General features: G+C 68.4%; 107 protein-coding genes, 2 other RNA genes and 1 pseudogene (2 of these 110 running past the window's edge). 55 read left to right on the forward strand and 55 right to left on the reverse strand.

The genetic code is table 11. From position 1 onward, the window contains the following. On the reverse strand, positions 1-92 hold the 5' portion of the coding sequence (locus MKI84_RS17325; protein WP_241621506.1) for a DUF1244 domain-containing protein. 238 nt of this gene lie to the left of the window's left edge; only the first 92 of its 330 coding nucleotides appear in the window; its start codon is at positions 90-92; its stop codon lies off the left edge, out of view. Between the two features lie 27 nt (positions 93-119). Beyond that, the gene (locus MKI84_RS17330) at positions 120-974 is read right to left on the reverse strand and encodes an N-formylglutamate amidohydrolase (protein ID WP_241621507.1); all 855 of its coding nucleotides are present in this window, start codon (positions 972-974) and stop codon (positions 120-122) included. Positions 975-1,144: 170 nt separating this feature from the next. Between MKI84_RS17330 and MKI84_RS17335 the strand changes: the two genes are divergently transcribed. After that, complete coding sequence (locus MKI84_RS17335) at positions 1,145-2,437, forward strand: glycerate kinase type-2 family protein (protein ID WP_241621508.1); 1,293 nt, start codon at positions 1,145-1,147, stop codon at positions 2,435-2,437. Further along, positions 2,406-2,948, forward strand: a complete 543-nt coding sequence (locus tag MKI84_RS17340; protein ID WP_425353859.1) for a DUF1036 domain-containing protein — start codon at positions 2,406-2,408, stop codon at positions 2,946-2,948. Before MKI84_RS17335 ends, MKI84_RS17340 begins: the two co-directional genes overlap by 32 nt. A gap of 146 nt (positions 2,949-3,094) precedes the next feature. Here the strand turns inward: MKI84_RS17340 and MKI84_RS17345 are convergent, their stop codons facing one another. From MKI84_RS17345 to MKI84_RS17370, 6 genes are all read right to left on the reverse strand, one after another. After that, positions 3,095-4,606 carry a Do family serine endopeptidase gene (locus tag MKI84_RS17345; RefSeq protein WP_241621509.1) on the reverse strand — a complete coding sequence of 504 codons (1,512 nt, stop codon included), beginning with the start codon at positions 4,604-4,606 and terminating at the stop codon, positions 3,095-3,097. Positions 4,607-4,894: 288 nt separating this feature from the next. Beyond that, entirely contained in the window at positions 4,895-5,080 is a 186-nt protein-coding gene (locus tag MKI84_RS17350) for a DUF2065 domain-containing protein (protein ID WP_241621510.1), read from the reverse strand. Between the two features lie 12 nt (positions 5,081-5,092). Beyond that, positions 5,093-6,028, reverse strand: a complete 936-nt coding sequence (gene hflC / locus MKI84_RS17355) for a protease modulator HflC (protein WP_241621511.1) — start codon at positions 6,026-6,028, stop codon at positions 5,093-5,095. Continuing rightward, positions 6,025-7,179, reverse strand: a complete 1,155-nt coding sequence (hflK, locus tag MKI84_RS17360) for an FtsH protease activity modulator HflK (protein WP_241621512.1) — start codon at positions 7,177-7,179, stop codon at positions 6,025-6,027. The genes hflC and hflK overlap by 4 nt, the downstream gene beginning before the upstream one ends. 186 nt (positions 7,180-7,365) lie before the next feature. Further along, positions 7,366-7,644, reverse strand: a complete 279-nt coding sequence (locus MKI84_RS17365; RefSeq protein WP_241621513.1) for a ribbon-helix-helix domain-containing protein — start codon at positions 7,642-7,644, stop codon at positions 7,366-7,368. After that, positions 7,641-7,829 (reverse strand): DUF4169 family protein, encoded by a 189-nt coding sequence (locus tag MKI84_RS17370; protein WP_241621514.1) that lies wholly within the window; start codon positions 7,827-7,829, stop codon positions 7,641-7,643. Before MKI84_RS17370 ends, MKI84_RS17365 begins: the two co-directional genes overlap by 4 nt. 449 nt (positions 7,830-8,278) lie before the next feature. On the opposite strand from MKI84_RS17370, the gene fumC reads away from it, so the two are divergent. Then, the gene (fumC, locus tag MKI84_RS17375) at positions 8,279-9,670 is read left to right on the forward strand and encodes a class II fumarate hydratase (RefSeq protein ID WP_241621515.1); all 1,392 of its coding nucleotides are present in this window, start codon (positions 8,279-8,281) and stop codon (positions 9,668-9,670) included. A 146-nt stretch (positions 9,671-9,816) separates the two neighbouring features. Continuing rightward, on the forward strand, positions 9,817-10,476 hold the full coding sequence (locus MKI84_RS17380) for a Spy/CpxP family protein refolding chaperone (RefSeq protein ID WP_241621516.1): 660 nt from the start codon (positions 9,817-9,819) through the stop codon (positions 10,474-10,476). Positions 10,477-10,542: 66 nt separating this feature from the next. On the opposite strand, the gene MKI84_RS17385 is transcribed toward MKI84_RS17380, so the two are convergent. The 3 genes from MKI84_RS17385 to MKI84_RS17395 form a co-directional block, all read right to left on the reverse strand. Beyond that, a complete protein-coding gene (locus MKI84_RS17385) occupies positions 10,543-11,022 on the reverse strand; it encodes a GNAT family N-acetyltransferase (RefSeq protein WP_241621517.1) in 480 nt (159 codons plus the stop codon). After that, a complete protein-coding gene (locus MKI84_RS17390; protein WP_241621518.1) occupies positions 11,022-11,816 on the reverse strand; it encodes a thymidylate synthase in 795 nt (264 codons plus the stop codon). Before MKI84_RS17390 ends, MKI84_RS17385 begins: the two co-directional genes overlap by 1 nt. A gap of 115 nt (positions 11,817-11,931) precedes the next feature. Beyond that, positions 11,932-12,330, reverse strand: coding sequence for a hypothetical protein (locus tag MKI84_RS17395; protein WP_241621519.1), 399 nt, complete (start codon positions 12,328-12,330; stop codon positions 11,932-11,934). A 241-nt stretch (positions 12,331-12,571) separates the two neighbouring features. Between MKI84_RS17395 and MKI84_RS17400 the strand changes: the two genes are divergently transcribed. Together MKI84_RS17400 and ssrA are read left to right on the forward strand one after the other, a co-directional pair. Beyond that, complete coding sequence (locus tag MKI84_RS17400) at positions 12,572-12,883, forward strand: hypothetical protein (protein ID WP_241621520.1); 312 nt, start codon at positions 12,572-12,574, stop codon at positions 12,881-12,883. Between the two features lie 54 nt (positions 12,884-12,937). Next, positions 12,938-13,295, forward strand: a transfer-messenger RNA (tmRNA) gene (ssrA, locus tag MKI84_RS17405). An 18-nt stretch (positions 13,296-13,313) separates the two neighbouring features. Here ssrA and MKI84_RS17410 read toward each other — a convergent pair. Genes MKI84_RS17410 through MKI84_RS17425 form a run of 4 tightly spaced genes read right to left on the reverse strand, consistent with a single transcriptional unit; the run spans position 13,314 to position 16,222 of the window. Then, entirely contained in the window at positions 13,314-14,675 is a 1,362-nt protein-coding gene (locus MKI84_RS17410) for a sensor histidine kinase (protein WP_241621521.1), read from the reverse strand. Continuing rightward, positions 14,672-15,349 (reverse strand): response regulator, encoded by a 678-nt coding sequence (locus MKI84_RS17415; protein WP_241621522.1) that lies wholly within the window; start codon positions 15,347-15,349, stop codon positions 14,672-14,674. The genes MKI84_RS17410 and MKI84_RS17415 overlap by 4 nt, the downstream gene beginning before the upstream one ends. A 10-nt stretch (positions 15,350-15,359) precedes the next feature. After that, positions 15,360-15,923 (reverse strand): cytochrome b/b6 domain-containing protein, encoded by a 564-nt coding sequence (locus MKI84_RS17420; protein ID WP_241621623.1) that lies wholly within the window; start codon positions 15,921-15,923, stop codon positions 15,360-15,362. 14 nt (positions 15,924-15,937) lie between these two features. Beyond that, positions 15,938-16,222 (reverse strand): PepSY domain-containing protein, encoded by a 285-nt coding sequence (locus tag MKI84_RS17425; protein ID WP_241621523.1) that lies wholly within the window; start codon positions 16,220-16,222, stop codon positions 15,938-15,940. A gap of 415 nt (positions 16,223-16,637) precedes the next feature. Here MKI84_RS17425 and MKI84_RS17430 point away from each other — a divergent pair. From MKI84_RS17430 to MKI84_RS17440, 3 genes and pseudogenes are all read left to right on the forward strand, one after another. Continuing rightward, positions 16,638-17,267: pseudogene (locus MKI84_RS17430) on the forward strand (SspB family protein); the annotation flags it as partial. Between the two features lie 198 nt (positions 17,268-17,465). Further along, on the forward strand, positions 17,466-18,755 hold the full coding sequence (locus MKI84_RS17435; protein ID WP_241621524.1) for a flavin monoamine oxidase family protein: 1,290 nt from the start codon (positions 17,466-17,468) through the stop codon (positions 18,753-18,755). Beyond that, a complete protein-coding gene (locus MKI84_RS17440) occupies positions 18,752-19,270 on the forward strand; it encodes a dihydrofolate reductase (protein ID WP_241621525.1) in 519 nt (172 codons plus the stop codon). Before MKI84_RS17435 ends, MKI84_RS17440 begins: the two co-directional genes overlap by 4 nt. An 11-nt stretch (positions 19,271-19,281) precedes the next feature. Here MKI84_RS17440 and MKI84_RS17445 read toward each other — a convergent pair whose 3' ends face one another. From MKI84_RS17445 to MKI84_RS17475, 7 genes are all read right to left on the reverse strand, one after another. Further along, a complete protein-coding gene (locus MKI84_RS17445) occupies positions 19,282-19,971 on the reverse strand; it encodes a tetratricopeptide repeat protein (protein ID WP_241621526.1) in 690 nt (229 codons plus the stop codon). A gap of 89 nt (positions 19,972-20,060) precedes the next feature. Then, a complete protein-coding gene (gene ykgO, locus MKI84_RS17450; RefSeq protein ID WP_013167868.1) occupies positions 20,061-20,186 on the reverse strand; it encodes a type B 50S ribosomal protein L36 in 126 nt (41 codons plus the stop codon). Positions 20,187-20,304: 118 nt separating this feature from the next. Continuing rightward, entirely contained in the window at positions 20,305-20,730 is a 426-nt protein-coding gene (locus MKI84_RS17455) for a DUF4260 domain-containing protein (RefSeq protein WP_241621527.1), read from the reverse strand. Then, positions 20,727-21,239 carry a ribonuclease HI gene (gene rnhA, locus MKI84_RS17460; protein ID WP_241621528.1) on the reverse strand — a complete coding sequence of 171 codons (513 nt, stop codon included), beginning with the start codon at positions 21,237-21,239 and terminating at the stop codon, positions 20,727-20,729. Before rnhA ends, MKI84_RS17455 begins: the two co-directional genes overlap by 4 nt. Further along, entirely contained in the window at positions 21,236-22,225 is a 990-nt protein-coding gene (locus tag MKI84_RS17465) for a homoserine kinase (protein WP_241621529.1), read from the reverse strand. The genes rnhA and MKI84_RS17465 overlap by 4 nt, the downstream gene beginning before the upstream one ends. 28 nt (positions 22,226-22,253) lie before the next feature. Then, the gene (ispH, locus tag MKI84_RS17470) at positions 22,254-23,249 is read right to left on the reverse strand and encodes a 4-hydroxy-3-methylbut-2-enyl diphosphate reductase (protein WP_241621530.1); all 996 of its coding nucleotides are present in this window, start codon (positions 23,247-23,249) and stop codon (positions 22,254-22,256) included. 79 nt (positions 23,250-23,328) lie between these two features. Next, positions 23,329-23,991, reverse strand: a complete 663-nt coding sequence (locus tag MKI84_RS17475; protein WP_241621531.1) for a YceI family protein — start codon at positions 23,989-23,991, stop codon at positions 23,329-23,331. 216 nt (positions 23,992-24,207) lie between these two features. On the opposite strand from MKI84_RS17475, the gene MKI84_RS17480 reads away from it, so the two are divergent. Further along, a complete protein-coding gene (locus tag MKI84_RS17480; RefSeq protein ID WP_241621532.1) occupies positions 24,208-24,915 on the forward strand; it encodes a DUF1013 domain-containing protein in 708 nt (235 codons plus the stop codon). 114 nt (positions 24,916-25,029) lie between these two features. Here MKI84_RS17480 and MKI84_RS17485 read toward each other — a convergent pair whose 3' ends face one another. Both MKI84_RS17485 and MKI84_RS17490 read right to left on the reverse strand, forming a co-directional pair. Beyond that, on the reverse strand, positions 25,030-26,961 hold the full coding sequence (locus MKI84_RS17485) for a propionyl-CoA synthetase (protein ID WP_241621533.1): 1,932 nt from the start codon (positions 26,959-26,961) through the stop codon (positions 25,030-25,032). 201 nt (positions 26,962-27,162) lie between these two features. After that, entirely contained in the window at positions 27,163-27,336 is a 174-nt protein-coding gene (locus MKI84_RS17490; protein WP_241621534.1) for a YdcH family protein, read from the reverse strand. A gap of 214 nt (positions 27,337-27,550) precedes the next feature. On the opposite strand from MKI84_RS17490, the gene MKI84_RS17495 reads away from it, so the two are divergent. After that, entirely contained in the window at positions 27,551-27,757 is a 207-nt protein-coding gene (locus tag MKI84_RS17495; RefSeq protein WP_241621535.1) for a YdcH family protein, read from the forward strand. A gap of 87 nt (positions 27,758-27,844) precedes the next feature. On the opposite strand, the gene MKI84_RS17500 is transcribed toward MKI84_RS17495, so the two are convergent. Next, on the reverse strand, positions 27,845-28,330 hold the full coding sequence (locus tag MKI84_RS17500) for a peroxiredoxin (RefSeq protein ID WP_241621536.1): 486 nt from the start codon (positions 28,328-28,330) through the stop codon (positions 27,845-27,847). A gap of 124 nt (positions 28,331-28,454) precedes the next feature. Further along, positions 28,455-29,306, reverse strand: a complete 852-nt coding sequence (locus MKI84_RS17505) for a protein-disulfide reductase DsbD domain-containing protein (protein WP_241621537.1) — start codon at positions 29,304-29,306, stop codon at positions 28,455-28,457. 135 nt (positions 29,307-29,441) lie between these two features. On the opposite strand from MKI84_RS17505, the gene MKI84_RS17510 reads away from it, so the two are divergent. Then, a complete protein-coding gene (locus MKI84_RS17510; RefSeq protein ID WP_241621538.1) occupies positions 29,442-30,068 on the forward strand; it encodes a YqgE/AlgH family protein in 627 nt (208 codons plus the stop codon). A 63-nt stretch (positions 30,069-30,131) separates the two neighbouring features. On the opposite strand, the gene MKI84_RS17515 is transcribed toward MKI84_RS17510, so the two are convergent. The 3 genes from MKI84_RS17515 to MKI84_RS17525 form a co-directional block, all read right to left on the reverse strand. Beyond that, positions 30,132-33,224 (reverse strand): EAL domain-containing protein, encoded by a 3,093-nt coding sequence (locus tag MKI84_RS17515; protein ID WP_241621624.1) that lies wholly within the window; start codon positions 33,222-33,224, stop codon positions 30,132-30,134. 378 nt (positions 33,225-33,602) lie between these two features. Then, complete coding sequence (locus MKI84_RS17520) at positions 33,603-34,646, reverse strand: tetratricopeptide repeat protein (RefSeq protein ID WP_241621539.1); 1,044 nt, start codon at positions 34,644-34,646, stop codon at positions 33,603-33,605. After that, positions 34,643-35,290: a thiamine phosphate synthase gene (locus MKI84_RS17525; RefSeq protein ID WP_241621540.1), complete on the reverse strand. Its 648-nt coding sequence runs from the start codon at positions 35,288-35,290 to the stop codon at positions 34,643-34,645. The genes MKI84_RS17520 and MKI84_RS17525 overlap by 4 nt, the downstream gene beginning before the upstream one ends. Positions 35,291-35,621: 331 nt before the next feature. Here MKI84_RS17525 and MKI84_RS17530 point away from each other — a divergent pair, with 331 nt between their 5' ends. Beyond that, positions 35,622-38,114, forward strand: coding sequence for a carbohydrate-binding family V/XII (locus MKI84_RS17530; RefSeq protein WP_241621541.1), 2,493 nt, complete (start codon positions 35,622-35,624; stop codon positions 38,112-38,114). A gap of 148 nt (positions 38,115-38,262) precedes the next feature. On the opposite strand, the gene MKI84_RS17535 is transcribed toward MKI84_RS17530, so the two are convergent. The 4 genes from MKI84_RS17535 to tkt form a co-directional block, all read right to left on the reverse strand. Next, positions 38,263-39,288 (reverse strand): class I fructose-bisphosphate aldolase, encoded by a 1,026-nt coding sequence (locus tag MKI84_RS17535; protein WP_241621542.1) that lies wholly within the window; start codon positions 39,286-39,288, stop codon positions 38,263-38,265. 268 nt (positions 39,289-39,556) lie between these two features. After that, positions 39,557-40,756 carry a phosphoglycerate kinase gene (locus MKI84_RS17540; RefSeq protein WP_241621543.1) on the reverse strand — a complete coding sequence of 400 codons (1,200 nt, stop codon included), beginning with the start codon at positions 40,754-40,756 and terminating at the stop codon, positions 39,557-39,559. A gap of 87 nt (positions 40,757-40,843) precedes the next feature. Then, positions 40,844-41,851, reverse strand: coding sequence for a type I glyceraldehyde-3-phosphate dehydrogenase (gene gap, locus MKI84_RS17545; protein ID WP_241621544.1), 1,008 nt, complete (start codon positions 41,849-41,851; stop codon positions 40,844-40,846). A 194-nt stretch (positions 41,852-42,045) separates the two neighbouring features. Further along, complete coding sequence (gene tkt, locus MKI84_RS17550; protein ID WP_241621545.1) at positions 42,046-44,043, reverse strand: transketolase; 1,998 nt, start codon at positions 44,041-44,043, stop codon at positions 42,046-42,048. A gap of 286 nt (positions 44,044-44,329) precedes the next feature. Between tkt and MKI84_RS17555 the strand changes: the two genes are divergently transcribed. The 6 genes from MKI84_RS17555 to MKI84_RS17580 all read left to right on the forward strand — a co-directional run bounded on the left by MKI84_RS17555 (position 44,330) and on the right by MKI84_RS17580 (position 48,723). Beyond that, entirely contained in the window at positions 44,330-44,626 is a 297-nt protein-coding gene (locus MKI84_RS17555) for a DUF4164 domain-containing protein (RefSeq protein ID WP_241621546.1), read from the forward strand. Continuing rightward, positions 44,616-45,020, forward strand: a complete 405-nt coding sequence (locus MKI84_RS17560) for a cell division protein ZapA (RefSeq protein WP_241621547.1) — start codon at positions 44,616-44,618, stop codon at positions 45,018-45,020. The genes MKI84_RS17555 and MKI84_RS17560 overlap by 11 nt, the downstream gene beginning before the upstream one ends. A gap of 168 nt (positions 45,021-45,188) precedes the next feature. Next, a complete protein-coding gene (locus MKI84_RS17565) occupies positions 45,189-45,977 on the forward strand; it encodes an inositol monophosphatase family protein (protein ID WP_241621548.1) in 789 nt (262 codons plus the stop codon). 147 nt (positions 45,978-46,124) lie between these two features. Continuing rightward, the gene (locus MKI84_RS17570) at positions 46,125-47,183 is read left to right on the forward strand and encodes a flagellar motor protein MotA (protein WP_241621549.1); all 1,059 of its coding nucleotides are present in this window, start codon (positions 46,125-46,127) and stop codon (positions 47,181-47,183) included. 3 nt (positions 47,184-47,186) lie between these two features. After that, positions 47,187-48,221, forward strand: a complete 1,035-nt coding sequence (locus MKI84_RS17575) for a peptidoglycan -binding protein (protein ID WP_241621550.1) — start codon at positions 47,187-47,189, stop codon at positions 48,219-48,221. Between the two features lie 10 nt (positions 48,222-48,231). Continuing rightward, a complete protein-coding gene (locus MKI84_RS17580) occupies positions 48,232-48,723 on the forward strand; it encodes a GNAT family N-acetyltransferase (protein ID WP_241621551.1) in 492 nt (163 codons plus the stop codon). A 6-nt stretch (positions 48,724-48,729) separates the two neighbouring features. On the opposite strand, the gene MKI84_RS17585 is transcribed toward MKI84_RS17580, so the two are convergent. Continuing rightward, positions 48,730-49,686, reverse strand: a complete 957-nt coding sequence (locus MKI84_RS17585; RefSeq protein ID WP_241621552.1) for a cation diffusion facilitator family transporter — start codon at positions 49,684-49,686, stop codon at positions 48,730-48,732. 34 nt (positions 49,687-49,720) lie between these two features. Then, positions 49,721-51,499 (reverse strand): ABC transporter transmembrane domain-containing protein, encoded by a 1,779-nt coding sequence (locus MKI84_RS17590; RefSeq protein ID WP_241621553.1) that lies wholly within the window; start codon positions 51,497-51,499, stop codon positions 49,721-49,723. A gap of 145 nt (positions 51,500-51,644) precedes the next feature. Here MKI84_RS17590 and rpmE point away from each other — a divergent pair, with 145 nt between their 5' ends. Further along, positions 51,645-51,869 carry a 50S ribosomal protein L31 gene (gene rpmE, locus MKI84_RS17595; protein WP_241621554.1) on the forward strand — a complete coding sequence of 75 codons (225 nt, stop codon included), beginning with the start codon at positions 51,645-51,647 and terminating at the stop codon, positions 51,867-51,869. Between the two features lie 129 nt (positions 51,870-51,998). Here rpmE and MKI84_RS17600 read toward each other — a convergent pair whose 3' ends face one another. After that, positions 51,999-52,523, reverse strand: coding sequence for a DUF1465 family protein (locus MKI84_RS17600; RefSeq protein ID WP_281063251.1), 525 nt, complete (start codon positions 52,521-52,523; stop codon positions 51,999-52,001). Between the two features lie 261 nt (positions 52,524-52,784). Further along, positions 52,785-52,988, reverse strand: coding sequence for a DUF1192 domain-containing protein (locus tag MKI84_RS17605; protein ID WP_241621555.1), 204 nt, complete (start codon positions 52,986-52,988; stop codon positions 52,785-52,787). Positions 52,989-53,239: 251 nt separating this feature from the next. Between MKI84_RS17605 and MKI84_RS17610 the strand changes: the two genes are divergently transcribed. The 7 genes from MKI84_RS17610 to MKI84_RS17640 all read left to right on the forward strand — a co-directional run bounded on the left by MKI84_RS17610 (position 53,240) and on the right by MKI84_RS17640 (position 59,337). After that, positions 53,240-54,220 carry an NAD(P)H-quinone oxidoreductase gene (locus MKI84_RS17610; protein ID WP_241621626.1) on the forward strand — a complete coding sequence of 327 codons (981 nt, stop codon included), beginning with the start codon at positions 53,240-53,242 and terminating at the stop codon, positions 54,218-54,220. Positions 54,221-54,330: 110 nt separating this feature from the next. After that, a non-coding RNA gene (gene ssrS, locus MKI84_RS17615) (6S RNA) lies at positions 54,331-54,486 on the forward strand. A gap of 18 nt (positions 54,487-54,504) precedes the next feature. Then, the gene (locus MKI84_RS17620; RefSeq protein ID WP_241621556.1) at positions 54,505-55,116 is read left to right on the forward strand and encodes a 5-formyltetrahydrofolate cyclo-ligase; all 612 of its coding nucleotides are present in this window, start codon (positions 54,505-54,507) and stop codon (positions 55,114-55,116) included. Between the two features lie 2 nt (positions 55,117-55,118). Further along, on the forward strand, positions 55,119-55,934 hold the full coding sequence (locus MKI84_RS17625) for a TIGR00282 family metallophosphoesterase (RefSeq protein ID WP_241621557.1): 816 nt from the start codon (positions 55,119-55,121) through the stop codon (positions 55,932-55,934). Between the two features lie 106 nt (positions 55,935-56,040). After that, entirely contained in the window at positions 56,041-57,276 is a 1,236-nt protein-coding gene (locus MKI84_RS17630; RefSeq protein ID WP_241621558.1) for an extracellular catalytic domain type 1 short-chain-length polyhydroxyalkanoate depolymerase, read from the forward strand. A gap of 120 nt (positions 57,277-57,396) precedes the next feature. Continuing rightward, positions 57,397-58,422, forward strand: a complete 1,026-nt coding sequence (locus tag MKI84_RS17635; protein WP_241621559.1) for an alpha/beta hydrolase family protein — start codon at positions 57,397-57,399, stop codon at positions 58,420-58,422. A 168-nt stretch (positions 58,423-58,590) separates the two neighbouring features. Continuing rightward, on the forward strand, positions 58,591-59,337 hold the full coding sequence (locus tag MKI84_RS17640; protein ID WP_241621560.1) for a YebC/PmpR family DNA-binding transcriptional regulator: 747 nt from the start codon (positions 58,591-58,593) through the stop codon (positions 59,335-59,337). A 68-nt stretch (positions 59,338-59,405) separates the two neighbouring features. Here MKI84_RS17640 and MKI84_RS17645 read toward each other — a convergent pair whose 3' ends face one another. After that, the gene (locus MKI84_RS17645) at positions 59,406-60,152 is read right to left on the reverse strand and encodes a sulfite exporter TauE/SafE family protein (RefSeq protein WP_241621561.1); all 747 of its coding nucleotides are present in this window, start codon (positions 60,150-60,152) and stop codon (positions 59,406-59,408) included. A 383-nt stretch (positions 60,153-60,535) separates the two neighbouring features. On the opposite strand from MKI84_RS17645, the gene MKI84_RS17650 reads away from it, so the two are divergent. The 19 genes from MKI84_RS17650 to MKI84_RS17740 all read left to right on the forward strand — a co-directional run bounded on the left by MKI84_RS17650 (position 60,536) and on the right by MKI84_RS17740 (position 79,524). Next, entirely contained in the window at positions 60,536-61,465 is a 930-nt protein-coding gene (locus MKI84_RS17650; protein WP_241621562.1) for a DMT family transporter, read from the forward strand. Between the two features lie 242 nt (positions 61,466-61,707). Further along, the gene (gene ruvC / locus MKI84_RS17655) at positions 61,708-62,232 is read left to right on the forward strand and encodes a crossover junction endodeoxyribonuclease RuvC (RefSeq protein ID WP_241621563.1); all 525 of its coding nucleotides are present in this window, start codon (positions 61,708-61,710) and stop codon (positions 62,230-62,232) included. Between the two features lie 13 nt (positions 62,233-62,245). Beyond that, positions 62,246-62,863 (forward strand): Holliday junction branch migration protein RuvA, encoded by a 618-nt coding sequence (gene ruvA, locus MKI84_RS17660; protein WP_241621564.1) that lies wholly within the window; start codon positions 62,246-62,248, stop codon positions 62,861-62,863. Continuing rightward, positions 62,860-63,303 carry a hypothetical protein gene (locus tag MKI84_RS17665; RefSeq protein ID WP_241621565.1) on the forward strand — a complete coding sequence of 148 codons (444 nt, stop codon included), beginning with the start codon at positions 62,860-62,862 and terminating at the stop codon, positions 63,301-63,303. Before ruvA ends, MKI84_RS17665 begins: the two co-directional genes overlap by 4 nt. Further along, positions 63,300-64,337 (forward strand): Holliday junction branch migration DNA helicase RuvB, encoded by a 1,038-nt coding sequence (gene ruvB / locus MKI84_RS17670; protein WP_241621566.1) that lies wholly within the window; start codon positions 63,300-63,302, stop codon positions 64,335-64,337. Before MKI84_RS17665 ends, ruvB begins: the two co-directional genes overlap by 4 nt. Before the next feature lie 158 nt (positions 64,338-64,495). Beyond that, positions 64,496-65,128 carry a TetR/AcrR family transcriptional regulator gene (locus MKI84_RS17675; protein WP_241621567.1) on the forward strand — a complete coding sequence of 211 codons (633 nt, stop codon included), beginning with the start codon at positions 64,496-64,498 and terminating at the stop codon, positions 65,126-65,128. An 83-nt stretch (positions 65,129-65,211) separates the two neighbouring features. Beyond that, on the forward strand, positions 65,212-65,631 hold the full coding sequence (locus tag MKI84_RS17680; RefSeq protein WP_241621568.1) for a DUF2852 domain-containing protein: 420 nt from the start codon (positions 65,212-65,214) through the stop codon (positions 65,629-65,631). Between the two features lie 123 nt (positions 65,632-65,754). Further along, positions 65,755-66,264 (forward strand): tol-pal system-associated acyl-CoA thioesterase, encoded by a 510-nt coding sequence (gene ybgC, locus MKI84_RS17685; protein ID WP_241621569.1) that lies wholly within the window; start codon positions 65,755-65,757, stop codon positions 66,262-66,264. A 399-nt stretch (positions 66,265-66,663) separates the two neighbouring features. After that, entirely contained in the window at positions 66,664-67,338 is a 675-nt protein-coding gene (gene tolQ, locus MKI84_RS17690; protein ID WP_241621627.1) for a protein TolQ, read from the forward strand. A gap of 2 nt (positions 67,339-67,340) precedes the next feature. Then, on the forward strand, positions 67,341-67,793 hold the full coding sequence (gene tolR / locus MKI84_RS17695) for a protein TolR (protein ID WP_241621570.1): 453 nt from the start codon (positions 67,341-67,343) through the stop codon (positions 67,791-67,793). 7 nt (positions 67,794-67,800) lie between these two features. Further along, positions 67,801-68,769 (forward strand): energy transducer TonB, encoded by a 969-nt coding sequence (locus tag MKI84_RS17700; RefSeq protein ID WP_241621571.1) that lies wholly within the window; start codon positions 67,801-67,803, stop codon positions 68,767-68,769. Positions 68,770-68,828: 59 nt separating this feature from the next. Continuing rightward, positions 68,829-70,199, forward strand: coding sequence for a Tol-Pal system beta propeller repeat protein TolB (gene tolB, locus MKI84_RS17705; RefSeq protein ID WP_241621572.1), 1,371 nt, complete (start codon positions 68,829-68,831; stop codon positions 70,197-70,199). Between the two features lie 182 nt (positions 70,200-70,381). Beyond that, positions 70,382-70,873: a peptidoglycan-associated lipoprotein Pal gene (pal, locus tag MKI84_RS17710; RefSeq protein ID WP_425353862.1), complete on the forward strand. Its 492-nt coding sequence runs from the start codon at positions 70,382-70,384 to the stop codon at positions 70,871-70,873. Between the two features lie 208 nt (positions 70,874-71,081). Next, positions 71,082-72,041, forward strand: coding sequence for a tol-pal system protein YbgF (gene ybgF / locus MKI84_RS17715; RefSeq protein WP_241621574.1), 960 nt, complete (start codon positions 71,082-71,084; stop codon positions 72,039-72,041). Further along, on the forward strand, positions 72,028-73,077 hold the full coding sequence (gene tilS, locus MKI84_RS17720) for a tRNA lysidine(34) synthetase TilS (RefSeq protein ID WP_241621575.1): 1,050 nt from the start codon (positions 72,028-72,030) through the stop codon (positions 73,075-73,077). The genes ybgF and tilS overlap by 14 nt, the downstream gene beginning before the upstream one ends. A gap of 148 nt (positions 73,078-73,225) precedes the next feature. Then, positions 73,226-75,145: an ATP-dependent zinc metalloprotease FtsH gene (gene ftsH, locus MKI84_RS17725; RefSeq protein WP_241621576.1), complete on the forward strand. Its 1,920-nt coding sequence runs from the start codon at positions 73,226-73,228 to the stop codon at positions 75,143-75,145. Positions 75,146-75,417: 272 nt separating this feature from the next. After that, positions 75,418-76,815 carry a nucleobase:cation symporter-2 family protein gene (locus MKI84_RS17730; RefSeq protein WP_241621577.1) on the forward strand — a complete coding sequence of 466 codons (1,398 nt, stop codon included), beginning with the start codon at positions 75,418-75,420 and terminating at the stop codon, positions 76,813-76,815. Positions 76,816-76,975: 160 nt separating this feature from the next. After that, positions 76,976-78,319 carry a phosphoglucosamine mutase gene (glmM, locus tag MKI84_RS17735; RefSeq protein WP_241621578.1) on the forward strand — a complete coding sequence of 448 codons (1,344 nt, stop codon included), beginning with the start codon at positions 76,976-76,978 and terminating at the stop codon, positions 78,317-78,319. Positions 78,320-78,426: 107 nt separating this feature from the next. Next, on the forward strand, positions 78,427-79,524 hold the full coding sequence (locus MKI84_RS17740) for a patatin-like phospholipase family protein (RefSeq protein ID WP_241621579.1): 1,098 nt from the start codon (positions 78,427-78,429) through the stop codon (positions 79,522-79,524). Positions 79,525-79,532: 8 nt separating this feature from the next. Here MKI84_RS17740 and choV read toward each other — a convergent pair whose 3' ends face one another. The 3 genes from choV to MKI84_RS17755 all read right to left on the reverse strand — a co-directional run bounded on the left by choV (position 79,533) and on the right by MKI84_RS17755 (position 82,751). Continuing rightward, positions 79,533-80,726: a choline ABC transporter ATP-binding protein gene (gene choV / locus MKI84_RS17745; RefSeq protein ID WP_241621580.1), complete on the reverse strand. Its 1,194-nt coding sequence runs from the start codon at positions 80,724-80,726 to the stop codon at positions 79,533-79,535. An 11-nt stretch (positions 80,727-80,737) separates the two neighbouring features. Next, entirely contained in the window at positions 80,738-81,586 is an 849-nt protein-coding gene (gene choW / locus MKI84_RS17750; protein WP_241621581.1) for a choline ABC transporter permease subunit, read from the reverse strand. A 205-nt stretch (positions 81,587-81,791) separates the two neighbouring features. Further along, the gene (locus MKI84_RS17755) at positions 81,792-82,751 is read right to left on the reverse strand and encodes a choline ABC transporter substrate-binding protein (protein ID WP_425353860.1); all 960 of its coding nucleotides are present in this window, start codon (positions 82,749-82,751) and stop codon (positions 81,792-81,794) included. 396 nt (positions 82,752-83,147) lie between these two features. Here MKI84_RS17755 and betB point away from each other — a divergent pair, with 396 nt between their 5' ends. Both betB and betA read left to right on the forward strand, forming a co-directional pair. Beyond that, positions 83,148-85,280, forward strand: coding sequence for a betaine-aldehyde dehydrogenase (gene betB / locus MKI84_RS17760; protein ID WP_241621582.1), 2,133 nt, complete (start codon positions 83,148-83,150; stop codon positions 85,278-85,280). Next, positions 85,280-86,956, forward strand: coding sequence for a choline dehydrogenase (gene betA, locus MKI84_RS17765; protein WP_241621583.1), 1,677 nt, complete (start codon positions 85,280-85,282; stop codon positions 86,954-86,956). Before betB ends, betA begins: the two co-directional genes overlap by 1 nt. Before the next feature lie 31 nt (positions 86,957-86,987). Here betA and MKI84_RS17770 read toward each other — a convergent pair whose 3' ends face one another. The 6 genes from MKI84_RS17770 to MKI84_RS17795 all read right to left on the reverse strand — a co-directional run bounded on the left by MKI84_RS17770 (position 86,988) and on the right by MKI84_RS17795 (position 95,049). Further along, positions 86,988-87,758 (reverse strand): adenine nucleotide alpha hydrolase family protein, encoded by a 771-nt coding sequence (locus tag MKI84_RS17770; RefSeq protein ID WP_241621584.1) that lies wholly within the window; start codon positions 87,756-87,758, stop codon positions 86,988-86,990. Continuing rightward, positions 87,755-88,939: an electron transfer flavoprotein subunit alpha/FixB family protein gene (locus tag MKI84_RS17775; RefSeq protein WP_241621585.1), complete on the reverse strand. Its 1,185-nt coding sequence runs from the start codon at positions 88,937-88,939 to the stop codon at positions 87,755-87,757. Before MKI84_RS17775 ends, MKI84_RS17770 begins: the two co-directional genes overlap by 4 nt. Then, positions 88,936-90,840, reverse strand: a complete 1,905-nt coding sequence (locus MKI84_RS17780; protein ID WP_241621586.1) for a DUF3483 domain-containing protein — start codon at positions 90,838-90,840, stop codon at positions 88,936-88,938. The genes MKI84_RS17775 and MKI84_RS17780 overlap by 4 nt, the downstream gene beginning before the upstream one ends. 123 nt (positions 90,841-90,963) lie before the next feature. After that, positions 90,964-93,003, reverse strand: a complete 2,040-nt coding sequence (locus MKI84_RS17785; RefSeq protein WP_241621587.1) for an NADH:flavin oxidoreductase — start codon at positions 93,001-93,003, stop codon at positions 90,964-90,966. Between the two features lie 130 nt (positions 93,004-93,133). After that, on the reverse strand, positions 93,134-93,952 hold the full coding sequence (locus MKI84_RS17790) for a YoaK family protein (RefSeq protein ID WP_425353861.1): 819 nt from the start codon (positions 93,950-93,952) through the stop codon (positions 93,134-93,136). Between the two features lie 140 nt (positions 93,953-94,092). Then, positions 94,093-95,049, reverse strand: coding sequence for a GlxA family transcriptional regulator (locus MKI84_RS17795; protein WP_241621588.1), 957 nt, complete (start codon positions 95,047-95,049; stop codon positions 94,093-94,095). Positions 95,050-95,253: 204 nt separating this feature from the next. Between MKI84_RS17795 and MKI84_RS17800 the strand changes: the two genes are divergently transcribed. Continuing rightward, on the forward strand, positions 95,254-95,916 hold the full coding sequence (locus tag MKI84_RS17800) for a hypothetical protein (protein WP_241621589.1): 663 nt from the start codon (positions 95,254-95,256) through the stop codon (positions 95,914-95,916). 9 nt (positions 95,917-95,925) lie between these two features. On the opposite strand, the gene MKI84_RS17805 is transcribed toward MKI84_RS17800, so the two are convergent. The 8 genes from MKI84_RS17805 to MKI84_RS17840 form a co-directional block, all read right to left on the reverse strand. Continuing rightward, positions 95,926-97,083: an FAD-binding oxidoreductase gene (locus tag MKI84_RS17805; protein ID WP_241621590.1), complete on the reverse strand. Its 1,158-nt coding sequence runs from the start codon at positions 97,081-97,083 to the stop codon at positions 95,926-95,928. Positions 97,084-97,286: 203 nt separating this feature from the next. Beyond that, the gene (locus MKI84_RS17810) at positions 97,287-98,546 is read right to left on the reverse strand and encodes an aromatic ring-hydroxylating oxygenase subunit alpha (RefSeq protein ID WP_241621591.1); all 1,260 of its coding nucleotides are present in this window, start codon (positions 98,544-98,546) and stop codon (positions 97,287-97,289) included. A 163-nt stretch (positions 98,547-98,709) separates the two neighbouring features. Continuing rightward, positions 98,710-99,513 (reverse strand): DUF72 domain-containing protein, encoded by an 804-nt coding sequence (locus tag MKI84_RS17815; protein ID WP_241621592.1) that lies wholly within the window; start codon positions 99,511-99,513, stop codon positions 98,710-98,712. A gap of 31 nt (positions 99,514-99,544) precedes the next feature. Next, a complete protein-coding gene (locus tag MKI84_RS17820; RefSeq protein WP_241621593.1) occupies positions 99,545-100,603 on the reverse strand; it encodes a GlxA family transcriptional regulator in 1,059 nt (352 codons plus the stop codon). Positions 100,604-100,650: 47 nt separating this feature from the next. After that, the gene (locus MKI84_RS17825) at positions 100,651-101,205 is read right to left on the reverse strand and encodes a sarcosine oxidase subunit gamma (protein WP_241621594.1); all 555 of its coding nucleotides are present in this window, start codon (positions 101,203-101,205) and stop codon (positions 100,651-100,653) included. Further along, positions 101,198-104,212: a sarcosine oxidase subunit alpha family protein gene (locus MKI84_RS17830; protein WP_241621595.1), complete on the reverse strand. Its 3,015-nt coding sequence runs from the start codon at positions 104,210-104,212 to the stop codon at positions 101,198-101,200. Before MKI84_RS17830 ends, MKI84_RS17825 begins: the two co-directional genes overlap by 8 nt. Next, entirely contained in the window at positions 104,209-104,499 is a 291-nt protein-coding gene (locus MKI84_RS17835; protein ID WP_241621596.1) for a sarcosine oxidase subunit delta, read from the reverse strand. The genes MKI84_RS17830 and MKI84_RS17835 overlap by 4 nt, the downstream gene beginning before the upstream one ends. An 11-nt stretch (positions 104,500-104,510) precedes the next feature. Further along, the gene (locus MKI84_RS17840; protein WP_241621597.1) at positions 104,511-105,761 is read right to left on the reverse strand and encodes a sarcosine oxidase subunit beta family protein; all 1,251 of its coding nucleotides are present in this window, start codon (positions 105,759-105,761) and stop codon (positions 104,511-104,513) included. 258 nt (positions 105,762-106,019) lie between these two features. Here MKI84_RS17840 and MKI84_RS17845 point away from each other — a divergent pair, with 258 nt between their 5' ends. The 6 genes from MKI84_RS17845 to serA all read left to right on the forward strand — a co-directional run. After that, positions 106,020-106,505 carry a DUF1269 domain-containing protein gene (locus MKI84_RS17845; RefSeq protein ID WP_241621598.1) on the forward strand — a complete coding sequence of 162 codons (486 nt, stop codon included), beginning with the start codon at positions 106,020-106,022 and terminating at the stop codon, positions 106,503-106,505. 163 nt (positions 106,506-106,668) lie between these two features. Then, positions 106,669-107,517 (forward strand): tellurite resistance TerB family protein, encoded by an 849-nt coding sequence (locus MKI84_RS17850; protein WP_241621599.1) that lies wholly within the window; start codon positions 106,669-106,671, stop codon positions 107,515-107,517. Between the two features lie 172 nt (positions 107,518-107,689). Next, complete coding sequence (locus tag MKI84_RS17855) at positions 107,690-108,385, forward strand: outer membrane protein (RefSeq protein WP_241621600.1); 696 nt, start codon at positions 107,690-107,692, stop codon at positions 108,383-108,385. A gap of 60 nt (positions 108,386-108,445) precedes the next feature. Then, positions 108,446-108,697 carry a hypothetical protein gene (locus tag MKI84_RS17860; RefSeq protein WP_241621601.1) on the forward strand — a complete coding sequence of 84 codons (252 nt, stop codon included), beginning with the start codon at positions 108,446-108,448 and terminating at the stop codon, positions 108,695-108,697. A gap of 103 nt (positions 108,698-108,800) precedes the next feature. Further along, positions 108,801-109,976, forward strand: a complete 1,176-nt coding sequence (locus MKI84_RS17865; RefSeq protein ID WP_241621602.1) for a phosphoserine transaminase — start codon at positions 108,801-108,803, stop codon at positions 109,974-109,976. Positions 109,977-110,172: 196 nt separating this feature from the next. Continuing rightward, on the forward strand, positions 110,173-111,337 hold the 5' portion of the coding sequence (serA, locus tag MKI84_RS17870) for a phosphoglycerate dehydrogenase (protein ID WP_241621603.1). 422 nt of this gene lie beyond the right edge of the window; only the first 1,165 of its 1,587 coding nucleotides appear in the window; the start codon lies at positions 110,173-110,175; its stop codon lies off the right edge, out of view.

The following is a 111,337-nucleotide window of genomic DNA, read 5'->3' on the forward strand; positions in this document are numbered from 1 at the left end:
TCTACCAGGCGACGGAAGGCGGCGGCCTCCAGTTCGGTACGGTCGCGCTCGGAAAGCGGAGCGGCAGCAGAAGCGGGCGTTTCGGAACTCATGGCGGCGTACTCCGGATAAGCGGCGGTTCAGCCGGATATGGGGGCGACCGGGCCGGTGCGCGAGCCATAGCCGCGCAGCTCGTGCATCCCCGGACGGGCGAGAATGCCGGGCAGGATGCCGGCGAGCCGCTCGGCCCAGGCGCGCTGGCCGGCCTCGTCCGCGATCAGGTCCTGCCGGACCTCCAGCAGCACATGGGCGCGGCCGGGCGCCGTGCCGTGACGGTACAGGCAATCATTGCGCAGAGCGCCGTCATAAGGCTCGTTGTCGCCGACGATCAGGTCGCCCGGCGCCGCCAGCTCCTCGATCAGCGGACGGGCGAAGCGCTCGTCGCAGTCCCACAGCACGGCCGCGTGCCAGGGCCGGGGCACGCCGCGCCAGACCGGGGTGAAGGAGTGCATGGAGAACACGGCCGGAACCACGCCGGCCCGCTCGGCATCGGCCAGCTCCGCCTCGATGGCGCGGTGGTAGGGCCGGTGGAAGGCATCAAGCCGGCGCTCCACCTCGTCGGCGTCGGCATGGCGGTTTCCCGGCACGACCGCGCCGTCGGACAGGCGCATCACCAGCGTCGGGTCGTCCTCGCCGCGATTGGGGTCGATCAGCAGCCGCGAGAAGCAGGAAAGGACCGCCGGGCAACCCAGCAGCCTCGCAAGTTTGCGCGTGACCCCCGCAGCGCCGATATCATAGCCGATATGGCGCTCCAGCTGCGCCTGCGGCAGGCCGAGCGAGCCATAGGCGGGCGGCAGCGCATTGGAAGCGTGGTCGCAGATCAGCAGCACGCCGGCATCCCACGCCCCGGCGATGCGTTCGAAGGCGGGAAAATCCTGAGCAGAATCACGGTCATCGGCCGCGAGGGCGCTTTCTTCCGTCGAGAGGCGACGCATTTTGTCCCGTCTGATGCGATAAACACGGTCAGGATAGTGACGCGGAACCATCTGTGCCATAGGAATACGCCGGTTTCGCGTCGTGCAGGTTCGGGATTCGACTTTCGACCCATCCGCCGGTGCGCCAGAATCGTTAGGCCCGGCAGGGCCGATCGGGGGTAGGGGTTGCAATGGTAGACGTCTCGGCGCGTGTGTTTCTGGACCAGCTCTTCGAAGCGGCGGTGGCAGCGGCTCACCCGAGCACATGTCTGCCGCCCGCGCTGCCGCCGCCTCCGGCCCATGGCCGCCTGATCCTTCTGGCCGCCGGCAAGGCCGCCGGCTCCATGCTCGAAGTGGCGGAAAGCCACTATCTCGATACGCTCGGTTTCGATCCCGCCCGCCTCGCCGGCATCGGCGTCGCGCGCCACGGCTATGGCCGCCCGACGCGCCTGCTGGAGATGGTGGAGGCCGGCCATCCGGTGCCGGACGCCGCCGGGCTCGCCGGCGCGCAGAAGGCGCTGGACCTCGCCGAATCCGCCACTGCCGACGATCTGGTGCTGGTGCTGCTCTCGGGCGGCGCCTCGGCGAACTGGATCGCCCCGGCTTACGGCGTGGAGCTTGACGACAAGCGCGCGTTGACCCGCGCCCTGCTGCGCTCGGGGGCCAACATCACCGAGATCAACACGGTGCGCAAACATCTCTCGCGGATCAAGGGCGGCCGCCTCGCGGCGCTGGCGCAGCCGGCGAAGGTGGTGACGCTCTCCATCTCCGACGTGCCGGGCGACGATCCGGCGGTGATCGGCTCCGGCCCCACGGTGCCGGATCCCACCACGCTGGCGGAAGCGCGCGACGTGCTGACCCGCTACCGTATCGACCCGCCGCCGTCCATCGCGGTGGCGCTGCGCGATCCGGCCAATGAATCGCCCAAACCGGGCGACGCCGCCTTTGCCAATAGCGAGTATCTGCTGGTCGCCCGTCCGGTGGATTCCTTCGTCGCCGCCGAGAAGCTGGTGCGCGAGGCCGGGCTGGAGCCGATCCTGCTCGGCGACAATCTCGAAGGTGAGGCCCGCGAGGTTGCCGCCGCTCAGGCGGCGAAGGCGCTGGAGCTGAAGGCGGCCGGCAAGAGCGCCGTGCTGCTCTCGGGTGGCGAACTGACCGTGACCATGCGCGGCCAGGGCCGTGGCGGCCCGAACCAGGAATTCGCGCTGGCGCTGGCCGCCGCGCTCGGCGGAGCCGAAGGGATCTACGCGGTGGCTGGCGATACCGACGGCACCGATGGCGGCGGCGGCGCGGCCACCGATCCGGCCGGCGCTTATGTGATGCCCGACACGCTGGCCCGCGCCAGCGCGGCCGGTCTCGATCCTGCCGCCTTTCTCGCCGAGAACGACTCGACCACCTTCTTCGAGACGATCGGCGACCTGCTGACGCCGGGGCCGACCTGCACGAACGTCAATGATTTTCGAGTTGTCTTCATCGACAAGTGAGCGCGCGGGCGCTCCGGCACGCGCGGGGCTGAAGCGTCGCGCCGGCGGGAGCGTGCTCGCCGCGCTGATGCTGGCGCCGGTGCTCGCCACGCTGGCCCCGACGCCCGCCGCCGCGGATTTCCGCCTGTGCAACCGCTCCGGCAGCCGCATCGGCATCGCGCTCGGCTACAAGGACGGTAATATCTGGGCCACCGAGGGCTGGTGGAACATCGCGCCGAAAAGCTGCGAGACGCTCCTGCGCGGCGACCTCGTGGCGCGATTCTATTACGTTTACGCCATCGACTACGATCTCGGCGGGGAATGGGCCGGCAAGGCCTTCATGTGCACCCGCGAGAAGGAGTTCACCATTCGCGGCATCGAGGACTGCCTCGCACGCGGCTTCGACCGCACCGGTTTCTTCGAGGTCGATACCCGCGAACAGAAGAGCTGGACCGTACAGCTCACCGAGCCCGACCAGGCCGCGACGCCGCGTGTCGGCATGCCGCCATTGCCGCCGCCCAAGGCGCCCTGATCACCGCCCCCTGATCACCGCGCCCTGATCGCCACGCCCTTGCCGGCCCGCCGCTGAGCGGAACGGTCCCGACACGAAGAAAGCCCCGGCCACATGACCGGGGCTTTCTTCGTGAATGCGCGTGGGGCTGTGCCCTGCTCTGTCGCTCAGTCGATCGGCAGGGCGGTGAAGCGCACCTGGCCGTCGGGGTCGGAGATCATCAGCAGCGCCGAGCGCTTGCCTTCCTTCTTCAGCTCGGCAAGGCGGTCCTCCACATCCTTCGGCGTGGCGGTGGCTTCCTGGTTGACCTCGACGATGAGATAGCCGGCGGCAAGCCCACGATCGGCCGCCGCCGAGCCCGGCTCCACCTTCAGGATGACCACGCCCTTGAGCTCGTCCTTGATCTTGTATTTGGTCCGCAACTCCGGCGACAGCTCGGCCACCTCGACCCCGAGCACCTTGGTGCTGGCGGCGGGCGGAGCGTCCGGCTTGGAGGGGGCGGGGGCGGCAGCTTCGGGCGCCTCGCTCTCGTCGAGCCGGCCAACGGTCACGCGGAGCGTTTCCTCCTTGCCACGGCGGACCACCACGACGTCGACCTCCTTGTCGACCGGTGTGTCGGCCACGATGATCGGCAGCGCGCGAATGTCCTTGACCTCCTTGCCGTCGAAGCGGATCACCACGTCGCCGGCCTTGAGCCCGCCCTTGGCGGCGGGGCCGTCATCGTTCACCGAGCCGATCAGAGCGCCGCGCGGGGTTCCCAGCGAGAGGCTCTCGGCGATTTCCGGCGTTACCGCCTGGATGCGCACGCCGATCCAGCCACGGCGCGTTTCGCCGAACTCGCGAAGCTGCGCCACCACCGGCACGGCGGTGTTGGACGGCACGGCGAAACCGATGCCGATCGAGCCGCCGGAGGGGGAGATGATCGCGGTGTTGATGCCGATCACGTCGCCGTCCATGTTGAACAGCGGCCCGCCGGAATTGCCGCGGTTGATGGCGGCGTCGGTCTGCAGGAAATTGTCGTAGGGACCGGAATTGATGTCGCGGTTGCGCGCGGAGATCACGCCCACGGTCAGCGTGCCGCCGAGGCCGAACGGGTTGCCGATCGCCATCACCCAGTCGCCGACACGCAGCACGTCGGAATCGGCGAACTTCACCGCCTTGAGCGTCTTGCCGGCCTCCGGCGTCACCTTGAGCAGGGCCAGGTCGGTCTTGGTATCACGCCCGACCAGCTCGGCCTTGAGCTTGGAGCCGTCGGCGAAATTGGCGAAGATCTCGTCGGCGTCGGCGATGACGTGGTTGTTGGTGACGATCAGCCCGCTGGAATCGATCACGAAACCGGAGCCCAGCGAGGACACCCGGCGCGGGCGCCCGCCATCCTCGTCGCCCTGCTGCTGGCGGCGTTTGAAGAACTCCTCGAAGAACTCCTCGAAGGGCGAGCCGGGCGGCAATTCAGGGGTCGGCACGCTGCGCGACGGCGCGACCGTCTGCGAGGTCGAGATGTTGACCACGGCATCCATGATCTGGGCCGCGGTGTCGGCCACCGTGTCAGGACCCTTGACCGCGGCGGCATGGGCCGGGAACGCTCCACCCGCCAGGGCGCCCGCGGCGAGCGCGCCTGCGAGGAAAAGGCGGGGCACGAGCCCTGACAGGGTGCCAGAGCGTTCAACGTATTGAAACATCATGCCTCCTTCGCGTCGCCGCGTGCCTCTGGCAGGCCGGGGCCGGTGGATGCCCGAACCCTGCCGCACCGTTCATCGGCAAACGCTTAACCGGGACGCAAGGCGATGCAAGCCAAAACCACGCGAGCATCGCGGGCGCGCGCGGCGGACGATTGCAATGGCGATGGCACGGGCAATGACGTGGAGAGGGCGGGCGGCGGGCTCGCCGCCATCGCGCGGGCACGGGACGTGGCCCGGCCGGGCGTGAAGCGGCCGGGAGACGACGTCTCCCGGCACGCGGAGCAATTTTCAGCTGCGCATCAGCCAAACCAATACAAGGCCGAGAACTGCGCCGACCAGCCCCGCAATTCGCAGGGGCTGGTCGGGCAGTTGGTCGATCGAGATCATGGCGCGGCGCACGGCACCCGGCACGGCGGCAAGGAGCAGACCCTCGATGACCAGCACGAGACCGAGCGCGACGATGAGATCAGACATCGTCGCGCGGCGTCAGTTCGCGGGCTGGGCAGGTGCGGGAGCTGCCGCGCCCGGAGTTGCCGGCGGGGTCAGCGGTGTGCCCGGCGCGCCCGGATCGTTGAAGAACCTGAAGAAGTTCGAATCCGGCGACAGCACCATGCGGGTGTCGGCGCCCTTCATCGAGGCTTCATAGGCCTGCATCGAGCGGTAGAAGTCGAAGAAACCCTTATCCTGCCCGTAAGCCTGGGCGAAGATGTCGTTGCGTTCGGCTTCGCCCTGGCCGCGGAGCTGGTCGGCGGTCGAGGTGGCCTCGGCGACGATGATGGTCGAGTCGCGGTCGGCGCGGGAGCGGATGGTCTGCGCCGCCTCGCCGCCCTGGGCGCGGATTTCCGACGCTTCGCGCTGGCGCTCGGTCTGCATGCGCTGGAACACCGCCTGGCTGTTGGCCTCCGGCAGGTCGGCGCGGCGGATGCGCACGTCGAGCACGTTGATGCCGAATCCAGCGGCCTCGCGGTTCACCTGGTCGCGGATGCGCGCCATCAGCACCTCGCGCTCGTCGCGCACCACCTGGATGAAGGTGGATTCGCCGAGCACCCGGCGCAGCGCCGAGTTGAGGATGGTGGCGAGCCGCGAATTGGCGCCCTCGATGGTGCCGACCGACTGGTAGAAGCGCAGCGGGTTGGTGATGGCGTAGCGCGCGAACGCGTCCACCACCAGGCGCTTCTGGTCGGAGGCGATGACTTCCTGCGAGGGGTTTTCGAGGTCGAGGATGCGCTTGTCGAGCAGGATCACGCTGTCGACCAGCGGGATCTTGGCGTTGAGGCCCGGCTGTTCGATCACGCGGATCGGTTCGCCGAAGCGCAGCACCAGCGCCTGCTGGGTCTGGTAGACGGTGAACAGCGCCGAATACGCGACCACGAGCACGGCCGCGATCAGGATGGCAAGGATGAGACCAAGGCTGTTCTTCATCGGGCGGCTCCCTGAGCGGCCGGAGTGGTCGATCGGGGTTCAAGCGCGCCAAGCGGCAGATAGGGCACGACGCCCGACTGGCCGCTGGCGGCAGGATCGATCACAACCTTGTCCATGCCGGCGAACACGCGCTCCATGGTTTCGAGATAGAGCCGCTGGCGCGTCACGTCGGGGGCCTTCTGGTATTCGCCGAGCACGCTCAGGAAGCGGGCGGCCTGACCGCGCGCCTCGATGATCGCGCGTTCCTTGTAGCCTTCCGCGCCCTGGGTGATGCGGGCGGCCTCGCCGCGCGCCTCGGGGACGACGCGGTTGGCATAGGCCTGGGCCTCGTTCTGCAGGCGCTCGGCGTCGGCGCGTGCTGCCTGCACGTCGCGGAACGCGTCGATGACCTGCTGCGGCGGGTCGACCTTCTGGAGCTGGACCTGAGTGACGAGAATGCCGGACTGATAGCTGTCCAGCGTGCGCTGCATCAGCTCATGCACCGCGGTCTCGATGTTCTGGCGGGCCCCGGTGAGGATCGGCTGGATGTTGGTCCGCCCGATCACCTCGCGCATCGCGCTCTCGGCCACCGCCTTGATGGTGCCCTCGGGGTTCTGCACGTTGAACAGATAATTGGCGGCGCCGACATCCTCGGTCGAGCCGGCGGCGGCGGGCTTCACCATCCAGAACACCGCGAATTCGACATCGACGATGTTCTCGTCGCCGGTGAGCATCTGGCTCTCCTCGGCGATGGTGCGGGCCGTCGCGCCGCGGCGCGGATCGTCGCTCGAGCGGGTGCCGATGTCGATGCGGTTGACGCGCGTGACCTGCGGGGTCAGCACGGTCTCGATCGGGTAGGGGAGATGGTAGTTCAGGCCGGGATTCGAGGTGCCCACGAACTTGCCGAAGCGCAGCACCACGCCCTGCTCGTCGGGCTGGACCCGGTAGAAGCCGGACAGCAGCCACACCAACACGGCGACCGCCACGATGGCGATGATTCCCTTGGACGAACCGAAGCCGCCGGGCATCACGCCCCGAAGCTTGTCCTGTCCGCGCCGGATCAGATCCTCGAGATCGGGAGAATTAGGCCCTGGCGTTTGCGGGCCATTGCCCCAGGGACCGCGTGGACCGCCACCACCCCATGGTCCACCGCTCTGGTTCTTCCACGACATTCCGCGGCTACTCCCATCTTGCGCGCCCGATACGCCCGGGCCCGCATGTGGCGCAGCCGTCAGACATGCTCGTGCTGAAAAGACCCGCGCCTTCCTGAAGCAAAAGACGCAGCGAGGCGGTTATAGGTGACGAAACACCACGTTACAACGCGTCCTCGCGAGCGGTCATATGGGAAAGCCGTACTGTTACGCAACGGTAGATCTGGCCGCGATGCCGCGATCGTTATGTTCGCTGCCCTCGCGCGCCGTCGGCGGGTTCCGGTAGTGGGCGAGCACATACAGGCGGATCGCCGACGACAGATTGCCCTGATTGCGGCCTGAATCGATCGACGCCACGATTTCCGACAGGGTGCTGCGCCGATTGGCGGCAATTTCCTTAAGGGCATCCCAGAACTGATCTTCCAGGCTGACGCTGGTCTTGTGCCCGGCAATCACAATCGACCGCTTAACCACAGGGCTCTTCATGTTTCATCCTCTCGTATCCGCAAATGACCATCCAGCGACGCCGCCCCCAAACGTTCCGCGGTCCGCTCCGCCTCGCGCTGGACCTTCGTCCGGCCGAATTCCAAACGCCGCGCCGCGGCAGTTTGTTCCGCTTGCTCCCGAGCAATTTTTTTCCGGTGACGCCGAAGATTGATGATGTCTGCCATAGGCATTCTCCCGTAGGCATCCTCTGCACGGAGTACCGTTTCAGTCAACATATTGAACGCCCGACCTTCAATCAATTCTTTAAAATGCACATATCTTTCAGTAACTTAAAACAAAGTCACGGTGGGAAATATTCAAAGCGCGCGCCGCGCGTCTGGCGGAGGTGGGAAAATTCCGTAATGCAACCAAATTCTATCTAGTCCGCTCTTGGTCCGGGCCGGTGGAAATATTTGGCGCGGGGCACGCGCCCTCGCGCATTACTGTTACCCAAATACCCTGTTGTCTTGGTGCGGATGGTATCGGCAGGAGGGGACCGGCGCGGGCCGCACTGGCCCGAGGTCGCATTTGCCCGTCTCGCGGCTCATGCTAAACCGGCCCCGCGCTCACGGGAGGGAGCCTGTGCCGCGCTTGTGTCGCTTTCATGGACGCATCCACCCGAAAGGCTTGCCGCATGACCAAGACCCGCATCGAAACCGATACGTTTGGCCCCATTGAGGTGGAGAGCGACAAGTATTGGGGCGCGCAGGCGCAGCGCTCGCTCGGCAATTTCAAGATCGGCTGGGAAAAGCAGCCGCTGCCGATCGTCCGCGCGCTGGGCGTCATCAAGCGGGCCGCCGCCGAGACCAATCTCGCGCTGGGCCGGCTTGACCCGGCTCTGGCCAAGACGATCGTGAGCGCCGCGCAGGAAGTGATCGACGGCAAGCTGGACGCGCATTTCCCGCTCGCGGTCTGGCAGACCGGCTCCGGCACACAGTCCAACATGAACGCCAACGAGGTGATCTCCAACCGCGCGATCGAGATGCTTGGCGGTGAGATGGGCTCGAAGAAGCCGGTTCACCCTAACGATCATGTGAACATGAGCCAGTCGTCCAACGACACCTACCCGACCGCGATGCATATCGCGGCCGCCGAGGAAGTCGTTCACCGGCTGCTTCCCGCCCTGACCCGGCTGCGCGACGCGCTGGCGCAGAAGTCGAAGGCCTGGGAGCACATCATCAAGATCGGCCGCACCCACACCCAGGACGCGACGCCTCTGACCCTTGGCCAGGAGTTCTCCGGCTACACCCAGCAGGTGAGCAACGGCATCACGCGTATTGAATTGACGCTGCCGGCACTGATGGAACTCGCGCAGGGCGGCACCGCGGTCGGCACTGGCCTCAATGCGCCGGTGGGGTTTGCCGAGCAGGTCGCGGCCCGGATCGCCGACATTACCGGCCTGCCCTTCACCTCGGCGCCCAACAAGTTCGAAGCGCTCGCCGCGCATGACGCCATGGTGTTCACCCACGGCGCCATCAACACGGTCGCCGCCTCGCTGTTCAAGATCGCAAACGACATCCGCCTGCTCGGCTCGGGCCCGCGCTCGGGCCTTGGCGAACTGTCGTTGCCGGAGAATGAGCCGGGCTCCTCGATCATGCCGGGCAAGGTAAACCCGACGCAGTGCGAGGCGCTCACCCAGGTCTGCGTGCAGATCTTCGGCAATAATGCCGCGCTGACCTTCGCCGGCAGCCAGGGCCATTTCGAGCTGAACGTCTACAACCCGGTCATGGCCTACAACTTCCTGCAGTCGGTGCGACTGATGGCCGACGCCGCGGACAGCTTCACAGAGCATTGCGTGGTCGGCATCGAGGCGCGCGAGGACAACATCAAGGCGGCGCTGGAGCGTTCGCTGATGCTGGTCACCGCGCTTGCCCCGAAGATCGGCTACGACAACGCCGCCAAGATCGCCAAGACCGCGCACAAGAACGGCACCACGCTGCGCGAAGAGGCGGTCGGCGGCGGCTACGTTACCAATGAGGAATTCGACGCCGTTGTCCGCCCGGAAAACATGATCTCGCCGGGCTGATTGCCGTTCATCTCATATTCATCTGGATGAATGCGTGTTTATTTAAGTAAAAATGCAGTAGTAATTAGACATTACCGAAGTTTCATTTGAAGCTTCCGTTGTTTCACGTCAACATCGGCCTCATCCTCGACATGGAGATGAGGCCGATGAAACGCACTATCCTAGTCGCTACCGCCGCCGCCCTTCTGGCCAGCGCCACCTTCGGCGTTGCCGCTTCCGGTCCGCATATGTGGGGCCACCGCGCCGGCGACATGCCGCGTCCTTCCCCCGAGCAGATGGCCGAGAACGCCGGTGCCTTCGCCGATGCGCGCATCGCCGCGCTAAAGGCCGGGCTGCGCCTCACCTCCGAGCAGGAGAAGCTGTGGCCGGCGCTGGAGACCGCGTTGCGCGCCTCGTCCGACCAGCGAATCGAAGCCCGCAAGGAATGGCGCGAGCAGCGCGCAGAACGGCGCGGCGCGAAGGGCGACGCCGCAAGTCGCGGTGAACGTCCCGATGCCATCGAGGGGCTGAACGCCCGCGCCGACGCGATGATGGAGCGGGGCGATGCGCTGAAGAAGGTCGCCGAAGCCGCCAAGCCGCTTTATGCCAGCCTCGACGACGCGCAGAAATTCCGCTTCAACCGGCTGTTTGCCGAGGCGCGCGGCGAGCGCCGCATGGCCTCGTTCGATGGCGGTCGCCATGATCGCGGCCGTGGCTGGCAGCGGCCGGATGCGCATCACGGCCCGCGTCACGGCGTCGGCCCGGGTGGTTTCGACCGGGACAGCCATCGTGCGCCGCCCCCGCCGCCGGAAGCCGAGCGGCTTTGAGGCTCGACTGACGCGACATAGGCGACATCACCCCGGCCGGTCCGCCAGTCGGGGTGATGTCCGTCTTCAGTCCGCCGCCAGCTTTTCGAGCGCGGCGCCGGTGACACGCTGCACCGTCCATTCGTCCATCGGCGCCGCGCCGATCGAACGGTAGAACCGGATCGCCGGTTCGTTCCAGTTCAGCACCCACCATTCGAAGCGGCCGAGCCCTTCGGTCACGCAGCGCTTCGCCAGGTGCTTCATCAGCGTGGTCGCGATGCCGTTGCCGCGAAAGGCCGGCCGGACATACAGGTCTTCGAGATAGAGCCCGTGCCGGCCGCGGAAGGTCGAGTAATTGTAGAACCACAGCGCGAAGCCCGCCGGCTCGCCGTTCCATTCCGCGATGTCGCAGAACGCCTTGGGATTGGCGCCGAACAGCGCGGCCTCGATATCCCCGATCCCGGCCTCCACCTCGTGCAGCAGCTTCTCGTAATCGGCGAGCTCGCGCACGAAGGACAGGATCAGGGCGGCGTCTTCCGGCCGGGCCGGGCGGATGGCGAGGGTCATCAGACCGCGACCGACGCCTTGATGGCGGGGTAGGGGTCGTATCCCTCGATCGCGATGTCCTCGAACCGGAAGGCGAACAGGTCGGTCACGTCCGGGTTGAGGCGCAGCGTGGGCAGTGTGCGGGGGCTACGCGAAAGCTGTTCATGCGCCTGTTCCAGATGGTTCAGGTACAGGTGCACGTCGCCGAAGGAATGCACGAAGTCGCCGGGCTTCAGCCCCGTCACCTGCGCCACCATGTGGGTGAGCAGCGCATAGGAGGCGATGTTGAACGGCACACCGAGGAAGCTGTCGGCCGAGCGCTGGTAGAGCTGGCAGGACAGCCTGCCGTCGGCGACATAAAACTGGAACAGGCAATGGCAGGGCGGCAGTGCCATCTTCGGCACGTCCGCCGGGTTCCAGGCCGAGACGATCAGCCGGCGCGAATCCGGGTTGCGGCGGATATCGGCGAGAAGCTGGACGATCTGGTCGATCACCCCACCCTTGCCGTCCGGCCAGGAGCGCCATTGGTGACCATAGACCGGGCCGAGATCGCCGCGCTCATCGGCCCACTCGTCCCAGATGCGAACGCCATTGGCCTTGAGATAGGCAATGTTGGTGTCGCCAGCGAGGAACCACAGCAATTCGTGGATGATCGACTTCAGGTGCAGCTTCTTGGTGGTGACCAGCGGGAAGCCATCGGACAGGTCGAAGCGCATCTGGTGGCCGAACACGGAGAGCGTGCCGGTGCCGGTGCGGTCGTCCTTGCGCGTGCCCTCGCGCAGGGTGCGTTCCAGAAGCTCGTGATATTGCCGCATCGTTCCGTGCCGATTCGCTGTCCGCCAAGCTGCTCAATATAGGCGTGGAGGCGAGTTTGCGCCCGCCTCCACGCGATCAGCCGTTATGCACCCTGTGGAGTGCTGTGGACAGGCGTCAGTCGCAGACCGTGCTGACGGTGATCAGCCCGCTCCGGGTTTCGCGCTCCACCGTGCGGCAGTCCTCGTCGAAGCCACGGGAGACCTCATCCGGCGGCAGGGGCGCCAGATCGCGCGGACCGGCCTCCCGCACATAGACCTCATTGGCATAAGGCCCGCCGATGGGTTCGCGGACGATCACGCGCGCGGGGGCCTCGCGCACCACCATGGGCGCTTCGCGGATGATGATCCGCTCCGGCGGCACGAAAACATGGCCGCGATCATCCATGCCCGGCGGCGGAAGCTGGACGTAGTAGCCCTCGACATAGCTCTGCTGGGCGACGCCGGGCGTGGCGGAGAGCGCGAGCGCGCCGAGAGCCGCGGCGGCGGCGCCAAAGGTCAGTCGAGCAAGTTTCATCGTTCTGCTCCTCGTCTGCTCCCCCAGCCCGGGAGGCAACGGTAGGCGTCACGTAACGTTCCCCGTTCCGCGATGGCGGCAATGGGGTCATTTCGTGGCGTCGCGCAGCCGGGCCGCGCACGGCACGCGACGAATTGCCGATGATCGTGCGATGATCCGAGCGACGACGCGGGAACTCCCATGCGTGGGCGCACTTATCCTTGCGTCTAGATTTACCGTTTTGGCAGCAGGGAGAACGCCGATGGACGCGACCGAGCGCATGAGCCGCGAGCTGGAACGGGCCCGAATCCATCTCAGCCGGCTTGAGAAGGATGCCACCCATCCGCTGGATTTCACCGTGCAGGAATCGCACACCGCCCCCTCGCTCATCCTGCGGGCGGGTCAGCATCTGCGCAGCGCGCATTCCGATGTCAGCCTCGATTACGAGTTGATGCGCCAGCTTCTGATCGAGGCCCTGCGCACCCGGATTGCCGAACTGGACGAAAAGCTGGTGGGCACCGCGCCGGCTCTTTCACTCGACGAACTGCAATATGGCGACCAGACCGAAGCCTGATTGGCGTCATCTGACCCGGCAAACGGCGCGTCGCCCACAGGGCAGCGCCGTTTGCCTCTTCCAACCGGGCGCGGCTCTCCCTATATTCATCGTTGCCGGCGCAAGTCGGCTATGGCGATAAACGGCTATCGGAATAAACCCTTCGGACCCGGGGGCAGTACCCGGCGCCTCCACCCGAGCCCAGTTGAACAAGCTGGGCTCGGGCGGGGGCGAAACAGGATCGACGAGGGCGTAAAGGGTGGACTTTCGCTCGGCATGGTACCGCCGTCATCGGACCAAACATATAGTTGCCAACGACAACTATGCTCCGGTTGCTCAGGCCGCGTGAGCGGTTTGATCTCTGGGAAATAAGTCCTTGCGGGTAGCACTGTAAGGCGGGGTTCGGAGGCACCTGGCAACAGAAGCCTCCACTTCCTCACCTCGACAGAACTCAGCTTTCCAAACGTTCTTCCGCCGGCAGTCGGATGCAGGCGGTTGTGCCACGGGGCGCGCAGGCATTGAGGGCAAAATCGCCGCCATGCAGTGCGGCGACGCGGCGCACGATATCCAGCCCGATGCCCCGCCCTTCCGTCACATAGGAGGGCGCGCCGCCCCTCGGCCGCGGGCCCATCGCGCTTTCGATGCCCCGTCCATCATCGCTGACCGCGATGTCCTGCCCGGAGGAGGCTACCAGGATCGCCACACCCACCCCGCTATGGCGCACAGCGTTTTCGACAAGGTTGCGGATCGCGTCCTTCAACAGACCGACATTGGCGAGCACGCGGGAATTGACCGACGGCTCGAAGGCGATTGTCGCGCCCTGCGCATAGACCCATGGCGCCAGGGAGCCCACCACGTCGCCGAGCAGATCATCCAGCCCGACGGCCTCGAAGGAGGCCCGGTCCGTCTCCTCCAGCCGCGCCAGCGTCACCAATTGCTGGAGCAGCCGCGTGAGGTCGTCGACCTCGGCCATGGCACGGCGCGCACGTATGTCGCCAATACCCTCCAACTCCAGCCGGATTACAGCCAGCGGAGTGCGGATCTCGTGGGCAATGGCCGAGGTGAACAGCTTCTGCGAGGCAACAAGCTCGCGGATGCGGTCGAAGCTGCGGTTCACGGCGCCGGTGAACTGGGCAATCTCCCGCGGCATACCGGCGTCATCCAGCCGTGCATCGCTGCGCAGGGGGTCCAGCGTCTCGGCCGCGCGGGCCGCCTGCTCGACAGGTCGCAAAGCGGTGCGGATCGATAGCAGCGTGGCGCCAAGGACGAAGATCAGCGTCAGGCTCATCGGTACCAGCATGTGCTCCAGCGCCTCGTCGGTCAGCACGCCCCAGACCGCGCTGCGCGGATCGCCGGTGATCGCGATCTCGATGAAGACCGGCCGCTCGCCGATCTGGACGGTACGCCCGCCGGCGATGGAAATCGGATAACCCACCGCGATCCGCCGCAGCCAGAACGAGGGCGGGTTCACGTCGAGCGGCAGGAAATGATCGGTGCAGGCCGCATCGCAATGCGAGAACAGCACCACGCCGCTGGCCGTGCGCACGCGGGCCACATAGCCGGAGCCGTGCACGTCGTAGCGGTCGGCGAGGCCGGACGGCAGCTCATAGCCGAGGCGACCATTGGTCTCCGACAGTCCGGCGGCCAGCGCCTGCGTCTCCTGTTCCAGCATCAGCCGGCCGAGATTGTCGGGGTCGCGTCCATATTGCCACAGCACGGTCGCCAGCTGCGCCAGCATGGCAAGGCTGGCGAACAGGACGATGCGGGCGCCAACGAGGCGACCAAGTGGACGTGACCGGCGGGCGCCCGTCATGCCCCTGTCTCTCGTAGGAGATAGCCCACGCCGCGCACAGTCTCGATCGCGACCTGGGTCGGATGCGGCGCGAGCTTGCGGCGCAGGCGTGACAGCAGCACCTCGATCGCGTTCGCGCTGACTTCGGCGTCGTATTCCGACAGCTTTTCCTCAAGCCCGCGCTTGAAGGTGACGCGCCCGGCATTGCGCATCAGGATTTCGAGCGCCGCGCGCTCGCGCGGGGCCAGGCAGATGGTCTCGCCGCGGCAGCCGATCTCATGCGTTGCCGGATCGAAGCGCAGCGCGCCGGCCTCCAGCACCGGGTCGACCGCGAGCGGTGCGCGGCGCAGCAGCGCACGGATACGCGCCAGCAGCTCGCCATTGTTGAACGGCTTGGTGAGGTAGTCATCGGCTCCGGAATCCAGCCCGGTGATCCGCTCGTCGATGGTCGCGCGGGCTGTCAGCACCAGCACCGGCGTCGGGTCCCTGCGTCGCCTGAGCCGGCGAAGGAGATCGGTGCCGTCGCCGTCGGGCAGGCCGAGGTCGAGCAGCACCAGGTCGTAATGCAGGCTGGCGAGCGCCTCCTCGGCGTCGGTGAGCCGGCCGACGGCATCAAGGCGCCAGCCGGCACCCCGGACGGTTTCGCCCACCAGATCACGCAGGCGGGCGCTGTCCTCGACCAGAAGAAGCCTCATCACTGATCTCTCACGGGCGCTTCCGCCCGGTGATCATCGACCAGACCAGGTTTTCGCGGTGACGCCAGCTTTCGAACAAGGCTGCCCCCACATGCAGAAAGGCGAGCGCCAGGATGCTGTTCGCGAGCGTGCCGTGCAGATCCTCGAGCCATTCCTCGCCCCAGAACGCGTCGAGCCCCATCATCCAGCCGGTGACGGACACGCCGCCCAGCAGCGCCATCAGCACGAGCATCATCACCGCGCCAGCGGGGTTGTGACCGAGCGTGCGCGGCTCTCGGCCCTTCAGCAGGGCCGAGAGGTAGGCCCCAAGCCGCCTCGGGCCTGGGACGAAATCGGCGAAGCGGGCATGGCGCGTGCCGATGAAGCCCCAGATGACGCGGATGACCAGTGCGGCGGCGACCGCATAGCCTGCGACCTCATGGGCGAGGCCGCCATCGTCGAGGACGAACAGGTTCAGCAGGCAGCCGGTAACCACGGTCCAGTGGAACAACCGCACCACGAGGTCCCAAACCCGTACGCTGAGGCCGGGGTTGTCGCCGCTGTCGGCCGGGGAAGCGATGCCCCCGCCCTTCATAGCATCGCCCGACATCAGTCGATCTCGGACTTCACGACGGCGCCGGTCACCGGGTTGAAGTAGACCTCGGCCTTCTTGTTGTCCTTGGTGTAGCCGTAGATCTCGTAGCAACTGCCGGAGACCTTGAAGGTCTTGATCTTCTGGTAGCCCATTTCAGCTACCTTGGCCTTCATGGCGTCTTCCGACATCCACTTGTCCTTGGCCTCGGTGGTGCAGGCCGGGGAGGCGGACGCGATGGTGGGAACGAGCGCCGGGACCAGGGCGGCGGCGGCGAGCAGCGGCGCGATAAGATAACGCATGGGGTATTTCCTTCCGGTGGATCGACGGTGTCGCGATCGGAGCGACCCTAGGGCGCGTACCTGTCGGGAAGCTGACGGTCCCGGCGCATCACGCGCGCCGCGTGCGACCGCATTGCCGGTTGCCGCGCACTCGTGCTAACCACCGAAATCGATATCGCCGCGCCGCCGCGCCGACCAGGCATGAGTCTCGACCTCGATCGGGCCTGCGGTTTTGCTTCGGCAGACGGCGAAATCGTTTTACAGTGGGGCGTGTCGTTCGACGGATGTTCACATCCGTTCACGCCTCGGCTAACTAACGCATCACATTGGAGTGGCTTGTGAAACCTCGGTTTCCATGCTTGCCTCCACTCACATTCCATCGGCCGCGCCGGTCGCAGGCTGGCGGTCACGGCCGGAATCGGGTTCAGTGACCAGCATGAGCGTCGACCTTATTCGCTACGATCTCCTTGTTCAGGACGCGCTGCGTGCCGTGGTGCGCCGCGTGCTGATCGATGTCGCGCGCGATGGGCTGCCCGGCGACCACCATCTCTACGTTTCCTTCGACACCTGCGCGCCCGGCGTCCGGCTGTCGCCGCGCCTCAAGGAAAAATACCCGGAAGAGATGACGATCGTGCTCCAGCACCAGTTCTGGGACCTGATCGTCGCCGAGCAGTTCTTCGAGGTCGGGCTGTCGTTCAACGGCATTCCCGAGCGGCTTCACGTGCCGTTCGATGCGCTGAAGGGCTTCTTCGATCCGTCGGTGAAGTTCGGCTTGCAGTTCGAGCCGCCCCCGTCGTCCGAGGACGAGGAGGCCGCGCCCGCGCCGACCGGTCCGCGTGCGGTCGATGCCGAGCCCAGAGCGGTTCCCGCGCGGCCGACGTCCGTGCCCTCCACCAAGATGCCCTCCCGCGCGGCCGAGGCCGGCGACGCCGCCAGGCCCGCCCGCACCGAGGCCCCGGTATCGGAAAAGCCGACAGCCGCGAAGTCAGGGCCGAAGCCCGCGCCCGGCAAGCCTGTGGCGGCCGTCTCCGAGACGCCCGCCAGCAAGGCGGCGGCGAAGGAGGATGGCGACACGGCCAAGGATGTGGCGGTCAAGCACGGGACTCCCAAGGAAGGTGCCCCCAAGGATCCCGCACCCAAGGACCCCGCGCCCAAGCCCGACGCGCGGCGAAATGCGGCTGAGACGGAGGCGCCCGTCGATGATGAGGCGCCCAAGAGTGGTGCGCAGGTCGTCCGCCTCGACGCTTTCCGCAAGAAGTAGGCCGTGAGCGATTTCTTCGATGTCGTGGTGGTCGGGGCTGGTGCCGCCGGTCTCGCGGCCGGGGCGCGCCTCGCCAATGCCGGTGTGCGATCCTGCGTGATCGAGGCGGCGGAGCGCACCGGCGGGCGGGCCTATACCGACACCACCAGCTTCGGCATCGCCTGGGATCGTGGCTGCCATTGGCTGCATTCCGCGTCGGTCAATCCGCTGCGCGCGGCGGCGGACCGGCTGGGCATCAGCTACCTCGCGCGCGGCACCCGGCAGGCCCGGGCGACGCATCTGGGCACGCGCTGGGCCGAGCAGGCCGAGCGGGTCGCGATCTGGCGCGCCATCGACGGCGCGTTCGACGCGATCAAGCAGGCCGGCGACGAGGGCCGTGACATTGCCGCGAGCGAGGTGATGGACCTTGCCGGCCCGTGGGCGCGGCTCGCCCGGCACTGGGTGACGCTGATGTCGGCGGCCGAGGCGGAGCGCCTCTCCACACTGGATTTCGCCGCATACACGGATACCGGAGAGAACTATCCTGTTGCGCAGGGCTATGGCGCGCTGGTCGAGGCGGTGGCTGCCCATGCCGCCCCCCAGATGAGCGTCACCTTGAACTGCCCGGTGAGGACGCTGGACTGGTCGGGCGAGGGCGTCAGCCTGGAGACGCCGCGCGGAAATATCCGGGCGCGCTTCGCCATCGTCGCGGTGCCGACGGCGGTGATCGCGCGCGGCGGGCTCGGCTTCGCGCCGCTGCTGCCCGTTGAACTGGCGGAAGCCTTCGAGGCTCTGCCGCTCGGCGCGGCGGAGAAGGTCGCCATCCTGTTCGACCGTGACGTGTTCGGCACGGAAGAGACCACCTATTTCGACACGATCGACGTCGAAAACCCCGCGCGCACCCCGATCAACTTCACGCTCAACCCGTTCGGCTCGACGATGGCGATCGGCCAGCTCGGCGGCGACAATGCCGCGCGGCTGGTGAAGGCCGGGCCGCAGGCGATGCAGGACTTCGCCCTTACCGCGCTCGCTGACGCCTATGGTGCCGACATTCGTGCGCGGGTGAAGGGCGTCGCGACCACCTCCTGGGTCGCGGACCCGCGGATCGGCGGCGCCTATAGCTGCGCGCTGCCCGGCAAGGCGCATCTGCGCGCCCGGCTGGTGGAGGCCAATACGCGCCCGCTGGGCGACCGGGTGTTCTTCGCCGGCGAGGCGGTGTCGACCCACGCCTATTCCACCGCCCATGGCGCGCATCTGTCCGGTCTTGCGGCGGCTGAGGCGGCGCTGGCGCGGCTCGCGGGGGGAGTGGCGTGACCGAGGCTCCCACCATCACGCTGGTCGCCGCGGTGGCGGAGAACGGCGTCATCGGCAGGGGCGACGCGCTGCCCTGGCACATTTCCGGCGATCTCAAGCGCTTCCGCGCCATCACCTGGGGCAAGCCGATCCTGATGGGCCGGCGTACCTTCGAATCGATCGGCCGGCCGCTACCGGGGCGCACCACCATTGTCATCACCCGCGACACCGCCTTCGCCCCGCCGGAAGGTGTGCTGGTCGCGCCCTCGCTGGAAGCGGCGCTGGAGCGCGCGGCCGAGGAGGCGGGGCGGCTGGGCGTCGACGAGATGGCGGTGGTCGGCGGCGCGCAGATCTATGCGCAGGCGTTCCCGCGGGCATCGCGGCTACGGCTGACGCGGGTGCATGGCTCGCCGGCGGGCGACGTGCTTTTCCCGGATTTCACGGCGGCGGACTGGCGCGAGGTCGGCCGGGAAGGGCCGATCCAGGGCGAGAAGGACGAGTTCGCCTTCAGCTTCATCGAATATGAGCGGGCCTAGATGCGCGGGCCTCAGATCGGCCGGCCCTCGACCGTGATCGTGAGTTCTTCCTCGATATCCTTGGCCTGCCCGAAGCGGGGATAGATGTCGAGCGCCCGGCGCGCCGCTTCCAGCGCGTGCTTGTCGTCGCCGACCTCCTTGGCGATGATCGCGATGCCGGACCAGGCGGCGTAATGCCGGGGTTCGCGGGTCACGACCTGCCGGAGGTCGTTCAGCGCGTCGGCATAATCCTGTTTCATGTAGAACACGGTGGCGCGGCGGTTCCAGGCATCGAGATGGTCCGGCTCGATCGCCAACACGCCGTCCAGAAGCTCGATGGCGAGGTCGAACGCCTTGGCCTGGGTCGCCATCGCGGCGCGGCTCATCAGGACGTCGGCCGTGTCGCTGCCCGACGGTGTGAGTGCGACGTCGATCCGGTCGGCGATCGATTTGGCCGAGGCATCGTCCGGCGCAACCTTCAGCGCGGCGAACAAGGCATCGAGCCGTTTGGATTGATCAGGATTGGCATCGGCGGAGGGCAGGCTCGGGCCGCCTCTCGCCGACTTGTCCGCGGCTCCCTTCTCCCCGAGGCCCTTTGCTCCGGCGTCCCTCTCGGAGCGGGCAGCAGGCGGCGAGCCCTGCCCGGGTGCTTGTTCCTGGGCATGGAGCGCGGCGCCGAGGGGCGCCAGTGTCAGGGCGAGGGCAATAAAAAGGGCGCGCATGGGCCCGATCTTAGGACCATGCGCGCCCTCGTCAATCTTGAGCGCCGCGTGCCTTGCGAAAACGTGAACGCGAGGCAGCGCCGGAAGGCTCAGCCCTGGCGGGCCTTGAAGCGCTTCTGGGTCTTGTTGATGATGTAGACGCGGCCCTTGCGGCGCACGAGACGGTTGTCACGGTGGCGGCCGAGCAGCGACTTCAGGGAATTGCGAATCTTCATGACACGTAACCTTCGGATCAGTAACGCCTGCGTATGAGACGGCGCCTCCATGGCCGCGCCCCGATCCGCCAGCTTCAATATTTCGAGGCCGGCTGATAGCGGAGAGGAGGGGCGCTTGTCAATCCGGGACAGGCTTGCCCGCGCCATCGTCGTGCGGTTTTCCGATCACGCCGAGATGGGTGAAGCCGAATCCGGCCCGGTACTTGAGTCCGTAGCCGAAGGTTCGGTCGATGCCGATATGGGCCAACCAGATCAACGCCAGCGCCACCGGCAGCGCGGAACCCAGCGCCAGCCCCAGGGCGCCGATCGCGGCGGGCGCCAGCGTGGTGTGCGCGGCATTGTAAAGCATCGCCCCCGGCGCCGGGCCGGCGAGATAGCCGAGCATGGAGAGATCGGGAGCCAGGATCAGCAGCGCGAACAGCCCCCAGCCTTCGCCGGTGGCGCGGTAGCCAAGAATCGCGGCGAGGGCGAGTGCCGCGCCCTCCAGCCGCAACAGCAGCCTGGGGGTTCCCCTGACCGCGCCGGGCGTTTCCGCCGCGCTCATTCCGGCGACTGTCCACGGCCCGGCTTGTAGGGCGCCATGCCCGCGCGGGCGAGCGCGTCGGCGCGTTCGTTCATCTCATCACCGGCATGGCCCTTGACCCAGTGCCACTGGATGTCATGGCGCTCGATCGCCGCCTCCAGCCGTTCCCACAGGTCGACATTCTTCACCGGCTTCTTGTCGGCGGTGCGCCAGCCATTCCGCTTCCAGCCGGCGATCCACTTGGTGATGCCGTTGCGCATGTACTCGCTGTCGGTGTGAAGATCGACCGTGCACGGGCGTTTAAGCGCCTCCAGCGCCGAGATCGCCGCCATCAGCTCCATGCGGTTGTTGGTGGTGGGCACCTCGCCGCCGCACAGCTCCTTCTCGATCGCGCCATGGCGCAGGATCGCGCCCCAGCCGCCGGGGCCGGGGTTGCCCGAGCAGGCGCCGTCGGTCCAGATCGCGACGCGGCTGGCGGCGGGTGTCTTCTCGTCGGCGAAGATGCGGGCGGTGCCGGGGGCGCTCTTCATGCCCGCGCCGCCGCGGCCGTCTCGACGATCCCGTAATCGCCCGCGCTGGCCACGGTGCGATGGAAGCGCAGCTTGCGCAGATATTCCACAGGGTCGTGCGGGCGCACCAGCGCGCCGGGGGGCACGTTCAGCCAGTCGACGAGGCGCGTGAGCAGGAAGCGCAGCGCGCTTCCCCGGCACAGAATCGGCAGGGCCGCGATCTCCGCAGCCCCGAGCGGCCGCGCGGCCTGGTAGCCGGCGAGCAGCGCCCGGCCCTTGGTCTGGTTGAACGCGCCATCAGGCTCGAAGCACCAGGCATTCAGGCAGATCGAGACGTCATAGGCCAGCAGATCGTTGCAGGCGAAATAGAAGTCGATCAGGCCCGAGAGCCGGTCGTCGGTAAAGAACACATTGTCCGGGAACAGGTCGGCATGGATCACGCCGGCCGGCAGGTCGCGCGGCCAGCAGGATTCCAGATAGTCCAGCTCCTGCCCGATCAACGCGCGCAGGCCCGGCGCCACCGTGTCGGCCCGCTCGCCGGCGGTCTCATACAGCGGACGCCAGCCGGCGACGGAAAGCGCGTTGGGCCGGTGGAAGGCGTGGAAGTCCGCGCCCGCCTTGTGCAAGGCGGCCAGCGCCCCGCCCAGCGCCGCGCAATGGGCGACGGAGGGCCGGCGCACCGAGGTGCCGACCAGGAAGGTCGCGATCGCGCAGGGACGGCCGGCGAGGGTGCCGAGCGCGTCGCCGGCGCGGTTCTTCACCGGCTGCGGGCAATCGATGCCGCGGGTGGCGAGGTGCTCCATCAGCCCGATGAAGAACGGCAGGTCCGCCGGATTCACCCGCTTCTCATAGAGCGTCAGGATGAAGCTGCCGGCTTCGGTCTGGAGCAGGAAGTTCGAGTTCTCGACACCCTCGGCAATGCCCTTGAAGGCGCGCAGGCGGCCGATGTCATAGGTCGCGAGGAAGGCTTCGAGCTCTTCCGGTGATACGTCGGTGTAGACGGCCATGGGGCGGGGATAACCTGGCGTGGAGAATCTATTCGGCGGCGGAATTGGCGCTGGTGTCGGCGATGTCGGGGCGCAGCTGGCGCGGCAGGGGGAAGAAAACGTCTTCCTGCACCGTGTGCACGGTTTCGACCTTCACGGCGTAGCGCTCGGCGAAGGCGTCGATGATCTCCTCCACCAGCACTTCCGGGGCCGAGGCGCCGGCGGTGACGGCCAGCGTCGAGATGGCGCCGAACTTCTCCCAGTCGATCTCGCTGGCGCGTTGCAGCAGCACGGAGAGCCCGCAGCCCTGTCGCTCGGCGGCCTCGCGCAGGCGCTGGGAATTGGAGGAGTTCGGCGCGCCGACCACGATCATCGCATCGACCTCACCCGCCACCTTCTTCACCGCTTCCTGGCGATTGGTGGTGGCGTAGCAGATGTCCTCCTTGTGCGGGGACACCATGGCGGGGAACCGCTGCTGGAGGATGGCGACGATCTCCGCTGTGTCGTCGATGGAGAGCGTGGTCTGGGTGGTGTAGGCGAGGCTCGCGGGATCGCGCGGTGTGAAGACGCGCGCCTGCTCAGCGGTCTCCACCAGCGCCACCGCGCCACTGGGAAGCTGACCCATGGTGCCGATGACTTCCGGGTGGCCGGCATGGCCGATCAGCACCACCTCGCGCCCGCGCTTATTATGCAGCGTGGCCTCGCGATGGACCTTGGTAACAAGCGGGCAGGTGGCGTCGATGGCGAAGAAATTCAGCGCGGCGGCCTCCGCGGGCACGGATTTCGGCACGCCATGGGCGGAGAAGATGACCGGCGCCGTGGTGGTGGCGGGAATCTCGCTCAGTTCCTCGACGAAGATCGCGCCCTTCGCCTTCAGCCCCTCGACGACGTATTTGTTATGGACGATCTCGTGGCGGACATAGACCGGCGGGCCGTAGATTTCGAGCGCCCGCTCCACCGCGTCGATGGCGCGCACCACGCCGGCGCAGAAGCCGCGCGGGGCGCAGAGAAGAACGCGAAGGGGGGGCTTGGCGGCGGCGCTCATCGCTTGATCCGTGGGAAACCTGCTCCGTCATGGGAGCCGGGGACGGCGCTGTCAAGCGCGCCCCCGCGCCCGGCACGCCTCACGGCGCCTTGGCGAAAGCCCCGACCACGGAGAGCTCCACCTCGTCGGAAACCAGCGGCACGGCGGCGCCGAGGCCGAAATCGCTGCGGTTCAGCCTGGCCGTGGCGATGAAGCCGATATTCTCCACCTTGGAGCGCGGATTGATGCCGGCGCCGACGAATTCCGCGTCCAGCGTCACCGGCCGGGTGACGCCGTGCAGCGTCAATTCGCCCTCGATCGTGGCCGAGGTGCCATCGGTACTGATCTCGGTGGACTTAAAGGTCGCGGCGGGGAATTTGGCGGCGTCGAAGAATTCCGGCCCGGCGAGGTCCTCTCCGAACGATTTTGAGGTCACGGCGAGCCCGGACATCGGGATGGTGATCTCCAGCACGGCGTCCTCCGGCGCGTTGGGGTCGAGCTTGAGCGTGCCGCTCATGCCGCCGAACATGCCGGAAAGCGGGCTGAAGCCCATATGGTCGAGGGACCAGATCACCTGGGTGTGGTTGGTGTCGACGGTATAAGTGCCGCCGGTGACGCGGGTGGGATCGGGCAGGCCGGGCGTGTCCGGCCTTACGGTCCCGTCCGTCGCGGGCACGTCCGTCGGGGCGGGCATGTCCTGCGCGCCGGCGAGGCTGCCGGAAGCAAGGAGAAGGGCGAGGGCAAGCGTGCGCAGCGTCATCATCGTCAACCGTCCATGGCGGAACCCGGCGCGAACCTAACAGCCCTTGGCGCGCATCGGCAATCGCAGCCGTCTTTGGGTTTGCACGCGCGCCGGTGCCGCCCTATAATAAAGCATCCCGGTCATCGCGAGACGGTCCGAGGCTCCGCCCCAGGGTGGTCGGAGCTTGAGAGCCCTTGCGTGGTCGAATGACATCGAAATGTGATGGAGACGCGTCCCATGGTGAACGCACCCCTGATGCCGAAGGCCACCGCGGTGTGGCTGGTCGAGAACACTGCGCTCACCTTCGACCAGATCGCCGATTTCTGTAAGCTTCACGTGCTGGAAGTGAAGGGCATCGCCGATGGCGAGGTCGCGCAGGGGATCAAGGGTCTCGATCCTGTCACCACCGGCCAGCTCGCCCGCGAGGAAATCGAGCGCGCGGAGGCGAACCCCAATCATCGCCTGAAGCTGCTGGAATCCAAGGTTCGCCTGCCCGAGCCCAAGCGCCGCCGTGGCCCGCGCTACACCCCGGTGTCCAAGCGCCAGGACCGGCCGAACGCCATTCTCTGGCTGCTGCGCAACCATCCCGAGCTCAAGGACAGCCAGGTGATGCGTCTGGTGGGCACCACCAAGACCACCATCGATTCGATCAAGGAGCGCACCCACTGGAATGCGCAGAACCTGACGCCGATGGACCCGGTGACGCTCGGCCTGTGCTCGCAGATCGACCTCGACATCGAGGTGCAGCGCTCCTCCAAGGACCGCCCGGCGGCGGTGGCGGGCGGCGATGGCGCAACCCTCCTGCCGGCAGACGTCACCACGGGTGGCGGCTACCAGGAGCCCTTCGTGCCGGAGCGCAAGCCGCGCGAGGAGCCGGTGGACCTCGAAACCGTGTTCGCCAAGCTCGGCGGCTCGCGCAAGACCCAGCACGACGACGACGAGTGACGCGCGCCGGGCAGTCCCTGTGCGGAGCGCCCGCGGCATCGCCGTGATCCGTCGATCTGAAACCAACAAGGCGCCCGCTCGGGCGCCTTGTTTTTAACGGCCGTGCGGTGCGGCTCACGCGCGCTGCGGCTGCTTTACCAGTCCGCGATGCTGCAGCGCCGCCGCGATCTCGTCCAGCGAGGCGGGGTCGTCGATGGTGGCGGGCATGTTCCAGCTCTCGGCATCGGCGATCTTCTTCATCGTGCCCCGCAGGATCTTGCCGGAGCGGGTCTTCGGCAGCCGCGCCACGGTGATGGCGAGGCGGAACGCGGCAACGGGGCCGATCCGGTCGCGCACCAGTGCCACGATCTCTCGCTCGATCTCGTCGGGGGCGCGCTCCACGCCGGATTTCAGCACAACGAAGCCACAGGGCACCTCGCCCTTCAGCGCGTCATGCATGCCGATCACCGCGCATTCGGCGACGTCCGGGTGCGAGGCCAGCACCTCCTCCATGCCGCCGGTCGAGAGCCGGTGGCCGGCGACATTGATGATGTCGTCGGTGCGGCCCATGATGAACAGGTTGCCGTTCTCGTCCTGAAAGCCGGCATCGGCGGTCTTGTAGTAGCCGGGGAAGTCCATGAGATAGCTCTCGCGAAACCGCTCGTCCTGCTGCCACAGCGTGGGCAGGCAGCCGGGCGGCAGCGGCAGCTTGATGGCGATGGAGCCCATCTTGTTGGCCGGTAGCGTATGGCCGCCCTCGTCGAGGATCTGCACGTCATAGCCGGGCATCGGCACGCCGGTGGAGCCGACCTTGACCGGCAGGCGGCCGAGGCCCACCGGATTGCCGGCAATGGCCCAGCCGGTTTCGGTCTGCCACCAGTGATCGACCACCGGCACGCCGAGCTTCTGCTCCGCCCAGATCACCGTGTCCGGGTCGGCGCGTTCGCCGGCGAGGAACAGGGTGCGCAGCGAGGACAGGTCGTAATCGCCGATCAGCCGCCCGTCCGGGTCTTCCTTCTTGATGGCGCGCAGCGCGGTCGGAGCGGTGAACAGCGCCGAGACCTTGTAGTCTTCGATCACCCGCCAGAACGCGCCGGCATCGGGCGTGCCCACCGGCTTGCCTTCATACAGCACGGTCGTGCAGCCGGTGAGCAGCGGGGCATAGACGATGTAGGAGTGGCCCACCACCCAGCCGATGTCGGAAGCCGACCAGAACACCTCGCCCGGCGCGACGCCGTAAAGCCCGTCCATCGACCAGCGCAGCGACACGATATAGCCGCCGGTGTCGCGCACCACGCCCTTGGGCTTTCCGGTCGTGCCGGAGGTGTAGAGGATGTAGAGCGGCTCGGTGGCGCCCATCGCCGCGCAATCGGCGCCGCGGCCGGCGCTGGCGGCATGGCTGCGCGCCTGCGCCCAGTCATGGTCGCGCCCGGGCTTCAGGCTGGCGGCCAGCTCGGGCCGCTGGAACACCAGGCAAGCCTGCGGCTGGTGGCTGACCATGGTGAGCGCGAGATCGAGCAACGGCTTGTAGGCGACCACGCGCGAGGGCTCGATGCCGCAGGAGGCGGAGAGGATGACCTTGGGCTGGGCGTCCTCGATGCGGCTGGCGAGCTCGGCCGCTGCGAAGCCGCCGAACACCACCGAATGCACCGCCCCGATGCGCGCGCAGGCCAGCATGGCGAACAGCGCCTCGGGGATCATCGGCATGTAGATGACGACGCGGTCGCCCTTCTCCACGCCGAGATCGCGCAGCACCGCACCCAGCGTGCGCACTTCCGCCAGCAACTCGGAATAGGTGACGGTGCGCCTGGAGCCGGTGACCGGGCTGTCATAATAGATCGCCGGCTGGGCGCCGCGTCCGGCGTCGACATGGCGGTCGACCGCGTTATGGCAGGCATTGCACAACCCGCCCGTGAACCACCGTCCATAGGCGCCGTGATCGGGATCGAACACGCTGCGCGCCGGCGCGATCCAGTCGATGCCATGGGCCGCCTCGCGCCAGAACGCTTCGGGGTCCTGCATGGAGCGGGCATAGGTCTGTTGGTACCGACTGATATCGGTTGTCATGAGGCGTCTCCCAGCGTTCCGTTCTTTTTGCTTTGAACACAAGGATTGAAGCGGCGCCCCTGCTTTACAAGAGCGCTCAAATGCTTACGACCTTAGGTTTAGCCGGCCGTCCCCTTACGGCAGGCCAGGGCTGCAGAAGCAGAACCGCCGGCGCAGCGGCCGGCGGGAAGTGAATGCAAGGCATGGAGTGCCGCGACAGCCTCAGTGCAGCGTGCCCTTGAGCCGGGTAATTTCATCCTTGAGATGCAGCTTGCGGCGTTTGAGGTCATTCACTCGCGCCTCGTCTGATGCGGGACGCGCCGTTTCTTCTCGTAAGGCCTTTTCGAGCGCCTCGTGGCGTCGTTCCAGTTCCGCGACATGCGCCTGCATGGACATGGACATTTCTCCTTGTCTTCGGAAGCGAACGTCATGAGCGTGTCACAAGCCGGGACGGCTGTCGATCAAACGATGTACTGCGCTGCAGCAAAACGGCGCGGCCGGCGGGTCCTCGCGAGTTCGTGTTGCGGGCCGGGCAAAGGGCGGCAATACTCAGCGCCAAGCCCCGCGAGGGCGGGGGCGAGTCGGTTTGCAGGTCGGGCATTTGATAGAGATGACGGCGGAAGAGGAACGCGAGTTGTCGGCTGTCCTCGAGCGTCTGCGGCAGGAGCATCGGGATCTGGACGTCGCCATCGCCGCGCTTCAGGCCATGCCGAGCTGCGACCAGCTCCAGCTGGCTCGCTTCAAGAAGCGCAAGCTGATGCTGAAGGACCGCATCGGCTTCGTCGAGGACCAGATTTTCCCGGATATCATCGCCTGAAACGCGGCGCTGTCGACGCGCGACGTGTGCGGGCGGAAGGCGCGAGCCCGGCCGGAACGCGTCCGGCCGGAGAAGGCATGTGAGTGATCAGAACTGCGTGAGCAGCACGTCGGCATTGGTGGCGTCGGCCTTGTGGGCCTTTTCCTCGACATTGAGGACCAGCACCTCACCGTCGTCGACCAGCATGGAGTAGCGCTTGGAGCGCAGGCCGAGGCCGGCCGCGGAGGCGTCGAACTCAAGGCCGAGCGCCTTGGCGAAATCGCCATTGCCGTCGGAAAGGAACACGATCTTGCCTCCGGCATTGGAGGCCTTCTCCCAGGCTTCCATCACGAAGGGGTCGTTGACCGCCGTCACGGCGATGGTCGACACGCCCTTGGCGAACAGCTCGTCCGCGCGGGCGATGAAGCTCGGCAGGTGGTTCTTGTGGCAGGTCGGGGTGAAGGCGCCGGGGACGGCGAACAGCACGACCTTCTTGTTCTTGAAGATTTCCTCAGTGGACTTCGGCACCGGGCCGTCGGCCGTGGCCACGCGGAACGTGGCGCTCGGCAGGGTATCGCCGACCTTGATGGTCATGAGTGGTCCTTTCACGTGATTATTTTTGCGCGGGCGGAAGGCGACTGGTCAGCCGCAGCCGCGACGCCCCCCGGGTGCCCGGCCGACGGTAGCATAGACATTTCCCGTCCGACGGAAAGCCGTATCAGTGCGCGGAAAGCCGGGTATTGACCTCGGCGGCGCGCGAGCCGTCCACCAGCGTGAATTTCAGCGCGGTGGCCGCGATATCGGCACCCGTGGGCACGCCGTCCACCGGCAGCAGGAACTGCGTGCGCCCGTCCGCGCCGGGCTCGCGACGGGGCAGCGGCAGCGCCCAGTCCTCGGTCGGCCCTTCCACGAACAGGTCGGCGCGCTCCGTCTCGTCGACACGCGCGACGACGCGGATCGTCGGCGTGCCGTCGATGGTCTCCAGCGTCGCGGTCTCGATCGCGGTCTCGCCCGCGGCGCCGAGTGCGGCGGGACGCGGCACGCGAGCCTGCGCCGCCAGCAGGGCCGGCGGGGTGGGCGCGGCCCCCTCAGCCGGCAGGTCCAATGTGACGACGGCATTGGCCGGCTGGCAGATTTTCTCGCACACCGCGAAATCCAGCGCGAGCCGGAGCGCGACCGGCTTGGTGGGGTCCTTCGGGGTCACGGCAAACGGGATCACAACATCGTGCTTGTAGCCGATCGACAGGCTGCCGCCCTCGTCGAACCGCACCGGGGCCGGCCAGAAGATCTCCAGATTCCCGACATTCTGCGAGCCGGACCAGTCGAAGCGCGGCGGAATGCCGGCGTCACCCGGATAGCGCCAATACGTCTTCCAGCCGGGCATGAGGCGGATTTCGATGCCGCCGGGAAGCCGGCCATCCTCGCGCGCGCCGCCCAGGAGCCGCACCGCGGTGCCGGTCGGGGCCGACCAGGGCGATTCGACGCCCGCCCGCGCCGCGCCCGGGTCAAAACCGGCGAGCGCGCCGGCAACGGCGAGGAGGGTGAGGAGATGGCGGCACAGTCGAAGCATGAGTTGGCGATACCCTGTCGCGATGCGCCGGGAAAGCCGTCGCGGCCGCACTTTCATGTGAGGCGGACCGCGATGGGCGCCGTTGCGGCGCCGCGCGCACTTGAAAATGCGCCGATGGGGGTTACGCTTTCCTCTATGAGGATCGGAAACCAGGACAGTCGCGATCTGGAGGACGGATCCGGCGGGACATTTCTCGACGGACAGCTGCTGGTCGCGATGCCGGGCATGCGTGACGAACGTTTCGCGCGCGCGGTGATCTATCTGTGCGCCCACTCGTCGGAGGGCGCGATGGGCATCATCGTCAACCAGCCCGCCAGCAACGTCACCTTCCCGGACCTTCTGGTGCAGCTCGACGTGGTGCCGCAGGAACAGCGCATCCACCTGCCCTCCAGCGCCGGCGGGGTCCGGGTGCTCAAGGGCGGGCCGGTGGAGACCGGGCGCGGCTTCGTGCTGCACAGCGCCGATTTCTTCATCCAGGATTCGACACTGCCGATCGATGACGGCATCTGCCTCACCGCCACGCTCGACATTCTGCGGGCTATCGCGGCTGGCGATGGGCCATCCAGCGCGGTGCTGGCGCTGGGTTATGCCGGCTGGGCGCCGGGACAGCTCGAGAACGAGATCCAGCAAAATGGCTGGCTGCATTGCCCGGCCGACCGCTCGCTGGTGTTCGGCGCCGATACGGCGGCCAAATATGACCGCGCGCTGCGAAAGATCGGCATCGATCCCGGCATGCTGTCCTCGGACGCCGGCCACGCCTGAGACGCCGGCTTCCGTCATTCACGTCACGATCGTTAAGGCGGCAACGGCCGCGCGTGCGCCTCGCTAGGAGGCGGCTTTGGGCTCCACCATGGCGGTACCCGGGGCGCCTTCCTTCGGCCCGTTCTCCCGGGCGGGGGGCAGGCCGGCGGCCGGCGGCGGCGCCGGGCGGGCCGGACGCGGCGCCGCGGGTGCGGCAGGGCGTGGCGGGGCGGGCTGAGCGGCGGCGGGCAGCGGCGCCGGCGGTCTGGCTGCCACATCGGCCGGCGGCTCGGCGCCAGGATCGCGCGGGGTCGTGCGCGAGCCGGGACGCGCCAGCATGCGGCCGCGCTCCAGCAGCGAGGCCGGCTGGGTCTCCGGCTGCAGCAGCTTGCGCGCGTCTTCCGCCGACATCGGCTCGCCGAACAGATAGCCCTGCCCGAAGCGGCAGCCGATCTTGCCGAGCGCCACGGCGGCGGGCTCGGCCTCGATGCCCTCCGCCACGATGTCCATGCCCAGATCATGCGCCATGTTGACGATGGTGCGCAGGATCACCGGGCGCTGCGCCTTGTTGCCGTTGCGACCCAGCGCCTTCACGAAGGTGCGGTCGATCTTGATCGTGTCGAACGGGAAACGCTGCAGATAGGCCATGGAGGAATAGCCGGTGCCGAAATCGTCCAGCGCGAGGCCGGCGCCGAGCTCGCGCATGCGCATCAGGATCTGCGCGGCATATTCTGGATTCTCCATGGCGAGCGATTCGGTCAGCTCCAGCTTGAGCGTGCCGGGAGCCACCACATTGCGCGCCAGCACCGCCTTGATGTCCTGCAGCAGATCGTGCCGCAGCATCTGGCGGGAGGAGACGTTCACGCACATGAACACCGGCTCGCCGCGCATGCCGCGCTGCCAGATGCCGAGTTGGCGCGCCGCCGTGTCGAGCATGAACAGGCCGAGATCGACGATGAGGCCGGTATCCTCGGCGATGCCGATGAAATCGTCCGGGCCGAGCGTGCCGAGATTGGGGTGCTGCCAGCGCGCGAGCGCCTCGAAGCCGGCGATCGCGCGGGTCTGGAGATCGACGATCGGCTGGTAGACGACGTTGATCTCGTTGCGCTCCAGCGCCTGGCGCAGGTCGCTTTCCAGCGTCAGGCGATCCAGCTTGTGGGTGCGCATGGAGGGGCGGAACACCTCGATGCGATCGCCACCGACGCGCTTGGCGAAATACATGGCCAGCTCCGCGTCCTTGAGCATTTCTGTCGGGGCGCGGGTCTGGCCGTCGGCGAGCAGCAGGCCGATCGAGGCGGTGATGAAGATTTCGCGGTCGCCGAAGGTGATGGGCGCGCGCAGCGTGCGGCGCAGCGTATCGGCGAAGGCGGTGATGCGCTCGGGGTCCTTCTCCGAGAGCAGGATCAGCGCGAAATGGTCGCCGCCGAGCCGCGCCAGCGTGTCCTGCTGCTTGGTCAGCCGCATCAGGCGGCGGGCGACGGTGAGCAGGATGGAATCGCCGGCCGGCATGCCGAGGCTGGCATTGACCTGCTTGAAGCGGTCGAGGTCGACCATCATGATGGTCGGCTTCAGCGTGTCGTCCGAGCGCGCCATGCCGATGGCGGAGGTGAGCCGGTCGATGAACAGCTCGCGGTTTGGCAGGCCGGTCAGGTTGTCGTGCACCGCGTCGTGGAGCATGCGCTCCTCGGCCGTGCGGCTCTCGGTGACGTCGGAGAGCGTGCCGATGCAGCGCACCACCTCGCCATCGGTGCCGACCACCGGCCGGGCGCGCAGGTTGAACCACAGATAATGGCCGTCATGGGCGCGCAGGCGGAAATCCTGGTCGATGCGCCCGCGCCGCTGGTCCAGCAGCCCGTCCAGCGTGGCGCGGAAGCGGTCGCGGTCGCCGGGGTGGATGATGTCGAGCCAGCCGGCGGCCTCGGTCTCCAGCGCGCCCTGCTTGAGCCCGAGCAGCAGCTCGGCCTCGGGGCTGACATGGATGCGGTCGGTGTCGACGTCCCAGTCCCACACGATGTCGCCCGAGCCGGCGACGGCGAGCGCGCGGCGCTCCAGCTCCTGCGCGCTGCCGGCCACGGCGCCGATGCCGGCGAAGGCGTGCTGCATCACGGTGAAGCCGATCAGCATCACGATCAGCACCAGGCCGCCGAGCAGGGCGGGGGCCACCAGGTCGTTGCCGATGGCGCCCGAGACCGCCATGCCGGCGGTGATGACCCAGACCACCAGCAGGAACAGGGTGGGGATGATCAGCACCGCGCGGTCGTAGCGGTGGAAGGCGAGCCACAGCACCACGCCGAAGCCCATGAACGACACGATCATGAGCGAGGGCCGCGCGATGCCCGCCGCCGCCGAAGGGTCGAGCAGCGCGAGGCCGACCAGCGCGGCGAGGAAAACCAGCCAGCCGGCGGTGATGTGGGCGTAGCGCACATGCCAGCGGTTGAGATTGAGATAGGCGAACAGGAACACGACCAGCGTGGCGGCAAGGATCGCCTCGCCCGCGGCGCGCCAGAATTGCTGCGCCAGCGGCGAGATGCCGAACACTTTCGACCAGAAGCCGAAATCGAGGCCGATATAGCCGAGCACCGCCCACGCCAGCGCCGCGGCGGCCGGGAACATGATCGAGCCCTTCACCACGAACAGAATGGTGAGGAACAGCGCCAGCAGGCCGGCAATGCCGATGACGATGCCGTTGTAGAGGGTGAAGGAGTTCACCTTGTCCTTGAACGCCTCCGGCTCCCACAGATAGAGCTGCGGCAGGTGGGCGTCAGTCAGCTCGGCCACCAGTGTCACCGTGGTGCCGGGGTCGAGCGTGATCATGTAGACGTCGGCATCCGCCGCGTTCTGTTTTTCCGGGCGGAAACCCTGGCTCGCGGTGATGTTGAGAATGCGCCGGTTGCCGAGGTCGGGCAGGAACACGCCCGAGCCGACCATGCGGTAATGCGGCGCGACGATCAGCCGGTCGACCTGTTCGTCGGTATTGTTGGTGAGGGCGAACACCGCCCATTTGCTGCCGTTCGGCCCGGGCACCGCCGCGCGCACCTCGATGCGGCGCACGATGCCGTCGGCGCCGGGCACGGTGGAAATCTGCAGCCGGTCGGTTTCGCTGGTGTGGATCTCGATCGCAGGGGCGAGATCGACCACCGGCGTATCCAGCCGGATCGCCACCGATTCCAGAGCCATGGCGGCGGGCGCGGACAGCAGCGTGGCGAGCAGCAGCGCGGCCAGGAGCAGGACGTGGCAGGCGACGGCGCGCGGGCGGGCGGCATGGGCGCGCCATCCAGGCAATGACGTGGCGCGCAGGTCCTGCGGGAATGAGGGCAGGTATCGACGGAAGACGGTCAAAAACGTACCTCTGATAGTGCCGCGAAAGCCGCTCCCGCAGCCGCTTCCGAAACCAGTCCCCTGCCGGGCCGCGCGGGCGCGTTCGCCCTTCTCCGCCCCGCGCCACGATGAGTAGCGGCGCAAAGCGGCTGGGGCAAGGCATGGCCGCAACTCAGGCACGCCAAAGCGTGCCGCGGGGCGGGTATGCGACGGCATAGGGGCGGTGGCAAGGCACGCTCACGGCGTGGCCTCGCCGCTCCACACCTCCAGCCGGTGCTCGGCCTCTGTGCGCTGCTGGGGGGTGAGCTGGGCGACCATCTTGTCGAGCGCCGGGTCGTCCAGCTTCTGCGACTTGGCGGCAAGGTGCCAGGCGGCGGCGGCCACCATGTCCTGCGGGGCGCCCCGCCCGGCGGAGAGAATGCGCGCATAGCGGTTCTGCGCGATGGCATTGCCGGCCAGCGCCGCCTTGTGGAAGAGCGCGGCGGCACGTTCCTCGTCCTTCGGCACGCCGAAGCCGTTGAACACGGCGATGGCATATTCCGTCGTCGCCACGCGGTTGCCGACCATATCGGCGCGCTGCAGCAGGCGGGCCATTTCCACCGGGTCCTTCGGCACGCCATTGCCGTCGCGGTACAGCGTGGCGAGGGCGTAGAGCGCGTCGGGCTGGTCGAGATCGGCCGCGCGCTGGAACCAGCCCGCCGCGACCGCGGGCTCCTTGGGAGCCACCTGCCCCTCAAGATAGATCAGGCCCAGATTATAGGCGGCGGCGGCATTGCCCTTCTCGGCGGCCTGCCGGAGCCAGTCGACGGCATTGTCCTTGTTGAGCGCGCCACGCCCGATATCGAGGGCGGCGAGGGTGAACAGCGCATCGGCATTGCCCTTGGCGGCGGCAGCCTCGAACCATTTGCGCGCGGCGGCATCATCCTGGCGCACGCCGTAGCCCTGCGAGAGCACCTCGCCCGCCAGCACCATCGACACCGGATCGCCGTCGCGCCGGGCGCGCTGCACGGCGAGGTCGAGCGCGGTCTTGAACTGGCCGCGCTGGAAGGCGGCGAAGGCCGGGTCAGGCTTGGCCGCGCTCTTTCGCACCGCGCCCGCGGTCGCCGCCGGCTTGGCAGCGGGCTTTGCGGCCGGCTTGGCGGTCGGCTTGGCCGCAGGTGCCGGCCTTGCGGGCTGGGCGGCCGGCGGGGCGCCCACCTGCGCCCCCGCGGGCCCGGCCAGCATCACCAGCGCGAAGCCGGCGGCGAGCCGCGCGAGAATCGGCCGGCGTGGCATGCTCATGCGTCGCCCCCGCCGCCGGCGAGATGCCGGGCCAGCGCTTCGAGGAGGTCCGGCGCCGCGCCGACGGCCAGATCGTCGACCGCGATGAAATCGGCGCCGACACCAACCAGCGTCTCGACCTCTTCCAGCGTGCGGGCATAGGCGACACAGGGCGGCTCGAAGAGCTGCGCCCACCAGTCGGTGCGCTCCAGCGTGATCTCGAAGGGCGGGCGACGGCCGGCAAGGTCCGGCTCGCCGAACATCACATAGTCCGCTCCCAGCTCGCCCGCGGTCATGGCGTCGTGCTTGCTGCGCAGTCCGCCGACCCCGGCAATGCCGTGCGGGCGCAGGGCCGGCAGCGCGTCCTTGAGCGCGTCGGTGTCGTCGAGATGCGCGCCGTCGGCCTCGATCGCCTCGGCGAGCGCGACATTGCCCTCGATCAGCAGCGCGGCGCCGGCCTCCCGGCAGGCCGACACCACCGGGCGCAGCGCGGCTGCGGGCGGAGGATCCCCCACCGGGCGCAGCAGCACCGCCGCCACGTCGAGCGCGGTCATCGCCGTGGTCAGAGCTTGCGTGAGCGCGGGGATCGTGGCCGCGTCGATCCGGGCCAGCAGGTAGAGACGCGGCGCCGGACGGGGAGGGGGAGACTGGTTTCGTGCCATCATCGAGCCATGTCGCAGGATGGCGGCGAAAGCACGACGAAACTGGCGCCGGTCGCGGCGGCATGAAGGCCGATCGCGACAGGTGTCAGCCGCGCCGCGCTCCTGCGCGCCGTTATAAGGCGGCCGGCTTGGGAAGGCGGTCCGCCGGGCCGGGTTCGTCCCTGTCCTAGAGCATGTCACCGCGTTGTTGAAGAGGGGCGGGGGCCCCGCCGCCCTGGGTGTGTTCATGAAGATGTCACGGCGCGCAGGCGGGGAGCCGCTTCACCGTGACAGAGGCAAATGATAGGTACGTAGGTGTTAAAATGCGCCGGCTGCCTGCCGGCAGGGGGAAATCATGCCCGCTCGTGTCCTGCGTAACGCCGTTTCATTTGCCTGCGCCGTCACCTTGGGAGCGCCCCTGCTGCTCGCCGCCGTTCCGGCGCTGGCGCAGCAGCCCGCCGCCCCGAGCCCGACCGCCGGAAGCGGCACCGCGCCCTATCAAGGTCTGTCCGCCGGCGCGCTGGCCTGGCCGCGCAGCTTCGATGTCGGCGACCAGATGCTTCAGGTCTACCAGCCGCTGATCGAGACCTGGAACGGTGACCAGCTTTCCGGCCGCGCCGCCATCGCCATTGGCCCGGCCAAGGGATCGCCGACCTACGGCATCGCCCATTTCACCGCGCGCGTGGCCATCGACAAGCCGGCGCGCCTCGCCCAGCTCTCAACGATCGAGATCACCAAGGTCGACGTGCCGACTGATCCCTCTCAGGACACCGCGCTGATGAGCGCGCTGCAGTCGCGCATTCCGCCCGAAGGCATGAGCGTGGCGCTCGATCACCTCACAACCTCCTACGCGGCCGCCAAGGAAATCACCAAGGAGATGACGCAGCCGGTGGACAACACCCCGCCGCGCATCGTGTTCGCGAGCACGCCGACCCTGCTGGTGCAGGTGGCCGGCACGCCGGTTCTGCGCCCCGTGCAGGGCGCGCAGGGCTACCAGCGCGTGATCAATACCGGCCCGCTGATCCTGGTCGATGGCGCCGGGCTCTATCACCTTCAGGCCGCCGGCACCTGGTATCAGGCGCCCGCGATCGAAGGGCCGTGGACGGTGACGGTGGCGCCCACGCCGGACCTCCAGGCCGCCGGCGGCACCGCCAATTATGATGAGCCGGCGCAGTCCATGCTGCCGGCCAATGGACAGAAGCCGGCCCAGCCCGCCGCCGCGATGGTCGTCACCGCCCCGACCGAGCTGGTGCTGACCAATGGCGCCGCGCAGATGGCGCCGGTCACCGGCACCTCGCTGCTGCGCATGAGCAACGCCAATCATGCGGTGTTCATGGACCCGTCCAACAATGCCTATTACGTGCTGGTGTCGGGCCGCTGGTTCCGCTCCACCGGGCTGAACGGGCCGTGGAGCTTCGTGCCGGGCGCCCAGCTTCCGGCCGCGTTCGCGAAGATCGCACCGACCGATCCGGCCGCCAACGCGCTGGTCGCGGTGCCGGGCACGCCGCAGGCCAAGGAGGCGGCGATTGCCGCGACCGTACCGCAGACCGCGACCATCGCCCGCAACACCCAGCTCACCATCCAGTATGACGGCGGCACGCCGAAATTCGTGCCGATCAAGGGCACGACGCTGCTCTATGCCGAGAACACCCGCACGCCGGTGATCCAGCTCGATACCGGGCGTTATTATGCGCTGTTCCACGCCGCGTGGTTCGTTTCCACCACGCCGACCGGCCCGTGGAATGTCGCCGACGTGGTGCCGGCGGCGATCTACACCATCCCGGTTTCCTCGCCGCTGCATTATGTGACCTATGTGCGGGTTTATGCCTCGACGCCTCAGGCGGTGACGGTGGGCTACACGCCCGGCTATCTCGGCGTGGTGCTGGAGCCCGGCGGCACGGTGGTCTACGGCACCGGCTATAATTGCGTGGGCTATGTCGGCGCCACCTACTGGTATGGCTGCCCGCCGACCTATGGCTACAACGCCGCCTTCGGCTGGACCACCGGCTTCGCCTTCGGGTTCGTCGACGGCTATGACTGGGGCGTCGCCGATCCGTGGTGGGGGCCGTATTGGGGCCATGGCCCGTGGGGCGGCCCGTGGACCAACGTCAACATCAACCAGACCAACATCTATGGCGCCTGGGGCGGCGCGGCCGTGGTCAACCATGCCTATGGCTACAACCCGTGGACCGGCAATGAATGGGCCGGGCGCAACGTCGCCGGCGTGACCGGCAACGGCACCGCCTTCGCCGGGCGCGGCGGGGCGGCCTTCAACCCGTGGAGCGGGAACTACGCGGCCGGCCGCGAGGGCGCCTATGACAATCCCTATTCCGGGGCGCATGGCGAGGCGCGCGCCGGCATCGAGGGCAATGCCTATAACGGCAATTTCGCCGCCGGGCGGCAGTCCGCGGGCTACAACCCGACCACCGGCATCGGCCATGCCTCGGAGACCGGCGTGACCGACGTCGACGGCCATGTGAGTGCCGACAGCCGCGGCGTCGCCGGCAATGCGCGCACCGGCAATGCGGTGGCCTGGAACAACGGCAACATCTACACCGACCATGACGGCTCGATCCATCAATATGGCGATGACGGCGCCTGGCAGCATCAGGCGGCCAATGGCGGCTGGCAGCGCGACACGGATCAGGGCCAGATCGATCGGCTGGACAGCCAGCGCAGCTTCCAGTCGATGGGCGACCAGCGTTTCAATGACTTCGCCCATGCTGGCGGCTATGGCGATTTCGGTGGCGGGGGCTACCGGGGCGGCTTTGGCGATGGCGGCTTCCGCGGCGGCGACTTCGGCGGCGGCGGGTTCCATGGCTTTGGCGGGGGCGGCTTCCGCCGCTGAAGGCAAGGCGTTCCCAGCGCTCTGAGACACGATGGATGCCCGGCCGCGCGCCGGGCATTTTCGTTGGTGCCCAGCGAAGGCGGGAAACGAAAAACGCCGCCCGGAAGGGGCGGCGTCTGACGGCATCAGTCGTTGACAGGAGCCGGCCTCAGGCCGCCTTCTTGCTTTCGACCTCGGCGCTCCACTGGCCCAGCGCGGCGAGGTAGTTCATCTTCGCGCGGTGGGTGAAGGCGGCCTGGCCGGCGGCCCAGTTCTCATCCTTGCCCGACCAGGCCTTCTGCGGCGCGGCCTGAAGCGCGCGGCCATAGGAGAAGGTCAGGTTCCACGGCAGCCCGCCGATCTTGATCATGGCATCGAGATGGGCGGTGGCGTCCTCGTCCGACTGGCCGCCGGACAGGAAGGCGATGCCGGGGACGGCGGAGGGCACGCAGTTCTTGAGCAGGCGCACCGTCTTCTCGGCGACTTCCTCGACCGAGGCCTGCGTCGGGCACTTCTTGCCGGACACCACCATGTTCGGCTTCAGCACCATGCCTTCGAGGCGGATGCGGGCATAATAGAGCTGCTGGAAGGTTTCCTTCAGCACCCATTCGGTGACGTGGTAGCAGCGGTCGATGTCGTGGTCGCCGTCCATCAGCACTTCCGGCTCGACGATCGGCACGATGTTGGCTTCCTGGCACAGCGCCGCATAGCGGGCCAGCGCCTGGGCGTTGGCGATCAGCGAGGTGTAGCTCGGAATGCCGTTGCCGATGTCGATCACCGCCCGCCACTTCGAGAAGCGCGCGCCGAGATCGTAATATTCCTTGAGGCGGCCGCCGAGGCCGTCGAGGCCCTCGGTGATGGTCTCCCCGGGCGCACCCGGCTGCGGCTTGGCGCCGGCATCGACCTTGATGCCCGGGAGCGAGCCGGCCTTCTGGATCAGCTCCACCAGCGGCGTGCCGTCCTTGGCCTTCTGGCGGATGGTCTCGTCGAAGAGGATGACGCCCGAGATGTACTTGGTCATCGCCTCGTCGGAGCGAAACAGCATCTCGCGGTAATCGCGGCGATTATCGAAGGTGGATTCGACACCGATATCGTCGAAACGCTTCTTGATCGTGCTTGAGCTTTCATCGGCGGCGAGGATGCCCTTGCCGCCGGCACACATTTTATACGCAACTTCGTCAAGACTGGCCGACATCGTTTTCTCCCGCACGAGAAGGACGAACCCCCTCCCGCATCCTGATGGCCCGGCGGGAGGAGACCTGATGGATTTATAGCATCGGCGCCGTGGATTTCTCGACATTGATGCGTCGGTAAACCTCAGGCACCTCATTTTCCCAACCTCGCGCAAAAGGCGAGGCCGGACCTTGCGTCAACTCAACGCGTCGCGTCTTGAGGCGCGATCGCGCTGCCTTCCCGGAGCATTTCCCTGTCGAACAGACGCGTTTGCCTGATCGGAAAACACTCTAGCGGCGCAGTGCCTCCACCCCCGGCAGCGGCTTGCCTTCCAGCCATTCCAGGAAGGCGCCGCCGGCGGTCGAGACATAGGTGAATGCGTCGGCGACGCCGGCATGGTTCAGCGCCGCCACCGTGTCGCCGCCCCCGGCGACCGAGAGCAGCTTGCCGGTGGCCGTCAGCTCCGCCGCCGCCTTGGCGACCGCGACGGTCGCGGTGTCGAAGGGCGGCAGTTCGAACGCGCCGAACGGGCCGTTCCAGACCACGGTCTTCGCGGTGTTCAGCTTGGCGATGACGTTGTCGACCGAGGCCGGGCCGGCATCGAGCATCATCTCGTCGGCCTTGATGTCGTCCACCGACGCGACGCGATGCGCGGCATGGGCCTTGAACTCGGTGGCGGCCAGCGCGTCGACCGGCAGCACCACCTCGCAGCCGGCGGCCTTCGCCTTGTCCAGAATCTCGAGCGCGGTGCCGGCGAGGTCGTGCTCGCACAGCGACTTGCCAACGCTCTTGCCCTGCGCGGCCAGGAAGGTGTTGGCCATGCCGCCGCCGATCACCAGCAGGTCGACCTTGGCGACCAGATTGCCGAGCAGATCAAGCTTGGAGGAGACCTTGGCGCCACCGACCACAGCCATGACCGGGCGCTCCGGCTTCTCCAGCGCTTTGGCCAGCGCCTCGATCTCGACCTGCATGCAGCGCCCGGCATAGGCGGGCAGGTGATGGGCGAGGCCTTCGGTCGAGGCATGGGCGCGGTGGGCCGTGGCGAAGGCGTCGTTCACATAGAGGTCGCCGAGCTTCGCGAGCGCCTCGACGAAGGCGGGGTCGTTCTTCTCCTCGCGCGGGTCGAAGCGGGTGTTCTCCAGCAGCAGGACCTCGCCGTCCTTGAGCCCGGCCACGGCGGCCTCGGCGGTCTCGCCGATGGTGGCGGGCGCGAAGGCGACGGGCTTGCCGAGGCGGGAGGCCACCTCACCGGCGATCGGCGCCAGCGAGAGCTTGGGGTCGGCGCCCTTGGGGCGGCCGAAATGGGCGAGCAGGATGACCTTGCCGCCCTTGTCGGAAATCTCGCGGATGGTCGGCAGCACGGCCTGGATGCGGGTGTCGTCGGTCACGCGGCCGGCATCGACCGGCACGTTCAGGTCGACACGCACCAGCACGCGCTTGGCCGAGACATCGGCATCATCGAGGGTGCGGAAAGCGGACGTCTGGCTCATTCTGGCGTCTCCCCAGGGCTTTTCGGGTTCTTGGCTGGTGCAAACGAAACGGCCGGGCGTCTTATCGACGGCCCGGCCGGAACTCGTTCAGATCAGCTTGCCCAGTGCCACCGCCGTGTCGGACATGCGGTTGGAGAAGCCCCATTCGTTGTCGTACCAGCTCAGCACGCGCACGAAGTTACCCTCCATCACCTTGGTCTGGTCGAGAGCGAAGGTGGAGGAGTGGGCGTCGTGGTTGAAGTCGATCGAGACGTTGGGCTGGCTGGTATAGCCGAGCACGCCCTTGAGGTAGCCCTCGGCGGCGGCCTTGATCGCCTCGTTGATCTCTTCCTTGCTGGTGGTCTTCCCGGCGACGAACTTCAGGTCGACCACCGAGACGTTCGGGGTCGGCACGCGGATCGAGGAGCCATCCAGCTTGCCGGCGAGTTCCGGCAGCACGAGGCCGACCGCCTTGGCGGCGCCGGTCGAGGTCGGGATCATCGACATCGCGGCGGCGCGGGCGCGGTAGAGGTCCTTGTGCATGGTGTCCAGCGTCGGCTGGTCGCCCGTGTAGGAATGGATCGTGGTCATGAAGCCCTTCTCGATGCCGACGGCATCGTTGAGGACCTTGGCCACCGGGGCGAGGCAGTTGGTGGTGCACGAGGCGTTGGAGATGACGAGGTGGTCCTTCGTCAGCTTGTCGTGGTTCACGCCGTAGACCACGGTGAAGTCGGCGCCGTCAGCCGGGGCCGAGACGATGACGCGCTTGGCGCCGGCGGCGAGGTGGGCGCTCGCCTTGTCCTTCGAGGTGAAGATGCCGGTGCATTCCAGCGCGATGTCGACGCCGAGCGCGGTGTGCGGCAGCTCGGCCGGGTTGCGCACGGCGGTCACCTTGATCGGGCCGCGGCCGACATTGATGGTGTCGCCCTCGACCGTGACCGTGCCGGGGAACTTGCCGTGCACGCTGTCGAAGCGGAACAGATGCGCATTGGTCTCGACCGGGCCGAGATCGTTGATGGCAACGACTTCGATATCGGTGCGGCCGGATTCGATGATCGCGCGCAGCACATTGCGGCCGATGCGTCCGAAACCGTTGATGGCAACCTTGAGCGTCATGCGTCTATCCCCGAGATGAAAAGTGGGTTCCTGGCCGCCGGACCTTGTACGTGCCGTTCCTTTTAGTGTCCGGGCGCCTCCCAGCGCATTGGCCTCATAGCGCGGGGCGGGCGCCTATGCCAGCGTCCTTCCCCTTCGATAGGACCAATGCGCGGAGCTGTCGCACGATCCATGCGCAATGCGCATGGCTGTCATTACTTCGCGCTCTTCAGCCGGCTCTTCGCGGTGGTGACGACCGCCTCGACGGTGATTCCGAAATGCGCGAACACCTGCGGGGCGGGGCCGGAGGCGCCGAAGCCGGTCATGCCGACGAAGGCGGCGTCCGAGCCGACCACGGCGTCCCAGCCCTGACGGATCGCGGCTTCGATCGCGACCTTGACCGGGGCCTTGCCGACCACCTGCCGGCGGGTCTCCTCAGGCTGGTTCAGGAACAGCTCGAAGCTCGGCACCGACACCACGCGGGTGGGAATGCCCTCGGCTTCCAGCACCTCGCGCGCGCTCGCCGCCAGCGAGACTTCCGAGCCCGACGCGAACAGCGAGACCTGCGCCTCGTCCGAGGCCGGGATCAGCTCATAGGCGCCGCGCGCGGTGAGGCAGCGCTCCGTGGTTTCCGTGCGCAGCAGCGGCAGGTTCTGGCGGGTCAGCGCCAGCACGCTCGGGCCGCTCTTGTGCTCGAGGGCGAGCTTCCAGGCTTCCGCCGTCTCCACCGTGTCACAGGGGCGGAACACCAGCAGGTTGGGGATGGCGCGCAGCGCGGCGATCTGCTCCACCGGCTGATGGGTCGGGCCATCCTCGCCGACGCCGATCGAATCGTGGGTGAAGACATACACCACGCGGATGCCCATGAGCGCCGCGAGCCGGATCGAGGGCCGGCAATAGTCGGAGAACACCAGGAAGGTGCCGCCATAGGGCGCGAAGCCGCCATGCAGGGCAAGGCCGTTCATCGCCGCCGCCATGCCGTGTTCGCGAATGCCCCAGTTCACATAGCGCCCGTCATAGGCCGGGGGCATCACGTCCTTGGCGGTGGCCTTGGTCTTGGTGTTGTTGGAATGGGTGAGGTCGGCCGAGCCGCCCACCATTTCCGGCAGCGCGGCGGTGAGCGCCTCCAGCACGATCTCCGAGGATTTGCGGGTGGCGACCGCGCCGCCATCCGCGCGGGCCTTGGCGATCACGCCGGCTACCACGTCGGAGAACTTGGAGGGCAGGTCGCCGCGCTGGCGGCGATCGAACTCGCAGCGCCGGTCCATGTCGGCTTCCTTGAAGCGCTGCAGCCAGTTCTTGTGGGCCTGGCGCGAGCGCAGGCCGGCGAGGCGCCAGGCGTCCAGCACGTCGGTCGGCACCGTGAAAGGCTCCGCCTCCCAGCCGAGCGCGGCGCGGGTGGCGGCGATTTCGGCGGCGCCGAGCGGCGCGCCGTGCACGCCGTTGGTGCCGCCCTTGGTCGGGGCGCCGAAGCCGATCGTGGTGCGGCAGGCGATCAGCGAGGGCCTGTCGGTGGTCTTGGCGCGCTCCAGCGCGGCGAGGATGGCGTCGGGATCGTGACCATCGATCCGCGTGGCCTCCCAGCCCGAGGCCTCGAAGCGGGCGAGCTGGTCGGTGGAGACCGAGAGCGAGGTCGCCCCGTCAATGGTGATGTGGTTGTCGTCCCACAGCACGATCAGCTTGCCGAGCTTCTGGTGGCCGGCGATCTCGATCGCCTCCTCCGAAAGTCCTTCCATCAGGCAGCCATCGCCCGCGATCACATAGGTGTGGTGGTCCACGAGGTCGGGGCCGAACTGCGCGGCCGCCATGCGCTCGGCAAGCGCGAAGCCGACCGCGGTGGCGATGCCCTGGCCCAGCGGGCCGGTCGTGGTCTCGACGCCGACGGTGTGGCCGAATTCCGGGTGGCCGGGGGTCTTCGAGCCGAGCTGGCGGAAATGGCGGATGTCGTCCATCGACACGCCTTCATAGCCGACCAGATGCAGCACCGAATACAGCAGCATCGAGCCGTGGCCGGCCGACAGGATGAAGCGGTCGCGATCGGGCCAGTGCGGGTCGGTGGGGTCGAACTTCAGCACCTTGCCGAACAGGACGGTGGCGACATCGGCCATGCCCATGGGCATGCCGGGATGGCCGGACTTGGCGGCCTCGACGGCATCCATGGACAGCGCCCGGATGGCGTTGGCCATGCGATCGTGCTTTTCGCGGTTCGACATGAGGGCGACGTCTCCCGATGGGGGTTGTCTCGCCGTGCAGCGGGGATGGGGATGAGCTGATCCGCTTCGCTGCGCGGTCCTTGGCCACGGTGTTGCCGCATTGCAGCAGCGCGGGAGTGATAGCACCACGCCGCGTGGTGTCAAACCGCGCGAAGCCGGGAGCAGACCCGCGCGGCCCGCGTCCCTGCGCCGGCGGTTGACGCTGCGGGCCCGCGCAGGCTCAATGTCGCCGGAATCGCGCGATATCGCGAATCTCCCTGCACCTTGCGACGGAACCCGCGCGTTCATGAATCATCCGGCATCCGGCGAGACCAATCCGCTCGAAGCCGCGCTCCGGCGCTTCAATGCCGCCGTCGAGGCGCTGGAAGCCGCCGTGGAGCGCCGGCTGGAGGTCGAGCGGCAGGAGGCGGCACTTGCCGCCCAGCTCCATGTGCTCGGCGCCGACCGGGCGCGCCTTGCCGATGCGCTGGACGGCGCGCAGGCCAAGGCCGAGCGGCTCGAAGGCGCCAATGACGAGGTGGCGCGCCGGCTCGGCAGCGCCATGGAAACCATCCGCGCGGTGCTTGCCGCGCATGAGCGCTGAGGCGTCGCCCATGGCCCATGTCTCCGTCACCATTGCCGGACGCGCCTACCGCATGGCCTGCGACGACGGCCAGGAAGACCACCTGACCCGGCTCGGCCAGGAGGTCGATGCCAAGATCGACCAGCTCCGCGCCGCCTTTGGCGAGATTGGCGACCAGCGCCTCAGTGTGATGGCGGCGATCACCATCGCCGACGAACTCAGCGAGACGCGCCGGCATTTGCGGGCGCTGGAGCAGGAGCTGACCGCCGAACGCGCCGCCCGCGCCGGCGCGCAGCAGCGGCTCGGCGACGGCCAGAAGGTGCTGGCCGGCACGGTGCTGGACGCCGCCGAGCGGCTGGAGCGGCTCGCCCGCGAACTCGGTCCCAGCCCCTCCGGCGGCGTCGGCATGGGCTGAGCGGAGCCCGTCGCCACGGCGTGCGACCTGCGCCCGCTCGACGCGCCGGGCAGGGTTGCCTTGACGAAGTGCCCCGCGCCGGGCACACGAATTCACTGAATCTGGTGTTTGATGTCCCTAACGTGGCCCGCGCATGCGCTGGGCCCGTCGTCCCTTCGGAAAGTTCCCATGATCCGCTCCCCACTCATGACCGTGATGGTCCAGGCCGTCCGCAAGGCCGGCCGCTCCCTCGTCCGCGATTTCGGCGAGGTCGAGAACCTTCAGGTCTCGCTCAAGGGCCCGGCGGATTTCGTCTCCAATGCCGACCGCAAGGCCGAGCGCATCCTTCAGGAGGAGCTTTCCCGGGCGCGGCCGAATTTCGGCTTCATCATGGAGGAGAGCGGCGAGGTCGACGGCGCGGACGAAAGCCATCGCTGGATCATCGACCCGCTCGACGGCACCACCAATTTCCTGCACGGCATTCCGCTGTTCTGCATCTCGGTCGGGCTGCTGCGCGATGGTGTGCCGGTGGCGGGCGTGATCTTCAATCCGGTGATGGATGAGCTCTACATCGCCGAGAAGGGCGCGGGCGCCTTCCTCAACGACCGCCGCATCCGCGTCGCCGCGCGCCGCGCGCTGTCCGAGAGCGTGATCACCTGCGGTGTGCCGCATATGGGCCGTGGCGACCTCGCCGGCTTCGTCCGCGAATATACGGCGCTCGCTCCGAAGGTCTCGGGCCTGCGCCGTTCCGGCGCGGCCGCGCTCGATCTCGCCTGGGTGGCGGCCGGCCGGTTCGACGGCTTCTGGGAGCGCAATCTCAAGGCCTGGGACATGGCGGCCGGCATCGTGCTGGTGCGCGAGGCGGGCGGCTATGTCAGCGATCTCGACGACAGCGACAAGATGCTCGCCAAGGGGGATATCGTTGCCGGCAACGAGCATATCCGCCGCGACCTGCTGGCCATCATCCGCAAGGCCTGAAGCGGCGGGTTGCGCACGCGATTTTCGCGCGCCGAAACGGCGCGAAGAAAGCAATACCGCCGTGTTTCATTTCGCGCGCTCTGTGGCATAGTCCCCTCGTCGACGAGGGCGCTGGCGGGCGCCCCGCGCGAGGAGGCTGCCAGCGGCATGAGCGACCACGATCCTTTCCTGAAAATTTCCTCGCCCAGAATCTTTCTGGTGCGCATGTTCGTGTTCCTGCTGCTCTGCGTGTCGCTCGCCGCGGTGCTGCATCGACAGATCTGGGCCGCCTTCCTCAACAATCCCGGCCTCAACGGCGTGATCTTCGGCGTGCTGTTCATCGGCGTCGTGTTCGCCTTCCGGCAGGTGGTGCGCCTGCTGCCCGAGGTCGACTGGGTGAACGGCTTCCGCATCGTGGAGCCGGGCATCGAGGTGCGGCGCGCGCCCAAGCTGCTGGCACCGATGGCCGCGCTGCTCGGCGACCGGGTCGGGCGCATGTCGATCTCGCAGACCACGATGCGCAACATCCTGGAATCGATCGGCACCCGGCTCGACGAGGCGCGCGACCTGCTGCGCTATCTCACCGGCCTGCTGGTGTTTCTCGGCCTGCTCGGCACCTTCTGGGGACTTCTGGAGACCATCGGCTCGATCAGCCGCGTCATCGGCTCGCTGGAGGTCGGCCCGGACGGTGCCTCGGCGCTGGAGACCATGAAGACCGGCCTCGCCGCTCCGCTCGGCGGCATGGGCATTGCGTTCTCGTCCTCGCTGTTCGGCCTCGCCGGCTCGCTGCTGCTCGGGTTCCTCGACCTGCAGGCCGGGCAGGCGCAGAACCGCTTCTACACCGATCTGGAGGACTGGCTGTCCACCACGGTGGAGGACCTCGGCATGGAGGAGCGCAAGCCGGTCCCGGCGCCCAAGCCCGTGCCCGCCGCTCCCGCCCCCGTGGGCAGCCTGCCTCCGCCCTCCGCTTTCCTGCCGCCCGCCGACCTCACCCAGCTCACCGAGGCGGTGGCAAAGCTCGACCGCACCATGACGGAGGCCGGCTCGCAGCGCGTGACCACCGCCATGGCGCATCTGGCCGAGAGCCTGCAAGGCCTGGTGCAGCACATGCGCGGCGAACAGCAGATGGTGCGCGACTGGGTGGAGGCGCAGGCCGAGCAGCAGAAGGACATCAAGAAGCTGCTGGAGCGGATCGCGCGCAACGACACTGATCGCGAGCGGGCCTGACCCATGGCATTGGGACGCTCCCGAGGCCGCGAACGCGGCATCGACTACTGGCCCGGCTTCGTCGACGCCCTGTCGACGCTGCTGCTGGTCTTCGTGTTCCTGCTCTCGGTCTTCGTCATCGCCCAGTTCTTCCTCTCGCAGGAGATCACCGGCAAGGACAACGCCATGGCGCGGCTCCAGGCGCAGATCCGCGAACTGACCGAGCTTTTGGCGCTGGAGCGCGCCAATGACGCGGATTCCGAAAGCCAGATCGGCGCGCTGCGCGCGAGCCTGCTGCGGCTCGAACAGGAGCGCGACGCCGCGATCGGCGAGGCCGCCGCCGCCTCCGCTCCCGAGGACCTCGCCGCCGCACAGAATCGCAGTGCCGAACTCGGCCGCCAGCTTTCGCAGGAGCAGGACGCCGCCGCTCAGGCGGCCTCGCAGATCGCCATCCTCAACCAGCAGATCGCCGCGCTGCGCCGGCAGATCGCGGCGCTGGAAGAGGCGCTGAACATCGCCGAGACCAAGGACAAGGAGAGCCAGTCGCGGCTCTCGGAGCTCGGCCGCCGGCTCAACGTGGCGCTGGCGCAGCGCGTGCAGGAGCTGACGCGCTACCGTTCGGAATTCTTCGGCCGGCTGCGCGCCATTCTCGGCGACCGCCCCGGCGTGCGCATCGTCGGCGACCGCTTCGTGTTCCAGTCGGAAATCCTGTTCGATCTGGGCGCGGCACAGGTGCGGCCTGAGGCGTTGAGCGCGCTCGACCAGATGGCAACCGCGCTCAAGGAGCTGGAGCAGCAGATTCCGCCGGACATCGCCTGGGTGCTGCGCGTCGACGGGCACACCGACAACCGGCCGATCCAGACCCCGCAATTTCCCTCCAACTGGGAATTGTCGGCGGCGCGCTCGATCGCCGTGGTGCAGTATCTGGCGTCCAGGGGCGTCTCCCCGACCCATCTGGTGGCGGCCGGCTTCGGCGAGTACCAGCCGCTCGACACCGCGGACACCGACGAAGCCCGCGCCCGCAACCGCCGCATCGAGCTCAAGCTCACCGAAAGATAGCCGGGTCGAAATGACCGAACCCCGCCACGTCGCCTTGCAGGGATTCTCCTGGGACCACATGCCGGTGCTGTCGGCGCTGTGGGTGGAAAGCTGGCAGGAGGCGATGCCGGAGATCGACTTCGAGGCGCGGCGCGGCTGGATCTGCCATCGCATCGGCGCGCTGATGGACGCGGGCGCCATCATCGAGATCGCGACCGCGCTGCCCGACGGCGGCACGGCGGGGGTGGGCGGGCAGATGCTCGGCTTCGTCACCATTCATCCCCGGACCGGCTACATCGACCAGCTCGTGGTGCATCCGGACCATTGGGGCGAGGGCATCGCGCTGGCGCTGGTCGCCGCCGCGCGCCGGCATTCCCCGCGCCGACTTTCGCTCGACGTGAACGAGGAAAACACCCGCGCCGTGCGCTTCTACCAGAAGTCCGGCTTCACCGTGGCCAGCCACGGCGCCAATCCGCTTTCCGGCCGCCCGACGCTGCGCATGGAGTGGCAGGCGCCGGCGTGAGCCCGCTCAGTCCGCCCATTCCAGATCGCCGGTGAAGGTGATGGTCAGCCAACGGTCCGGGCTGTCCGGGCCGATCGCCGCGCCGATGGCATCGCGGATGGCGTCCCACTCGCCGATGCGCCGCGCCGGGGTGTCCGGCGGCACGATGAAATACAGCTCGATCTGCTGCGCCCGCCCCACTTTCGCGACATAGGCGCGGAAGGTGCGGAAGCCGTGCTCGGCCACCGCCGCGTGCGCGACGGCATCGACATGTGCCTTCAGGTCCGGCGGCGTGACGAGCAGAATATCGGAGAGCGCCTGCCGCACCGTTCCGACCGGGATCGGGATGATGACAAGGCAGACCAGCGCCAGCACCGCCGGATCGATATAGGGCGCGATCCATTCATGAGCGGTGCCCTCCACGGCGTAGCCGAGGCTGAAGGCGATCAGCAGCGCGGTGGTGATGCTGCCCGACATCACCCAGGCCCGCGCATCGAGCGCGATGAAGTCCGAGCGGATCCGGCGATTGGCGCGCATTTCGAGAACCGCCGCGACCGCACAGGCGGCGACCGTGATCACCGCATAGACGATGGCGAAGCCGAATTCGAGATCGCGCCCGCCGGCGATGAGCAGCGTGATCGCGTTGAAGAACGCATAGGCGGACACGCCGATCAGCAGCACGCCGTTCAGGCCCAGAACCATGGGCTCCAGATGCCAGAAACCCATGGTGAAGCGCTCGCGAAGCCGGCGTCCTTCCGCTGAGGCGCCGTGGGTGTAGGTGCGGATCAGCTTCACCACCACGAGCGCCAGCAGGCTCATGCTGGCGTCGACCAGCGAATACACGCCGTCGAACAGGATCGAGAACGAGCCGGAGAGCAGGCCGAAGCCGATGCCGAAGGCGGCGATGAAGACGGTGATCGCCACCGAGATGCGCAGCACGCCGGCCTCGTCGCGCAGATCGAAGACCGTCTTCAATGACCGCATGCCGCCCCCACCGCTCGCGCGTCTCCCCGCCCTGTCAGCTTACCTCGCCGAATTGCAGCGCGGCGAGACGGGCATAGAGGCCACCCTGCGCGGTGAGGCTGGCATGGGTGCCGTCCTCGACGATGCGGCCGTGCTCGATGACCAGAATGCGGTCGGCAGACAGCACGGTCGAGAGGCGATGGGCGATGACCAGCGTGGTGCGCCCCTCCATGGAGCGGTCGAGCGCCTTCTGCACCAGCGTCTCGCTTTCCGCGTCGAGTGCCGAGGTGGCTTCGTCCAGCAGCAGGATCGGGGCGCGGCGCAGGATGGCGCGGGCAATCGCGATGCGCTGGCGCTGGCCGCCGGAAAGCGTGACGCCGCGCTCCCCGACCGGCGTCTCCCAGCCTTCGGGCAGGCGGGCGACGAATTCGTCGGCGCTGGCGAGGCGTCCGGCCTCCTCGACCTCCGCGTCGCTGGCCTCGGGACGGCCGAGCCGGATGTTCTCGCGGATGGTGGCGGCGAAGATCGCCACGTCCTGCGGCACCAGCGCGATGCGGGCGCGCATCGCCTGTGGATCGGCCCGCGCGATGTCGACGCCGTCGATCGCGATGGTGCCCGAGGCGGGGTCGTAGAAGCGCAACAGGAGCTGGAACAGGGTGGACTTGCCGCCGCCCGACGGGCCGACAATGGCGACCCGCTCGCCGGGCGAAACCGCGAAACTCACCCCGTTCAGCGCCACCACATCGGGGCGGGTGGGATAGGCGAAGCGCACATCCGTGAAGGCAATGGCGCCGCGCGCCGGCTCGGGCAGGGCCAGCGGGTTTGCCGGGGGGCGCACATGGGGTTGTTCGTCCAGCAGTTCCGCAATGCGCTCCGTGGCGCCGGCCGCCTGCGAGATTTCGCCCCAGACCTCGCCGAGCTGGCCGAGACCACTCGCCGCCAGCACGGCGTAGAGCACGAACTGGCCGAGCGTGCCCGCGCTCATCGTGCCCGCCAGCACCGCATTGGCGCCGGCCCAGAGGATGCCGACCACGCTGGCGAACACCAGGAAAATGCCGACGCCGGTGAGCAGCGCCCGCGCCCGCACCGCCTGCCGGGCGGCCTCGAAGGAGTGCTCCACATCGTCATGGAAGCGCGCATCCGCCGCGCGCTCGGCGGTGTTGGCCTGAAGGCTGCGCACCGAGCCGATGGCTTCCGCCGCATAGGCGGAGGCGTTGGCGAGCGTGTCCTGCGCCCCGCGCGAACGCCGGCGCACCCCGCGCCCGGAGCCGATGAGGGCGGCGACGATGACCGGAATCGCGATCAGCAGGATCGCCGACAGCCACGGGCTGGTCACCACCATCATGATGGCCGCGCCGAAGAACAGCACGATGTTGCGCAGCGCGATCGAGGCCGAGGCGCCCACCGCCGACTTGATCTGGGTGGTGTCGGCCGTGAGCCGCGAGATCAGCTCGCCGGACTTGGCCTGATCGTAGAACGCGCCGTCGAGCGTCAGCAGATGGGCGAACACGCCCGCGCGCAGGTCGGCCACGATGCGCTCGCCCAGCGTCATGACGAGGTAGTAGCGCATGGCCGATGCGATGGACAGCACCGCCACCACACCGATCATCACCGCGAAATAACGGTCGATGAAGCCGGCATGGCCGACATCGAAGCCGAAGTCGATCATGCGGCGCACCGCGATCGGTACCACCAGCGTCGCCAGCGCCGCGGCCAGCAGCGCGGCCAGTGCCGCCAGCGCGCGGCCCTTGTAGCGCCGGATATACGGCCAGAGCGCGAGCAGGGGAGAGAGCCGCGGCCGGCGGCCGGACTTTTCCGGGGCGGAGTTTTCCATGGCGGTGTTGTCAGTTCGTTGGGCGACTTGTGTCACGCTCAGGTCTCGGTTATAGAGCCGCTCGGATTTCCGGCAGGATCGATTTTGAAGATCGCCGCGCGGTTCCCGTAAGGGTTCCGGCCCAGCGGCGGCGAGGATGCAACCCATGAAGAGCGACATCCATCCCGACTACCACTTCGTCAAGGTGGTGATGACGGACGGCACCGAGTACACGACGCGGACGACCTGGGGCAAGGAGGGCGACACCCTTCAGCTCGATATCGACGCGACCTCCCACCCGGCCTGGACCGGCGGTTCGCAGCAGCTGCTCGACCGCGCCGGCCGCGTGTCGAAGTTCCAGAAGAAGTTCGCGGGCTTCCTCAAGGCCTGATCGGCCCTGCGGACAGGACGGCCGCTCGCGGCCGTCGCGTGACGCTTTGCAAACCCCGCCGAGGCCGCTGGCCCCCGGCGGGGTTTTGCGTGTTGCCGCCGGGCATCCCGGCGCGCCATCCCTTTGCGCTCAGCGTTCAAAGGCGGTGCGCAGGCGACCGATCTGGCTCGCCACGGCATTGCCGGCTCGCTCGGGCGCCGCGTGCGGGGCGGCGCCGCGCGCCAGCCCCTCGTCGATGCGCTGGATCTGGCGTTGCAGGTCATAGCCGCGGCGCACCAGTTCGCGCAGGGTGGTGGGCAGCAGCTCTTCCTGCTCCTCGTCGCGGGGAGGGCCTTCTATGTCGATCTTCGCGCTCTCGCGCCGCGCGTCCTGCGGGCGCATGTCGCCCTCGTTGACCGCGCGCTGCAGCAGCAGCCAGGCGGCGAGCTGCATCAGCCGCGTGGACAGCCGCATGCTCTGCTGGGCATAGGCGGTGAGGGCGGGGCGCGACAGGTCTCGGCTTTCCACCCGCCCCGTGCCGTCGAGATAGGCGGCGGCTTCCTCGACCAGCGCCATACCTTCCGCGAACAGGTCGGCGAAAGCGCGCGAGGCCAGCCGGCGCTCGGCGATGTTCACCGTCGCGCCGGTCACGTCTGTGGTCCGGTCTGCTGCCATTGTCGTCACCGTCCGCGCGATTCGCGCCTGCGCTCCCCAGCACACCTAGCCTGTCGCGCAGTCGGCCCCGGCTGTCCAGCCCGCCGCGTCGCCGATGTGCGGCGGCGCGAAAAAGAAAGCCGCCCCCGAGGGCGGCCGGAAGTGAAGACAGGGCGGCGTCAAACAAAGTGGACAGGAGCCACTCGCGTCCAATATCGGACGGACACAAGTAAAGGTCGGAAGCCTTAACCATGGGTTAAGCGATCCGCCTTTGGCCTGCTTTCAGCGCTTGAAGAAATTGTCCGCCGCCGCGCGCGAGGCCCGCTTGGAGATGAGCGCGAGCCGCAGCCGCTCCATTTCAGAGGCCAGCAGAGTCATGCGCTCCTCAAGCTCGATCTCCGACAGGGTGGAAAGATCGGCCCCGATCTCATGGGTGGCCGGCGCCCTTGCCGGCCGTACCGAAAACACGTCGTCGTCGATCGCCATGTGATGCCCCTCTCACATATTCACTCGATAAAGTCCGGCGGCACGGGAAGTTCCGCAGGTTTCCGCGCCCTGCGACACCCGGCCGGCTTCCACAAGGTAAACCCGGCCCGGCATGGTTGCCAGCCCGCGGCGCTTGACTTAACCAACACGGTAAAGCTGCCCGCGAAAACTCTGACGAGGAACCGCCCGTGACCGGAACGCCCACCAGCCTGCCTCCCACCAGCCTGCCCGCCACCAACCTTCCCGCCACCATGACCGCGATCGGCCTGCCGACGCCCGGCGGACCGGAAGCGCTGGTTCCCGAGCAGCGGCCGGTGCCGGTGCCGGGCAAGGGCGAAATCCTGGTCAAGGTCGCGGCGGCCGGTGTGAACCGGCCCGACGTCATGCAGCGCAAGGGCTATTATCCCCCCCCGCCCGGCGCCTCCGACATTCCCGGCCTTGAAATCGCCGGCGAGGTGGTCGCGCTCGGCGAAGGCGTCACCCGCTGGACGCTCGGCGACAAGGTGTGCGCGCTGGTCTCCGGCGGCGGCTATGCGCAATATTGCCTGGCGGACGAAGCCTCCGCGCTGCCGGTGCCCGCCGGCCTGTCCATGGTCGAGGCGGCGGCGCTGCCCGAGACCTTCTTCACGGTGTGGACCAATGTGTTCGACCTCGCCGGGCTGAAGGCCGGCGAGAATTTCCTGGTGCATGGCGGCACGTCGGGCATCGGCACCACGGCGATCCAACTCGCCAAGGCCTTCGGCGCCACCGTGTTCACCACGGCCGGCAGCGCCGAGAAGTGCGCCGTGTGCCGCGAATTGGGCGCCGATGTCGCCATCGACTACAAGACCGAGGACTTCGTGGCGGTGGTCAAGGAAAAGACCGGCGGCAAGGGCGTCAACGTCATCCTCGACATGGTGGGCGGCTCCTACATCGCCCGCAATTACGAGGCCGCCTCCCCGCAGGGCCGCATCGTGCAGATCGCCTTCATGGAAGGCTCCAAGGTGCAGATCGACTATATGCGCCTGATGCTCAAGCGCCTGTCGCATATGGGCTCGACCCTGCGCTCGCGCCCCAAGGCCGAGAAGGCCGCCATTGCCGCATCCATCGTCGCAAAGGTGTGGCCGCTGGTCGAGGCCGGCACCGTCAAGCCGGTGATGGATCAGGTGTTCCCGCTGGAAAAGGCCAGCGAGGCCCATGCCCGCATGGAGACCAGCGCCCATATTGGCAAGATCATGCTGAAGGTCGACTGAGGGCGGTTCCCACGGGGGGAGGACGCGGGCGTCATCGCGCCGTCATCGGCGCACAGGATATCCGCGTCCCCCCTCTGGTTTTCCGCGCGGGACCATCCTAAATTAGGCAGGCGGGGCTGCGGGGTTCGTCAGGAGAACATATTCCCCGGGGCCTTATCGATCTCAAAGGGAGCTGTCCCTGACCGGACCCGTGGGTCCGGACACACGGCGCCCACCTACGCTGTAGGTTCCCGGGATCGATCACCAACGGCCATCGCGGCTCCGCACTTACGTCCAAGGCATCCATGCCCGTTACGACCTCGGTCTCCCTCGACAAGGCTCCCCTCCGCGCGGTGGCGCTCGCCCGTCGCGCCGAGCTTGATCCCGACGCGCGCGACGCCGCGGCCGCGCGTGCCGCCGCACATGCGCTGTCCTGGCTCGGCGATGTGTCGGGGGAAATGGTCGCGCTGTTCTCGCCCATCGGCACCGAAATCGCGACCGCGCCGCTCGCCGCCTTGCTGCGCGACGCCGGCGCGCGACTGGCGCTGCCGGTCGTGGTGGCCGCGAGCACGCCACTGCTGTTCCGCGAATGGCGCGAGGAGGTGGCGTTGGTGTCGAGCCTCGGGCCCGGCCGGCTGACCATTCCCGCCCCGCCCGAGAGCGAGAAGCTGGTGGAGCCCGACGTCATCGTGGTGCCGCTCGCTGCCTTCGATGCGCGCGGCAACCGCATCGGCTATGGCGCCGGCTATTATGACCGTACGCTGGCGCAGATCCGCGCTGCCCGGCGCATCGAGGCGCTGGGCTACGCCTTCGCGGTGCAGGAACTGCCCACCCTACCGGCGGAAGTGCATGACGAGCGCCTCGACGCCATCGCCACCGATGCCGGCATCATCTGCCCGGCCGTGGTTGAGGAGTAGCGATGCGCCTGCTTTTTCTCGGCGATGTGGTCGGGCGCCCCGGCCGTCAGGTGGTGGCCGACCATCTGCCCCGGCTGCGTGCCGACTGGGCGCTGGACTGCGTGATCGTCAATGGCGAGAACGCCGCGGGCGGCTTCGGCATCACCGAGGCGATCTACGAGGAATTTCTGGAGGCCGGCGCCGACGCGGTGACGCTCGGCAACCATTCCTTCGACCAGCGTGAGGCGCTGGTGTTCATCGAGCGCGCCCCGCGTCTCGTCCGCCCCGCCAATTATCCGCCCGGCACGCCGGGGCGGGGCGCGGCGCTGGTGGAGACCCGTACCGGCGCGCAGGTGCTGGTCGTCAACATGATGGGCCGCACCTTCATGGACCCGATGGACGACCCGTTCGCGGCCATCGACCGCGAACTCGATGCCGGCCCGCTCGGTCTCGTATCCGATGCGGTGGTGGTGGATTTCCACGCCGAAACCACCAGCGAGAAGCAGGCCTTCGGCCATTGGTGCGACGGGCGCGCCAGCCTCGTGATCGGAACGCACACCCATGTGCCGACCGCCGACCATCGCATCCTGTCCGGCGGCACCGCCTACATGACCGATGTCGGCATGTGCGGCTGCTATGACGGGGTGATCGGCATGGACAAGGAAGAGCCGCTCCGCCGCTTCACTCGCAAGATCGGCTCCTCGCGCTTCGAGCCGGCCGCCGGGCCGGGCACGCTGTCGGGCCTTGCGGTGGAGACGGATGGGCGCGGCCTTGCGGTGCGCCTCGCCCCGGTGCGCATCGGCGGCGCCCTTGAGCCGGTGGTCCCGTCCTTCTGGTGAGCCACACCGGCGCACCATATTGTGCAGTGCAGCAACAAATGGCCGGCCTACGCGTTGACGCGAACGGAGCCGCATGGTGCGGCCCGCCGCGAAAAGGGCACCGGACGTGAAGCAGTTCTCCGAGATGATCAACCGGCTGCGCGCGCTGCATCGTGCCGGCCGCTTCCAGTCCGCCGCCCCCGGCGCCGCACCGGCCCCGGAGCCGGCGGAAGATCGGCTGGTCGATCTTGAGGCATTCGGTTCCAACCCCGGGGCGCTGCGGGCCCGCTTCTACGTGCCCGAGCATTTGCCGCCGCGCGCGCCGCTGGTCGTGGTGCTGCACGGCTGCACCCAGACGGCGGCCGGATATGATCTCGGCGCCGGCTGGTCGCGGCTGGCGGACCGCGAGGGCTTCGTCGTGCTCTGCCCCGAGCAGCAACGCGCCAATAATCCCAATCTGTGCTTCAACTGGTTCGTGCCGGGCGACATTCGGCGCGGCGAGGGCGAGGCGCTGTCGATCCGGCAGATGATCGAGGCGCTGGTCACGCGCTTCGCGCTGGATCGCGGGCGCATCTTCGTCACCGGCCTTTCCGCCGGCGGGGCGATGGCCGGCGTGATGCTGGCGACCTACCCGGACGTGTTCGCGGGCGGGGCCATCATTGCCGGCCTGCCCTATGACTGCGCGCACAGCGTGCCGCAGGCGCTGCGGCAGATGAAGGGGCAGGGGACGCTTGGTGAGCACGAGCTGCAGGCACGGCTGCGCGCCGCCTCGACCCGTGATGGCAGGCCCTATGCCGGCCCGTGGCCGCGGCTGTCGGTCTGGCAGGGCACGGCCGACACTGTCGTGGCTCCCGCCAATGCCACCGAGATCATCGCGCAATGGCGCGGCGTCCATGGCGTCGACATGCTGCCGACGCGGCTGGAGCAGGTGGCGGGCTTTCCTCACCGGGTCTGGTGCGATGCCACCGGGCGCGAGGTCATGGAGGAGTTCAGCGTCATCGGGATGGGCCATGGCACGCCGCTCGCGACCCGCGGAGCAAATGGGCTGGGGCAGGCCGGCCCGTTCCTTCTGGACGTAGGTATCTCCTCGACCCGGCATATCGCCCACTTCTGGGGAATCGTCCCGGCGCCCCGGACGGACGCCACTGCCGGGGCGCAGCCCTCCGCACCGTCGCCTTCGCCGAACGAGCCCCGCGCTCCCGCTCTCGCCGGCCCGGAGCCCGAGCGCGGCGAGGAGGCGCGCACGCAGGGCGCTGGCGCTTACGGGTCCGGTGCGCGCGGCACCACGGGCGGGGATTCGAGACCGCGCGGCGTGCGCGAGGTGATCGAGGACGCGCTGCGGGCGGCGGGACTGATGAAGTGACGCGGCGCGAAACCTCATCCGGCGGGAAAGCGCGGCCGTGCCACCCGGCTTTGCGTGGTGCGGGGCTGGTCCTCTATCATCACGCCGCCGGATATTGGTGACCGGAGGGGAACGAAGGACATGAACGCCGTCTGGGGTCTGGCCGTGGCGCTGGGGCTGTGGTTCTGGGGTGCCGTGCCGGCATTTTCCGCGGACGGTGTCGGCTTTCGCAGCCTGACGGTACCCGCTCCCGCGCGGGGTATGCCGATCGCGGTCGACCTCTGGTACCCGGCGGGGCCGGGCGGCACGCCCGAACGCCACGGCGCCTCTCCGTTGTTCGAGGGCGTTTCCGTGCGGCGCGACGCGGCGGTGGCGGACGGTGCTTTTCCGCTCGTGCTGCTGGCCCATGGCGGGCTGCGTTCCAATCCGCTTCTGGCCGGATGGATCGCCGCGCATCTGGCCGCTCGCGGCGCCCTCGTCGTCCTGCCGCACGCGCCCATGCCCCGTGCGTCGTCGCCGGAGACGGCGCGCGCGGCGCCCGGCGAGGTAAGCCTGCGGCCGGAGGATCTGCGGGCGGCGCTGGATGCGGTGCAGGGCGATCCCGCTCTTGCCGCGCATCTGGCCGCCGGCGAGGTGAGCGCGGTCGGCTTCTTCCTGGGCGGAACCTCGGTGCTGGCGCTGGCCGGCGCGCGGCTGGACCCGGCCGCCTACCGCGCGTCCTGCGACCCGCCGGTGCGGGGTCCCGATTGCCGCTGGTTCGCCGCGAACGGCGTGGACCTGCACACCAGCATCCCCGATGCGGTGGGCGCCTCGCACCGGGATCCGCGCGTGAGGGCGGTCGTCGCCATCAACCCCGAGCTTGTCGGCAGCTTCACGCCGGATAGCCTCGGCGGGATCGACATCCCGGTCACCGTGATCCGGCTCGGTGCGGGCGAGGACGCTGCAACGCAGCGCCGCCTGCCGGCCGCGCGGTATCTCGACATCGCGGGCGCGAACAGCTTCGACGCGTTCAGCCGGTGCACGCCCCGCGCGCTGGCACTGCTGGCGGAGGAGGGCGAGAACGACGCGATCTGCCGCGAGGACGGGCCGCGCTCGCGCGCCGATTTCCAGGCGGAGATGGCGCGGATGATCGACGATGCCCTCGCCGGACGCGACGCCGCGCCCTGACGTCCGGCTTCAGGCGATGCGGCCCGGCTTTACGCGACGCGGCCCGGCTTTACGTGACGCAGCCCGGCTTTACGTGACGCAGCCCTTGCGCCTATAAGCCTCCACCATTCGAGACATGACGCGGAGAAGGGGCCGAAACGAGCCCGCCCGCATGACGTGGAGGCGGCCATGGCCGGGCATTCGCAGTTCAAGAACATCATGCACCGCAAGGGCAAGCAGGACGCGGTGCGCTCCAAGCTGTTCTCCAAGCTGGCGCGCGAAATCACCGTGGCCGCCAAGCTCGGCCTGCCCGACCCCAACATGAACCCGCGCCTGCGCGCCGCGATCCTCGCCGCCCGCGCCGAGAACATGCCCAAGGACAATATCGACCGCGCCATCAAGAAGGCTGCCGGCGGCGACGCGGAGAATTATGACGAGATCCGCTATGAGGGCTATGGCCCCGGCGGCGTCGCCGTCATCGTCGAGGCGCTGACCGACAACCGCAACCGCACCGCCTCGGAAGTGCGCTCCTACTTCACCAAGTCCGGCGGCTCGCTGGCGGAAACCGGTGCGGTGTCGTTCATGTTCGACCGCATCGGTCAGGTCGAATTCGACGCGGCCAAGGCCAGCGCCGACGACATGCTGGAAGCCGCCATCGAGGCCGGCGCCGAGGACGTGGTTTCCGACGAGAGCGGCCATGTCGTGATGTGCTCGATCGAGAGCCTGCACGAGGTTGCCCGCGCGCTGGAGGCGAGGTTCGGCGAGCCGCGCAAGTCCGGCCTGGTGTGGAAGCCGCAGAACACCATCGCGGTCGACGACGAGATGGCCGAGAAGCTGGTGCGTCTGGTCGACACGCTGGAAGACAATGACGACGTGCAGAACGTCTATGCCAATTTCGAGCTCTCCGACGCCTTCATCGCCAAGATGAGCGAGTGATCGGCTGAGCCCCCGATCGGCCCTCCCGGTCCGTCGCGACGCGCCTCCCGCGAGGCGGCCCGGGAGCCTTACCGCCCGAACAGCGGATCGAACAGCGGCAGGCTGACCACGATCGCCACCGCGATGACCCCATAGGCCGCCAGCCGGAAATGGCGGTCCGAGGCGCCGCGGAACAGCCGCCCGCCCGCCAGCAGCCCGGCGGCGTAGAACGGGCCGAGGATCAGCGACAGCCGGGCGACCTCGCCGGTGATCATGCCGCCCAGGGCATAGGAAGCCCCGCTCGCCAGCGTCGTCAGCGCGAAGAAGCCGAACAGATTGGCCCGCACCAGCGCGGCGTTCTGGCCGCTGCCCAGCCAGTACGCGACCACGGGCGGGCCCGACATCTGCGCCGCACCGCCGAGCACGCCGGCGACCAGGCCGAGGCCGATCTTGGTCGGCAGGTTTTGCCGTCCGCTATGGCGCCAGCCCGAGATCAGCAGCACCAGCAGCGCCGCCACCAGAACGGCCAGCGCCCAGCGCAGCACCAGCGGGTTGGCATTGTCGAGCACCACGACCCCGAGCGGGACGGTAAGCGTCGCGCCAATGGCAAGCGGCGCCACCTGCCGCCAGATGCAGGCCCGCAGAGCCGGCAGCACATAGGGCAGGGTCAGCACGCCGTCGACGATCAGAAGCGTCGGCGCGCTCACGCGCGGGCCGAACACCGCGCTGACCAGCGGCACGAAGATCAGCGCTCCGCCAAAGCCGGAAAATCCGCGCGTGAAGCCGGCGACCAGTGCGGTGGCGATCGCCCAGGCGAGGGCGAAGTCGAGGGACATGACGGAAAACCACAGGGCGGGCGAACTGCGCCGCGCGGCCGGCTTATCCCTCGCGCCGCCGCCGGTCAATCGAGCCGGCGCGGTGGATCGCGCCGGCAGGCAGCCATCGGTGCATCCGATCCATTCCAGACTTCCATCAGCAAACACGAACGTTCGGATTTGCAAAACTCATTTGCAGGCGAGCGAAGCCCGCCCACATAGTGGGTCAACGACGCCGCCTGCGCGGCACTCCTCCAGACCCCGCCTGTCGCGGCCCCGATCAGATTCCGACGTTTCGCGTCTTCCGCGTGCGCCGATGCGCTTTTCCGTCCGTCAGGGCGGCTTCGACATTCGCCGCGCGCGCGGCGCCCCTCTTTCGCCGCCACGGCGGCCGGAAAACGACGATGACCACCTCCTCATCCCCTGCCGCGACCGATGTCGCGGCGCAGCCGTCCATGGCGGACCGCCTGACCGGCTATGCCTGCGCCTTGCTCGCCATTGCCATCTGGGGCGGCTGGATCGTCTCCACTCGCCATGCCGTCCATGGCCACCTTCCGCCGGCCACCGTCGGCTGGCTCCGCTTCGTGGTGCCCGCCGTCGTGCTGGCCCCCGCCTGGCTGAAGGTCGGCCTGTGGCCGCGCCGGGAATCCTTCATCCCGTTCGTGCTGTGCTTCGTCGGGGCGGGCGGATTGTTCTTCCTCACCGTTGCCACCGCCATGCGCTTCGTGCCGGCGGCCGATGTCGGGCCGCTGCTGCCGGGGACCATGCCGCTGATCGTGGCGGTGGTCTCGGTGCTGGTGTTTCATGAGCGGCTCGGCAGCCTGCGTCTTTTCGGCTTTATCTTCATCGCGCTCGGCGTGCTGACGCTGGGCGGGCGCGGGCTGCTCTACCCGGAAGACGGCGCCTGGCGCGGCCACCTGCTGCTGCTGACCGGCGCCGCCATGTGGGCCTGCTACACGCTGGCCTTCCGCCGCACCGGCATGAAGGCGACCGCGATCGTCGGTATGGTCGGCCTCTGGTCGACGATCATCCTGACGCCGGTCGGCCTGCCGGGCGTGGTCGCGGCGGTGCAGGACGGCTATGGCCGGGAAGTTCTGATCCAACTCCTGGTGCAGGGGCTGCTCTCCGGCGTGGTGGCGCTGGTGGCCTTCGGCATCGCCATCGAGCGGCTCGGCTCCTCGCGCGCGGCCGCGTTCACCGGGCTGGTGCCGGCCTTAGCGGCGGGGATCGCGGTGCCTGTGCTGGGCGAGCACCCGGACATGGCGGCGGTGATCGGCGTCATCGGCACCGGCATCGGCGTGATGCTGGCCAGCGGGGCGTTCCGGCGGGGCTGAGCCCGCCGGCTACGGCGATCGGTCGGCGCGGGCGTGCCACGGGCCGCTCCCGCCGTCGGCGGCGGTGAACAGGAAATGCGTTCCCGACGCGGGAATGGTCGCTCATGCCTCGCCGGAATGGCCGGCGTGCGCGCCGCGTCGCTAACCCCGCATTAACCATCCGCCCGCTCCATGGCGACGCCGCGGGGCAAACTTCGCCGTCCGCTCTAGGCGTTCGCTCTTTGTTCGGCTAACCCGGAGGCATGGCACCGCGCGCGATTCGCATTCTCGGCCTCGATCCGGGCCTCCGCCGCACCGGCTGGGGGGTGATCGAGGCATTGGGCACGCGGCTCAGCTTCATTGCGTGCGGCACCGTGCTGCCGCCCGAGGACGGCTCGCTGGCCGAGCGGCTGGCCCAGCTCCACCGCGAACTCTCCGCCGTCATCGCCGCGTTCACGCCCGACGAGGCCGCAGTGGAGGAGACCTTCGTCAATGTGAACCCGGCCTCGACGCTCAAGCTCGGCCAGGCGCGCGGCGTGGTTCTGCTCACCCCGGCGCTGGCTGGCGTGCCGGTGGCCGAATATGCCGCGCTGCTGGTCAAGAAGACCGTGGTCGGCGCCGGGCGTGCGGAAAAGGGGCAGATCCGCATGATGATGAAGGTGCTGCTGCCGCAGGCGGATTTTACCACCGACGACGCGGCCGACGCCCTTGCGGTCGCAGTCACCCACGCGCAGCATCGCGGCATGGCCGCGCTGAAGGCGGCGACACTCAGGGCCGCGGCGTCATGACCGGTGCATATCGATGATCGGAAAGCTCAAGGGCACGGTGGATTCCTATGGCGAGGACCATGTGATCCTCGACGTGCACGGCGTCGGCTATCTGGTGCACTGCTCGGGCCGCACCTTGCAGGCTCTGGCACCGGTGGGCGAGGCGGGTACGCTGTTCATCGAGACCTTCGTGCGCGAGGACATGATCCGGCTCTACGGCTTCGCCTCGCAGGCCGAGAAGGCGTGGTTCGGCCTGCTTCAGAACGTGCAGGGCGTCGGCGCCAAGGTGGCGCTCAACGTGCTCTCCGTGCTCTCCCCGACCGAACTCGCCAATGCGGTGGCGCTGGGCGACAAGGCGATGGTGGCGCGGGCAAATGGCGTCGGGCCGAAGGTGGCCGCGCGCATCGTCGCGGAACTCAAGGACAAGGCGCCGGGCTTTTCCGATGTCGACCCGGCGGTCGCGGGTCTTGCCGGCCAGATCGAGGAGCGCCGCGCCCCGGGGCCGGTGGCGGATGCGGTCTCGGCGCTGGTCAATCTCGGCTATGCGCAGGTGCAGGCCAGCGCGGCGGTGGCGGCGGCGTTCCGCGAGGCGGGGGAGGGGGCGGATACGGCGAAGCTGATCCGGCTCGGACTGAAGGAACTGGCGTCATGATGCTGCGCTTCCTTGCCCCCCGCGCCGGCGCGCGTTCCGCCGGACCGGACTGGACGTGGCAGGCGCGCATTCCCGCGCTGATCCTCACCTATGGTGTGGTGATTTTCGCCGTGCTGATCGCCGAGCGCATGATCCACAGCCCGCTCTCGGCCAGCTACGCGGCGGCGGCGGTGGTACCGGGCGGGATTGCCGCCGGTATCTGTGCCTTCGCCCTGTCGTTTTCGCCGCGCCCGCGGCTGATTGTGCTGACGGCGGTGGTCATCGTGGCGCTGGCGCCGCTCGGCTTTCTGGTCTTCTCCATCGATTTCGGTGAGTTCACGCCGATCGTGATGGCGCGCGCGCCGCTCGTCGCCGCCATGTTGGCGGGCGGCAGCGTGCTCGCGACCGGCCTGCTGATCGCCGGCGGGGTGTTCCCGGCCCCCGGGGAGATACGCGCGTGAGCACCAAGCGCCTCGTTGCCCCGGACAAGCGCGAGGAAGACCTCGCGGAAGCGACGCTGCGCCCGCAGAACCTCGTCGAATTCGTCGGGCAGGAGCAGGCGCGCGCTAATCTCGACGTGTTCATCCGCGCCGCCAAGGCGCGGGGCGAGGCGCTGGACCATGTGCTGTTCGTCGGCCCGCCGGGGCTCGGCAAGACCACGCTGGCGCAGATCGTGGCGCGCGAATTGGGTGTCGGTTTCCGCTCCACCTCCGGCCCGGTGATCGCCAAGGCCGGCGATCTCGCCGCGCTGCTGACCAATCTCGAAGAACGCGACGTGCTGTTCATCGACGAGATTCACCGGCTCAACCCGGCGGTGGAGGAAATCCTCTATCCCGCCATGGAGGATTACGAGCTGGACCTGATCATCGGCGAGGGGCCGGCGGCGCGCTCGGTGAAGATCCAGCTCTCGAAATTCACTCTGGTCGGCGCCACCACGCGCTCCGGGCTGCTGACCACGCCGCTGCGCGACCGCTTCGGCATCCCGATCCGGCTCAACTTCTACACGGTGCCGGAGCTGGAGCTGGTGGTGACGCGCGGGGCGCGCGTGCTCGGCATCCCGATCCAGCCGGACGGTGCCCGCGAGATCGCCCGCCGCGCGCGCGGAACGCCGCGTATCGCCGGCCGGCTGCTGCGCCGGGTGCGCGACTTCACGCTGGTGGCGGGGCGCGAGACCATCGACCGCGCGGCGGCCGATCATGCGCTCAAGGCGCTGGATGTCGACGGGCTCGGCCTCGACCAGATGGATCGGCGCTACCTCAGCGTGATCGCGCTGAACTATGGCGGCGGGCCGGTGGGCGTCGAGACCATCGCCGCCGCGCTCTCCGAGCCGCGCGACGCCATCGAGGAAATCATCGAGCCCTATCTGGTGCAGCAGGGATTTCTCCAGCGCACGCCGCGCGGCCGGGTGCTGACCGCCCACGCCTACCGCCATCTCGGCCTCGCCGTGCCCACCAGCAGCAATCAGATCCCCCTGTTCGACGAGGGACAGGACTGAGCGACGCCGCCGGGACGGGGAGGCCGGGCGAACAGGCCCGATCGGGCGGGCCTGCCGGCCGCTGAGCCGGCGGCCTCTGCCCGGGCGGCTCGGCGATCTTCACCACTCCTCGCCGGAACCGTCGACGCCGGGGCCGTACTGATGTAAGGCCTCCTAACATGAGCTGGTCCCGGAACGGAGAATCGCGCGGCTATCATCATGGCAACCTGCGGGAAGCCCTGATGCAGGCAGCGCTCGACCTGATCGCGGAGAAGGGCATGGCCGGCGCCACCTTCGCCGAGGCGGCCCGCCGGGCCGGGGTGAGCCCCGCCGCGCCCTACCGCCATTTCCGCGACCGCGACGAACTGATCGCGGCGGTGGCCGCCGCAAGCTTCGACCGTTTTGCCCGCGCGCTCCAGGAGGGCTGGGCCGACGGCAAGCCGAACGTCGCGGAAGCCTTCGAGCGCATGGGCCGGGCCTATCTCGACTTCGCCCGCACCCACCCCGCCGATTACATCGCCATGTTCGAATCCGGCATCGCTACGGAGACCCATGGCGAGTTGCAGCTCGCTGGCCAGCGCGCCTTCGCCGTGCTGCGCGACGCCGCAGAGGCACTGGTGGCGGCGATGCCCGCGAGCAGCCGCCCGCCGGCACTGATGGTGGCGCTGCACATCTGGTCGCTGTCCCACGGCGTCGCCTCGCTGTTCGGCCGGGCGGACGGGGCGCGGCGCAAGCTGCCGATGACGCCCGAGGAACTGCTGGAAGCCGGCTTCCTGGTCTATCTGCGCGGCCTCAACGCTCCCGCCGCGTAAAATTCCCCGCGGATCCTCTTGACGGAATCCGACGCGGCTCCTACCTATGTAAATGTGATTAACATTAACCAGGAACGGGTGCCATGGAGCTCGCATACAAGCTCGACAGTTACGGCAAACCGGCTTGGATCGCGCTGACGGTCCTGGGCTTCATGGCTTGGTGGCCGCTGGGTCTGGCGATCCTGGCCTTTACAATAGGGAGTGGACGCATGGGTTGCGGTTCGAAGCGCGGTTTCGCGCGCTGGCGTGAAGAGGGTGAAGACGCGATGCGCGGCATGTTCGGTTCCCGCTTCGGCCGGGGTTCCCAGTCGAGCGGCAACCGCGCCTTCGACGAATATCGCGAGGACACGCTGCGCCGTCTCGAGGAGGAGCAGAAGGATTTCCGCGGCTTCCTCGACCGGCTGCGCCAGGCCAAGGACAAGGCGGAGTTCGACCAGTTCATGGCCGACCGCCGCAGTCGCCCGGCTTCCGCGCCTGAACAGGGCAACGAGCAGCAGGGCTGAACGCCTCGCATGAACTGAATGAGGACCGCGCTCCCGCGCAATCGGGGGCGCGGTTCTTTTTTGGCGCCCCGCTTTTCGCCAACCGTGCTTTTCGCCAACGCCACTTTTCGCTATGAGGGCGCCATGAACGAGCGCCCCGAGCCCTTTACCCCCGAAGCCTTCAAGTCCGATCCCTATCTGCACCTTGCCGGCCGGCTGGTGCCGGGCGGGCATGTGCTGCCGGTGCGGGTCTATTACGAGGACACGGATTTCTCCGGCATCGTCTACCACGCCAACTACCTGAAGTTCATGGAGCGCGCGCGCTCCGACCATCTCAGGCTGATCGGCGTGGTGCAGGGCGATCTGTTCGGCGAGGCGCTGGCCGAAGCTCCCGGTTTTGCCTTCGTGGTGCGCTCCATGGAGCTGCAATTCGTCCGGCCCGCCCGCATCGACGACGTGCTGGAAATCCACACCTCGCCGGTCGAGGTGGCGGGGGCCTCGATCACGCTTCAGCAGAAAGTGATGCGCGGGGGCGATCTGCTGGTCGAGGGCAAGGTCAAGGTCGCCTTCGTCGCGCAGGGCCGTGCCCGGCGCATCCCCGATTCCCTGCGCGCGGCGATGAAGGCGACCCTTGACGAGGGCGGCAGCGCCTGAGGATCGCAGATTTCGTGTTGCGTCGCGGCAACGCTAACCCGCCATTAACCCTAATAAGCTCTTGTATCGGGTAGCTGCGGGAGCGCGCCGACGTCGATCGCCCAAGTTTGGACAGACTCAATCGCTTGATGGCGGATGTATTCCCTTGAGCCGCGTCAGTGTCATCAGCCTTTGGGCGGCTGATGCATCATGGCGCCGCAACCCTTTGAGACTGGCAGGATTGGCGTGATGACGCTCAGGAAGCTTCTTTTTGCGATGGTGCTGTTTCTCGCGGCATCGGCGTCCTTCGCTCATGCCCAGAGCGCGACGACACCCGTGACCGGCGCGCCCACCGCGCAGGTGCAGGGCCAGGCGGTCGCGGCCCCGCCCGGCGCGGCCGTCGCCCCCGAGGGCGCGGGCATGGGCCCGGACATGTCGCTGATCGGGCTGTTCCTGCAGGCCCATCTGGTCGTCAAGCTCGTGATGGCCGGCCTGATCATCGCCTCAATCTGGGTCTGGGCGATCATCATCGACAAGACCATCCTGTTCACGCGCACCAAACGCATGATGGACCGCTTCGAGCAGACCTTCTGGTCGGGCCAGAGCCTGGAGGAACTGTACCGCTCGCTGTCCTCGCGCCCCAATCACGCCATGGCGGCGATCTTCGTCGCCGCGATGCGCGAGTGGAAGCGCTCCTATGAGGGCGGGGCGCGGTCCTTCGCCGGGCTCACCCAGCGGCTGGACAAGGTGATGGACGTCACCATCGCCCGCGAGGTGGAGCGTCTGGAAAGCCGGCTCCTGGTGCTGGCGACGGTCGGCTCGGCCGGCCCGTTCATCGGCCTGTTCGGCACGGTGTGGGGCATCATGACCTCGTTCCAGTCGATCGCCGCCTCGAAGAACACCAGCCTCGCAGTTGTGGCGCCGGGCATCGCCGAAGCCCTTTTCGCAACGGCAATTGGCCTTATCGCCGCCATCCCGGCGACGATTTTCTACAATAGGTTCGTGTCGCAAGTGAACAAGCAGGCGCTCAGGCTCGAAGGCTTTGCCGACGAGTTCTCGGCGATCCTGTCGCGTCAGATCGACGAACGGGGCTGACAATGGGGATGGCAGGAGGCAGCGGCGGCGGCTGGACCTCGCGGCGTTCGCGCCGGCGGGGCGGCGGGGCCGTCATGTCCGAAATCAACGTCACCCCCATGGTCGACGTGATGCTGGTGCTGCTCATCATCTTCATGGTGGCCGCGCCCATGCTCACTGTCGGCGTGCCGCTCGACCTGCCGCAGACGCAGGCGCAGGCGGTATCTCAGGACCATGAGCCGCTGGTGATCTCGATCAACACCCAGGGGCAGGTCTTCCTGCAGGACACCGAGATCGACGTGAACGAGCTGGTGCCCAAGCTGCAGGCCATCGCCAAGGCCGGCTATGACGAGCGCATCTTCGTGCGCGGCGACAAGTCCGTGGACTATGGCGCGGTGATGAAGGTCATGGGCCGGCTCTCCGGCGCGGGCTTCAAGCGCGTCGCCCTCGTCTCCGAAGTCGAGCAGGGGAGCTGAGCGGAGCATGCGCGCGGGCCTCATCTCATCGGCGGCATTGCATGTCGGCATTATCGGATTCATGGCCATCTCGTTCGCGGCGCCGAGCCCGTTCGAGAACATGCAGGCTGAATCGATGCCGATCGATATCATCTCCGATGCCGAGATGAGCCAGATGATGGCCGGCAAGAAGGATGCCCCGAAGGCCCAGGCGCCCAAGCCCGTGGTCGAGAAGGTCGACACCCCGAAGCCGCCGGAAAACCTTGACGCCAAGGTCACGGACAAGCCCGAGATCAAGGCCGCCAACGAGCCGACGCCGCCTCCGCCCCCGCCGCCGGATGTGAAGCCGCCGGAGCCGACGCCCAAGCCTCCGGCCGCGCAGGCCGCGCCGAAGCCCCCGGCGCCCGCGCCGGATGCTGAATCGCTCACGGCCAAGCCGCCGGAGCCGAAGAAGGACGAGCCGAAGCCCGAGCAGACGGCGCAGGCCGCCCCGCCCATGCCGACGCCGCCCAAGAAGCCGAAGGACATTCCCCCCAAGGTGGTGCAGGCACCGCCGAAGGACCAGAAGGACTTCAACCCGAACGACATCGCGGCGCTGCTCGACAAGCGCACGCCGCAGCGTCAGGCCGCGCTGGGCGATACCATCAACAACACCGCCTCGCTCGGCGCGCGCGTCGGCACCGCGGCCTCGCTGTCGCAGACCGAGATCGACGCGCTTCGCGCGCGGCTGATGTCGCTGTGGAATCCGCCGGCCGGTGCCGCCAATCCTGAAGAGCTGATCGTGACCGTGCGCATCCGGCTCAACCCGGACGGCACGCTGTCGGGCCCGCCCATGGTGGTGTCCTCCGGCTCCAGCCCGTTCTTCATGACGGCGCGGGACAGTGCCATCCGCGCCATCTTCCGCGGCCAGCCGTTCAACATGCTCTCGCCCGAGAAATACGACATGTGGAAGGACATCGAAGTGACGTTCGATCCACGCGAAATGGTTCGCGGCTAGCGAGCTTCCCGCACGGTCCGCCCGCCCGCCCCCACGATGCCCGCCCGAGACACATGATCATGCAGCACCTCAAGCCCTCCCTTCTCAACGCCTCTTCGGCGGCGCCGCTTTTCGGCCGCCGATCGGTTCTTGCCGGCGCCGGTGCGCTCGCGGGGCTGGGGTTGGTCTCGGGCCCGGCGCAGGCGGTGCTCAAGCTCGACGTGACGCAGGGCACGGTGCAGCCGCTTCCCATTGCGATCACCGATTTCGTCGGTGGCGGCGGTCCGCAGGATGTCGAGGCCGGCAAGGGCGTGACCCAGATCATTTCCGCGAATCTGCGCCGTTCCGGCCTGTTCGCCCCGGTGAACCCGGCCGCCTTCGTCGAGAAGATCACCAACCCGGACGCCTCGCCGCGCTTCCAGGACTGGCGGGTGATCAACGCGCAGGCGCTGGTGACGGGCCGCATGACGAAGCAGCCGGATGGCCGCGTGAAGGCGGAGTTCCGCCTGTGGGACGTGTTCGCCGGCCAGCAGCTCATCGGCCAGCAATATTTCACCGAGCAGACGAACTGGCGCCGGGTCGCGCACATCATCTCCGACGCGATCTATGAGCGCCTGACCGGCGAGAAGGGCTATTTCGATACCCGCATCGTCTTCGTCGATGAGAGCGGGCCCAAGGAGAAGCGCGTCAAGCGCCTCGCCATCATGGATCAAGACGGCGCCAACGTGAACTATCTCACGCGCGGCGACGACCTCGTGCTGACCCCGCGCTTCTCGCCGACCAGCCAGGAAATCACCTATATGAGCTACGGCTCGGGCGAGCCGCGGGTCTATCTGCTCAACATCGAGACCGGCCAGCGCGAGGTGGTGGGCAACTTCCCGAATATGAGCTTCTCGCCGCGCTTCGCGCCGGACGGGCAGCGCGTGATTCTCTCGCTCCAGCAGGGCGGCAACTCCAATATCTTCGTGATGGATTTGCGCTCCAAGGCGACGACGCGGCTCACCGACACCGCCGCCATCGACACCGCGCCCTGCTATTCCCCCGACGGCACGCAGATCTGCTTCGAGAGCGACCGCGGCGGCACCTCGCAGATCTATGTGATGAACCAGGACGGCTCGAACCCGCACCGTATCTCGTTCGGCGACGGGCGCTATTCCACGCCGGTCTGGTCGCCGCGCGGCGACGTCATCGCCTTCACCAAGCAGGCGCAGGGGCGCTTTGCCATCGGCATCATGCGCCCGGACGGCTCCGGCGAGCGCATCCTGACCGAGGGCTACCACAATGAAGGCCCGACCTTCGCCCCGAACGGCCGCGTGATCATGTTCTTCCGCGATGCCGGCGGGGCGGCGGGGCCGCAGCTCTACACGGTGGACGTCACCGGCTATAACGAACAGCGCGTGCCGACGCCCAGCTATGCCTCCGACCCGGCATGGTCGCCGCTGCGGTCTTGATCCGGCCGTGCCGCGCCGTTAATGAAGCGTTAACCATAACAGGCGGTTTCGGCATTCGATGCGAATTCGTCTGATCGCGCTAAGGTTCCGTAAAGGTTGACGGAGCATTGATTTAACCAGATCGGCGCAGGAAGACGTTGCCCGGTCGCGGAATGTTTCAGGAGTTGAGCGGAATGATCCGTATGTTGCGCCAGTTTGGCGGCGCGCGTGCCGCCTTTATCATCGGCCTTGCCATGCTTGCGGCCGCGTGTGCCAAGAACCCGATGGACGGGGCTGGCGCGATGGGCCAGCTGGGCTCGGCCCCCGCGGGCAGCCCGCAGGAATTCGTCGTGTCTGTCGGCGATCGCGTGTTCTTCGAGAGCGACCAGACCGACCTGTCGCCGCAGGCCCGCGCGACACTCGACAAGCAGGCGCAGTGGCTGAACCACTATGCCAAGTACACCTTCACCATCGAAGGGCATGCCGACGAGCGCGGCACCCGCGAGTACAACATCGCGCTCGGCGCCCGCCGCGCCCAGAGCGTGCGCGACTATCTGGTCGCGCGCGGCATCGACGCCAACCGCATGCGCACCATCTCCTACGGCAAGGAGCGCCCCGTCGCGGTGTGCAACGACATCTCGTGCTGGTCGCAGAACCGGCGCGCCGTCACGGTACTGAACGCCACCGGCTCCTGATTGCCGGACGCGTTCCCCGCGACATGAGACATCGCTGGCCCGGCGGCACCTTGGACGTGCCGCCGGGCTTCGTCATATGTGAGGGGACCGGGCCGTCGCGGGTCACACTTTGGACGCGATCGGTTTCGTATGGTCAAATGCATCGTTGCGTCGCGCCTGCGCGCCGCGTTCCCAATGAACCTGTCGCATCCCGGTCATGAAGCCTCGTTTGATCCGTCCTTCCGTTTTGTTGCTCGCCGCCGGCCTCGGGCTCGCGGCGCTGGCGCCTGCCGCGCCTGTCCTGGCGCAGTCGAATAATGATTTCTTCGGCAACCTGTTCAAGCCGCCGGGACAGGTGCGCTCCGGCGCCGCGACGCCGGTCGAGGAGGACCCGTCCGATCCCGGCAGCCTCGCCGGGCGGGTCGACCGCCTCGAAAACCAGCTTCGCCAGACCACCGGCCTGATCGAGCAGCTCCAGTACCGCAACCAGCAGCTCGAAGCGCAGGTGAAGCAGCTGCAGGGCGAGATCGACTTCCGCCTGCCGGGCGGCGCCAGCACGGCGCCCGGCGCCGCACCCTCTGCCGCGCCTCCCGGCCTGCCGCCGGCGACGCCGGGCCAGCCGGCCCGGCGCTCCGACGCCTTCGACCCGAATGCGCAGGCCGCCGCCCCCGGCGCGCCGCGCCCTCTCGGCACCACGGCGCCCTCCGGTCCCGTGCCCGGCCAGCCCAGCGCACCGATGGATCTTGGCGCGCTCGCCGGCTCGGTCGCGGGCGCGGGTGCCAGCGCGGCCACGCAACCGCCGGGCAACAGCCCGAAGGACCTGTACGACCTCGCCTATGGCTACATGCTCCGGCAGGACTATGAGCAGTCCGGCACCACGTTCCGGCAGTTTCTCCAGCAATACCCGACCGACCGCGCCGTGCCCGATGCCTATTACTGGCTCGGCGAGACCGACTATCAGCGCCGCGCCTATAAGGAAGCCGCGCAGAGCTTCCTCAAGGTCTCGGCGGACTATCCGAATGCGCTGAAGGCGCCGGATGCGCTGCTGCGCCTCGGCCAGTCGCTGGCGGCGATCGGCGAGAAGGATGCCGCCTGCGCCACGTTCAACGCCATCGGCAACAAATATCCGCGCGCCTCCGCCAGCATCAAGCAGGGGGTGGAGCGGGAGCAGAAGCGTGTCGGCTGCTGAGGCCGACCACTCGCTCCTGACGGCGGGAGCCGTGGCTCCCGATGCCCTGCCGCCCCTGTTCGCGCCGTTTCTCGACGTTCCCGGCGTGGTGCTTGCCGTCTCCGGCGGGCCGGATTCCACCGCGCTGATGCTGCTCGCCGCACGCTGGCGCGCCGGTCTGGCGAATGGCCCCGCTCTCTTCGTCGCCACGGTCGACCATGGCCTGCGGCCCGAGGCGCGGCAGGAAGCCGCGGCGGTCGGGCGCCTCGCCGCCGATCTCGGCCTGCCCCATGCCGTTCTGAGCTGGGACGGAAGCGCGACCCGCACCGGCCTGCAGGAGGCGGCGCGCCATGCCCGATATGAGCGCCTTGCCGCGCATGCCCGTGCCGTGGGTGCCGGCGCGGTCGCCACCGCTCACACCTGCGACGATCAGGCCGAGACCGTGCTGTTCCGGCTGATGCGCGGCTCCGGCCTCTCCGGCCTTGCCGGCATCCCGGCCGGGCGGGCGCTGGAGCAAGGCGTGACGCTGCTGCGCCCGCTGCTGTCCTTGCGCAAGGCCGAGCTGGTGGCGACCTGCCGGGCGGCCGGCATCGGCTTCGTCGAGGACCCGTCCAATCGCGATCCACGCTTCGCCCGCGCCCGGCTGCGGGCTCTGATGCCGCAACTTGAGGCCGAAGGACTGGACGCCCCGCGTCTCACCCGGCTCGCCGCCCGCCTCGCGCGGGCCGATGCCGCGCTGGAAGCGGCGGTCGATGCTGCCCTGGCGACGGTGGCGATCGAGCCGTCGCGCACCGGGCGCGGCGTGCGGATCGACCGTGCCGGCTTCCTCGCGCTCCCGCAGGAAATCGCGCTCAGGCTGCTCGGCCGTGCGGTGGAGCGGACGGGCGGTGCGCCTCTGGAACTTGGCAAGCTGGAGGCGCTGCTGGACTGGCTCGTGGCGCTGGCGCCGGGGGAGGGCGGGGCGCGCACGCTGGCCGGGGCGCTGGTTCGGGCGGTTCCGCGGGCGGTCGTCATCGCCCCCGCGCCGGCGCGCCGGGGGCATTTAGCTGTCGATTGACGCACAATTGCACGGGTGCCGGCACAAGCTTGGCTCGGGACATCTTGGCAACGGGCGAGGGCGGACCTAAATTACCAAGCGACAAGGGAGGTCCGCCAGCGCCGGCGGAACCCGTGCGCCGGTCTTTTCCGGCGCCGAAAGGAACGAGATGAACGCCAATATTCGGAATTTCGCCCTCTGGGTGATCATCGTTCTCCTGCTTCTGGCGCTCTTCTCGCTGTTCCAGAATCCGGCGCAGCGCCAGTCGGCGAACGACATCAGCTTCTCGCAGCTCCTCACGGAGGTCGATAACGGCCGGGTCCGCGACGTCGTGATCCAGGGCCCGGAGATCACCGGCAGCTTCACCGATGGCCGCGCCTTCCAGACCTATGCGCCGAGCGATCCGGGGCTGGTCGATCGTCTGTACGGCAAGGGCGTGTCCATCACCGCCAAGCCGCTGACCGACAACGTGCCGTGGTTCGTCAGCCTGCTGATCTCCTGGCTGCCCTTCATCGCGCTGATCGGCGTGTGGATCTTCCTGTCCCGGCAGATGCAGGGCGGGGCCGGCAAGGCGATGGGGTTCGGCAAGAGCCGCGCCAAACTGCTGACCGAAGCCCATGGCCGCGTGACCTTCGAGGACGTGGCCGGTATCGACGAGGCCAAGAGCGACCTCACCGAGATCGTGGAGTTCCTGCGCGATCCGCAGAAGTTCCAGCGGCTCGGCGGGCGCATCCCGCGCGGCGTGCTGCTGGTCGGCCCGCCCGGCACGGGTAAGACCCTGCTGGCCCGCGCCATCGCGGGTGAGGCCAACGTGCCGTTCTTCACCATTTCCGGCTCGGACTTCGTCGAGATGTTCGTCGGCGTCGGTGCCTCCCGCGTGCGCGACATGTTCGAGCAGGCGAAGAAGAACGCTCCCTGCATCATCTTCATCGACGAAATCGACGCGGTCGGCCGTCATCGCGGCGCCGGTCTCGGCGGCGGCAATGACGAGCGCGAGCAGACCCTGAACCAGCTCCTCGTCGAGATGGACGGCTTCGAGGCCAATGAGGGCATCATCCTCATCGCCGCGACCAACCGCCCCGACGTGCTGGACCCGGCGCTGCTGCGTCCGGGCCGCTTCGACCGTCAGGTCATTGTGCCGAACCCGGACGTGGTCGGCCGCGAGCAGATCCTCAAGGTCCATGCCCGCAAGGTGCCGATCGCTCCGGACGTGAACCTCAAGGTGATCGCGCGCGGCACCCCCGGTTTCTCGGGCGCCGATCTCGCGAACCTGTGCAACGAAGCCGCCCTGATGGCCGCGCGCCGCAACAAGCGCATGGTCACGATGAGCGACTTCGAGGACGCCAAGGACAAGGTGATGATGGGCGCGGAACGCCGCTCGCTGGTCATGACCGAAGACGAGAAGATGCTGACCGCCTATCACGAAGGCGGCCATGCCATCGTCGCGCTCAAGGTCCCGGCCACCGACCCGGTCCACAAGGCCACTATCATCCCGCGCGGCCGTGCCCTCGGCATGGTCATGCAGCTTCCGGAGCGCGACAAGCTCTCCATGAGCTATGAGCAGATGACCTCGCGCCTTGCCATCATGATGGGCGGGCGCGTGGCGGAAGAGCTGATCTTCGGCCATGACAAGGTGACGTCCGGCGCGGCGTCCGACATCGAGCAGGCCACCCGCCTCGCCCGCATGATGGTCACGCGCTGGGGCTTCTCCGACAAGCTCGGCAACGTCGCCTATGGCGAGAATAATGACGAGGTGTTCCTCGGCATGTCGATGCAGCGCCAGCAGAACGTTTCCGAGGCCACCGCCCAGACCATCGACAGCGAAGTGCGCCGTCTGGTGGACGAAGGCTACGCCGAGGCGACGCGCATCCTCACCGAGAGCAAGGATCAGCTCGAGGCGCTCGCGCGCGGCCTGCTGGAATATGAGACGCTCTCGGGCGACGAGATCATCGGTCTGCTGGACGGCAATGCCCCGGTACGCGACACCACGATCGAACCCGCGCACACGCGTGGCTCGGTGGTGCCGAGCGCCGGCAAGAACCGTCCGCCGCGCCCCGATGCCGGCATGGAGCCCCAGCCGCAGGCCTGATGCCCGGCTGTCGACACTGATCCGATGAAAGCCCCGGCCTCGCGCCGGGGCTTTTGTTTTTGAGCGCCGGACCCGCGCGGTGCGGCGCCATCCCGCTGCCGTCGGCGACCGGCAGCTGAACGCCGCCGGCCCGCCCTCCGCGTCTGTCAGCCACCTGCGCTCGGTGCCGAACCCACATCGACTACCGTCTGCGCCGCTCTTGGCATGGAGATTGAATACAATTTCCGTTGGGGGATGTGCCGGCGCGCCGGCCTTGAGCTGGAGAGGTTCTGATGACGGAAAAGATCCACCCGGTCGACGAGATGCTGCCCTGGCCGCGCCTCGCCACGCTCGGCCTCCAGCATGTGCTGGTGATGTATGCCGGCGCGGTGGCGGTGCCGCTGATCATTGGCCGCGCGCTGAAGCTGCCGCCGGAAGACGTCGCCTTCCTCATCAGTGCCGATCTGTTCGCCTGCGGCATCGCCACGCTGATCCAATGCCTGGGCGGCTTCGGCTTCGGCATCCGCCTGCCGGTGATGATGGGCGTCACCTTCGCCTCGGTCGGCCCGATGCTCTCCATGGGAACCGACCCCGAGATCGGCCTGCTCGGCATTTATGGTTCGGTGATCGCCGCCGGCGTGTTCGGGATTCTCGTCGCGCCCTTCGTCAGCCGCCTGCTGCCGTTGTTTCCCCCGGTGGTGACCGGCACCATCATCCTCATCATCGGCGTGTCGCTGATGCGGGTCGGCATCAACTGGGCGGGCGGCGGCCTGCCGATGCTGACCAAGGTGGTCGACGGCGTGCCCGGCTCGTTCCCCAATCCGAATTACGGCCAGCTCGGCGGGCTCGGTATCGCGCTGTTCGTGCTGCTGGTCATCCTCGGCCTCACCAAATGGGGCTCGGGCTTCCTCTCCAATGTCGCCGTGCTGCTCGGCATCGTCGCCGGCTGCGTGCTGGCGAGCCTGCTCGGCGTGATGAATTTCGAGAAGGTGGAAGCGGCGGACTGGGTCGGCATCGTGATGCCGCTGCATTTCGGCATGCCGACCTTCCACCTGGTGCCGATCCTGACCATGTGCCTCGTGATGATCGTGGTGATGATCGAATCGGTCGGCATGTTCCTCGCGCTGTCGGACATGACCGGCCGAAAGATCGACCGCGCCGCGCTCACCGCCGGCCTCAGGGCGGATGGCGCGGGCACGCTGATCGGCGGCATCTTCAACACCTTCCCCTACACCTCGTTCTCGCAGAATGTCGGCCTCGTCGGCGTCACCGGCGTGCGCTCGCGCTTTGTCACCGCGACCGGCGGCGTCATCATGCTGGGGCTCGGCCTGCTGCCGAAAATGGCCTCGATCGTGGAATCGGTGCCGGTGGTGGTGCTCGGCGGCGCCGGGCTGGTGATGTTCGGCATGGTGGCGGCGACCGGCGCGCGCATCCTCGCCAATGTCGATTTCCGCACCAATCGCTTCAATCTCTACGTGGTGGCGATCTCGATCGGTTTCGGCATGATCCCGCTGGTGGCGCCGAACTTCTTCAAGAACCTGCCGCACTCGTTCCACCCGCTGCTGGAATCCGGCATCCTGCTCACGGCGATCGTCGCGGTGGCATTGAATGCCTTCTTCAACGGCGTGCGCTCGACGGCAGAGGCGGAGGCGGAGGTCGCGGCGGCGGCCGCGGCGGTCGAGCACGGGTGAGGCGGGCACCCGTCCCGCGTGTCTGCAAGGAGCGCTTACACTTTGTGAAGCGTTCTCGGCGATTGTGAATGCTAAATGAAGGATGGGCGGAGCGTTCGCAGCTCGCCCATTCAGGGGTCGACCGGTGCTGTTTGCCGGCCGCCGCAGCATGAGGCATGTCATGGCGCGCAAATATTTCGGCACGGACGGCATTCGCGGCCGGGCCAACGGGGTGATCACGCCCGACCTGGCCCTGCGCGTCGGCATGGCAGCCGGCATGGTGTTCCAGCGCGGCGAGCACCGCCATCGCGTGGTGATCGGCAAGGATACCCGCCTGTCCGGCTACATGATCGAGAACGCGCTGGTCGCCGGCTTCACCTCGGTCGGCATGGACGTGCTGCTGCTCGGCCCGATGCCGACTCCGGCCGTGGCGATGCTCACCCATTCCATGCGCGCCGATATCGGCGTGATGATCTCCGCCTCGCACAACCCGTTCGACGATAACGGCATCAAGCTGTTCGGCCCCGATGGCTACAAGCTCTCCGACGCGATCGAGCACGAGATCGAGGAGCTGATGGATGCCGACCTCTCCAGTCGCCTCGCCAAGCCCGCCGATATCGGGCGCGCCAAGCGCATCGAGAGCGTGCACGCCCGCTACATCGAGTTCGCCAAGCGCACCCTGCCGCGCAACCAGTCCTTCGACGGCATCCGCGTGGTGGTGGATTGCGCCAATGGCGCGGCCTATCGCGTGGCGCCGGAAACACTGTGGGAGCTTGGCTGCGATGTCGTCACCATCGGCGCCGACCCGGACGGCTTCAACATCAATCGCGAGGTCGGCTCCACCGCGCCCGAGGCGCTGGCCGCCAAGGTGCGCGAGGTGCGCGCCGACATCGGCATAGCGCTCGACGGCGATGCCGATCGCGTGCTGATCGTCGACGAGAAGGGCCATCTGGTGGATGGCGACCAGCTCATGGCCGTGGTCGCGGAGAGCTTCAAGCATGACGGGCGGCTCGCGCGCGACGGCGTGGTGGCGACCGTGATGTCGAATCTCGGGCTGGAGCGGCATTTCCAGTCACTCGGCCTGTCGCTTGAGCGCACCCCGGTCGGCGACCGCTATGTGCTGGAGCACATGCGCGCCCACGGCTTCAATGTCGGTGGCGAGCAGTCCGGCCACATCATTCTGTCGGACTACTCCACCACCGGCGATGGCCTGGTGGCGGCGCTGCAGGTGCTCGCCGTGGTGCAGCGCCTCGGTCGGCCCGTGTCCGAGGTGTGCCACCGCTTCGACCCGCTGCCGCAGATCCTCAAGAATGTCCGTTACAAGACGGGCCGTCCGCTGGAGAGCGAGATCGTGATCAAGGCGATCGCCGCAGCGGAAGAAAAGCTCAACAGCCATGGCCGCCTGCTGATCCGCCCGTCCGGAACCGAGCCGGTGATCCGGGTGATGGGCGAGGGCGACGACCGCGCGCTGGTGGAGCGGGTGGTGGACGACGTGGTGGAAGCGGTGGGCCTCGCGGCGGCGTGAGGCCGGCGGCTGCCGCGCGCCTTGCCGCCCTCTGGACATCGGCACGGCGCTGACTGACCCTGACGCGCATCGGCGCGGCCTGATCCGCGCGTCTGGGAGTTGCCTCGATGATATCCCGCCGAAATCTGATCCGTGCCGGCGCCGGCCTTGCCGCGTCCCCGGTGCTTGCCGCCGCCATGCCGGCCGGCGCGGCCGAAACGGACGTGCCCGATACGCCGCTCGCGCAGATGGCGGCGGGGGTCTCCGACGCGCTGTTCGATGGCGATGGGCTGGCGCGGGTGGTGCCCGATACGCCCACGGTGTCCGATCTGGCAAAGGGGCTGGACCGCACGCTGGTGCTGGGCGGCGGCGGCGAATATTACGTCGCCTGGTATTGCGGCTTCTTCCACGGGCTGCTGGAACTGGGCGTCAACCCGGCGGAAAGCGCGCAGATGGTGGTCGGCACCTCGGCGGGCTCCTATATCGGCTCGTCGCTGCTCTCCGGCCGCTTCCTGCAGCTGCGCAGCGAATTCGATTTCTTCGGGCACTTCCCGGGCCTGTTCGCGAAGCTCGCGCCGGTCACCGCGCCCAATGCCAGCCAGAAGCGGGCGCAGGAGATCAATTTCAAGGTCACCGATGGCAGCGCGGAGACCATCCGCGCCATTGGCCACGCCGCGCTGGCGGCGGATAATCACCTGAACGGTTCCGGCGTCGAGCGCCTCGCCTGGCTGCTCACCGGCGATAGCCGCACCGGCTGGCCGACGCCGAAAATGTTCGCCACCTCGAACGACTGCTACACCGGCGAGCGCCTCGTGGTGCACAAGCCGGTCGCGGACCGCAACGCCATCCCGCTCGCCCATGCCGCGGCGGCCAGTTCCTCGCTGCCCGGCGTCATCGGCCCGACCCAGCTCGGCCAGCGCTTCGCCATGGATGGCGGGATCTCCAAGGCCTGGGCCCACACCGACCTCGTGGCCGGCTCGCAGCGCGCTTTGGTGATCACGCTGACCAATGGCTATGAGGGCAGCCTGCTCACCGGGATCCCGCACGACATCCACAAGGAGATCGCCGCGCTGGAGGCGGTCGGCACCAAGGCGAAGCTGATCATCGCCGGCACGCCGCCGGGCGTGAACCTGCTGGACCCCGGCGAGATCGCGCCCGCCTTGCGCGCGGGCTATGAGCGGGCCAAGGTCGAGGCGCCGAAGATCCGGGAATTCTGGGGTCTTTAGCTGGCGGCTCAGCCGTCCAGCCGGCGCAGCAGGCCGCGATAGATTTCGTCGTCATCGCACAGTCCGGCGAGTGTGCCGAGCTTGTCGACCAGCAGGATCGGCAGGTCGGTGTGGCGCTTCAGTTCGATCGCCGCCTTCAGCTTGAGGTCGACCGGCGCGACGATGCAGTCGGCGTTGCGCGCCAGCGTGTCGTCGATCGTGCCGGCCTCGCCATCGGCGCTGGCAAGCAGGCCGACGCGCCCGTCGAGATCGAGCGAGACCGGCCGGCCCTCGCCGTCGATCTTCACCCGCACCCGGCCTTCCTTGTCGAGCATCACGCAGTCCCCCTCGCGCGGCAGCGAGGCGGCCGGGCGCATCACCGCCGTGCCGCGCAGCACGTTGAGCGGGTTCATGTGCTTCACGAATTCAGCGACATAGGCATTGGCCGGGCGCAGCAATATGTCTTCCGCCGTGCCGGCCTGTACGATGCGCCCGCCTTCCATGATCGCGATCTTGTTGCCGAGCTTCAGCGCTTCGTCGAGGTCGTGGCTCACGAACACGATGGTCTTGTGGATACGGCGCTGCAGGTCGAGCAACTCGTCCTGCAACTTGTCACGGATGAGCGGGTCGAGCGCGGAGAAGGGCTCGTCCATCAGGAGAATATCGGCGTCGGTGGCGAAGGCGCGGGCGAGGCCGACGCGCTGCTGCATGCCGCCGGAGAGTTCGTTGGTGTATTTCTCGGCCCAGTTGGTGAGGCCGACCATGGCGAGCTTCTCGTCGACGATGCGGGTGCGCTCGGCCCCCTTCATGCCGCGCAGCTCCAGCCCGAAGCCGACATTGTCGCGCACCGTACGCCAGGGCAGCAGGCCGAACTGCTGGAACACCATGGAGACGGTGTGCATGCGAATGTCGCGCAGCGTCGCCTCGTCGCAGCGGGCGACATCGACGGCGCGGCCCTTGTGCTCGACCAGAACCTCGCCGCGTGCGACCTCGTTCAGCCGGTTGATGGCGCGCAATATGGTGGATTTTCCGGAGCCGGAGAGCCCCATCAGCACGCAGATTTCGCCGCGCTCGACGGCAAGGCTCACCCCCGCCGCGCCCAGCACCGAGCCGGTCATGGAGAGGATCTGCTCGCGCGAATGGCCAGCGTCGATCAGGGCGAGCGCGCCCTTCACGTCGTTGCCGAACACGATGTCGATGTTGCGGAATTCGACGGCGGGCATGGCGCTTCCCCTCAGCTCTTTTTGCGCCGCTCGGGGCGCTTGCACACCCGATCGAGCACGATGGCGAGTACGACGATGGCGAGACCCGCCTCGAAGCCCATGGAGATGTTCACTGAGTTCAGCGCCCGCACCACCGGCTTGCCGAGCCCGTCGGCGCCCACCAGCGCCGCGATCACCACCATGGAGAGGCTGAGCATGATGCACTGGGTGATGCCGGCCATGATGGTCGGCAGCGCATAGGGCAGCTCAACCTTGAACAGCAGCTGCGTCTTGGTGGCGCCGAACGCCTTGCCGGCCTCGTAGAGATTCGCCGGCACCGAGGAGATGCCGAGATGGGTGAGGCGGATCGGGGCGGGGATCGAGAAGATCACGGTGGAGATCAGTCCCGGCACCGCGCCGAGGCCGAACAGAACCAGCGTCGGAATGAGATAAACGAAGGTGGGAATGGTCTGCATCAGGTCCAGCACCGGGCGCAGCGCGGTGTAGAGCCACGGCCGGTGCGCGGCGGCGATGCCGATGGGCACGCCGATCACCACACAAACCAGCGTGGCGCAGATCACCAGCGAGAGCGTCTCCATGGTGGCTACCCAATAGCCGAGATTGGTCACCAGCAGCAGCGCGCCGACGATGAACACGGTCAGCCCGATCGAGCGGTGCACCAGCCAGGCCGCGAGGCCGAACAGCGCGATCAGCAGCAGCGGCGGCACGAACAGCAGCGCGCTGGTGAAGCCGGAGATCAGCGTGCCGAGCACCAGCGATATCAGGTCGAACACGTCCTGGCCGTGCTCGGTGAGCAGGTCGACGAAGCTCTTCAGCCAGTTGCCCAGCGGGATCTTGTGCTCGGTCAGCCAATCATACATCGGGCGCTCCCGGCGGTCGGGGGTGAAGGCGAGCGGCGATTGAGGGCAGGCAGGGCGCGGGCCGGCGCGAAGACCGCGCGGCCGGGCGTTTCGTCACCCCGGAGCGGCCGAGGGCCGATCCGGGATCGCGTGGCGGTCTCATACGATCCCGGCTCGCCGCATCGCGCCGGCCGGGTCGCACGAGCAGGGAGCGCCTGTCGGCGCCTCAGAGCCCGAGGGCCTTCTTCACCGCCGGGACGGCCGGCTGGCCGTTGATGGTGGTGACGCCGTCGAGCCAGGCTTCCCACACGGCCGGGTTGGCCTTCAGCCACTTGTCGGCGGCCTTGGAGGGTTCCATGCCGTCGAGCAGGATGTAGCCCATCACCACATTCTCGGTGCCGAGCGTGAACTTCAGGTTCTTGATGAAGCGCCCCACATTCGGGCATTCGGTGGTGTAGCCGGCGCGGGTATTGGTGAACACGGTGGCGCCGCCATAGTTCGGGCCGAACACGTCGTCGCCGCCTTCAAGATACTTCATGGCGAACTTGGCGTTCATCGGGTGCGGCTCCCAGCCCAGGAACACCACCGCTTCCTTGCGCTTCGAGGCGCGCTCGACCTGCGCCAGCATGCCCTGCTCGCTGGATTCGACCAGATCGAAGCCCTTCAGCCCGAACTTGTCGTCCTTGATCATGTCGAGGATCAGCCGGTTACCGTCATTGCCGGGCTCGATGCCGTAAATCTTGCCGCCGAGCTTGTCCTTGAACTTGGCGATGTCGGCGAAGGACTTGAGGCCTTCGTCATAGAGATAGGCCGGCACGGCGAGGGTGTATTTCGCGCCTTCGAGATTGGCGGAGAGCACCTCGACCGACTTGTCCTCGCGATAGGGCTTCAGGTCGGCTTCCATGGTCGGCATCCAGTTGCCGAGGAACACGTCGATGTCCTTGGTCTGCATCGACTTGTAGGTCACCGGCACCGAGAGCACCTGCGTCTTGGGCGTGTAGCCCAGCGCTTCCAGAAGCGAGGAGGCGAGCGCGGTGGTGGCGGTGATGTCGGTCCAGCCGACATCGGCGAATTTCACCGCCTTGCAGGAGGCGGGCTCCGCCGCACGGGCCGGGGAGACGGCCGCAGGTGCCATGAGTAATGAAAGGCCGAGGGCGGCCGTCGCGAGATACGTGAAGCTGCGCATGTTTCCCTGTTCCCGTTCGCTGCAAGTGCCCGGCCCCGATACCGCCGAAGCCAAGCCGTGCCGACATGGTGCGGCGGGGGCTCTTGAGTCGGCGGGTCTGTCCGGCGTCTTGTCCCCGGCAGTCTAGCCGGAAGGTAAGGCTGTTGCATCCCGGCCGTTAACGGCTCTCTTGAACAGTTATTCAATAACGAAAATCGCGCTTTGTCATGCGTAATTTTCAATCATGAAAATCCTTGTTTTGAGCGGATTTGATGCATGTTCGCGGGAGGGTTCACCGCTCCCCCGCGGCGGCGGGATTTGGTCTGCTGCGGCTGCGAAGGGGCTTTTCGGCGGCGTGAACTGAGTTATATTGTACGCACGTTCAATAAGATTGCAGCGCCGCGACGGAGCTCGCTCATGGCCCGGGCCAATGCCCCTACCCCTCTCGCAACCCCGGCGCTCTCCGCCGAGGACGACGCCCGCCGGCGCGAGCCGGAGGATGTGCGCCGCCGCCAGCTCATCGAGGCCACCATCGATTCGCTGGCCGAGGTCGGCTTCAATGCCTCGACGCTGGCGCAGATCGCGCGCCGCGCCGGGGTCTCGCCGGGCCTCGTCGCACATTACTTCGGCGACAAGGACGGGCTGCTCGAAGCTACCCTGCGCTTTCTCTCCGCCCGCATCGCCCGCGACACCGCCGGCCGGCTCGCCCGCGCCCACGGCCCCCGGGCCCGTATTCAGGCGGTGATCGAGGCGAACCTCGCGCCGGAGGAGTTCGACCAGCGCACCTCCAGCGTCTGGCTCGCCTTCTGGGGGCAGGTGCTGCATTCGGCGCGGCTGCGGCGGGTGCAGAAAGTCTACCAGTCCCGCATGCTGTCCAATCTCAGTCACGCCCTGCGCGGGTTGGTGGCGCCGCAGGAGGCGCGCCGGCTCGCCATCTCCATCGCCGCGGTGATCGACGGGCTGTGGCTGCGCTCCACCTTGTCCGCCACCGGGGAAACCAGCGCCTCCGGGGCGCTCGCCGTCGCCTCCGCCTTTGTCGATTCACAGATCGCCGCCGCCGCGCCGGCCGGTGCGAAAGGTTCCGCCATGACCGCCCCCTCCCTGCACCGCAACCATATTGCCGGCGCCTATATCGCCGGCTCGGGCCGCACCTTCGAGACCCGCAATCCGGCCACCGGCGAGGTTCTGGCCGAAATCGAGATCGCGGGCGAGGCCGAGGTGGATGCCGCCGTCGCCGCGGCGCGCGCGGGCCAGAAGATCTGGGCGGCGATGACCGGCGCCGAGCGCGGGCGCATCCTGCGCCGCGTCGCCGACACGCTGCGCGCCCGCAATGACGAACTCGCCCGGCTGGAGAGCCTCGATACCGGCAAGCCGATCCAGGAAACCAGCGTGGTCGACGTGCTCTCGGGCGCCGACTGCCTCGACTATTACGCCGGCATCGCGCCGACGCTTTCCGGCGAGCATGTCGATCTCGGCCCCTCCGCCTTCGGCTACACCCGCCGCGAACCGCTGGGCGTGGTGGCCGGCATCGGCGCGTGGAACTATCCGCTCCAGATCGCCTGCTGGAAATCCGCCCCGGCGCTCGCCTGCGGCAACGCCATGATATTCAAGCCGGCGGAGCTGACCCCGCTCACCGCGCTCAAGCTCGCGGAAATCATGAGCGAATGCGGCGTGCCGGATGGCGTGTTCAACGTAGTGCAGGGCTTTGCCGAGACCGGCCAGATGCTCACCCGCCACCCCGGCATCGCGAAAATCTCGCTCACCGGCGAGGTCGGCACCGGCAAGCGCGTGATGGCGGATGCCAGCGCCACGCTGAAGCACGTCACGCTGGAGCTTGGCGGCAAGTCGCCGCTGATCGTGTTCGAGGATGCCGATCTCGACGACGCGGTGTCGGCCGCGCTGCTCGCCAATTTCTATTCCGCCGGCGAAGTGTGCTCGAACGGCACCCGCGTCTTCGTGCACGCGTCCGTCCGCAAGGCGTTCCTTGAGAAGCTGGTGGCGCGCGTCAAAAACATGGTGGTCGGCGATCCGCTCGACCCGGCGACGCAGGTCGGCGCCCTGATCTCGCCCGAGCACATGGACAAGGTGCTGTCCTATATCGCGAAGGGCAAGGCAGAAGGGGCGAAGCTGCTGGTCGGTGGCCATCGCGTCACTGACGGCGCGCTGGCGAAGGGCGCCTTCGTCGCGCCGACCGTGTTCGACGGCTGCGCCGACGACATGAGCATCGTGCGCGAGGAGATTTTCGGTCCGGTGATGGCGGTGCTGTCCTTCGAGGACGAGGACGAGGTGATCGCCCGCGCCAATGACACGCCCTTCGGCCTCGCCGCCGGCGTGTTCACCCGCGACCTCGCGCGCGGCCACCGGGTGATCGCGCAGCTTGAGGCCGGCACCTGCTGGATCAACCACTACAACATCACGCCGATCGAACTGCCCTTCGGCGGCGCCAAGCAGTCCGGTCTCGGCCGCGAGAACGGCAAGGCGGCGATCGAGCACTACACCCAGCTGAAGAGCGTCTACGTCAATCTCGGCCGCGTCGAGGCGCCGTACTGATGGCCGCCACCGCGCCCGCTGCCGGGGATTTCGATTACATCATCATCGGCGCCGGCTCGGCCGGCTGCGTGCTGGCCGACCGGTTGTCAGCGGACGGCACGGCGCGCGTTCTGGTGCTGGAGTATGGCGGCTCCGACCGCTCGATCTTCATCCAGATGCCGAGCGCCCTGTCCATTCCGATGAACATGGCGAAGTACAACTGGATGTATGAGAGCGAGCCCGAGCCGGGGCTCGGCGGGCGGCGCCTGCACTGCCCGCGCGGCAAGGTGCTGGGCGGCTCGTCCTCGATCAACGGCCTCGTTTATGTGCGCGGCAATCCGGCGGATTTCGACCGCTGGCAGGAGGAGGGCGCGGAGGGCTGGTCCTATGCCGACGTGCTGCCCTATTTCCAGCGCGCCGAGAGCCGCCAGGAGGGCGGCGACAGCTATCGCGGCGCGGACGGCCCACTCGCCACGCGCTATGGCGCTCTCAAGAACCCGCTCTACAACGTGTTCGTCGAGGCCGCGCAGCAGGCCGGCTATCCCGCGACTGACGACATCAACGGCTATACCCAGGAAGGCTTCGGCCGGATGGATATGACGGTGAAGGACGGCGTGCGCTGGTCGGCGGCGAACGCCTATCTCAAGCCGGCCATGTCCCGCCCGAACCTCAAGGTCGAGACCCATGCCCGCGTCACCCGCGTGCTGTTCGAGGGGCGCCGCGCGATTGGCGTGGCGTGGGAGCGGGGCGGCGAGCGCTTCGAGCATCGCGCCTCGCGCGAAGTCATCCTTTCCGGCGGCCCGATCAATTCGCCGCAACTGCTCAAGCTTTCCGGCGTCGGCCCGGCGGCGGAGCTGCGCCAGCACGGCATCAAGGTGGTGGCGGACCGGCCGGGGGTCGGGGAGAATTTGCAGGACCACCTCGAATTCTATTTCCAGGTCGCCTGCACGCAGCCGGTCACGCTCTATTCGTCCATGGGCCTGTTCGCGCGTGGGCGCATCGGGCTGGAATGGCTGATGACCAAGCAGGGGCTGGGCGCCACCAACCATTTCGAGAGCTGCGGCTTCATCCGCTCGCGGCCGGGGGTTCCCTATCCCGATATCCAGTACCATTTCCTTCCGCTCGCCGTGACCTATGACGGCAAGGGGCTGGCCTCCGAACACGGCTTCCAGGCCCATGTCGGGCCGATGCGCTCCAAGAGCCGGGGCTGGGTGCGGCTGAACTCGGCCGACCCGGCCGACAAGCCGCGCATCTTCTTCAACTATATGAGCCATGAGGACGACCGCATCGAAATGCGCGCCTGCGTGCGGCTCACGCGCGAGATCTTTGCGCAGGCGGCGTTCGATCCCTGGCGCGGGCGCGAAATCCAGCCGGGGGCGGAGATCGCCACCGACGAGGCGATCGACGCCTTCATCCGCGACAAGGTGGAAAGCGCCTATCACCCCTCCTGCACCTGCAAGATGGGCGCGGTGGACGATCCGCTCGCGGTGGTCGACAGCGCCGCGAAGGTGATCGGCGTCGAAGGGCTGCGCGTGGTGGATTCCTCGATCATGCCCTCGGTCACCACCGGCAATCTCAACGCCCCGACCATCATGCTGGCCGAGAAAGCCGCCGACCATATTCGCGGCGTGCCGCTGCTGGCGGCTTCGAACGCGCCTTACTATAAGCCGGCTAACTGGAAGGTAGCGCAGCGCTGATGTCGTCCTCTCCCGGTCGGGGGAGGGCGGCTCAGCCTCTTCGCCGCAGTACGCCGATCCCGCGCAGATGGGCGAGGATTTCCCGCGCCGCCTCCTCGGGTGCCGGGTCCACCAGCAGCCGGCCGCCGCTGCTCGCCGCCTGCGTCGCCGCCTTCAGGCGCTCCGCCGCGCTGGCGCCGGGCGCGGCCCTGGCGATCAGCTTCGGGCGCGGGCGATAGGCGCGCTCCTCCATCTCGCTTGCCGCCGCCGGGGCGGGAGCGATGTCGCGCCGTTCCACCGTTCCCCGCCGCGCGGCGGCGAAGGTGAAGGGCAGGGCGGGTGCCGCAGCCGGATGCACGGTGAGCAGCGCCGGCAGCCGCAGCACGACCCGCCGCCGTGCCCCGCGCGGCAAGGCCTGCTCGACGGTGAGCGTGCCGTCGTCGCCGGCCCCCAGTGACGCTGCGTCGGCGAGGATCGGCCGGCCGAGCCGGCGGGCGAGCGCATAGGGCAAAAGCCCGCCATCCTCGCCGCCCTGCCCGATACGGCCGGCGAGGATGAGATCGGGTGCGAGCTCCTCCAGCACCTGTGCGAGAGCAGGGAGCGGATCGTCGCCTTGCGCCATGCGCAGATGGATGAGCCTGCCCAGCCCATGGCCGAGCGCATCCAGCGGCGCGCCGTCAACCGGGCCGGCATGCAGGCCGATCACCTCATCCGCCCCGGCAAGGTCTCGCGCCAGCCGCAGCGCCTGAAGCTCCACCGGCACCGGGCAGGGCGCGCCCGAGGCGGGATGGCGCCCGGCGGAAAACAGCACCACGATCTTCATGGCTCGTCCTCAAGCGCCGCGATCAGCGCCGGCATCACCGCATGCGCGTCCGCGATGATGGCGAGACCCGCGCGCTCCACCATGGCGGCGTGGAGGTCGGTGTTCACCGCCACCACGTGCTCGCAGCCGGTGATGCCCTGCAGATGCTGCGGCGCCCCGGCAATGCCGAGCGCGAGATAGCAGGTGGCACCCAGCACGGTGCCGGAAGCGCCGACCTGCGCGGCGCGCGGCATCAGCCCGGCGTCGCACAGCATGCGGCTGGCCCCGGGCGTGGCCCGCAGCGCGCGGGCGAGGTCGAGGAAGCTCGGGATGTCGCTGACGCCGTTACCGGCCGACACCACGAATTCCGCCTCTCCGAGCGGCACGGTGGCGGGGTCGGCGAGGATGATCTCGGCCGACAGGATAGCGCCGGTCGTCGGTACCGGGGCCGGCAGCTCGACCGCGCGCGCCTCGCAACTCGCCCCGCCATAGGGTGCCACGCTGTCGGCCACCAGCGAGACGAGGCGCGGCGGCGCGCGGCGTTGCTCCACGCGCCGGCCGCGCGCGGGGCGGGTGACCAGCTTGGGCGTCAGGCTCTCCGCGCCGGCGAACAGGGGCTCGCCCAGCCGCGCGGCGACGCGGCGGGCGAGGTCGCCGCCTTCCGCGGTCTCCGCGAACAAGGCGTGGCGGATGTTCAGGCTTTCCAGCGCCTGCGCCACCGCGGCCGCCCGGGCCTCGGGATCATAGTCGGCGACGGCGGCGAGAGGGCCAACGCGATCCGCCCCAACACCGGCGAGGTCGTCGTGGCCCGGCTCCGCCAATGCCAGCACGGCGCCGCCTCCGGCCGCCAGCAGATGCGCGGCGCCGAAGAGCTGGCGATCGAGCGGGGTGAGGCGCCCGCCCGGCGCGTCCGGCACCACCGCGACGAGGAAGGCCGGCTCTGTGACGATGCGTGTCTGGACAGTGGATTCGCTCGGCGAGGTCGCCTCGTCGCGCACCGGACGCACGCCGCCGCGCGACAGGCGGTCGAGCCGCGGCCGCGTCCCGCCGGGCACAAGCAGCGCCTCGATCTCCGCGCGCGGGTCGCGGCGCGGACGGGCGGACACCGGGAGCGACGCCTCGCGGCTGAAGCGCGGTCGCGCGCCGCCGGCGATGCGCATGGCCTCGCGCTCGGCGCGCGGATCGCGGCGCAGCCGGCTCATCGCGCGGCCTCCGCCACCGGCGCAGCCTCCACCGCCATCAGCACCAGCTCGGCGAGATCGTGCACCGCCGGGCGTTCGCCGGTGACGCCTTCCAGCATGGCCGAGCATTGCGGGCAGGCGACGGCCACGATCCCCGCGCCGGTCGCTTTCGCCTGTCCCATGCGGAGGTCGGGAATGCGGGCATCGCCCTCGATATCGCTCACCGGCGCGCCGCCGCCCCCGCCGCAGCACATGGAGCGCCGGCCCGAGCGTTCCATCTCGACGCGCGCGACCCCGAGCCGGTCCAGCAGCCGGCGCGGCGCGTCGATTTCGCCATTGTAGCGGCCGAGATAGCACGGGTCGTGATAGGTCACGCGGGCCTCGGCGAGCGCACCGACGGGAAGCCGCCCCGCCGCCACCAGCTCGTCGAGCAGCGCGCTGTGGTGGATCACCTCATAGTCGCCGCCGAAGGCGCGGTACTCGTTGCGCAGCGCGTGGAGCGCGTGCGGGTCGGCGGTGAGGATGCGCCCGAAGGAGCGGCGTGCCAGCGTCGCGACATTGGCGCGGGCGAGGCGCTGGAACCCGTCCTCGTCGCCGAGCCGGCGGGCGAGGTCGCCGCAATCGCGCTCCTCCTCGCCCAGCACCGCGAAATCGACGCCCGCGCGCTTCAGCAGCGCCACCAGCGCGCGCAGCGTGCGGCCGTGGCGCAGATCATAGGCACCCTCGCCGAGCCAGAGCAGGATATCGGCATGGCCGCCCTCGCGCAGGCGCGGCAGGTCGAGCCCCGCGGCGAAGTCAGTGCGGGCAGCTAGCGCGCGGCCGCCCGGCTCGTCGGCATAGCGCAGCTCGGCGAGCGGCCGGCCGGCCTTTTCGGGCAGGGCGCCGAGCTCCTGTGTCTGGAAGCGGCGCAGATCCATGATCGCGTCGACATGCTCGATCATCATCGGGCATTCCTCGACGCAGGCGCGGCAGGTGGTGCAGGACCACAGCGTGTCCGGGTGGATCATGGCGCCGGCCCCGACGATCGGCAGATCCGGCCCGCCGATCCCGGCGACGGGGCGGGCGTTCGGGTAGGGGCTGCCCGTGTAGGCCTTGTTGCTGGCGCCGGGCTGCATCGCGGTGGCGAGGTCCTGGATGAGCCGCTTGGGGTTGAGCGGCTGGCCGGCAGCGAAGGCTGGGCAGGCGGTCTCGCAGCGCCCGCACTGGATGCAGGCATCGAAGCCCAGCAGCCGGTTCCACGCGAAATCCGCTGGCGTCGCGACCCCCAACCGGGGAGCGCCGAGATCCAGCGGCACCAGCGCGGTCTCGCTCACACCGTCGAAGCGCGCCGGCCGGGGATGGGCGGCGAGGTGCAGCGCGCCGGCAAAGGCGTGGCGCATCGGCCCGCGCCCGATCTGGAACGCGAGCCAGCCGCCTCCTGGCGCCGCCAGCACAAGGCCAATCCAGCCGAGCGGCGCCAGCGCGTGCCCGAGCGCGGCGTCCAGCGCGACCAGCAGCGCACCCGCGCCATAGGCGACCAGCGCGAAGGGCAGAAGCTGGAATTTTCCGCCCGAAAGCCGTGCCGGCTTGCGCGGGTAGCGCCGCCCCCCGACCAGGAGGCCGCCGGCCAGCGCGAGCGCGAAGAGGAGGGCGGTGGCCGCCCAGACGAGGCGTGACCCGGTCAATCCGGCCAGCAATGCGAGGCCCGAGCCGCCAAGCAGCCCGCCCGCCGCCAGCGCATGCATGCGTGCGGCAGAAGGATCGCGCCCGACGACATGGTGCACGTCGACGAGATAGCGTTTCGGCACGGCGAGGAGGCCCGCCACCCAGTCGATCTTTGCCGGCTGTCCGGCGCGCCACAGCCGCGCGCGGCGGGCCGCCAGCGCGGCGGCGATGACCGACAGGCCCAGAATGACGAAAGCGAGGCCGGCGCCGACGCTCATCCCCGCCCCCCGGTTCCGCGGGCCCCGCGTCGAGCCCGGAGCCGGTCGTGGAGAGCCACGGCGACCCGATTTCTCGCGGGTGGGCGTTGCGCGGCGGGCGGCGGGGGAGGGGCGCCCATGGCCTCACAGGTCCTTGCACAGGCGCAGGGAATCGTAGAGCGCGGCGTGGATGTTGCGCCCGGTCCAGGCGTCGCCGACGCGATAGAGCGCGAAGCCCTTCTGGCCGCTCCAGCGCTGCGGGAGGCCGGCGACCAGCGCGTCGAGGTCGGTCTCGCCATCGTTCACGGAAGCGCCGCGCAGCGCCTCGAACAGCGCGTTTACCGGCAGCGTGCCGTAATCGGCGACCACGCGGTCGACGACGCGCTCCTCCTCGGCCTCGGTCATGGTGTTGCGCAGCGCGGCGATCAGCCGGTTGCCCTCGGGGTAGACCTCGATCAGCTCCATGTTCGGGCTCATCACCACGCCGAGCTTGTAGAGCTCGCGCAGGTGCACCGGCTTGTTGGTGGTGCCGACCTCCTGCGCGATCTGCAAATCGTGCGTCGCCATCTCAACCAGGCAGCCGGCTTTCGCCAGCACCTCGGCGGTGGAGGCGGCGTTGTGGCCGCCGATCTCGTCATAGAGCAGCACCGCACCGGTGGGCTGGACGCGGCCGGCCAGAACGTCGGCGGTGGTGACGATATGCTCGTGCCCCTTGGCATGGCCGTGCTGTGGCAGGCCGCCGGTGGCAATGATCACCACCTCCGGCGCCTCGGCCAGAATGTCGGCCTCGCTCGCCTCGCGGCCGAGGCGGATATCGACGCCCTTCTTTTGCACCTGCGCGTAAAGCCAGCGCGGGATGCCGGAGAGCGCCTCGCGCCAGGTCGCCTTGGCGGCGATGTTGATCTGGCCGCCGACCGCCGTCTCCTTCTCGAACAGCACCACCTTGTGCCCGCGCTCGGCGCACACGCGCGCGGCCTCAAGCCCCGCCGGGCCGCCGCCGACCACCACCACCTTGCGGGCCTGCGCGGCGCGGGGGACGACGTGAGGCATGGTGGCCTCGCGGCCCGTCGCGGCGTTCTGCAGGCACAGCGCGTCGCCGCCGACATAGATGCGGTCGATGCAGTAGCCGGCGCCGACGCACTGGCGAATGTCGTCGTCGCGGCCCTCCATCAGCTTCTTCACGAGGTGCGGATCGGCGATATGGGCGCGGGTCATGGCGATCATGTCGACATGGCCCTCGGCGACCGCGCGGGCGCCGGTGGCGAGGTCGGTGACGCGCTGGGCGTGGAACACCGGCACCTCCACCTCGCGCTTGATCGCGCTGGGCAGGAACAGGAACGGCGCCACCGGGAACGACATGTTGGGCAGCGAGACGGCATGGCTCATCTCGTCGCGCGCCTGCCCGCCCATGATGTTGAGGAAATCGACCAGCCCGTCGCGGGCATAGGTGGCGGCGATTTCCACGCAGTCCTCATGGCTCAGACCGTCCGCGATCATCTCGTCGCCGGACATGCGGATGCCGATGACGTAATCGTCCCCCGCCGCCTCGCGCATGGCCTCCAGCACCTCGCGGCCGAAGCGCATGCGGTTCTCCAGCGAGCCACCATACTCGTCGCTGCGCTGGTTCACGCTCGGCGACCAGAACTGATCGACCAGATGGCCATGGGCGGCGGAAATCTCGCAGCCGTCGAGCCCGCCCTCCTTGCAGCGCCGCGCGGCCGCGGCGAAGGCGCGAACCACGCGGCGGATGTCGTGCTTGTCCATCTCGCGCGGAATGGTGCGCGAGGCCGGCTCGCGGCGGGCGGATGCGGAGAGGGTCGGGAACCAGTTCTCGGTGTCCCATTTGGTGCGTCGGCCCATATGGGTCAGCTGGATCATCAGCTTGGCGCCGTGGGCGTGCACGCGCTCGGCGAATTGCTGGAAATAGGGGATCACGCTGTCGTCGGCGACGGAGATCTGGTTCCACGGCGCCGCCGGGCTGTCGATGGCGACCGAGGAGGACCCGCCGAACATGGTCAGCCCGATGCCGCCCTTGGCCTTTTCCGCGTGATAGAGCTGGTAGCGCTCCTGCGGCTTGCCGTCCCGGCCATAGCCGGGGGCGTGCGAGGTCGACATCACCCGGTTGCGGATGGTGAGGCCCTTGATGGTCAAGGGCTTCAGCAAGGCCTCGGCATTGGCGATCATGGTGGCCGCACGCGCTCCCTCGAACCGGAGGTTCCGGTCATGGTGGCACGATAGGTCGCGCGCGGCTATGCCGAACAGAACGATTGCGCCATCGGGCCGGTAGCGTTGCGACCCGCTTGCGCACCACGGCTCAGCGGCGCATGCGGCGCAGCAGATGGAGGATCAGCGAGGGCCCGGCCAGCACCAGGATCAGCACAGCCAGCGGCACCGAGAAGATGAAGCCGACATAGTTGAACCCCAGCGCGCCGACCACGCCGCCGCAGAAAAACAGCACGAGGAACATGGCGAGCAGCTTCAGCTTCTCGCGGTCGGCCAGCACCAGCGGCCCCCCGGTGGGGCGACGGCGGTGGTTCATGTAGAACAGCTTGCCGAGTTCGATTCCCATGTCGGTGACCACGCCGGTCATGTGGGTAGTGCGGATCTTGGCGCCGGACATCTTGGTCACGGTGGCGTTCTGCAGCCCCATGATGAAGCACAGCACCGCGACGGCGAGAAACAGCGCGAGGCCGGAATGGCGGGCGTAGCCGCCCAGCGCGCCGAAGGCCAGAAGCAGGAAGGCTTCCAGCGTCAGCGGGATGGCGTACTCGCTGCCGGCGTGATGCAGCCGCGCCCAGTTCACCAGAATCGCCGAACTCGCCGCGCCGAGGATGAACGGCAGAAGCCCGCCCAGTCCGGCCAACACCAGCCCGCTGGCGCCGAGCACGAGATTGTCGGCCATGGCCGAGACGATGCCGGACATGTGCGAGGTGTACTGCCCGACCGCCAGCAGGCCGCCGGCATTGGTGGCGCCGGCGACGAAGGTCATGGCGAGGCCGAGCCGGGCGTCGGCGAGCGGGGTGCGCTCGGAAGCCAGCATCCCGGCGGCCATGCCGGAATAGCGCGCGGCAAAACCGGGCGGCAGCTCCCGGGCGGAACGCGCATCGCGGGGCGGCAGATCGGGAGGCGACACGTTCATTCGCGTGCAGCGCGGGGGTGACCCGCCTCCATCAGGACATGGGGGCGAAGCGCCGGGGCGGCACTCCAGGCCTTTGCACGTAGTGGCTTAGCAAGCCGCGCGCCAGATGGGCAAGCCACGCATTGGACGAAGGCTCACGCCGGTCGGCGCTCGCCGCTTGGCGGGTGGCCGAAGCGCCGGGCATAGACCGCCGAGAAGTGCGCGGCGGAAGCGAAGCCGCAGGCCAGCCCGACATCGGTAACCGACAGCGGCGAGAGCCGCAGCAATTCGCGCGCCCGCTCCAGCCGCAGGCCGAGGTGATAGGCGGCGGGCCCCATGCCGAGATCGCGGCGGAACAGGCGCTCCAGCTGGCGCGGCGAGACGTCGAGCCGGCGGGCGATGGCGGCGATGCCCGGCGGGCGTTCGATGGCCCCCTCCATCAGCTTCACCGCGCGGGCGAGCGTCGGGTCGGCGAGCACCGGGCGCGGCCGCGCCGCGGGCTTGGCCCGTCCCGCCCGCGCGCCGGCGCGGTCCAGGATGAACTGTTCGGACACCTTGTCGGCCAGCACCTTGCCGCCATGTGCCTCGATCAGCGCCAGCATCATCTCCAGCGGCGCGATCCCTCCGGTGCAGGTGAGGCGGTCGCGGTCGATGGCATAGGCTTCCTCGACAAAGGTGACATGGGGGAACTCCTCGCGCACCGCCGCAAGGTTCTCCCAGTGCACGGCGCAGCGATGGAAATCTAAGAGCCCGGCCTCCGCCAGCACGAAGCCGCCGGTGCACAGCGCCCCGAGCGCCGTGCCGCGCCGATTGAGCCGGCGCAGCGCGTCCTCGATCGCCGGGGTCGCGGCGTGGCGGATGTCGACGCCCCCGCAGACCAGCAGCAGGTCGAGCGGGCCGACTTCGGCGAGCGCGCGGGTCGGCGAGAGGGTGAGACCGTTGCTGGCGGAGGCGGGCCGGCCGTCAAGCGTCACCACATGCCACGAATAGATCGGGCTCTCCGAGACGTAATTGGCCATGCGCAGCGCTTCCAGCGCGTTGGCGCAGGCGATCATCGAATGGTTCGGCAAGGTCAGGAAGCCGATGCGCCGGAGCGATGCCAGATCGGACACGTAAAGCACCTCAGACAACACGGGATGCCGAGAAAAGGTAGGCCTGGACATGACCCGGCGCCAGCTACGCCTCAAGTCGAGGCGGAAACGAGCGGAAACAATTTGCTCAGAAATACCTGCCATTGGTCATGGGTGTGCGCCAGTACCGCCGCAAAAAAGTCATGCCCGCCCCTGTCAATGAGGCCTCCGAACGAGGATTCCTTCATGCGTATCCACCGCTCTTCGCTTCAACGGTTCCATTCCTGGCGCGCGGGCCGTATTGCCCTGCCGCTCGGCTTCCTGGCCGTGCTGGCGGCCGGCTCGCATCTGGTCATGACATCCGGCGGAGACGACACGGCCTCGGCGCCCATCCGCGTGGACGCCCGCTCCTATGACGGCGCCCGCCATGGCGGCGGCTACGCACTCGGCGCGCTCGACGAGAGCGGGCTGCGAAATCTCGCGCGGCCCATCGTCTCCCCCGAGGAGATCGCGCTGCCGGTGCTCGAGAAGCCCGACGCTCGCCCCGCGCCCAGACTGGTGCGGGCGATCGAGCCGTCGGCGGTGTACAAGCCGCAGGCCGCCCACGCCGCGGCGAATGGCGCCGAGCATTCCTCGACGCAACTGGTCGCCTATCCCTCCGGCGTCGAGCGCTTCGACCAGTGCAAGGGCCCGTGCGACACGCGCGATCCCATGCTGGCTCCGATTGCCTTTCCCGGCCCGCAGGCACAGGAAGAGGACGGTCTGCTCGACCGTACCATGATCGCCCCGGTGATTTCGGAAGCCCGCTCCATGATCGACCGCACGGTCGACGGCGCGGTCTCGGGAACCAGTGCCGCTTATGATGCGGTGAAGCAGACCGTCTCGGGCGCGCTCGACTTCATCCGCTGAGGGCTTCGCTCAGCGGTCGACCACGAGATCGCTGGTCGGCTTGGAGCAGCACAGCAGCGCCATGCCGGCATCGATCTCGCGCTGGCGGATGCCGCCGCCATGCTTCATGTCGACCGTGCCTTCGAGCAGCTTCGACTTGCAGGTGCCGCACAGACCCTTGGCGCAGGAGGAGGGCAGCCGCACCCCGGCGCGCCGCGCCGCATCCAGCACGAACATGTCGGAGGGGCACTCGATGGTGCGCCCGCTCTTGGCGAAGGCGACCTTGTAAGTGACGATCGCCGGCGCGGCGATGTCCGCTGCCAACCCCTCGGCCGCCACCACCTCCGCCGCGACCTCGGGCTCGGCGCTGGCCAGTTCGGCGAAATCGAAGCTTTCCTCATGGTGGCGCGCCATGTCGAAGCCGAAGGTCTTCAGCATCTCGCGCACCGCCGACATGAAGGGCGAGGGGCCGCAGACGAACACCTCGCGCTCGCGGAAATCCGGCGCGACATGGTTGAGGATGCCGGGATTGAGCCGGCCGCGAAATCCGTGCCACGGCTCGCGCGCGCTGTCGCTCTCGCAGACCGGGGCGAAGCGGAAGGTCGCGGGCTGGTTGCGCGCCATCAGCTCCAGCTCGGCGCGGAAGATGATGTCGGCCGGCGCGCGCGCAGCATGCACGAACACGATGTCGCGCGGCTCGGCGAGGTCGTGGAAGGTGCGCGCCATCGACATTAGCGGGGTGATGCCCGAGCCGCCCGACAGGAACAGATATTTCGGCGCGGTGGCGGGCCGTCCCTGCGAAAAGCAGGAGAAATCGCCCATCGGCCCGACCGCCCGCAGCACAGAGCCGGCCTTCACCGTGTCGTGCAGGAAGTTCGACACCGGCCCGCCCGGCACGCGCTTGACCGTGATGGAGATCGTGTGCGGGCGCGTCGGCGCGGAGGAGATCGTGTAGCAGCGATGGACGGTCTCACCCCCGATCTCCAGCTCCAGCGTCAGGAACTGGCCGGGCGCGTAGCGGAACAGGCAGGGCGTGCGCGGCGCCAGCACGAACGTCTTCACGTCGTGCGTCTCCTCGCGCACCTCGCGCACGATCAGCGCATCGTCGGCCTCCGGGTCCCAGTCGGGCAAAGCGGTGCCAAGGCGGAGCGCGGCGGGATCGGGCGAGGTGGAGGGTGAAGCGTCCATGGGTCCGGTTCCGACAGGTGAGTGACTGTCCCGGCGGATCAGCCATGCTCCCTCTCCTGGTCGGGGAGAGGGAAGTGAGGAGAAATCTACCCCGCGGTCATCCCGGACGGCCAAAGGCCGATCCGGGATCGCTTGGGAGGTGGCGAGCGATCCCGGCTCTCCGCTTCGCTGCGGCCGGGGTCACGCCGTGACGCGATCTGGCGTCACCGCCCGACGTGCTCGGCCATGCGGCCGATGTACCAGTTGCAGAACTTGTCCACGAGCATCTCGGTGTGCGGCGAGTAGGGGCCGGGCTCATAGGCCGGCGAGCGCGCGCCTTCCTGGCAATAGCCGACCAGCGTCGAATCCTGGTCGTTGGTGGCGTCCCACACCGCGGTCAGGTTCTCGATGTCGTAATCGACGCCTTCCACCGCGTCCTTGTGCACCAGCCATTTGGTGCGCAGCAGCGAGCGCTCGGCGTCGAGCGGCAGCACCGAGAACACCACGGCGTGGTCGGACATGAAATGGTGCCACGAATTCGGCTGGGTCCAGAAATGCAGCGCGCCGTGCCGGGGATCGTTGATCTTGCCGAGCAGCTTCCGGCAGGCGGCGCGGGTGTCGTTGGTGTGGCTCTCGCCGTCGCCGGCCAGCGGCAGGCGCTCGGTGCGGAAGCCGGTCACCATGTCGTCGAGGTGCTCGACCATTTCGGACGGGAAGCCGCAGCTCTCCCATTCGCGATGCGAGGAGGTGACGAGTTTCGCATACTCCTCGGCCTCCTTGCGTCCGTGGTCGTCGAGTTCCTCGGGCGCGAAGCCGAAGCCATAGGCGAACAGCGGCACGGTCAACTCGGGATGGTTGCCCGCGCAGTGATAGCACTCGCGGTTGTTCTCCATGGTGAGCTTCCAGTTGCCCGGCTCGATGATGTCCTTTTCAAACGCGACCTTGGCGTTCTTCAGATCGTGCGGCGCGAGATAGGGCGCCATCTTCGCCGCCATCACGTCGAAATCGGCCGGCGGCTCGTCGGAGAGGCAGACGAAGATCAGCCCTTCCAGCGAGCGCACATGCACCGGCTTGAGTCCATGGCAGGCGGCGTCGAAATCCGGCCCCATATGCTCGGCGAACAGCAGCTTGCCGTCGAGGCCATAGGTCCAGGAATGATAACGGCAGACCAGATTGCCGACCGTGGTCTTGTAGTCGAGCAGCAGCCGCGCGCCACGATGCCGGCAGACATTGTGATAGGCGCGCACGTTCATGTCGTCGTCGCGCACCACGAAGATCGCGTATTTGCCGATGTCGAAGGTCATGGCGTCGCCCGGCTCGGGGATATCCGGCTCGACGCCGACGAAGATCCAGTGCCGGTTGAAGATGATCTCCATATCGGCCTCGAAGATCTCGGGGCTGGTATAGAACGGCGCCTCCAGGCTGTAGCCCGGGCGGCGGCGCTTGATGAGCGCTTTCAGCGGCGTGTCGGTGGTGTCGAGCATGGGAGGTCTCCGTCCCGGCGCGCCGTCACCGGCCGCGCATCCTGTCTGGAATTGTTCGACGGAACGCGACGGCTGACTTTCTTCTTTGCGACATTCGCTTGCGAAGAGGCGACATTGCCTCAGGCGCCGGCCGGGGCGGCGACAGTGCCGGGCGGATCGCGCCTCACACCCGCTCGATCAGCGCCATGGCGGCGGCCGGGTTGCGGGGCTTGAAGCCGCTGATGACGAACAGGAATACCTCGCGCGGGTCCGTCGAGGCCGCCGGGGCGAGCAGCGTGTTGCCGAGTTCCGGCGGCGTGCGTCCCTCGCTCCAGTGGCGCGCCCGCGCCGCCCATGACTCCAGCTCCGCCTCGCCATAGCCTGCCGGTTCGTCCTCGCGCGTGCCCATGATGCGGGCATAGACGAAGGGGGCGGTGAGGTCGGGTATCAGCGGGTGCTCGCTGTCGCCGGCGATCACCACGCCGACATGATAGGCCCGCACCATCTCGACGAAGTCGGGCGTACGGAAGCTGTCATGGCGCACTTCGACGACATGGCGCAGCGGCAGGCCCTCAATGGAGGCCGGCAGCAGCTTGAGGAACGCCTCGAAATCCGCCGGATCGAACTTTTTGGTCGGCATGAACTGCCAGTTGATCGGCCCGAGCTTCGCCTTGAGTTCGGTGAGGCCGCTCGTCAGGAACTTCTCCACCGACCCACCCGCTTCCGCCAGCACGCGGCGATTGGTGGCGAAGCGCGGGCCCTTCAGCGCGAAGACGAAGCCGTCCGGCGTCTCGTCATGCCATTTCGCGAAGCTTTCGGGCTTCTGCGAGCCGTAATAGGTGCCGTTGACCTCGATGGCGGTGAGCTTGCCGGCGGCATATTCCAGCTCGCGCTTCTGCGGCAGCTTGTCGGGATAGAACAGGCCGCGCCACGGCTCGAAGGTCCAGCCGCCAATGCCGATGCGGATGGGGGCGGTCGGTGCGACCATGGCGGGGCTCCTCGCTTAACGAGGGACCAGCCTAGTCGAACAGGCGCTGCGCCGCCATGCTCTGCGCCGCCGCGCCGGGCGCCGCGACGGCCGGATGTTGCGCGCGGGCGTCCGAGGGGGTGAAGCCGTGCTGCGCCTTGAACTGGCGGGAGAAATGCGCGCAGTCGGAAAAGCCGGCTTCCAGCGCGATGTCTGTCACCGAGCGCCCGGTCGTGTCCAGCAGGAAGCGGGCATAGCGCAGCCGCAGCCGACGGTAGAACTCGGCGGGGCGCTGGCCCATCACCGTCTGGAACAGGCGCTCCAATTGCCGGGTGGAGAGCTGGAGCCGGCGCGCTATGTCGGCGATCGGCAGCGGGTCTGCCATGTGCTGCTCCATCAGCAGCAAGGCGCGGCGTACGCGGTCGTCGGCGACGAGATCGGCGATCGGGGGGTGCGGCTGCGCCTCGGTGCCGGGGCGGGCGCGGTCCAGCAGCAGCACATGGCGGCTCTTCTGCGCGATGGAGCGGCCGAGATGCTTTTCCACCAGCGCGGTCGCAAGGTCCGCCGCCCCGCCGCCGCCGGCGCAGGTGATGCGATCGCCGTCGATGACGTAGAGCCGGTCGGCGACCGGGGTGTGGTGCGGAAATTCCTCAAGGAAATCCTGATAGTGATACCAGGACACGCAGCAGCGCCGCCCGGTCATCAGCCCGGCGCGGGCCAGCACGAAACTGCCGGTACACACCCCGACCAGCGGCACGCCGGCCTTCGCCGCGCGCTTGAGATAGGCGACGCTCGCCTCGTCGAGCTGGTGCCCGGTGTGCAGCAGCCCGCCGACCACCACGATGTACTGAAAGTTCGACGGATCGACGAAGGCGGCGGCCGGCGCCACGGTGACGCCGCAGGAGGCGCGGATCGGTGCCGGGGTGGAGGCCATGATCTGCCAGCGCGCGAGAATGGGGCGCGAGCGGTCGCCGTCATCGGCGGCGAGGCGCAGATGGTCGACCAGCAGCGAGAACGCCGACAGGGTGAAATTGTCGGTGAGGATGAAGCCGACATTCAGCACCGGGGCGGGGCTCGCTATCGTCCGGGAGGCGGGGGTCTGCTCGGTCATCCATCCACCATGCGGGAGCGCTCGGCCCCAGCATAGCATAGCTTGCCTCAGGCGAATTCGCGCCGCGCCTCGTCGAGATAGCCGATCACATAGGGCGCGAAGGAACGCCACACATCGAGATGGAACAGCTCCGGCCCGAGGCGCACCAGCACGATCTCCGCCTTGCCCAGCAGGGTGCGCGTGCACATGCCGATCGGGAAGGCGGCAAGCGACAGGTCGAGCGGGCAGCCCTGATTGAGCGCGAAGGCGGCCTCTCGCCCGGCGATCTCGATGCCGACGCTGCGCGACGAGACATCGACCAGCGCATGGGGCACGCCCAAAGTCGCGGCCTCGATGGCGGCGGCGAGAGGGGCGGCGTCCTCGCCGGGGGCGAGCAGCAGCCATTCGTCGGGGCCGAGCCAGAAGGCAAAGCGCGAACCCGACTGGCCGAAGCGGTTGGCCTCGCGCGGCAAGGCGACGCCGAACGCCTCGCCGGCCGGCCCGATGCCGGCCTCGCGGGAGCGGAAGGCGAGCCGCGCGGCGGGGCCGAGCAGGCTGAGGCGGACGGCCTCAATCGGGCGCAGGCCCTCGCTGAGGCGCTGGAGCGCGGCGTTGTCAGGCATCGAACCGTTCTCCCTTGGGATCGTAGAAGCTCGGCTCCACCACCGTGACCTCGATCGAGCCGCCCGGCATCGGCACGTGCAGTTTGGTGCCGATCCGCGCCCGCCCGCCCTTGATCATGGCCAGCGCGATGGAGCGCTCCAGCGTGGCGCTGGCATAGGAGGAGGTGACGAAGCCGAGCATCGGTACGGGATGCGGGCTCGGCACCTTGACGCCCGGCTCGGCGACGATCTGTGCGCCTTCCTCCAGCACGATCTTAGGATCGGTGGTGAGCAGGCCCACAAGCTGCTTGCGGTCCGGCGCGCTCATCGCCGCGCGTTCCAGCGAGCGCTTGCCCACGAAGTCGCGCTTGGCCTTGCCGACCGCCCAGCCGAGATTGACGTCATCGGGCACAGCGGTGCCGTCGGTTTCCTGCCCGACGATGATGTAGCCCTTCTCGGCGCGCAGCACATGCATGGTCTCGGTGCCGTAGGGCGTGATCCCGTAGGGCGCGCCGGCTTTGAAGATCGCCTCCCAGATGGCGCGGCCATGTTCGGCCGGCACATTGACTTCGAAGCCGAGTTCGCCGGTGAATGACACCGAGAACACCCGCGTCGGCACGCCGCACACATGGCCCTCGCGCACGCTCATATGCGGGAAGGCGGCGCGGGACAGGTCGATATCGTCCATCAGCGGCTGGAGGATCTCGCGCGATTTGGGCCCCTGCACCGCGATCACCGCCCATTGCTCGGTGGTCGAGGTGAGCCACACATCGAGGTCCGGCCATTCGGTCTGGAGATAGTCCTCCATATGCGCCAGCACGCGCGGCGCGCCGCCGGTGGTGGTGGTGACGTGGAAGCGGTCATGGGACAGGCGCCCGACCACGCCGTCATCCATCACGAAGCCGTCCTCGCGCAGCATCACGCCATAGCGCAGCCGGCCGGGCTCCAGCTTGGTCCAGGCATTGGTGTACATGCGGTTCATGAACTCGGCGGCGTCGGGGCCGACGATCTCGATCTTGCCGAGCGTCGAGGCGTCGAAGATGCCGGCGCTTGAGCGCACCGCCTTGCACTCGCGGGCCACCGCCGCGTGCATATCTTCGCCGGTCTTCGGGAAGTAATGCGCGCGCTTCCACAGCGACACGTCCTCGAAGGCCGCGCCGCGCTCGGCCGCCCAGTCATGGATCGGCGTGGTGCGGATGGGGTCGAACAGGTCGCCGCGCGCGGCCCCGGCGAAGATGCCGAAGGTGGTCGGCGTGAAGGGCGGGCGGAAGGTGGTCAGCCCGATCTGCGGCACGCCGACGCCGAGCTGTTCCGACACGATGCCGAGCGCATTCATGTTGGAGCTCTTGCCCTGATCGGTCGCCATGCCGGTGGTGGTGTAGCGCTTCACATGCTCGATGGAGCGGAAGCCCTCGCGGGTGGCAAGCGCGATGTCCTTGGAGGTGACGTCGTTCTGCCAGTCGACGAAGGCCTTGGCGAAGGCGGGGTTGCGCCCGTGCGGCACCGCGCCGATGAAACCATCCGTGCCCAGTTCGGCGGCCTCCACGGCGAAGGCGCGCGGGGAGGAGGTGCCAAAGCCGGCATCCTTCGCCGCGCCCTCGCCGCGGGCGTAGCCGTCCTCGATCACGGCCTTCAGCCCGTAGACGCCACGGCAGGCGCCGGCCGAGCGCTCGCGCTCCACCGAGGTGCCGGGCAGGTAGACCTGAAGCGCGGGATCGTAAACCAGCTTGCCGCGCGACTGCGAGAACATGTGCACGCTCGGCGTGAAGCCGCCGGACATCAGCACGAGGTCGCAGGCGACCGTTTCCGCCGGGCCGACCGCGCCGGCTTTCAGCTTGGCGAGGTGCGCGCCGGAGACGCGCCGCCGGCCCAGAGTGCCGGTGACCACGGTGGAGGGCCGCACATCGATGCCGGCATCGAGCGCCTTTGCCGCCCAGTCGCCATGAACCTGCGGGCGCAGATCGGCGATGGCCGCGACCTCGACGCCGCCGGCCGCCAGCTCCAGCGCGGCGCGGTAACCCGAGTCGCAGGCGGTGAACACGGTGGCGCGGGTGCCGGGCTTCGCGCCATAGCGGGTGAGATAGGTGCGCCCGGCATCGGCCAGCATCACGCCCGGCCGGTCGTTCTCGGGGAACACCAGCGGGCGCTCCAGCGCGCCCGCCGCGATCACCACCTCCGTCGCCCGCACCTGCCACAGCCGCTCGCGCGGCAGGTTCGGATTCGGGCTGGCGAGGTGTTCGGTGACACGCTCGGCCAGCGCGATCATGTTGTGCGGGAAATAGCCGAAGGCGGTGGTGCGGGTCCGCAGGGTGACATTGCCGCTTGCCGCCAGCGTTTCCAACCCGTCCGCCAGCCATTGCTGAGCCGGCTTTCCATCGAGGGTGGCGGCGGTCTCCGCCAGCAGCGAGCCGCCGAATTCGGCCTGTTCGTCGACCAGCATCACCCGCGCACCCGTGGCGCTTGCCGCCAGTGCGGCGGCGATGCCGGCCGGGCCGGCGCCGATCACCAGCACGTCGCAATGGGCGTAGTGCTGGGTGTAGCGGTCCGGGTCCGGCAAAGTGGGGGCGACGCCGAGGCCGGCCATGGCGCGGATCTTCGGCTCATAGAAGCGCTTCCACGCCCCCGCCGGCCACATGAAGGTCTTGTAGTAGAAGCCCGCCGGCAGGAAGGGCGAGAACAGGTCGTTCATCGCCCCGGCATCGAAGGCGAGCGAGGGCCAGCGGTTCTGGCTGGTCGCGACCAGTCCCTCATAGAGCTCGACCTGCGTGGCGCGCAGGTTCGGCGTGGTGCGGGCGTCGTCGCGGCGCACATCGACCAGCGCGTTCGGCTCGTCGGAGCCCGCCGAGACCACGCCGCGCGGGCGGTGATATTTGAACGAGCGCCCCATGAGATGGACGCCGTTGGCGATCAGCGCCGAGGCCAGCGTGTCGCCTTGGAAGCCGTAATAGGTCGTGCCGTCGAAGCGGAAGGCGAGCGGTTTCGCGCGATCGATGCGCCCGCCGGAAGCGGTGCGGAACGAGCCGGTCATTTGGTCTCTCCCGCGATGTCGGGGCGCGGCTCGCCGGCCTTGTAGGTGGCGACGAAGAAATCGCTCACCGTGTCGCGCACCGCGTTGAAATAGCGGCCGCAACCATGGATGTGGCGCCAGCGCTCGGCGTGGCGGCCCTTCGGATTGGTGCGGTTGTAGAGGAAGTCGGCCCATTCCTGATCGGAGAGGGCGGAGGGGTCGGCGGGCCGGGCGATATGGGCCTCGCCGCCATAGCGGAACTCGATCTCGGGCCGCGCGCCGCACCACGGGCAATTGATGATCAGCATGGGGATCGCCTCTAGTGCGCGACGGCGGCGGCGGCCGCCTCGTCGATCAGGAAGCCGTCGCGGAAGCGCTCCAGCGTGAAGGGGGCGTTGATCGGGTGCGGCTCGTCGCGGGCGATGGTGTGGGCGAACACATTGCCCGAGCCCGGCGTCGCCTTGAAGCCGCCAGTGCCCCAGCCGCAATTGACATACAGCCCCGGCACCGGGGTCTTGGCGATGATCGGCGAGCGGTCGGGCGTCACGTCGACGATGCCGCCCCAGTTGCGCAGCATGCGCAGGCGGCGGAACTGCGGGACCAGCTCGCAGATCGCGTCGAGCGTGTGGGTGGTGATGTGCAGCGCCCCGCGCTGGGAATAGGAGGTGTAGGCGTCCGTGCCGGCGCCGATCACCATCTCGCCCTTGTCGGACTGGGAGATATAGGCGTGGATGGTGTTGCTCATCACCACGGTCGGGAAGGCCGGCTTCACCGGCTCGGACACCAGCGCCTGTAGCGGGAAGCTTTCCAAGGGCATGCGCACCCCGGCCATCGCCATCACCACCGAGCTGTGTCCGGCGGCGGAGACGCCGATTTTCTTCGCGCCGATGAAGCCCTTGGAGGTCTCGACGCCCTGCACCGCGCCGTCCGGCCCGCGGCGGATGCCCGTGACCTCGCAGTTCTGGATGATGTCGACGCCGCGCGCATCGGCCGCGCGGGCAAAGCCCCAGGCCACCGCGTCGTGCCGGGCCGTGCCGCCGCGCCGCTGCAAGGCGCCGCCGATGATCGGATAGCGCATCGAGGAAATGTTCAGCGGCGGGCAGAATTCCTTGCACTGCTCGGCGGTGAGCCATTCATTGTCCACGCCGTTCAGATTGTTGGAATGGACATGGCGCTTGAAGCTGATCTCGTCGTGATGGTTATGCGCCAGCATCAGCACGCCGCGTGCCGAATACATCACGTTGTAATTGAGGTCGGCCGACAGCCCTTCCCACAGCTTCACCGCGTGCTCGTAGAGCGCGGCGCTCTCGTCGAACAGGTAGTTGGACCGCACGATGGTGGTGTTCCGCCCGGTATTGCCGCCGCCCAGCCAGCCGCGCTCGATCACCGCGACATTGGTGATGCCGTGTTCCTTGGCGAGGTAATAGGCGCAGGCGAGACCATGCCCGCCGGCGCCGACGATGATCACGTCATACTCGGCCTTGGGCTCGGGGGTGCGCCATTGCGGCTGCCAGCCCTTGTGCCCGCCAAGGGCGCGGCGAAACAGCTCGAAACCGGAGAATTTCTGCAAGGCGTGAACCTCCTCGCCACAGCGAATGCGCCGCGTGCGCCAGTGTCAGGTATGCTGGCGCGGCGGGCGGCGGGACGCGAGCATTGTTTCGGCGCTGGCGTTGAACGAATGCGACATCGAGGGCGGGAGCGCGTCGCCGCGTCCCCGGCGCGGGACAGTGGCGGTTCCCGTCAAAGAGCTGTTGCGCGGTTGCGCCAGCATGCGCTCTATGACGGGCGGCGGGCAGCTTTGCCCCGCCGGCAACGCGTGGAGAGTGACATGGCCGATCTCGTTATCATTGCCTATGAATCCGAAGCAAAGGCCGAAGCGGCCCGGCAGGAGCTGCTGAAGCTCCAGAAGGAATATCTGATCGAGCTCGGCGATGCCGTCATCGCGGTTCGCGAGGAGGACGGCACGATCAAGCTGCACCAGATGGTCAATACGACGCTCGCCGGCGCCGCCTCGGGCGGGCTGTGGGGCGGGCTCGTCGGCCTTTTGTTCCTCAATCCGCTGCTCGGCATGGCAGTCGGCGCGGGCGCAGGCGCGCTTGCCGGCAAGTTCACCGATGTCGGCATCAACGACGATTTCATCAAGGATGCCAGCTCGGCGCTCGGCCCGAAGCAGGCGGCGCTGTGCGTGCTGGTCCGCAAGGTCACGGCCGACAAGGTGGTCGCCGACATGGCGCAGTTCGGCGGCACCGTGCTGCAGACCAACCTGACCAATGAGCAGGAAGAGAAGCTGCAGGCGGCGCTGCGCGGCGCCTGAGGCGCGGCAATCGTGCCGGGATGGGCTCGCCGCCTGTCCCGGCACTTCACGACCCGGCACTTCACGAAATGCTTATCGCGCGTGTTGCGCGCGCGGCCGACCTCTCCTTGCGGAAGCCACACTCCGCCCCTAATTCCCGACCCATCGCACAACGGGAAGCACCATGTTCAACACCCAGAATTTCGACGCCAAGCGCTTGCTGGACCAGTTTCTCGGCGCCCCCGCCGCCGGCAATCTGCCGGCCCAGACCGGCGGGCAGCCGCAAGGCTCATCCGCGCCGGGCGGGCTGGACGGTCTGCTGGGCGGTTTGACCGGCATGCTCGGCGGTGGTGCTCCGTCCGCCGGTCCGGCTCAGGGTGGCGGCGATCTCGTCGGCCGGGCCAAGGACTATCTGTCGAACAATGGCGGCTCGCTCGCTGGCGGCGCCGCGGCCGGCGCTCTGGTCTCGCTGGTGATGGGCAACAAGAAGCTGCGCAAGGTGGGCGGCAATGTCGCCGCGCTTGGCGGCCTCGCGCTAGTCGGCACGCTGGCCTACAAGGCCTATCAGAACTACCAGAACGGGCAGGCGCCGGCCAAGGCCGCCACGCCAGCGCCGACCGCGGCGCAGCTGCCCCCGCCGGATTCGCCGTTCAGCCCGGTTCAAGCCGCGCGCACCCAGCTCCCGGTCACCCTGCTGCGCACCATGATCGCGGCGTCTCTGGCCGACGGTCATATCGACGACCATGAGCGCATCGCGATCTCCGCCAAGTTGAACGAGGGCGGCTCGCGGCTCGACGAGGCCGAGCAGTTCCTGACCCATGAACTCGCCAATCCGGCGAGCGTGGAGACCATCGCCCGCGACGTGTCGAGCGAGGAGGAGGCGGCCGAGGTTTATCTCTCCGCGCTGCTCGCCATCGACCCGGACAACAGCGCCGAGCGCGCCTTCCTCGCCCGGCTGGCCATGGCGCTCAAGCTCGACCCCAACCTGACGCCGCATCTGGAAGCGGCCGCGCGCGCGGCCCGTCAGGGCTGAGCGCGACCCCGCCGGCAGGACGACAGCCGGGGCGCCGGGTGCGCCCCCTTCCCGTCGCGTAAGCGCGATCGTGGTTAAGCGTTAAGGTTAAGCGCTCCTTAAATAATCGCTGCGAGAGTGTCGCCTCATCGACGGTCGCCGGGCGTGTTCCGGCCATCCAAGAGGATCGGGCATGTCGCGTTGCGTTGCGTTCTCCACCATTCCGGGTCTGGCGGCTCTGGCCGCCGGCTGGCTTGCCGTGGCGGCGCCGGCAGGGGCGGCCGATCTCGGCGGCGTTGACCTCGACGCCTCCGACCTGCTCGCCAAGGCGCCGCAGATCGAGGACACCAGCGGCTGGTACCTGCGCGGCGATATCGGCTACGTGGTCAATGAGCGCCCGGACTGGGCGTTCTTCGATTTCGGCGCGGGCGCTGAGATCGCGGATGCCTGGCTGCTCGGCCTCGGCCTCGGCGTGCGCGCCAATGACTGGCTGCGCTTCGACGTTACCGCCGACTACCGCACGAAGGCCGATTACACGGCCGGCGCCTTCTCCGCGGAATATGAGGCGGCGACGCTGCTGGGCAACGTCTATGTCGATCTCGGCACCTGGCACGGCCTCACGCCCTATGTCGGCGCGGGTGCGGGCGCCGGCTATGTTTCGGTTTCCGATATCGATGTCCTCGGCGCGGATATCGGCTCGGCCAGCGGCTGGGGCTTTGCCTGGGCGGTGATGGCGGGCGTGGCTGTCGAGCTGTCGCCGAACTGGCAACTGGATATCGGCTACCGTTATCTCAGCCTCGACGGCGTGAATATCGGCGGCGCCGGCGTGCCGGAATTCGATCAGGACGCCCACGAAATCCGGATCGGCGCGCGCTACCTGATCGACTGAGCGCTGCGACCATACGTGCACTCCGGCATGTGCTACAGCGGGCACGACACGGAGGCGGCCATGGCGATCGAGACCATCTATATCGTGCAGAGCTTCAAGGCCGGCATGCGCGGCGCGCTGCGGGCCGACCAGCCGACCCGCGCGCGCACCGGCGAGATGGCGATCCGCACCGCGGAGCGCCTCGCGGCGAACAAGGCGGGCGTGGTGGCCTTCGCCATGACCGGCGATGCCGAGTCGGGCGATTATGACGAGGAGCCGGTCATCCTGTTCCGAGCCGGCCGGCTGCCCGCGCAGTTCGGCGACGGCGACTGAGCCGCGCTCTCTCCCCCTCTTGCGCTTTTTCCGGACCGGGAGTATTCCCCGGCCCGGGCTACCCCTCCCCACCGAGGGGCTCCCATCTGGAAGGATGGCTATCATGACGATTACCGCACTGCCGGCGCACAAGCCGGCCAATCCCAATTTCTCGTCCGGCCCCTGCGCCAAGCGTCCCGGCTGGACGCTGGAAGGCCTGAGCGACGCGCCGCTCGGCCGCTCCCACCGTGCCAAGGTCGGCAAGGCCAAGCTCAAGCTGGCCATCGACCTCACCCGCGAGGTTCTCGACATTCCCGCCGACTACCGCATCGGCATCGTCCCGGCGTCCGACACCGGCGCGGTGGAGATGGCGCTGTGGTCGCTGCTCGGCGCCCGGCCGGTCGACCTGCTGGCATGGGAAAGCTTCGGCGAAGGCTGGGTGACCGATGTCATCAAGCAGCTCAAGCTCAAGGATGCCCGCACCCTCAAGGCCGGCTATGGCGAACTGCCGAACCTTGCCGAGGTGAATTTCGACCATGACGTCGTGTTCACCTGGAACGGCACCACCTCCGGCGTGCGCGTGCCGAACGGCGACTGGATCGCGGCGGACCGCACCGGCCTCACCATCTGCGACGCCACGTCGGCCGCCTTCGCGCAGGACCTCGACTGGGCCAAGCTCGATGTCGTGACCTTCTCCTGGCAGAAGGTGCTGGGCGGCGAGGCCGCGCACGGCATGCTCATCCTCTCGCCCCGCGCCGTGGAGCGGCTGGAGAGCTATGTGCCGGCCTGGCCGATGCCGAAGATCTTCCGCATGACCAAGGGCGGCAAGCTGATCGAGGGCCTCTTCGAGGGCGAGACCATCAACACCCCGTCCATGCTCTGCGTCGAGGACTATATCGACGCCCTGCAATGGTCGAAGAGCCTCGGCGGCCTCAAGGGCCTGCGCGCCCGCTCGGACGCCAATTTCAAGGTGCTGGCCGATTTCGTGGCCAAGAACGACTGGATCGACTTCCTTGCCAAGGACCCGGCCACCCGTTCGAACACCTCGGTCTGCCTCGTGGTCGCCGACGCGGAAGTGAAGGCGCTCGCGCCCGACGCACAGGCCGCCTTCGCCAAGGCGATCGCCGGCACGCTGGAAAAGGCCGGTGTCGCCTATGATATCGGCGCCTATCGCGACGCGCCCGCCGGCCTGCGCATCTGGGCCGGCGCCACCGTCGAGGCGTCCGATCTCGAAGCGCTGCTGCCGTGGCTCACCTTCGCCTATGACAGCGCCAAGGCCGGTCTGAAGCAGGCGGCCTGACGTCCTTTTCGTCCCGCTCCCCCCGCCGCTGACGCGAGGGGACGGCGAAGGGACGATGCGCACGCCCTGCCTGCGGACGGCCTCCTCCCGGCCTTTCCGCCGGCGGCGCTACCGGCGCACCGCCCGACGAACGCTTCGTCGTCCCCTCCCGCCAGCGGCGGGATAGAACCCCCTATTCTCGAACAGGATGAAGCCGATGGCTCCCCGCGTTCTGATTTCCGACGCCCTTTCCCCCGCCGCCGTGCAGATCTTCAAGGATCGCGGCATCGAGGTGGATTTCCAGCCGAACCTCGGCAAGGACAAGGACAAGCTGGCCGAGATCATCGGCGATTATGACGGCCTCGCCATCCGCTCGGCGACCAAGGTCACGCCGAAGATCCTCGCCAACGCCACCCGCCTCAAGGTGGTGGGCCGCGCCGGCATCGGCGTCGACAATGTCGACATCCCGGCCGCCACCGCCAAGGGCGTGATCGTGATGAACACGCCGTTCGGCAACTCCATCACCACCGCCGAGCACGCCATCGCCATGATGTTCGCGCTGGCCCGCGAAATCCCCGCCGCCGATGCCTCGACCCAGGCCGGCAAGTGGGAGAAGAACCGCTTCATGGGCGTCGAGCTCACCGCCAAGACGCTCGGCGTCATCGGCTGCGGCAATATCGGCTCGATCGTCGCCGACCGTGCCCTCGGCCTGAAGATGAAGGTGGTGGCGTTCGATCCGTTCCTCTCGCCGGAGCGCGCGCTCGATATCGGCGTCGAGAAGGTCGAGCTGGACGAACTGCTGGCCCGCGCGGACGTCATCACTCTGCACACGCCGCTGACCGACAAGACCCGCAACGTGCTCTCGGCCGAGGCGCTGGCGAAGACGAAGAAGGGCGTGCGCATCGTCAATTGCGCGCGCGGCGGCCTCGTCGACGAGGCGGCGCTGGCGGAAGCGATCAAGAGCGGCCATGTCGCGGGCGCGGCCTTCGACGTGTTCGTCACCGAGCCGGCGACTGAGAACCCGCTGTTCGGCCTGCCTGGCGTGATCTGCACCCCGCATCTGGGCGCCTCCACCTCGGAAGCGCAGGAGAACGTCGCGCTTCAGGTCGCCGAACAGATGAGCGACTATCTGCTGCGCGGGGCGATCTCCAACGCGGTGAACTTCCCCTCGATCACCGCCGAGGAAGCCCCCAAGCTCAAGCCCTTCATCGAGCTGGCGGAAAAGCTGGGCTCCTTCGCCGGCCAGCTCACCGATACCGATATCCAGACCGTACGCATCACCTATGAGGGCGCGGTGTCCGAGCTGAAGATCCGCGCGCTCACCTCGGCGGCGGTGGCCGGGCTGCTGCGTCCGGCGCTGGCCGACATCAATGTCGTGTCCG

The organism is Ancylobacter gelatini (assembly GCF_022601675.1).
Classification (GTDB): Bacteria; Pseudomonadota; Alphaproteobacteria; order Rhizobiales; family Xanthobacteraceae; genus Ancylobacter; species Ancylobacter gelatini.

Coding starts and splice junctions, on each gene's coding strand:
- MKI84_RS17330 (WP_241621507.1), bottom strand. CDS start 974: ATGCGTCGCCTCTCGACGGAAGAAAGCGCCCTCGCGGCCGATGACCGT.
- MKI84_RS17335 (WP_241621508.1), top strand. CDS start 1,145: ATGGTAGACGTCTCGGCGCGTGTGTTTCTGGACCAGCTCTTCGAAGCG.
- MKI84_RS17340 (WP_425353859.1), top strand. CDS start 2,406: ATGATTTTCGAGTTGTCTTCATCGACAAGTGAGCGCGCGGGCGCTCCG.
- MKI84_RS17345 (WP_241621509.1), bottom strand. CDS start 4,606: ATGTTTCAATACGTTGAACGCTCTGGCACCCTGTCAGGGCTCGTGCCC.
- MKI84_RS17350 (WP_241621510.1), bottom strand. CDS start 5,080: ATGTCTGATCTCATCGTCGCGCTCGGTCTCGTGCTGGTCATCGAGGGT.
- hflC (WP_241621511.1), bottom strand. CDS start 6,028: ATGAAGAACAGCCTTGGTCTCATCCTTGCCATCCTGATCGCGGCCGTG.
- hflK (WP_241621512.1), bottom strand. CDS start 7,179: ATGTCGTGGAAGAACCAGAGCGGTGGACCATGGGGTGGTGGCGGTCCA.
- MKI84_RS17365 (WP_241621513.1), bottom strand. CDS start 7,644: ATGAAGAGCCCTGTGGTTAAGCGGTCGATTGTGATTGCCGGGCACAAG.
- MKI84_RS17370 (WP_241621514.1), bottom strand. CDS start 7,829: ATGGCAGACATCATCAATCTTCGGCGTCACCGGAAAAAAATTGCTCGG.
- fumC (WP_241621515.1), top strand. CDS start 8,279: ATGACCAAGACCCGCATCGAAACCGATACGTTTGGCCCCATTGAGGTG.
- MKI84_RS17380 (WP_241621516.1), top strand. CDS start 9,817: ATGAAACGCACTATCCTAGTCGCTACCGCCGCCGCCCTTCTGGCCAGC.
- MKI84_RS17385 (WP_241621517.1), bottom strand. CDS start 11,022: ATGACCCTCGCCATCCGCCCGGCCCGGCCGGAAGACGCCGCCCTGATC.
- MKI84_RS17390 (WP_241621518.1), bottom strand. CDS start 11,816: ATGCGGCAATATCACGAGCTTCTGGAACGCACCCTGCGCGAGGGCACG.
- MKI84_RS17395 (WP_241621519.1), bottom strand. CDS start 12,330: ATGAAACTTGCTCGACTGACCTTTGGCGCCGCCGCCGCGGCTCTCGGC.
- MKI84_RS17400 (WP_241621520.1), top strand. CDS start 12,572: ATGGACGCGACCGAGCGCATGAGCCGCGAGCTGGAACGGGCCCGAATC.
- MKI84_RS17410 (WP_241621521.1), bottom strand. CDS start 14,675: ATGACGGGCGCCCGCCGGTCACGTCCACTTGGTCGCCTCGTTGGCGCC.
- MKI84_RS17415 (WP_241621522.1), bottom strand. CDS start 15,349: ATGAGGCTTCTTCTGGTCGAGGACAGCGCCCGCCTGCGTGATCTGGTG.
- MKI84_RS17420 (WP_241621623.1), bottom strand. CDS start 15,923: ATGAAGGGCGGGGGCATCGCTTCCCCGGCCGACAGCGGCGACAACCCC.
- MKI84_RS17425 (WP_241621523.1), bottom strand. CDS start 16,222: ATGCGTTATCTTATCGCGCCGCTGCTCGCCGCCGCCGCCCTGGTCCCG.
- MKI84_RS17445 (WP_241621526.1), bottom strand. CDS start 19,971: ATGCGCGCCCTTTTTATTGCCCTCGCCCTGACACTGGCGCCCCTCGGC.
- ykgO (WP_013167868.1), bottom strand. CDS start 20,186: ATGAAGATTCGCAATTCCCTGAAGTCGCTGCTCGGCCGCCACCGTGAC.
- MKI84_RS17455 (WP_241621527.1), bottom strand. CDS start 20,730: ATGAGCGCGGCGGAAACGCCCGGCGCGGTCAGGGGAACCCCCAGGCTG.
- rnhA (WP_241621528.1), bottom strand. CDS start 21,239: ATGAAGAGCGCCCCCGGCACCGCCCGCATCTTCGCCGACGAGAAGACA.
- MKI84_RS17465 (WP_241621529.1), bottom strand. CDS start 22,225: ATGGCCGTCTACACCGACGTATCACCGGAAGAGCTCGAAGCCTTCCTC.
- ispH (WP_241621530.1), bottom strand. CDS start 23,249: ATGAGCGCCGCCGCCAAGCCCCCCCTTCGCGTTCTTCTCTGCGCCCCG.
- MKI84_RS17475 (WP_241621531.1), bottom strand. CDS start 23,991: ATGATGACGCTGCGCACGCTTGCCCTCGCCCTTCTCCTTGCTTCCGGC.
- MKI84_RS17480 (WP_241621532.1), top strand. CDS start 24,208: ATGGTGAACGCACCCCTGATGCCGAAGGCCACCGCGGTGTGGCTGGTC.
- MKI84_RS17485 (WP_241621533.1), bottom strand. CDS start 26,961: ATGACAACCGATATCAGTCGGTACCAACAGACCTATGCCCGCTCCATG.
- MKI84_RS17490 (WP_241621534.1), bottom strand. CDS start 27,336: ATGTCCATGCAGGCGCATGTCGCGGAACTGGAACGACGCCACGAGGCG.
- MKI84_RS17495 (WP_241621535.1), top strand. CDS start 27,551: ATGACGGCGGAAGAGGAACGCGAGTTGTCGGCTGTCCTCGAGCGTCTG.
- MKI84_RS17500 (WP_241621536.1), bottom strand. CDS start 28,330: ATGACCATCAAGGTCGGCGATACCCTGCCGAGCGCCACGTTCCGCGTG.
- MKI84_RS17505 (WP_241621537.1), bottom strand. CDS start 29,306: ATGCTTCGACTGTGCCGCCATCTCCTCACCCTCCTCGCCGTTGCCGGC.
- MKI84_RS17510 (WP_241621538.1), top strand. CDS start 29,442: ATGAGGATCGGAAACCAGGACAGTCGCGATCTGGAGGACGGATCCGGC.
- MKI84_RS17515 (WP_241621624.1), bottom strand. CDS start 33,224: ATGGCTCTGGAATCGGTGGCGATCCGGCTGGATACGCCGGTGGTCGAT.
- MKI84_RS17520 (WP_241621539.1), bottom strand. CDS start 34,646: ATGAGCATGCCACGCCGGCCGATTCTCGCGCGGCTCGCCGCCGGCTTC.
- MKI84_RS17525 (WP_241621540.1), bottom strand. CDS start 35,290: ATGATGGCACGAAACCAGTCTCCCCCTCCCCGTCCGGCGCCGCGTCTC.
- MKI84_RS17530 (WP_241621541.1), top strand. CDS start 35,622: ATGCCCGCTCGTGTCCTGCGTAACGCCGTTTCATTTGCCTGCGCCGTC.
- MKI84_RS17535 (WP_241621542.1), bottom strand. CDS start 39,288: ATGTCGGCCAGTCTTGACGAAGTTGCGTATAAAATGTGTGCCGGCGGC.
- MKI84_RS17540 (WP_241621543.1), bottom strand. CDS start 40,756: ATGAGCCAGACGTCCGCTTTCCGCACCCTCGATGATGCCGATGTCTCG.
- gap (WP_241621544.1), bottom strand. CDS start 41,851: ATGACGCTCAAGGTTGCCATCAACGGTTTCGGACGCATCGGCCGCAAT.
- tkt (WP_241621545.1), bottom strand. CDS start 44,043: ATGTCGAACCGCGAAAAGCACGATCGCATGGCCAACGCCATCCGGGCG.
- MKI84_RS17555 (WP_241621546.1), top strand. CDS start 44,330: ATGAATCATCCGGCATCCGGCGAGACCAATCCGCTCGAAGCCGCGCTC.
- MKI84_RS17560 (WP_241621547.1), top strand. CDS start 44,616: ATGAGCGCTGAGGCGTCGCCCATGGCCCATGTCTCCGTCACCATTGCC.
- MKI84_RS17565 (WP_241621548.1), top strand. CDS start 45,189: ATGATCCGCTCCCCACTCATGACCGTGATGGTCCAGGCCGTCCGCAAG.
- MKI84_RS17570 (WP_241621549.1), top strand. CDS start 46,125: ATGAGCGACCACGATCCTTTCCTGAAAATTTCCTCGCCCAGAATCTTT.
- MKI84_RS17575 (WP_241621550.1), top strand. CDS start 47,187: ATGGCATTGGGACGCTCCCGAGGCCGCGAACGCGGCATCGACTACTGG.
- MKI84_RS17580 (WP_241621551.1), top strand. CDS start 48,232: ATGACCGAACCCCGCCACGTCGCCTTGCAGGGATTCTCCTGGGACCAC.
- MKI84_RS17585 (WP_241621552.1), bottom strand. CDS start 49,686: ATGCGGTCATTGAAGACGGTCTTCGATCTGCGCGACGAGGCCGGCGTG.
- MKI84_RS17590 (WP_241621553.1), bottom strand. CDS start 51,499: ATGGAAAACTCCGCCCCGGAAAAGTCCGGCCGCCGGCCGCGGCTCTCT.
- rpmE (WP_241621554.1), top strand. CDS start 51,645: ATGAAGAGCGACATCCATCCCGACTACCACTTCGTCAAGGTGGTGATG.
- MKI84_RS17600 (WP_281063251.1), bottom strand. CDS start 52,523: ATGGCAGCAGACCGGACCACAGACGTGACCGGCGCGACGGTGAACATC.
- MKI84_RS17605 (WP_241621555.1), bottom strand. CDS start 52,988: ATGGCGATCGACGACGACGTGTTTTCGGTACGGCCGGCAAGGGCGCCG.
- MKI84_RS17610 (WP_241621626.1), top strand. CDS start 53,240: ATGACCGCGATCGGCCTGCCGACGCCCGGCGGACCGGAAGCGCTGGTT.
- MKI84_RS17620 (WP_241621556.1), top strand. CDS start 54,505: ATGCCCGTTACGACCTCGGTCTCCCTCGACAAGGCTCCCCTCCGCGCG.
- MKI84_RS17625 (WP_241621557.1), top strand. CDS start 55,119: ATGCGCCTGCTTTTTCTCGGCGATGTGGTCGGGCGCCCCGGCCGTCAG.
- MKI84_RS17635 (WP_241621559.1), top strand. CDS start 57,397: ATGAACGCCGTCTGGGGTCTGGCCGTGGCGCTGGGGCTGTGGTTCTGG.
- MKI84_RS17640 (WP_241621560.1), top strand. CDS start 58,591: ATGGCCGGGCATTCGCAGTTCAAGAACATCATGCACCGCAAGGGCAAG.
- MKI84_RS17645 (WP_241621561.1), bottom strand. CDS start 60,152: ATGTCCCTCGACTTCGCCCTCGCCTGGGCGATCGCCACCGCACTGGTC.
- MKI84_RS17650 (WP_241621562.1), top strand. CDS start 60,536: ATGACCACCTCCTCATCCCCTGCCGCGACCGATGTCGCGGCGCAGCCG.
- ruvC (WP_241621563.1), top strand. CDS start 61,708: ATGGCACCGCGCGCGATTCGCATTCTCGGCCTCGATCCGGGCCTCCGC.
- ruvA (WP_241621564.1), top strand. CDS start 62,246: ATGATCGGAAAGCTCAAGGGCACGGTGGATTCCTATGGCGAGGACCAT.
- MKI84_RS17665 (WP_241621565.1), top strand. CDS start 62,860: ATGATGCTGCGCTTCCTTGCCCCCCGCGCCGGCGCGCGTTCCGCCGGA.
- MKI84_RS17675 (WP_241621567.1), top strand. CDS start 64,496: ATGAGCTGGTCCCGGAACGGAGAATCGCGCGGCTATCATCATGGCAAC.
- MKI84_RS17680 (WP_241621568.1), top strand. CDS start 65,212: ATGGAGCTCGCATACAAGCTCGACAGTTACGGCAAACCGGCTTGGATC.
- ybgC (WP_241621569.1), top strand. CDS start 65,755: ATGAACGAGCGCCCCGAGCCCTTTACCCCCGAAGCCTTCAAGTCCGAT.
- tolQ (WP_241621627.1), top strand. CDS start 66,664: ATGGGCCCGGACATGTCGCTGATCGGGCTGTTCCTGCAGGCCCATCTG.
- tolR (WP_241621570.1), top strand. CDS start 67,341: ATGGGGATGGCAGGAGGCAGCGGCGGCGGCTGGACCTCGCGGCGTTCG.
- MKI84_RS17700 (WP_241621571.1), top strand. CDS start 67,801: ATGCGCGCGGGCCTCATCTCATCGGCGGCATTGCATGTCGGCATTATC.
- tolB (WP_241621572.1), top strand. CDS start 68,829: ATGCAGCACCTCAAGCCCTCCCTTCTCAACGCCTCTTCGGCGGCGCCG.
- pal (WP_425353862.1), top strand. CDS start 70,382: ATGTTGCGCCAGTTTGGCGGCGCGCGTGCCGCCTTTATCATCGGCCTT.
- ftsH (WP_241621576.1), top strand. CDS start 73,226: ATGAACGCCAATATTCGGAATTTCGCCCTCTGGGTGATCATCGTTCTC.
- MKI84_RS17730 (WP_241621577.1), top strand. CDS start 75,418: ATGACGGAAAAGATCCACCCGGTCGACGAGATGCTGCCCTGGCCGCGC.
- glmM (WP_241621578.1), top strand. CDS start 76,976: ATGGCGCGCAAATATTTCGGCACGGACGGCATTCGCGGCCGGGCCAAC.
- MKI84_RS17740 (WP_241621579.1), top strand. CDS start 78,427: ATGATATCCCGCCGAAATCTGATCCGTGCCGGCGCCGGCCTTGCCGCG.
- choV (WP_241621580.1), bottom strand. CDS start 80,726: ATGCCCGCCGTCGAATTCCGCAACATCGACATCGTGTTCGGCAACGAC.
- choW (WP_241621581.1), bottom strand. CDS start 81,586: ATGTATGATTGGCTGACCGAGCACAAGATCCCGCTGGGCAACTGGCTG.
- MKI84_RS17755 (WP_425353860.1), bottom strand. CDS start 82,751: ATGCGCAGCTTCACGTATCTCGCGACGGCCGCCCTCGGCCTTTCATTA.
- betB (WP_241621582.1), top strand. CDS start 83,148: ATGGCCCGGGCCAATGCCCCTACCCCTCTCGCAACCCCGGCGCTCTCC.
- betA (WP_241621583.1), top strand. CDS start 85,280: ATGGCCGCCACCGCGCCCGCTGCCGGGGATTTCGATTACATCATCATC.
- MKI84_RS17770 (WP_241621584.1), bottom strand. CDS start 87,758: ATGAAGATCGTGGTGCTGTTTTCCGCCGGGCGCCATCCCGCCTCGGGC.
- MKI84_RS17775 (WP_241621585.1), bottom strand. CDS start 88,939: ATGAGCCGGCTGCGCCGCGATCCGCGCGCCGAGCGCGAGGCCATGCGC.
- MKI84_RS17780 (WP_241621586.1), bottom strand. CDS start 90,840: ATGAGCGTCGGCGCCGGCCTCGCTTTCGTCATTCTGGGCCTGTCGGTC.
- MKI84_RS17785 (WP_241621587.1), bottom strand. CDS start 93,003: ATGATCGCCAATGCCGAGGCCTTGCTGAAGCCCTTGACCATCAAGGGC.
- MKI84_RS17800 (WP_241621589.1), top strand. CDS start 95,254: ATGCGTATCCACCGCTCTTCGCTTCAACGGTTCCATTCCTGGCGCGCG.
- MKI84_RS17805 (WP_241621590.1), bottom strand. CDS start 97,083: ATGGACGCTTCACCCTCCACCTCGCCCGATCCCGCCGCGCTCCGCCTT.
- MKI84_RS17810 (WP_241621591.1), bottom strand. CDS start 98,546: ATGCTCGACACCACCGACACGCCGCTGAAAGCGCTCATCAAGCGCCGC.
- MKI84_RS17815 (WP_241621592.1), bottom strand. CDS start 99,513: ATGGTCGCACCGACCGCCCCCATCCGCATCGGCATTGGCGGCTGGACC.
- MKI84_RS17820 (WP_241621593.1), bottom strand. CDS start 100,603: ATGACCGAGCAGACCCCCGCCTCCCGGACGATAGCGAGCCCCGCCCCG.
- MKI84_RS17825 (WP_241621594.1), bottom strand. CDS start 101,205: ATGCCTGACAACGCCGCGCTCCAGCGCCTCAGCGAGGGCCTGCGCCCG.
- MKI84_RS17830 (WP_241621595.1), bottom strand. CDS start 104,212: ATGACCGGCTCGTTCCGCACCGCTTCCGGCGGGCGCATCGATCGCGCG.
- MKI84_RS17835 (WP_241621596.1), bottom strand. CDS start 104,499: ATGCTGATCATCAATTGCCCGTGGTGCGGCGCGCGGCCCGAGATCGAG.
- MKI84_RS17845 (WP_241621598.1), top strand. CDS start 106,020: ATGGCCGATCTCGTTATCATTGCCTATGAATCCGAAGCAAAGGCCGAA.
- MKI84_RS17850 (WP_241621599.1), top strand. CDS start 106,669: ATGTTCAACACCCAGAATTTCGACGCCAAGCGCTTGCTGGACCAGTTT.
- MKI84_RS17855 (WP_241621600.1), top strand. CDS start 107,690: ATGTCGCGTTGCGTTGCGTTCTCCACCATTCCGGGTCTGGCGGCTCTG.
- MKI84_RS17860 (WP_241621601.1), top strand. CDS start 108,446: ATGGCGATCGAGACCATCTATATCGTGCAGAGCTTCAAGGCCGGCATG.
- MKI84_RS17865 (WP_241621602.1), top strand. CDS start 108,801: ATGACGATTACCGCACTGCCGGCGCACAAGCCGGCCAATCCCAATTTC.